108 protein-coding genes (2 of these 108 cut by a window edge) are annotated in these 111,736 nt (G+C 60.1%); 61 read left to right on the top strand and 47 right to left on the bottom strand.

Annotated elements, in window-relative coordinates:
* The 8 genes from KVG88_RS15750 to KVG88_RS15715 all read left to right on the top strand — a co-directional run.
* A protein-coding gene (locus KVG88_RS15750; RefSeq protein WP_217871976.1) for an OprD family porin crosses the window boundary here: on the top strand, positions 1-800 show its 3' portion. 541 nt of this gene lie to the left of the window's left edge; the window shows 800 of its 1,341 coding nt (coding positions 542-1,341); its start codon lies beyond the left edge, outside the window; the stop codon is at positions 798-800.
* Positions 801-1,092: 292 nt separating this feature from the next.
* The gene (locus KVG88_RS15745; RefSeq protein ID WP_150701830.1) at positions 1,093-1,731 is read left to right on the top strand and encodes a peroxiredoxin; all 639 of its coding nucleotides are present in this window, start codon (positions 1,093-1,095) and stop codon (positions 1,729-1,731) included.
* A gap of 261 nt (positions 1,732-1,992) precedes the next feature.
* The gene (ssuE, locus tag KVG88_RS15740; protein ID WP_056854060.1) at positions 1,993-2,586 is read left to right on the top strand and encodes an NADPH-dependent FMN reductase; all 594 of its coding nucleotides are present in this window, start codon (positions 1,993-1,995) and stop codon (positions 2,584-2,586) included.
* Positions 2,587-2,676: 90 nt separating this feature from the next.
* A complete protein-coding gene (locus KVG88_RS15735) occupies positions 2,677-3,642 on the top strand; it encodes a sulfonate ABC transporter substrate-binding protein (RefSeq protein WP_217871975.1) in 966 nt (321 codons plus the stop codon).
* Positions 3,643-3,683: 41 nt separating this feature from the next.
* A complete protein-coding gene (ssuD, locus tag KVG88_RS15730) occupies positions 3,684-4,832 on the top strand; it encodes an FMNH2-dependent alkanesulfonate monooxygenase (RefSeq protein WP_150701828.1) in 1,149 nt (382 codons plus the stop codon).
* An 8-nt stretch (positions 4,833-4,840) separates the two neighbouring features.
* Positions 4,841-5,623, top strand: a complete 783-nt coding sequence (ssuC, locus tag KVG88_RS15725; RefSeq protein ID WP_150701827.1) for an aliphatic sulfonate ABC transporter permease SsuC — start codon at positions 4,841-4,843, stop codon at positions 5,621-5,623.
* A complete protein-coding gene (gene ssuB / locus KVG88_RS15720; RefSeq protein ID WP_095196294.1) occupies positions 5,620-6,426 on the top strand; it encodes an aliphatic sulfonates ABC transporter ATP-binding protein in 807 nt (268 codons plus the stop codon). The genes ssuC and ssuB overlap by 4 nt, the downstream gene beginning before the upstream one ends.
* Positions 6,427-6,459: 33 nt before the next feature.
* Entirely contained in the window at positions 6,460-6,675 is a 216-nt protein-coding gene (locus tag KVG88_RS15715; RefSeq protein ID WP_007967989.1) for a TOBE domain-containing protein, read from the top strand.
* Positions 6,676-6,816: 141 nt separating this feature from the next.
* Here KVG88_RS15715 and KVG88_RS15710 read toward each other — a convergent pair whose 3' ends face one another.
* Together KVG88_RS15710 and KVG88_RS15705 are read right to left on the bottom strand one after the other, a co-directional pair.
* On the bottom strand, positions 6,817-7,452 hold the full coding sequence (locus KVG88_RS15710) for a TetR/AcrR family transcriptional regulator (protein WP_217871974.1): 636 nt from the start codon (positions 7,450-7,452) through the stop codon (positions 6,817-6,819).
* Between the two features lie 225 nt (positions 7,453-7,677).
* Positions 7,678-9,054, bottom strand: a complete 1,377-nt coding sequence (locus tag KVG88_RS15705; RefSeq protein WP_053163627.1) for a glutamine synthetase family protein — start codon at positions 9,052-9,054, stop codon at positions 7,678-7,680.
* A gap of 278 nt (positions 9,055-9,332) precedes the next feature.
* Here KVG88_RS15705 and KVG88_RS15700 point away from each other — a divergent pair, with 278 nt between their 5' ends.
* From KVG88_RS15700 to KVG88_RS15665, 8 genes are all read left to right on the top strand, one after another.
* Positions 9,333-9,695 carry a gamma-glutamyl-gamma-aminobutyrate hydrolase family protein gene (locus KVG88_RS15700; protein ID WP_150701825.1) on the top strand — a complete coding sequence of 121 codons (363 nt, stop codon included), beginning with the start codon at positions 9,333-9,335 and terminating at the stop codon, positions 9,693-9,695.
* A gap of 38 nt (positions 9,696-9,733) precedes the next feature.
* The gene (locus KVG88_RS15695; RefSeq protein ID WP_217871973.1) at positions 9,734-11,092 is read left to right on the top strand and encodes a glutamine synthetase family protein; all 1,359 of its coding nucleotides are present in this window, start codon (positions 9,734-9,736) and stop codon (positions 11,090-11,092) included.
* A gap of 59 nt (positions 11,093-11,151) precedes the next feature.
* Positions 11,152-12,516, top strand: coding sequence for an aspartate aminotransferase family protein (locus KVG88_RS15690; protein WP_150701823.1), 1,365 nt, complete (start codon positions 11,152-11,154; stop codon positions 12,514-12,516).
* Between the two features lie 172 nt (positions 12,517-12,688).
* A complete protein-coding gene (locus KVG88_RS15685) occupies positions 12,689-13,801 on the top strand; it encodes a polyamine ABC transporter substrate-binding protein (protein ID WP_150701822.1) in 1,113 nt (370 codons plus the stop codon).
* A gap of 244 nt (positions 13,802-14,045) precedes the next feature.
* A complete protein-coding gene (locus KVG88_RS15680) occupies positions 14,046-15,143 on the top strand; it encodes a polyamine ABC transporter substrate-binding protein (protein WP_150701821.1) in 1,098 nt (365 codons plus the stop codon).
* A 73-nt stretch (positions 15,144-15,216) separates the two neighbouring features.
* Positions 15,217-16,359: an ABC transporter ATP-binding protein gene (locus KVG88_RS15675; RefSeq protein ID WP_075946381.1), complete on the top strand. Its 1,143-nt coding sequence runs from the start codon at positions 15,217-15,219 to the stop codon at positions 16,357-16,359.
* Positions 16,360-16,394: 35 nt separating this feature from the next.
* The gene (locus KVG88_RS15670; RefSeq protein ID WP_191630464.1) at positions 16,395-17,276 is read left to right on the top strand and encodes an ABC transporter permease subunit; all 882 of its coding nucleotides are present in this window, start codon (positions 16,395-16,397) and stop codon (positions 17,274-17,276) included.
* Positions 17,273-18,166 (top strand): ABC transporter permease subunit, encoded by an 894-nt coding sequence (locus KVG88_RS15665; RefSeq protein ID WP_150701819.1) that lies wholly within the window; start codon positions 17,273-17,275, stop codon positions 18,164-18,166. The genes KVG88_RS15670 and KVG88_RS15665 overlap by 4 nt, the downstream gene beginning before the upstream one ends.
* A gap of 91 nt (positions 18,167-18,257) precedes the next feature.
* Here the strand turns inward: KVG88_RS15665 and KVG88_RS15660 are convergent, their stop codons facing one another.
* The gene (locus KVG88_RS15660) at positions 18,258-18,899 is read right to left on the bottom strand and encodes an HD domain-containing protein (protein ID WP_150701818.1); all 642 of its coding nucleotides are present in this window, start codon (positions 18,897-18,899) and stop codon (positions 18,258-18,260) included.
* 247 nt (positions 18,900-19,146) lie between these two features.
* On the opposite strand from KVG88_RS15660, the gene KVG88_RS15655 reads away from it, so the two are divergent.
* A complete protein-coding gene (locus KVG88_RS15655) occupies positions 19,147-20,112 on the top strand; it encodes a GlxA family transcriptional regulator (RefSeq protein WP_217871972.1) in 966 nt (321 codons plus the stop codon).
* Positions 20,113-20,235: 123 nt separating this feature from the next.
* On the opposite strand, the gene KVG88_RS15650 is transcribed toward KVG88_RS15655, so the two are convergent.
* Positions 20,236-22,647, bottom strand: a complete 2,412-nt coding sequence (locus tag KVG88_RS15650; RefSeq protein WP_217871971.1) for a penicillin acylase family protein — start codon at positions 22,645-22,647, stop codon at positions 20,236-20,238.
* A gap of 110 nt (positions 22,648-22,757) precedes the next feature.
* On the bottom strand, positions 22,758-23,339 hold the full coding sequence (locus tag KVG88_RS15645; RefSeq protein ID WP_150701815.1) for a DUF6436 domain-containing protein: 582 nt from the start codon (positions 23,337-23,339) through the stop codon (positions 22,758-22,760).
* A 96-nt stretch (positions 23,340-23,435) separates the two neighbouring features.
* Here KVG88_RS15645 and bipL point away from each other — a divergent pair, with 96 nt between their 5' ends.
* Positions 23,436-24,383: a phospholipase BipL gene (gene bipL / locus KVG88_RS15640; RefSeq protein ID WP_150701814.1), complete on the top strand. Its 948-nt coding sequence runs from the start codon at positions 23,436-23,438 to the stop codon at positions 24,381-24,383.
* 111 nt (positions 24,384-24,494) lie between these two features.
* Here bipL and KVG88_RS15635 read toward each other — a convergent pair whose 3' ends face one another.
* Positions 24,495-25,247, bottom strand: a complete 753-nt coding sequence (locus tag KVG88_RS15635) for a DUF2059 domain-containing protein (RefSeq protein WP_150701813.1) — start codon at positions 25,245-25,247, stop codon at positions 24,495-24,497.
* A 108-nt stretch (positions 25,248-25,355) separates the two neighbouring features.
* On the opposite strand from KVG88_RS15635, the gene KVG88_RS15630 reads away from it, so the two are divergent.
* Together KVG88_RS15630 and KVG88_RS15625 are read left to right on the top strand one after the other, a co-directional pair.
* Positions 25,356-25,988 carry a 2OG-Fe(II) oxygenase gene (locus KVG88_RS15630; RefSeq protein ID WP_217871970.1) on the top strand — a complete coding sequence of 211 codons (633 nt, stop codon included), beginning with the start codon at positions 25,356-25,358 and terminating at the stop codon, positions 25,986-25,988.
* Positions 25,989-25,990: 2 nt separating this feature from the next.
* Positions 25,991-26,476 carry a 2-thiouracil desulfurase family protein gene (locus KVG88_RS15625; protein ID WP_150701811.1) on the top strand — a complete coding sequence of 162 codons (486 nt, stop codon included), beginning with the start codon at positions 25,991-25,993 and terminating at the stop codon, positions 26,474-26,476.
* Between the two features lie 122 nt (positions 26,477-26,598).
* Here KVG88_RS15625 and KVG88_RS15620 read toward each other — a convergent pair whose 3' ends face one another.
* The gene (locus KVG88_RS15620; RefSeq protein ID WP_150701810.1) at positions 26,599-27,183 is read right to left on the bottom strand and encodes a transporter substrate-binding domain-containing protein; all 585 of its coding nucleotides are present in this window, start codon (positions 27,181-27,183) and stop codon (positions 26,599-26,601) included.
* Positions 27,184-27,318: 135 nt separating this feature from the next.
* On the opposite strand from KVG88_RS15620, the gene KVG88_RS15615 reads away from it, so the two are divergent.
* Positions 27,319-27,744 carry a DUF4399 domain-containing protein gene (locus KVG88_RS15615; RefSeq protein WP_150701809.1) on the top strand — a complete coding sequence of 142 codons (426 nt, stop codon included), beginning with the start codon at positions 27,319-27,321 and terminating at the stop codon, positions 27,742-27,744.
* A gap of 47 nt (positions 27,745-27,791) precedes the next feature.
* Here the strand turns inward: KVG88_RS15615 and serA are convergent, their stop codons facing one another.
* The gene (serA, locus tag KVG88_RS15610; protein ID WP_150701808.1) at positions 27,792-29,021 is read right to left on the bottom strand and encodes a phosphoglycerate dehydrogenase; all 1,230 of its coding nucleotides are present in this window, start codon (positions 29,019-29,021) and stop codon (positions 27,792-27,794) included.
* 205 nt (positions 29,022-29,226) lie between these two features.
* Here serA and KVG88_RS15605 point away from each other — a divergent pair, with 205 nt between their 5' ends.
* The 4 genes from KVG88_RS15605 (at position 29,227) to KVG88_RS15590 (ending at position 33,480) form a co-directional block, all read left to right on the top strand.
* Positions 29,227-30,621, top strand: a complete 1,395-nt coding sequence (locus tag KVG88_RS15605; protein WP_217871969.1) for a D-2-hydroxyglutarate dehydrogenase — start codon at positions 29,227-29,229, stop codon at positions 30,619-30,621.
* Between the two features lie 38 nt (positions 30,622-30,659).
* Entirely contained in the window at positions 30,660-31,325 is a 666-nt protein-coding gene (locus KVG88_RS15600) for a fumarylacetoacetate hydrolase family protein (RefSeq protein ID WP_150701806.1), read from the top strand.
* A 194-nt stretch (positions 31,326-31,519) separates the two neighbouring features.
* Entirely contained in the window at positions 31,520-32,446 is a 927-nt protein-coding gene (locus tag KVG88_RS15595) for an SdiA-regulated domain-containing protein (protein ID WP_150701805.1), read from the top strand.
* Between the two features lie 116 nt (positions 32,447-32,562).
* Positions 32,563-33,480 (top strand): SdiA-regulated domain-containing protein, encoded by a 918-nt coding sequence (locus KVG88_RS15590; RefSeq protein WP_150701804.1) that lies wholly within the window; start codon positions 32,563-32,565, stop codon positions 33,478-33,480.
* Between the two features lie 122 nt (positions 33,481-33,602).
* On the opposite strand, the gene rpiA is transcribed toward KVG88_RS15590, so the two are convergent.
* Positions 33,603-34,277 (bottom strand): ribose-5-phosphate isomerase RpiA, encoded by a 675-nt coding sequence (rpiA, locus tag KVG88_RS15585; RefSeq protein ID WP_217871968.1) that lies wholly within the window; start codon positions 34,275-34,277, stop codon positions 33,603-33,605.
* A gap of 145 nt (positions 34,278-34,422) precedes the next feature.
* Here rpiA and ilvA point away from each other — a divergent pair, with 145 nt between their 5' ends.
* Positions 34,423-35,937, top strand: coding sequence for a threonine ammonia-lyase, biosynthetic (gene ilvA, locus KVG88_RS15580; RefSeq protein ID WP_150701802.1), 1,515 nt, complete (start codon positions 34,423-34,425; stop codon positions 35,935-35,937).
* Positions 35,938-35,976: 39 nt separating this feature from the next.
* Entirely contained in the window at positions 35,977-36,402 is a 426-nt protein-coding gene (locus KVG88_RS15575) for a DUF2269 domain-containing protein (protein ID WP_217871967.1), read from the top strand.
* 86 nt (positions 36,403-36,488) lie between these two features.
* Here the strand turns inward: KVG88_RS15575 and KVG88_RS15570 are convergent, their stop codons facing one another.
* Positions 36,489-37,145 carry a histidinol-phosphatase gene (locus tag KVG88_RS15570; RefSeq protein WP_150701800.1) on the bottom strand — a complete coding sequence of 219 codons (657 nt, stop codon included), beginning with the start codon at positions 37,143-37,145 and terminating at the stop codon, positions 36,489-36,491.
* 143 nt (positions 37,146-37,288) lie between these two features.
* On the opposite strand from KVG88_RS15570, the gene KVG88_RS15565 reads away from it, so the two are divergent.
* Together KVG88_RS15565 and ptsP are read left to right on the top strand one after the other, a co-directional pair.
* Entirely contained in the window at positions 37,289-37,768 is a 480-nt protein-coding gene (locus KVG88_RS15565) for an RNA pyrophosphohydrolase (RefSeq protein ID WP_007897732.1), read from the top strand.
* A 22-nt stretch (positions 37,769-37,790) separates the two neighbouring features.
* A complete protein-coding gene (gene ptsP / locus KVG88_RS15560; RefSeq protein ID WP_150701799.1) occupies positions 37,791-40,070 on the top strand; it encodes a phosphoenolpyruvate--protein phosphotransferase in 2,280 nt (759 codons plus the stop codon).
* Between the two features lie 69 nt (positions 40,071-40,139).
* Here ptsP and KVG88_RS15555 read toward each other — a convergent pair whose 3' ends face one another.
* Complete coding sequence (locus KVG88_RS15555; RefSeq protein WP_150701798.1) at positions 40,140-40,886, bottom strand: NRDE family protein; 747 nt, start codon at positions 40,884-40,886, stop codon at positions 40,140-40,142.
* Positions 40,887-41,019: 133 nt separating this feature from the next.
* Here KVG88_RS15555 and KVG88_RS15550 point away from each other — a divergent pair, with 133 nt between their 5' ends.
* The 3 genes from KVG88_RS15550 to KVG88_RS15540 all read left to right on the top strand — a co-directional run bounded on the left by KVG88_RS15550 (position 41,020) and on the right by KVG88_RS15540 (position 43,706).
* Positions 41,020-41,802 (top strand): sulfite exporter TauE/SafE family protein, encoded by a 783-nt coding sequence (locus tag KVG88_RS15550; RefSeq protein WP_150701797.1) that lies wholly within the window; start codon positions 41,020-41,022, stop codon positions 41,800-41,802.
* 76 nt (positions 41,803-41,878) lie between these two features.
* A complete protein-coding gene (gene lgt / locus KVG88_RS15545) occupies positions 41,879-42,685 on the top strand; it encodes a prolipoprotein diacylglyceryl transferase (protein ID WP_150701796.1) in 807 nt (268 codons plus the stop codon).
* 49 nt (positions 42,686-42,734) lie between these two features.
* Positions 42,735-43,706 (top strand): thymidylate synthase, encoded by a 972-nt coding sequence (locus tag KVG88_RS15540; RefSeq protein WP_217871966.1) that lies wholly within the window; start codon positions 42,735-42,737, stop codon positions 43,704-43,706.
* Positions 43,707-43,832: 126 nt separating this feature from the next.
* On the opposite strand, the gene cadR is transcribed toward KVG88_RS15540, so the two are convergent.
* Positions 43,833-44,282, bottom strand: coding sequence for a Cd(II)/Pb(II)-responsive transcriptional regulator (gene cadR, locus KVG88_RS15535; RefSeq protein ID WP_217871965.1), 450 nt, complete (start codon positions 44,280-44,282; stop codon positions 43,833-43,835).
* An 84-nt stretch (positions 44,283-44,366) separates the two neighbouring features.
* Between cadR and KVG88_RS15530 the strand changes: the two genes are divergently transcribed.
* The 7 genes from KVG88_RS15530 (at position 44,367) to KVG88_RS15500 (ending at position 52,804) form a co-directional block, all read left to right on the top strand.
* Complete coding sequence (locus KVG88_RS15530; RefSeq protein WP_217871964.1) at positions 44,367-46,625, top strand: heavy metal translocating P-type ATPase; 2,259 nt, start codon at positions 44,367-44,369, stop codon at positions 46,623-46,625.
* Positions 46,626-46,640: 15 nt separating this feature from the next.
* Positions 46,641-47,504 carry a LysR family transcriptional regulator gene (locus KVG88_RS15525; RefSeq protein WP_217871963.1) on the top strand — a complete coding sequence of 288 codons (864 nt, stop codon included), beginning with the start codon at positions 46,641-46,643 and terminating at the stop codon, positions 47,502-47,504.
* Positions 47,505-47,698: 194 nt separating this feature from the next.
* Positions 47,699-48,775, top strand: coding sequence for a putative 2-aminoethylphosphonate ABC transporter ATP-binding protein (locus KVG88_RS15520; protein WP_217871962.1), 1,077 nt, complete (start codon positions 47,699-47,701; stop codon positions 48,773-48,775).
* A complete protein-coding gene (locus tag KVG88_RS15515) occupies positions 48,775-50,499 on the top strand; it encodes a putative 2-aminoethylphosphonate ABC transporter permease subunit (RefSeq protein ID WP_217871961.1) in 1,725 nt (574 codons plus the stop codon). Before KVG88_RS15520 ends, KVG88_RS15515 begins: the two co-directional genes overlap by 1 nt.
* A gap of 39 nt (positions 50,500-50,538) precedes the next feature.
* Positions 50,539-51,564 (top strand): putative 2-aminoethylphosphonate ABC transporter substrate-binding protein, encoded by a 1,026-nt coding sequence (locus tag KVG88_RS15510; RefSeq protein ID WP_150701790.1) that lies wholly within the window; start codon positions 50,539-50,541, stop codon positions 51,562-51,564.
* Between the two features lie 162 nt (positions 51,565-51,726).
* Entirely contained in the window at positions 51,727-52,293 is a 567-nt protein-coding gene (locus tag KVG88_RS15505) for a phosphonate degradation HD-domain oxygenase (RefSeq protein WP_217871959.1), read from the top strand.
* An 85-nt stretch (positions 52,294-52,378) separates the two neighbouring features.
* Positions 52,379-52,804, top strand: coding sequence for a hypothetical protein (locus KVG88_RS15500; protein WP_217871958.1), 426 nt, complete (start codon positions 52,379-52,381; stop codon positions 52,802-52,804).
* Positions 52,805-52,859: 55 nt separating this feature from the next.
* Here KVG88_RS15500 and KVG88_RS15495 read toward each other — a convergent pair whose 3' ends face one another.
* Complete coding sequence (locus KVG88_RS15495) at positions 52,860-54,236, bottom strand: GTPase/DUF3482 domain-containing protein (RefSeq protein WP_217871957.1); 1,377 nt, start codon at positions 54,234-54,236, stop codon at positions 52,860-52,862.
* A complete protein-coding gene (locus KVG88_RS15490; protein WP_217871956.1) occupies positions 54,229-55,599 on the bottom strand; it encodes a DUF2868 domain-containing protein in 1,371 nt (456 codons plus the stop codon). Before KVG88_RS15490 ends, KVG88_RS15495 begins: the two co-directional genes overlap by 8 nt.
* Before the next feature lie 85 nt (positions 55,600-55,684).
* On the opposite strand from KVG88_RS15490, the gene KVG88_RS15485 reads away from it, so the two are divergent.
* The gene (locus KVG88_RS15485) at positions 55,685-56,197 is read left to right on the top strand and encodes a dihydrofolate reductase (RefSeq protein ID WP_217871954.1); all 513 of its coding nucleotides are present in this window, start codon (positions 55,685-55,687) and stop codon (positions 56,195-56,197) included.
* A 115-nt stretch (positions 56,198-56,312) separates the two neighbouring features.
* Here KVG88_RS15485 and KVG88_RS15480 read toward each other — a convergent pair whose 3' ends face one another.
* The gene (locus tag KVG88_RS15480) at positions 56,313-57,704 is read right to left on the bottom strand and encodes an L-cystine transporter (protein WP_150701784.1); all 1,392 of its coding nucleotides are present in this window, start codon (positions 57,702-57,704) and stop codon (positions 56,313-56,315) included.
* A 240-nt stretch (positions 57,705-57,944) separates the two neighbouring features.
* On the opposite strand from KVG88_RS15480, the gene KVG88_RS15475 reads away from it, so the two are divergent.
* Positions 57,945-59,000, top strand: a complete 1,056-nt coding sequence (locus KVG88_RS15475) for an HAD family hydrolase (RefSeq protein WP_150701783.1) — start codon at positions 57,945-57,947, stop codon at positions 58,998-59,000.
* A gap of 158 nt (positions 59,001-59,158) precedes the next feature.
* Here the strand turns inward: KVG88_RS15475 and ilvD are convergent, their stop codons facing one another.
* The 3 genes from ilvD to KVG88_RS15460 all read right to left on the bottom strand — a co-directional run bounded on the left by ilvD (position 59,159) and on the right by KVG88_RS15460 (position 63,777).
* Positions 59,159-61,000, bottom strand: coding sequence for a dihydroxy-acid dehydratase (gene ilvD / locus KVG88_RS15470; RefSeq protein WP_008048311.1), 1,842 nt, complete (start codon positions 60,998-61,000; stop codon positions 59,159-59,161).
* Between the two features lie 253 nt (positions 61,001-61,253).
* On the bottom strand, positions 61,254-62,447 hold the full coding sequence (locus tag KVG88_RS15465) for an MFS transporter (RefSeq protein ID WP_150701779.1): 1,194 nt from the start codon (positions 62,445-62,447) through the stop codon (positions 61,254-61,256).
* Positions 62,448-62,580: 133 nt separating this feature from the next.
* Entirely contained in the window at positions 62,581-63,777 is a 1,197-nt protein-coding gene (locus tag KVG88_RS15460; protein WP_137807381.1) for a class I SAM-dependent rRNA methyltransferase, read from the bottom strand.
* A gap of 230 nt (positions 63,778-64,007) precedes the next feature.
* Between KVG88_RS15460 and KVG88_RS15455 the strand changes: the two genes are divergently transcribed.
* Genes KVG88_RS15455 through KVG88_RS15445 form a run of 3 tightly spaced genes read left to right on the top strand, consistent with a single transcriptional unit; the run spans position 64,008 to position 66,041 of the window.
* Positions 64,008-64,823, top strand: a complete 816-nt coding sequence (locus tag KVG88_RS15455) for an HDOD domain-containing protein (protein ID WP_191630463.1) — start codon at positions 64,008-64,010, stop codon at positions 64,821-64,823.
* A 31-nt stretch (positions 64,824-64,854) separates the two neighbouring features.
* The gene (gene mutM, locus KVG88_RS15450; protein WP_150701777.1) at positions 64,855-65,667 is read left to right on the top strand and encodes a bifunctional DNA-formamidopyrimidine glycosylase/DNA-(apurinic or apyrimidinic site) lyase; all 813 of its coding nucleotides are present in this window, start codon (positions 64,855-64,857) and stop codon (positions 65,665-65,667) included.
* Between the two features lie 53 nt (positions 65,668-65,720).
* A complete protein-coding gene (locus tag KVG88_RS15445; RefSeq protein ID WP_217871953.1) occupies positions 65,721-66,041 on the top strand; it encodes a multidrug transporter in 321 nt (106 codons plus the stop codon).
* Between the two features lie 137 nt (positions 66,042-66,178).
* On the opposite strand, the gene KVG88_RS15440 is transcribed toward KVG88_RS15445, so the two are convergent.
* The 5 genes from KVG88_RS15440 to KVG88_RS15420 form a co-directional block, all read right to left on the bottom strand.
* A complete protein-coding gene (locus KVG88_RS15440) occupies positions 66,179-66,430 on the bottom strand; it encodes a YfhL family 4Fe-4S dicluster ferredoxin (protein WP_003195146.1) in 252 nt (83 codons plus the stop codon).
* 102 nt (positions 66,431-66,532) lie between these two features.
* Positions 66,533-67,012, bottom strand: coding sequence for a pantetheine-phosphate adenylyltransferase (coaD, locus tag KVG88_RS15435; protein WP_007975368.1), 480 nt, complete (start codon positions 67,010-67,012; stop codon positions 66,533-66,535).
* A gap of 115 nt (positions 67,013-67,127) precedes the next feature.
* A complete protein-coding gene (locus tag KVG88_RS15430) occupies positions 67,128-68,723 on the bottom strand; it encodes a GMC family oxidoreductase (RefSeq protein ID WP_150701775.1) in 1,596 nt (531 codons plus the stop codon).
* A gap of 79 nt (positions 68,724-68,802) precedes the next feature.
* Positions 68,803-69,348 carry a twin-arginine translocation pathway signal protein gene (locus KVG88_RS15425; protein ID WP_150701774.1) on the bottom strand — a complete coding sequence of 182 codons (546 nt, stop codon included), beginning with the start codon at positions 69,346-69,348 and terminating at the stop codon, positions 68,803-68,805.
* A gap of 28 nt (positions 69,349-69,376) precedes the next feature.
* Complete coding sequence (locus KVG88_RS15420) at positions 69,377-70,807, bottom strand: coniferyl aldehyde dehydrogenase (protein ID WP_150701773.1); 1,431 nt, start codon at positions 70,805-70,807, stop codon at positions 69,377-69,379.
* 146 nt (positions 70,808-70,953) lie between these two features.
* Between KVG88_RS15420 and KVG88_RS15415 the strand changes: the two genes are divergently transcribed.
* Together KVG88_RS15415 and KVG88_RS15410 are read left to right on the top strand one after the other, a co-directional pair.
* Complete coding sequence (locus tag KVG88_RS15415; protein ID WP_150701772.1) at positions 70,954-71,622, top strand: TetR/AcrR family transcriptional regulator; 669 nt, start codon at positions 70,954-70,956, stop codon at positions 71,620-71,622.
* A 48-nt stretch (positions 71,623-71,670) separates the two neighbouring features.
* Positions 71,671-72,525, top strand: a complete 855-nt coding sequence (locus KVG88_RS15410) for a sulfurtransferase (RefSeq protein ID WP_217871951.1) — start codon at positions 71,671-71,673, stop codon at positions 72,523-72,525.
* An 84-nt stretch (positions 72,526-72,609) separates the two neighbouring features.
* Here KVG88_RS15410 and KVG88_RS15405 read toward each other — a convergent pair whose 3' ends face one another.
* The 6 genes from KVG88_RS15405 to KVG88_RS15380 all read right to left on the bottom strand — a co-directional run bounded on the left by KVG88_RS15405 (position 72,610) and on the right by KVG88_RS15380 (position 79,449).
* A complete protein-coding gene (locus tag KVG88_RS15405) occupies positions 72,610-73,437 on the bottom strand; it encodes an AraC family transcriptional regulator (protein WP_217871950.1) in 828 nt (275 codons plus the stop codon).
* On the bottom strand, positions 73,427-74,428 hold the full coding sequence (locus KVG88_RS15400; protein ID WP_217871949.1) for a hydrolase: 1,002 nt from the start codon (positions 74,426-74,428) through the stop codon (positions 73,427-73,429). The genes KVG88_RS15405 and KVG88_RS15400 overlap by 11 nt, the downstream gene beginning before the upstream one ends.
* A gap of 186 nt (positions 74,429-74,614) precedes the next feature.
* Positions 74,615-75,853: a M16 family metallopeptidase gene (locus tag KVG88_RS15395; protein WP_217871948.1), complete on the bottom strand. Its 1,239-nt coding sequence runs from the start codon at positions 75,851-75,853 to the stop codon at positions 74,615-74,617.
* 143 nt (positions 75,854-75,996) lie between these two features.
* Entirely contained in the window at positions 75,997-76,611 is a 615-nt protein-coding gene (rsmD, locus tag KVG88_RS15390; RefSeq protein ID WP_217871947.1) for a 16S rRNA (guanine(966)-N(2))-methyltransferase RsmD, read from the bottom strand.
* Positions 76,611-78,101, bottom strand: coding sequence for a M16 family metallopeptidase (locus KVG88_RS15385; protein ID WP_217871946.1), 1,491 nt, complete (start codon positions 78,099-78,101; stop codon positions 76,611-76,613). The genes rsmD and KVG88_RS15385 overlap by 1 nt, the downstream gene beginning before the upstream one ends.
* Positions 78,094-79,449, bottom strand: a complete 1,356-nt coding sequence (locus tag KVG88_RS15380; RefSeq protein ID WP_150701766.1) for a M16 family metallopeptidase — start codon at positions 79,447-79,449, stop codon at positions 78,094-78,096. Before KVG88_RS15380 ends, KVG88_RS15385 begins: the two co-directional genes overlap by 8 nt.
* A gap of 343 nt (positions 79,450-79,792) precedes the next feature.
* Here KVG88_RS15380 and ftsY point away from each other — a divergent pair, with 343 nt between their 5' ends.
* The 4 genes from ftsY (at position 79,793) to rpoH (ending at position 83,947) form a co-directional block, all read left to right on the top strand.
* Positions 79,793-81,292 (top strand): signal recognition particle-docking protein FtsY, encoded by a 1,500-nt coding sequence (gene ftsY / locus KVG88_RS15375; RefSeq protein WP_217871945.1) that lies wholly within the window; start codon positions 79,793-79,795, stop codon positions 81,290-81,292.
* Positions 81,289-81,960, top strand: coding sequence for a cell division ATP-binding protein FtsE (gene ftsE / locus KVG88_RS15370; RefSeq protein WP_003229148.1), 672 nt, complete (start codon positions 81,289-81,291; stop codon positions 81,958-81,960). Before ftsY ends, ftsE begins: the two co-directional genes overlap by 4 nt.
* Positions 81,957-82,979 carry a permease-like cell division protein FtsX gene (gene ftsX / locus KVG88_RS15365; protein WP_150701764.1) on the top strand — a complete coding sequence of 341 codons (1,023 nt, stop codon included), beginning with the start codon at positions 81,957-81,959 and terminating at the stop codon, positions 82,977-82,979. Before ftsE ends, ftsX begins: the two co-directional genes overlap by 4 nt.
* Positions 82,980-83,092: 113 nt before the next feature.
* Complete coding sequence (gene rpoH, locus KVG88_RS15360) at positions 83,093-83,947, top strand: RNA polymerase sigma factor RpoH (protein WP_007897890.1); 855 nt, start codon at positions 83,093-83,095, stop codon at positions 83,945-83,947.
* Between the two features lie 149 nt (positions 83,948-84,096).
* Here the strand turns inward: rpoH and mtgA are convergent, their stop codons facing one another.
* Entirely contained in the window at positions 84,097-84,819 is a 723-nt protein-coding gene (mtgA, locus tag KVG88_RS15355) for a monofunctional biosynthetic peptidoglycan transglycosylase (RefSeq protein WP_150701763.1), read from the bottom strand.
* Between the two features lie 74 nt (positions 84,820-84,893).
* Between mtgA and KVG88_RS15350 the strand changes: the two genes are divergently transcribed.
* From KVG88_RS15350 to trmB, 4 genes are all read left to right on the top strand, one after another.
* Positions 84,894-85,265, top strand: coding sequence for a DUF423 domain-containing protein (locus KVG88_RS15350; protein ID WP_150701762.1), 372 nt, complete (start codon positions 84,894-84,896; stop codon positions 85,263-85,265).
* Between the two features lie 169 nt (positions 85,266-85,434).
* Positions 85,435-85,635, top strand: a complete 201-nt coding sequence (thiS, locus tag KVG88_RS15345) for a sulfur carrier protein ThiS (protein ID WP_191630460.1) — start codon at positions 85,435-85,437, stop codon at positions 85,633-85,635.
* A 60-nt stretch (positions 85,636-85,695) separates the two neighbouring features.
* Positions 85,696-86,490, top strand: coding sequence for a thiazole synthase (locus KVG88_RS15340; RefSeq protein WP_150701761.1), 795 nt, complete (start codon positions 85,696-85,698; stop codon positions 86,488-86,490).
* 9 nt (positions 86,491-86,499) lie between these two features.
* Positions 86,500-87,225: a tRNA (guanosine(46)-N7)-methyltransferase TrmB gene (gene trmB / locus KVG88_RS15335; protein ID WP_056726481.1), complete on the top strand. Its 726-nt coding sequence runs from the start codon at positions 86,500-86,502 to the stop codon at positions 87,223-87,225.
* Positions 87,226-87,356: 131 nt separating this feature from the next.
* Here trmB and KVG88_RS15330 read toward each other — a convergent pair whose 3' ends face one another.
* From KVG88_RS15330 to KVG88_RS15290, 9 genes are all read right to left on the bottom strand, one after another.
* Positions 87,357-87,680 (bottom strand): DUF3392 domain-containing protein, encoded by a 324-nt coding sequence (locus tag KVG88_RS15330; RefSeq protein ID WP_150701759.1) that lies wholly within the window; start codon positions 87,678-87,680, stop codon positions 87,357-87,359.
* Positions 87,681-87,689: 9 nt separating this feature from the next.
* Positions 87,690-88,805, bottom strand: a complete 1,116-nt coding sequence (gene hemW / locus KVG88_RS15325) for a radical SAM family heme chaperone HemW (RefSeq protein WP_217872134.1) — start codon at positions 88,803-88,805, stop codon at positions 87,690-87,692.
* An 86-nt stretch (positions 88,806-88,891) separates the two neighbouring features.
* Positions 88,892-89,488 carry an RdgB/HAM1 family non-canonical purine NTP pyrophosphatase gene (gene rdgB / locus KVG88_RS15320; RefSeq protein WP_150701757.1) on the bottom strand — a complete coding sequence of 199 codons (597 nt, stop codon included), beginning with the start codon at positions 89,486-89,488 and terminating at the stop codon, positions 88,892-88,894.
* Positions 89,485-89,919 (bottom strand): DUF4426 domain-containing protein, encoded by a 435-nt coding sequence (locus KVG88_RS15315; RefSeq protein ID WP_150701756.1) that lies wholly within the window; start codon positions 89,917-89,919, stop codon positions 89,485-89,487. The genes rdgB and KVG88_RS15315 overlap by 4 nt, the downstream gene beginning before the upstream one ends.
* Before the next feature lie 26 nt (positions 89,920-89,945).
* Positions 89,946-90,566, bottom strand: coding sequence for a methionine biosynthesis protein MetW (metW, locus tag KVG88_RS15310; RefSeq protein ID WP_053163314.1), 621 nt, complete (start codon positions 90,564-90,566; stop codon positions 89,946-89,948).
* Between the two features lie 7 nt (positions 90,567-90,573).
* The gene (metX, locus tag KVG88_RS15305; protein WP_150701755.1) at positions 90,574-91,713 is read right to left on the bottom strand and encodes a homoserine O-succinyltransferase MetX; all 1,140 of its coding nucleotides are present in this window, start codon (positions 91,711-91,713) and stop codon (positions 90,574-90,576) included.
* 182 nt (positions 91,714-91,895) lie between these two features.
* The gene (locus KVG88_RS15300) at positions 91,896-92,486 is read right to left on the bottom strand and encodes a YggT family protein (protein ID WP_150701754.1); all 591 of its coding nucleotides are present in this window, start codon (positions 92,484-92,486) and stop codon (positions 91,896-91,898) included.
* 10 nt (positions 92,487-92,496) lie between these two features.
* Positions 92,497-93,315: a pyrroline-5-carboxylate reductase gene (gene proC, locus KVG88_RS15295; RefSeq protein ID WP_217871944.1), complete on the bottom strand. Its 819-nt coding sequence runs from the start codon at positions 93,313-93,315 to the stop codon at positions 92,497-92,499.
* A 34-nt stretch (positions 93,316-93,349) separates the two neighbouring features.
* The gene (locus KVG88_RS15290; protein ID WP_217871943.1) at positions 93,350-94,036 is read right to left on the bottom strand and encodes a YggS family pyridoxal phosphate-dependent enzyme; all 687 of its coding nucleotides are present in this window, start codon (positions 94,034-94,036) and stop codon (positions 93,350-93,352) included.
* Positions 94,037-94,092: 56 nt separating this feature from the next.
* Here KVG88_RS15290 and KVG88_RS15285 point away from each other — a divergent pair, with 56 nt between their 5' ends.
* A complete protein-coding gene (locus KVG88_RS15285; RefSeq protein ID WP_150701751.1) occupies positions 94,093-95,127 on the top strand; it encodes a type IV pilus twitching motility protein PilT in 1,035 nt (344 codons plus the stop codon).
* A 126-nt stretch (positions 95,128-95,253) separates the two neighbouring features.
* Here the strand turns inward: KVG88_RS15285 and KVG88_RS15280 are convergent, their stop codons facing one another.
* Positions 95,254-95,871 carry a C40 family peptidase gene (locus KVG88_RS15280; RefSeq protein WP_150701750.1) on the bottom strand — a complete coding sequence of 206 codons (618 nt, stop codon included), beginning with the start codon at positions 95,869-95,871 and terminating at the stop codon, positions 95,254-95,256.
* Positions 95,872-96,121: 250 nt separating this feature from the next.
* On the opposite strand from KVG88_RS15280, the gene KVG88_RS15275 reads away from it, so the two are divergent.
* Positions 96,122-96,541: an NINE protein gene (locus KVG88_RS15275; protein ID WP_150701749.1), complete on the top strand. Its 420-nt coding sequence runs from the start codon at positions 96,122-96,124 to the stop codon at positions 96,539-96,541.
* A gap of 91 nt (positions 96,542-96,632) precedes the next feature.
* On the opposite strand, the gene KVG88_RS15270 is transcribed toward KVG88_RS15275, so the two are convergent.
* From KVG88_RS15270 to gshB, 7 genes are all read right to left on the bottom strand, one after another.
* The gene (locus tag KVG88_RS15270; RefSeq protein WP_217871942.1) at positions 96,633-97,904 is read right to left on the bottom strand and encodes a dihydroorotase; all 1,272 of its coding nucleotides are present in this window, start codon (positions 97,902-97,904) and stop codon (positions 96,633-96,635) included.
* Positions 97,901-98,905: an aspartate carbamoyltransferase catalytic subunit gene (locus KVG88_RS15265; RefSeq protein WP_150701747.1), complete on the bottom strand. Its 1,005-nt coding sequence runs from the start codon at positions 98,903-98,905 to the stop codon at positions 97,901-97,903. The genes KVG88_RS15270 and KVG88_RS15265 overlap by 4 nt, the downstream gene beginning before the upstream one ends.
* 27 nt (positions 98,906-98,932) lie before the next feature.
* Positions 98,933-99,436: a bifunctional pyr operon transcriptional regulator/uracil phosphoribosyltransferase PyrR gene (gene pyrR, locus KVG88_RS15260; RefSeq protein WP_150701746.1), complete on the bottom strand. Its 504-nt coding sequence runs from the start codon at positions 99,434-99,436 to the stop codon at positions 98,933-98,935.
* 82 nt (positions 99,437-99,518) lie between these two features.
* Complete coding sequence (ruvX, locus tag KVG88_RS15255; RefSeq protein WP_056853972.1) at positions 99,519-99,956, bottom strand: Holliday junction resolvase RuvX; 438 nt, start codon at positions 99,954-99,956, stop codon at positions 99,519-99,521.
* Positions 99,956-100,528, bottom strand: a complete 573-nt coding sequence (locus KVG88_RS15250; protein ID WP_131107845.1) for a YqgE/AlgH family protein — start codon at positions 100,526-100,528, stop codon at positions 99,956-99,958. Before KVG88_RS15250 ends, ruvX begins: the two co-directional genes overlap by 1 nt.
* Positions 100,529-100,651: 123 nt before the next feature.
* Positions 100,652-101,551 (bottom strand): energy transducer TonB, encoded by a 900-nt coding sequence (locus KVG88_RS15245; protein WP_150701745.1) that lies wholly within the window; start codon positions 101,549-101,551, stop codon positions 100,652-100,654.
* Between the two features lie 64 nt (positions 101,552-101,615).
* Positions 101,616-102,569, bottom strand: coding sequence for a glutathione synthase (gene gshB / locus KVG88_RS15240; protein WP_150701744.1), 954 nt, complete (start codon positions 102,567-102,569; stop codon positions 101,616-101,618).
* 235 nt (positions 102,570-102,804) lie between these two features.
* On the opposite strand from gshB, the gene pilG reads away from it, so the two are divergent.
* From pilG to KVG88_RS15215, 5 genes are all read left to right on the top strand, one after another.
* Positions 102,805-103,209: a twitching motility response regulator PilG gene (gene pilG / locus KVG88_RS15235; RefSeq protein WP_056854372.1), complete on the top strand. Its 405-nt coding sequence runs from the start codon at positions 102,805-102,807 to the stop codon at positions 103,207-103,209.
* A 57-nt stretch (positions 103,210-103,266) separates the two neighbouring features.
* The gene (gene pilH, locus KVG88_RS15230) at positions 103,267-103,632 is read left to right on the top strand and encodes a twitching motility response regulator PilH (RefSeq protein WP_056853968.1); all 366 of its coding nucleotides are present in this window, start codon (positions 103,267-103,269) and stop codon (positions 103,630-103,632) included.
* Between the two features lie 10 nt (positions 103,633-103,642).
* Positions 103,643-104,182: a chemotaxis protein CheW gene (locus tag KVG88_RS15225; protein WP_217871941.1), complete on the top strand. Its 540-nt coding sequence runs from the start codon at positions 103,643-103,645 to the stop codon at positions 104,180-104,182.
* Positions 104,183-104,332: 150 nt separating this feature from the next.
* Positions 104,333-106,393, top strand: coding sequence for a methyl-accepting chemotaxis protein (locus tag KVG88_RS15220; RefSeq protein ID WP_150701742.1), 2,061 nt, complete (start codon positions 104,333-104,335; stop codon positions 106,391-106,393).
* Between the two features lie 51 nt (positions 106,394-106,444).
* Positions 106,445-111,736, top strand: partial view of an Hpt domain-containing protein gene (locus tag KVG88_RS15215; RefSeq protein ID WP_217871940.1) — the 5' portion only. It continues 741 nt past the right edge of the window; the window shows 5,292 of its 6,033 coding nt (coding positions 1-5,292); it begins with the start codon at positions 106,445-106,447; its stop codon lies off the right edge, out of view.

The following is a 111,736-nucleotide window of genomic DNA, read 5'->3' as shown; positions in this document are numbered from 1 at the left end:
ACGTCAAGGGCCGTAACTCCAGCAACAATGAGCAGTTGTCCATTGGTGGCGCCAACGCGCGTGTCGCCAACAGCAACAAATTCATCTACGCCGGCGGTGACTACAAACTCACCAAAGACCTGACTGCCCAGTACTACTACGGCAACCTGGAAGACTTCTACAAGCAGCACTTCCTGGGTCTGGTACACAACTGGGCAATCGGCCCGGGCGTACTGAAGTCGGATTTCCGTTACTTCAACAGCTCTGATGATGGTGCCAACAGCAATACATCGGCGTACTTCAGCAGCGGCAACTACAACGGTGTGCCAAGCGGCAGAGGTAAGGTCGACAACAATCTGTACAGCGCTCTGTTCCTGTACACCGTGGCCGGCCACACCTTCGGTGGCGGTTATCAGGTCAGCAACGGCAGCAGCGACTTCCCGTGGTTGAACCAGGGCGACGGTTCGTCGAACTACACCATCACCGACTCGCAAATCCAGAAGTTCGGTCGTGCCGGCGAGAAAACCTGGCAAGCACGCTACTCCTATGACTTCGCCAAAGTCGGCGTACCTGGCCTGACGGCGGGTGTGGTTTACCTGCACGGCGATGACATCGACACGGTGAACTCTTCAGGTCGTCAACTGGCTAACGGCGCTTCCGAGTGGGAGCGCGACGTGACCGTGGGTTACGTTGTTCAGTCCGGCGCGTTGAAGAACCTGGGCCTGATGTGGAAAAACGCCACCTGGCGTACCGACCTGCCGAGCACCCGCTCCCAGGACGAAAACCGCCTGATCGTCAGTTACTCGATCCCGCTGTTGTAATAGCGCTCGGTAACCCAGGCAAAAAAAAGCCCCTCCCGGCATCACGCCGGGCGGGGCTTTTGCGTTTCAAGGCGGGGTCACCCCCGTAATCCCGCCTTGAAATTCCCTTCTTTTGCAGCAACTCAAGGCCTTCTCGAACCTTGTGGCCGATGTTCGGCGGGTTGCGCACGCACGTCCAGTGAACAGATCTTTAATATTTCTTTTGGGTCTAAATAAATCGATATTTATTCTTTTTAATAGATAAAAAACACAGGCACAGTGAGCTCAACCAGAACTCAAAAGGAGCAGCACCATGGGCCTCAGACTCGGCGATATCGCCCCCGATTTCGAACAGGATTCCAGCGCCGGTACCATCCGGTTCCACCAGTGGCTGGGCGATAGCTGGGGTGTGCTGTTTTCCCACCCGGCCGACTTCACGCCGGTGTGCACCACTGAGCTCGGCTTCACGGCCAAGTTGAAAGATGAATTCGCCAAGCGTGGGGTCAAGGCCATCGCCCTGTCGGTCGACCCGGTGGACTCTCACCACAAGTGGATCGCCGACATCAACGAAACCCAGAACACCGTCGTCAACTTTCCGATCCTCGACGATGCCGACCGCAAGGTCTCGGACCTCTACGACCTGATCCATCCGAACGCCAACGACACCCTGACGGTGCGCTCGCTGTTCGTGATTGACCCCAACAAGAAGGTTCGCCTGACCATCACTTACCCGGCGAGCACCGGCCGCAACTTCCATGAAATCCTGCGGGTGATTGATTCTCTGCAGCTGACCGACAACTACAAAGTCGCCACGCCGGCCAACTGGCAGGACGGCGACGAGGTGGTGATCGTGCCGTCGCTCAAGGATGAAGAAGAAATCAAACAGCGCTTTCCCAAGGGCTATCGCGCGGTGAAGCCGTACTTGCGCCTGACACCGCAGCCGAATCGTTGAAGATCAAAAGATCGCAGCCAGGCCGGTCCATGTAGGAGCTGCCGCAGGCTGCGATCTTTTGAAGGTATCCACAAAGCAGGGGTTTCAGGCCGTTTCGACGGCCTGTTTTTTTGCCTGGAAGAAACCGCCCTGTATATCTCTTTAAAGAATAACCAAATGAATAAATATGATTTATGGATATATAAATCACCTGTTAAGGTCACTCCATCAAAGCGAGATCGCAAGCCGCGAATCGCCTGCACCCTTTAAGGAATCGTCTGAATGCTGGTCGTCTCACTCGGTGGCAGTCCCAGTCAGCGCTCCCGTTCCGGGGTTCTGCTGGATCGCTCCCAACGTTGGCTACAAGAGCAGGGCGTGGAAGTGGTGAGTTACCAGGTACGGGACTTCCCGGCCGAGGACTTGCTGCATGCACGTTTCGACAGCCCCAAGGTGGTCGACTTGCTGCAACAGATTGAAAACGCCGATGGCCTGTTGATTGCCACCCCGGTGTACAAGGCTTCGTTTTCCGGCGCGCTGAAAACCGTATTGGATCTGCTGCCCGAACGTGCCTTGAGCCACAAGGTGGTGTTGCCAATGGCCACCGGCGGCAGCATCGCCCACATGCTCGCGGTGGATTACGCGCTCAAGCCGGTGCTGTCGGCATTGAAAGCCCAGGAAATGCTTCAGGGGATTTTCGCCGTCGACAGCCAGATCGCCTACGGCGAAGGCAGTGCCCTGGCGCAGTTGGCGCCGGAGCTGGAACAAAGACTGAATGAATCGCTGGAGCTATTTTTCAGCGCCATGGCGCGACGGCCCAAACCGCTCGATCCAAACCTGTTGAATGAACGTTTGTTGAGTGCTCGCTGGAGCATTTAAGCCAAAACCCGAAATTGATCTACTGGCCTTACTCGCCCGCCAACGGGCAAGCAGGTGCAGCCAAAACCCAACTGCAAATAGGAGAGCGCCATGCGCCCTGTCATTTTGCGTCGTGGTCTGGTCGCTCTGTTTGCTGCGGCTGTCACCTTCGGCGCCATTACTCAAGCTCAAGCTGAAACGCTACGAATCGGCTATCAGAAGTACGGCACTCTGGTGCTGCTCAAAGCCAAAGGCACCCTGGAAAAACGCCTCGCCGCCCAAGGCGTGGACGTGCAATGGACCGAATTCCCCGGTGGCCCGCAACTGCTCGAGGGCCTGAACGTCGGCTCGATCGACTTTGGCGTGACCGGCGAAACTCCTCCTGTATTTGCCCAAGCGGCAGGCGCTGATTTGCTCTACGTCGCCTACGAACCGCCTGCGCCTCACAGCGAAGCGATCCTGGTGCCGAAAAACTCGCCGATCAAATCGGTGGCAGAGCTCAAGGGCAAGAAAGTCGTGCTCAACAAAGGCTCCAACGTGCACTACCTGCTGGTGCGTGCGCTGGAAGACGCCGGCCTCAAGTACACCGATATCCAGACTGTATTCCTGCCACCGGCCGATGCACGTGCTGCCTTCGAGCGCGGCAGTGTCGATGCCTGGGTGATCTGGGACCCATACCAGGCGGCCGCCGAACAACAACTGCAAGCGCGCACCCTGCGCGATGGCAAAGGCATCGTCGACAACCATCAGTTCTATCTGGCGACCAAGCCTTATGCGCAAAAAAATCCCGAGGTGATCAAGGCCCTCGTGGACGAAGTGCGCGCGGTGGGTGAGTGGTCCAAAGCCAACCCTGAAGACGTCACCAAACAAGTCTCGCCGCTGCTCGGCCTGCCGGCGGACATCACCCTGACCTCGGTGAAACGCCAAGGCTACGGTGCACTGTTCCTCACCCCGGAAGTGGTCGCGGCGCAACAGAAAATCGCCGACAGCTTCTACCAACTCAAGCTGATTCCCAAGCCGCTGAGCATCAAAGACGTGATCTGGACGCCACCGGCGGCCGTTGCCAAAGCTCAATAACCAAAGCCCTGCAACATTCGATTCCCCAAGGAGACCACTCCATGAGCCTCAACATCTTCTGGTTCCTGCCTACCCACGGTGACGGCCATTACCTTGGCACCGCCGAAGGCGCTCGCGCCGTTGACCACGGTTACCTGCAACAAGTCGCGCAAGCGGCGGATCGACTGGGCTTTGGCGGCGTGCTGATTCCCACCGGCCGTTCCTGCGAAGACTCGTGGCTGGTGGCTGCGTCGCTGATTCCGGTGACCCAGCGTTTGAAGTTTCTGGTCGCCCTGCGCCCCGGGATCATTTCCCCGACGGTGGCGGCGCGTCAGGCGGCCACGCTGGATCGACTGTCCGGCGGGCGTGCGCTGTTCAACCTGGTGACGGGGGGCGATCCGGAAGAGTTGGCCGGTGACGGTCTGTTTCTTACTCATGAAGAGCGCTATCAGGCTTCGGTGGAATTCACCCGTATCTGGCGCCGAGTGCTGGAAGGCGAAACCGTCGATTACGATGGTCAGCACATCAGTGTGAAGGGCGCCAAGCTGCTCTATCCGCCGATCCAGCAGCCGCGTCCACCGCTGTACTTTGGCGGCTCGTCGGAAGCGGCGCAGGACCTCGCCGCCGAACAGGTCGAAATGGTTTTGACCTGGGGCGAACCACCGGCCGCGGTGGCCGAGAAGATCGCACAGGTTCGGGCCAAGGCCGCGAAACTCGGGCGTACCGTACGCTTCGGCATTCGCCTGCATGTGATCGTTCGTGAAACCAATGCGGAAGCCTGGCAAGCGGCGGACCGACTGATTTCGCACCTGGACGACGAGACCATCGCCCGTGCCCAGGCATCCCTGGCGCGCTTCGATTCCGTCGGCCAGCAACGCATGGCCGCGCTGCATGGCGGCAGCCGCGACAACCTGGAAGTCAGCCCGAATCTCTGGGCCGGTGTCGGCCTGGTGCGCGGGGGTGCCGGTACGGCGCTGGTGGGCGATGGACCGACCGTGGCGGCACGCGTGAAGGAATACGCGGACCTTGGCATCGACACGTTCATCTTCTCCGGTTATCCACACCTGGAAGAGTCGTATCGCGTGGCCGAGTTACTGTTTCCGCATCTGGACATCGAGCGTCCAGAATTGCCGAAAAGCGCCGGTTACGTCAGCCCGTTTGGTGAGATGGTCGCCAACGACATCCTCCCCAAAGCTGCGTCCCAGAGCTGAGGCGCGCCATGAAAAAAATTATCCACAGCCTCGCGCCCTGGGCGTTGCCGGTATTGCTGTTGGCGGTGTGGCAGTTGTCGGTATCGGCGGGCTGGTTGTCGACACGGATTCTGCCGGCGCCAATCGCCGTGATCGAAGCCGGTGTGAGCCTGGTCCGCAGCGGCGAGATCTGGACACACCTGGCCATCAGCGGCTGGCGCGCAGCGTTGGGTTTCGCCATTGGTGGCGGCATCGGCCTGACCTTGGGTTTTATTACCGGTCTGTCGAAATGGGGCGAACGCCTGCTCGACAGTTCGGTGCAGATGATCCGCAACGTGCCGCACCTGGCGCTGATTCCGCTGGTGATCCTGTGGTTCGGCATCGATGAGTCAGCGAAGATTTTCCTGGTGGCGCTGGGCACATTGTTCCCGATTTACCTCAACACTTATCACGGCATCCGCAACGTCGACCCGGCGCTGGTGGAAATGTCGCGCAGCTACGGTTTGTCCGGTTTCAGCCTGTTCCGTCAGGTGATCCTGCCGGGGGCGCTGCCCTCGATTCTGGTCGGCGTGCGTTTCGCGTTGGGCTTCATGTGGCTGACGTTGATCGTGGCGGAAACCATTTCCGCGAGCTCCGGCATCGGCTATCTGGCGATGAATGCCCGGGAGTTCTTGCAGACCGACGTGGTGGTGCTGGCGATTCTGCTGTACGCGGTGCTCGGCAAACTGGCCGACCTCGCCGCCCGTGGACTTGAACGTGTGTGGCTGCGCTGGCATCCGGCCTATCAGGTTGTAAAAGGAGGTGCCGCATGACCGCTCAACAACCTCCACGCCTGCTGCGCGGGATTCCGCTGGCCGTGCGCAAACTGCAAAAAACCTTTGGTTCGCGGCAGGTGCTGCGCGAGATCGATCTGCATATTCCGGCGGGGCAGTTCGTTGCCGTGGTCGGTCGCAGCGGTTGCGGCAAAAGCACCTTGCTGCGCTTGCTGGCCGGTCTCGATCAGCCTACCGGCGGTGAACTGCTGGCCGGTTCGGCGCCGTTGAGCGAAGCGCGTGAAGACACTCGCCTGATGTTCCAGGAAGCGCGTTTGCTGCCGTGGAAAAAGATCATCGACAACGTGGGTCTGGGGCTCAAAGGCAACTGGCGTCCCAAGGCTTTGGAGGCGCTGGAAGCGGTGGGTCTGGCGGATCGCGCCAACGAGTGGCCGGCGGCGTTGTCCGGTGGGCAGAAGCAACGTGTGGCCCTGGCCCGTGCGCTGATTCATCAACCGCGCCTGCTGTTGCTCGACGAACCTTTGGGCGCGCTGGATGCCCTGACCCGAATCGAGATGCAGCAACTGATCGAACGGCTCTGGCAACAGCATGGCTTCACCGTATTGCTGGTGACCCACGACGTCAGTGAAGCGGTGGCGATTGCCGACCGGGTGATCCTGATCGAAGACGGCGAAGTCGGCCTCGATCTGCACGTTGAGCTGCCGCGCCCTCGGGTTCGTGGCTCACATCGGCTGGCAGCGCTGGAAACCGAAGTCCTCAACCGCGTGCTGTCACTGCCCGGCCAACCGCCGGAACCGGAACCTGTTTCACCCTTGCCGACGCAATTGCGTTGGGCTCAGTAACTCAAGTCTTATTCAACGACAGGAATCAACATCATGACTATCAAAGCCATCAACGTACGTAACCAGTTCAAAGGCTCCATCAAGGAAATCGTCCTCGGTGACGTGCTCTCGGAAATCGACGTGCAGACCGCTTCGGGCATCGTTACTTCGGTGATCACCACGCGTTCGGTGAAAGAGCTGGAACTGGCGGTGGGCAGCGAAGTGATTGCGTTTGTGAAATCCACCGAGGTGTCGATCGCCAAGTTGTAAGCCATGCGGGCAAACAACAACCCCGAAGGGTTTTAGCCCTTCGGGGTTTTTTTGATTAGTCAGGATCAAAAGATCGCAGCCTTCGGCAGCTCCTACATTGGAATGTGTACAGCCGTAGGAGCTGCCGAAGGCTGCGATCTTTTAAAGCGCAGCGCGCTTGTGCAAATACGGCGGCAAATACAACCCAAGGTAAGCATCAAACACCCGCATCCCTTCCTCGGCCATGCGCGGCGTGATCTGCCCATGCTGCTGCACCGAGCGCGCGTACACCCGGTCGCCCAGTTCCATGGCCAGGGCAAACACATCGACATCCTCCGGCAGCTTCGGCAGTTCGAAGTGGTGATCGAAGAGTTTGTGCATCAGGTCGCCCAGTTCGATGTCGTGCTGACGGTCGGCCTGAGTGACTTCGGTCAAACCATGCTGGGCAAGGATCAATTGGCGAGCGGCGGCATCCTCGCCGTAGATGTCGAGCATGCGCTGTTCCACCAGTCGCGACAGGTCACGCCAGCCGGTCAATGCGTCATGGTCGATGGGCGCTTGCAGGCAGGCGCGGAAGGCGGCGTGGACGTCGGCGGTCAGCGCTTCGAGCAGCGCCGGGACGCTGGCGAAGAAGTGGTAGACGGAGGAGGGCGGGATCTCCGCACGTTCGGCGACACTGTAGATCGACAGACTGGCCACGCCCTCGGCGGCCAGCAGCGTGCGGGCGGCGTCGAGTATCGAATCGATCCGGGCCTGGCTGCGGGCGCGGGGTTTTCGGGGAGTGGCTACGCGTGTCATTGGAGTCTCCTGCGGGGCAGCGGGCATTGTACGAGCAGGTATCTGTGTTGTCTGCCAGGACGCCATCGCTAGCAGGCTAGCTCCCACAGGATTTTCGGTGTACACAGAATTTATGTTCACTGGAGATCAACTGTGGGAGCTAGCCTGCTAGCGATCCGCCGCAGGCGGCCATAAAAAAACGCCATTGGCCTTATCAGCCAATGGCGTTTTTTCTACTGCAACCACTTAAACGGTATGCAGGTACCAGTTGTACTCAAGGTCGGAGATGGAGTGTTCGAACTCCTCCAGCTCGCTCTCTTTGCACGCGACGAAGATATCGATGTATTTCGGATCGATGTACTTGGCCATGACTTCGCTGTCGTCCAGTTCGCGCAGTGCATCGCGCAGATTGTTCGGCAAGCTCTGCTCGTTCTGCTCGTAGCTGTTGCCTTCGACCGGAGCGCCTGGCTCGATCTTGTTGGTCAAACCGTGATGCACGCCTGCCAGGACCGAAGCCATCAGCAGGTACGGGTTGGCGTCGGCACCGGCGACACGGTGCTCGATGCGCACGGCATCGGCAGAGCCGGTCGGTACGCGGATCGCCACGGTACGGTTGTCCAGGCCCCAGCAAGGCGAGTTCGGCACGTAGAACTGTGCGCCGAAACGACGGTACGAGTTGACGTTCGGGCAGAGGAAAGCCATCTGCGCCGGTAGGGTCTCGAGCACACCGCCGATCGCGTGACGCAGTGCGGCGTTCTGCTCGGGATCCTCACTGGCAAAAATATTTTTGCCATCTTTGTCGAGAATCGAGATGTGGACGTGTAAACCGTTGCCCGCTTGGCCCGGGTAAGGCTTGGCCATGAAGGTGGTGTCCATTTCATGGTCGTAGGCGATGTTCTTGATCAGGCGCTTGAGCAGGACTGCATAGTCGCAAGCCTTGATTGGGTCGGCCACGTGGTGCAGGTTCACTTCGAACTGCGCCGGGGCACTTTCCTTGACGATGGCGTCGGCCGGGATGCCTTGCTCTTTGGCACCTTCCAGAATGTCCTGGAGGCAGTCGACGTATTCGTCGAGGTCGTCGATCAGGTAGACCTGTGTCGAGTGCGGGCGTTTGCCGGAAACCGGCGAGCGCGGCGGTTGCGGTCGACCGTTTACGTTCTCCTGGTCGATCAGATAGAACTCGAGTTCGAACGCGGCGCAGATGGTCAGGCCCATTTCGTCGAACTTGCGCACGACATTGGCCAGCACTTCTCGCGGGTCAGCGAAGAAAGGTTCGCCTTCGAGTTCGTGCATGGTCATCAACAGTTGCGCGGTTGGGCGCTTCTGCCATGGCTCGTTGCACAGGGTATCGGGAATTGGATAGCAGATTCGGTCAGCATCACCGATGTCCAGGCCCAGGCCGGTGCTTTCCACCGTAGAGCCATTGATATCCAGAGCAAATAGAGAGGCCGGCAGGTTGATGCCTTTCTCGTAAACCTTGTGGAGGCTGGTGCGTTCGATGCGCTTGCCGCGCACCACACCATTCATATCCGCAATCAGAAGGTCAACGTACAGAACCTCAGGATGTTCCTTAAGGAACGCGTTCGCTTCGTTAAGCTGAACGGCACGCGGGGGTACCGACATGATGCAACACCTTTGTTGTTAAAAATATCAATCATTGATCTTTTCGGATTCCAGTCAACCCGAACGGCATGCCGAAGTCAAGCGAGGCCTTTTTTGCCCTAAAAAAGCGCTCGCGTGGCTTTTTTGAGGCACTTTGGGGCGTTTTTATGCCCTTGGCCTCTATGGCGCCCGCAGGTTTGAGCGGGCCGTGTTGTATTTTTTACGGGGGTGTTGTGTAAAAAAATGAACAAGGCTAAGCTCGAATCAAACCCATAACAGCAATAATACCGGGGTGCTTCATGTCTCGCCTGCCGATAATCGGCGTCACCGACTGCTCAAGACAGATCGGTCAGCATGCTTATCACATGAGTGGCGACACTTGCGTGCGCACCGCGGCTATAACCGTTACGGATCTGCCGGCGAACCTCACGTCCCCGACAGTTCGAGCGTTCCCGTCCGATATTCTGGACGGCCTCGATGGCACCCCCATTACGGTTACTCCATTCAATATAGAACCGATTCACAATAGCGGCTCAGCCATTGCGCAGGGCTCCGCTCGCGATTCTGCACGCCTGGCATTTGCCGTGCTAAGCGTGAAGAACACGATAGCCTGTCGCAAACCCGTATTTCAACGCGACGCCGATGCGTCAACTATCGCCTGACTCCCACGAGTCCGGAAACTCAAAGCCTAGAGGCATTTATGAGTAACAACCTCGACCAGCTCACCGATTGGTTGAAAGACCACAAGATCACAGAAGTCGAATGCATGATCGCCGACTTGACCGGGATCACCCGGGGCAAGATTTCGCCGACCAACAAATTCATCGCCGAAAAAGGCATGCGCCTGCCAGAAAGTGTGCTGTTGCAGACCGTGACCGGCGATTACGTCGAAGACGACATCTATTACGAACTGCTCGACCCGGCCGACATCGACATGATCTGCCGTCCCGACCAGAGCGCGGTGTACGTGGTGCCTTGGGCCATCGAGCCGACCGCCATCGTCATCCACGATACCTACGACAAACAAGGCAACCCGATCGAGCTGTCGCCGCGCAACGTGCTCAAGAAGGTCCTCAAACTCTATGCCGACAAGGGCTGGCAGCCGATCGTGGCGCCGGAAATGGAGTTTTACCTGACCAAGCGCAGTGACGACCCGGACTATCCGCTGCAGCCGCCAATCGGCCGCTCCGGTCGCCCGGAAATCGGTCGTCAGTCGTTCTCCATCGAAGCGGCGAACGAGTTCGATCCGCTGTTCGAAGACGTCTACGACTGGTGCGAACTGCAAGAGTTGGATCTCGACACGCTGATCCACGAGGACGGCACGGCGCAGATGGAAATCAACTTCCGTCACGGCGATGCCCTGTCCCTGGCCGACCAGATCCTGGTGTTCAAGCGCACCATGCGCGAAGCCGCGCTCAAGCATGACGTGGCCGCCACCTTCATGGCCAAGCCCATGACCGGCGAGCCGGGCAGTGCCATGCACTTGCACCAGAGCATCATCGACCTCGAGACCGGCAAGAACATCTTCTCCAATGAAGACGGGACCATGAGTCAGCTGTTCCTGAACCACATCGGTGGTTTGCAGAAACTCATCCCCGAGTTGTTGCCGCTGTTCGCGCCCAACGTCAACTCGTTCCGCCGCTTCCTGCCGGATACGTCGGCGCCGGTGAACGTGGAGTGGGGCGAAGAAAACCGTACCGTGGGCCTGCGGGTACCGGATGCCGGGCCGCAAAACCGTCGGGTGGAAAACCGCCTGCCGGGTGCCGACGCCAACCCGTACCTGGCCATTGCCGCGAGCCTGCTCTGCGGTTACATCGGCATGGTCGAAGGCCTGAACCCGAGCGCACCTGTGGTGGGCCGTGGCTATGAGCGCCGCAACCTGCGCCTGCCACTGACCATCGAAGACGCGCTGGAACGCATGGAAAACAGCAAGACCATCGAGAAATACCTGGGCAAAAACTTCATCACTGGCTACGTCGCGGTCAAGCGGGCCGAGCATGAAAACTTCAAACGCGTGATCAGTTCGTGGGAACGGGAATTCCTGCTCTTCGCCGTCTGATGCGCCGGGCGCCGCCGATGCATTGCGGCGCCTTCACCTGGATTTTTTAGGAGATTCGTATGACCAGCAACAACCCGCAAACCCGTGAATGGCAAACCCTGAGCAATGATCACCACCTGGCCCCATTCAGCGACTTCAAGCAGCTGAAAGAGAAAGGCCCGCGGATCATCACCAACGCGAAAGGCGTTTACCTGTGGGACAGCGAAGGCAACAAGATTCTCGATGGCATGGCCGGCCTGTGGTGCGTGGCGATCGGTTATGGTCGCGATGAACTGGCCGATGCCGCCAGCAAACAAATGCGCGAACTGCCTTACTACAACCTGTTCTTCCAGACCGCGCACCCGCCGGTACTGGAACTGGCCAAGGCCATCGCCGACATCGCGCCGCAAGGCATGAACCACGTGTTCTTCACCGGTTCCGGTTCCGAAGGCAACGACACCATGCTGCGTATGGTCCGCCACTACTGGGCGATCAAGGGTCAGCCGAACAAGAAAGTCATCATCAGCCGCAAGAACGGCTATCACGGTTCCACCGTGGCCGGCGCGAGCCTCGGCGGCATGACCTACATGCACGAACAGGGCGATTTGCCGATCCCGGGCATCGTCCACATCGCTCAACCGTACTGGTTCTCCGAGGGCGGCGACATGACCCCGGAAGAGTTCGGGATCTGGGCGGCCAATCAGCTGGAAGAGAAGATTCTGGAAGTCGGCGTCGACAACGTCGGTGCCTTTATTGCCGAGCCGATCCAGGGTGCTGGCGGCGTGATCATTCCGCCAGAGACCTACTGGCCGCGCATCAAGGAAATCCTCGCCAAGTACGACATCCTGTTCGTGGCTGACGAAGTGATTTGTGGTTTCGGCCGCACCGGTGAGTGGTTCGGTACCGATTTCTACGGCCTCAAGCCCGACATGATGACCATCGCCAAAGGCCTGACCTCCGGCTATATCCCAATGGGTGGCCTGATCGTGCGTGACGAAGTGGTGGCAGTCCTCAACGAGGGCGGTGATTTCAACCACGGCTTCACCTACTCCGGTCACCCGGTGGCTGCTGCAGTGGCGCTGGAAAACATCCGCATCATGCGCGACGAGAAAATTGTCGAGCGCGTGAAGACAGAAACGGCACCGTATTTGCAAAAGCGTCTGCGGGAACTGAACGATCATCCGCTGGTGGGTGAAGTTCGCGGGGTGGGTCTGTTGGGGGCCATCGAACTGGTTCAGGACAAGGCCACGCGCAAGCGCTACGAAGGCAAGGGTGTGGGCATGATTTGCCGGCAGTTCTGCTTTGATAACGGGCTGATCATGCGTGCCGTGGGCGACACCATGATCATCGCGCCACCGCTGGTGATTACGCCGGCGGAAATCGATGAGTTGGTGACCAAGGCACGCAAGTGTCTGGACCTGACCCTGAGTGCGTTGCAGGGCTAAGTGCTAGGCTCTGAGCGAAGGAGCCGTGGCACCTTCGCTCGGAGCAGTCAGAAAGGTTGGCCTTTTCTTGAAAGACCGCCTCGGATCTTGCCAGACTAGCCGCGGTTCCAGTTGTCGGGGTTCGGCCGCTGAACAAAGTGGTTCAAAAAAGAAAAATTTGGAGCATTAACGCATGAAGGCATTAGGCAAAAAGCTTGCTGGCAAGACTCTTCTCGCCATGTCCCTGATGGGCATTATGGCGGGCGCGGTTCAGGCGGACGACAAGGTGTTGCACGTCTACAACTGGTCCGATTACATCGCACCGGACACCATCAAGAAGTTTGAAGACGAGTCGGGCATCAAAGTGGTCTACGACGTTTTCGACAGTAACGAAACCCTGGAAGCCAAGTTGCTGGCAGGCAAGTCCGGTTACGACATCGTCGTACCGTCGAACAACTTCCTGGCCAAGCAGATCAAGGCTGGCGTTTACCAGAAGCTGGACAAATCCAAACTGCCTAACTGGAAGAACCTGAACACCGACCTGCTCAAGGCCGTGTCGGTCAGCGACCCGGGTAACGAGCACGCCTTCCCGTACATGTGGGGCTCGATCGGTATTGGTTTCAACGCCGAGAAGGTCAAGGCTGCACTGGGTGCCGACGCACCGACCAACTCCTGGGACCTGCTGTTCAAACCTGAAAACGCCGCGAAGTTGAAATCGTGCGGTATCAGTTTCCTCGATTCGCCAACCGAGATGATTCCGGTGGCGTTGCACTACCTGGGCTATCCAACCGACAGCCAGGACAAAAAACAACTGGCTGAAGCCGAAGCGCTGTTCCTGAAAATCCGTCCTTCGGTCGGTTACTTCCACTCGTCCAAATACATCTCGGACCTGGCCAACGGCAACATCTGTGTGGCCGTGGGTTACTCGGGTGACATCTACCAGGCTAAATCGCGCGCCGCCGAAGCCGGTGACAAGGTGAAAGTCAGCTACAACATTCCGAAAGAAGGTGCCGGCAGCTTCTACGACATGGTTGCCATCCCTAAAGATGCCGAAAACGTCGAAGGCGCCTACAAGTTCATGACCTTCCTGCAGAAGCCGGAAATCATGGCTGAAATCACCAACGCCGTACGCTTCCCGAACGGTAACGCGGCCGCCACGGCGCTGGTTGATAAAGAAATCACTGCCGACCCAGGCATCTATCCGCCGGCTGACGTGCTGGCCAAGCTGTACGCGATTGCCGACCTGCCGGCCGCGACCCAGCGGATCCTGACTCGCAGCTGGACCAAAATCAAATCCGGTAAGTAAGTCATAAATCCCTGTAGCAGCTGCCGCAGGCTGCGTTCAACTGCGAAGCGGTTGTGCTGTTGAAAACGCGGGAAGGTCCTTCGGACCTTAACGCCGCCTTCGGCAGCTGCTACAGGATCTGCATAAAAGTTTTGCTGGAACGGTTTTTCGAGGGTAAGTTGCGCGCCGGTTTTGTTGCCAGGCAGCGATGGCTGTCATGTAACGCGGGGCAACTTGGGCCCAACTAATTTTAGAGGACCTCCACTTGCCTATTTTTTCTTTGTTGCGCAATGCCATGCTGGTCGGCGCCGGTCTGACGCTTGCCGTCAGTGTCCAGGCCGCCGGTACTGTGCATATTTATAACTGGTCGGACTATATCGGCGAGAGCACGCTGGCCGACTTCCAGAAAGAGACCGGTATCAAACCGGTCTACGATGTGTTCGATTCCAATGAGACCCTGGAAGGCAAGTTGCTAGCCGGGCGTACCGGTTATGACGTCGTCGTGCCGTCGAACCACTTCCTCGGCAAGCAGATCAAGGCCGGGGCTTTCCAGAAGCTCGACAAGTCGAAGCTGCCCAACTACTCGAACCTCGATCCAGTGCTGCTCAAGCGTCTGGAGCAGAACGATCCGGGCAACCTGTACGCCGTGCCGTACCTGTGGGGCACCAACGGCATCGGTTACAACGTCGACAAGATCAAGGCAGTGCTGGGCGTCGACACCATCGACTCCTGGGGCGTGTTGTTCGAGCCGGAGAACATCAAGAAGCTGCAAAGTTGTGGCGTGGCGTTCCTCGATTCGGCGGATGAAATGATGCCGACGGTCCTCAACTACATGGGCCTGAATGCCAACAGCACCAACCCCGAAGATTACAAGAAGGCCGAAGCCAAGTTGCTTGCGGTGCGGCCTTACGTGACGTACTTCCATTCCTCGAAGTACATCGCGGACCTGGCCAACGGCGATATCTGTGTGGCCATCGGTTTCTCGGGCGACATCTTCCAGGCCAAGAACCGCGCCGAAGAAGCCAAGAAGGGCGTGAACATCGCCTACTCGATTCCAAAGGAGGGCGGTGCGCTCTGGTTTGACATGCTGGCGATTCCAAAAGACTCGACCAACGTCAAAGAGGCTCACGCGTTCATCAACTATTTGCTGAAACCTGAAGTTATCGCTCAGGTCAGTGATTACGTCGGCTACGCCAACCCTAACCCTGGGTCGGACAAACTGATGGAACAGTCCATACGCAACGACGAAGCGGTTTACCCACCGCAGGCGGTGCTCGACAAGACCTACGTGTCCATCGAGTTACCACCGAATATTCAACGTTTGATGACCCGCAGCTGGACCAAGGTCAAGACGGGCAAATAGCTTCAACGCTCAAACTATCCAAGGTTGGCTCACCTTGAGCGAACTGCACTCTTTTTTTCTGGGAGTTTCGTAAATGGCAGTTGCCTCCGGCGCCTATAAGAAAGCCCTCGAGGGCGACCAGTCACCTAAACAGGTGCTGGTCAAAATCGACCGGGTCACGAAGAAGTTCGACGAGACGATTGCCGTGGACGATGTGTCCCTGGAAATCAAGAAAGGCGAGATTTTCGCCTTGCTCGGCGGTTCGGGATCGGGCAAGTCCACCTTGCTGCGTATGCTCGCAGGTTTCGAACGGCCCACGGAGGGGCGCATTTTCCTCGATGGCGTAGACATCACCGACATGCCGCCGTACGAGCGGCCGATCAACATGATGTTCCAGTCCTACGCCCTGTTCCCGCACATGACGGTGGCGCAGAACATCGCCTTCGGCCTCAAGCAGGACAAACTGCCTGCCGCCGAAATCGATGCCCGCGTGGCCGACATGCTCAAGCTGGTGCAGATGAGCCAGTACGCCAAGCGCAAGCCGCATCAGTTGTCCGGTGGTCAGCGTCAGCGTGTGGCATTGGCCCGTTCCCTGGCCAAGCGTCCGAAGCTGCTGCTGCTCGACGAGCCAATGGGTGCACTGGACAAGAAACTGCGTTCGCAAATGCAGCTGGAGCTGGTCGAGATCATCGAGCGCGTCGGCGTAACCTGCGTCATGGTGACCCACGACCAGGAAGAGGCCATGACCATGGCCGAGCGCATCGCGATCATGCACCTGGGCTGGATCGCCCAGATCGGCAGCCCGATCGACATCTACGAAACCCCGACCAGCCGCCTGGTCTGCGAATTCATCGGTAACGTGAACATCTTCGAAGGCGAAGTGATCGACGACGCCGAAGGCCACGCGATCATTACCTGCAAAGACCTGGATCGCCAGATCTACGTCGGCCACGGCATCAGCACTTCGGTGCAGGACAAGTCGGTCACCTACGCGATCCGTCCCGAGAAACTGCTGGTCACCGCCGACATGCCGACCTGCCAGTACAACTGGTCCAGTGGCAAGGTCCACGACATCGCCTACCTGGGCGGGCACTCGGTGTTCTACGTCGAACTGCCAAGCGGCAAGCTGGTGCAGTCGTTCGTGGCCAACGCCGAGCGTCGTGGTGCTCGTCCGACCTGGGGTGATCAGGTCTACGTGTACTGGGAAGACGACAGCGGCGTGGTGCTTCGCTCATGAACATGCGCAAATTCAAACGCCGTCTCAATCGAATAATTCCCGGTGGCCGCCAACTGGTCATCGGGGTTCCATTCATCTGGCTGTTCCTGTTCTTCATGTTGCCGTTCTTCATCGTCTTGAAGATCAGCTTCGCCGAAGCCGACGTGGCCATCCCGCCGTACACCGAAATCTACAGCTACGCCGAACAGAAGCTGCAGTTGCTGCTGAACCTGGGCAACTACGCGATGCTGGGCGACGACGAGTTGTACATCGCCGCGTACCTTGGCTCGCTGAAGATGGCGCTGATCAGCACCATCCTCTGCCTCGTGATTGGCTACCCGATGGCCTACGCCATCGCCAGCGCCCGTAAAGAGCTGCAAACGGTGCTGGTGCTGCTGATCATGATGCCGACCTGGACCGCGATCCTGATCCGCGTCTACGCGTGGATGGGCATCCTCAGCAACAACGGCCTGCTCAACGGTTTCCTGATGAGCATGGGCTGGATCGACGAGCCGCTGCAGATCCTCAACACCAACCTCGCGGTGTACATTGGTGTGGTTTATTCGTACCTGCCGTTCATGATCCTGCCGCTGTACGCCAACCTGGTGAAGCACGACACTAGCCTGCTCGAAGCCGCTTCGGACCTCGGTTCGAGCACCTTCAACAGCTTCTGGAAAATCACCGTGCCGTTGTCGAAAAACGGCATCATCGCTGGCTGCATGCTGGTGTTCATCCCGGTAGTGGGTGAGTTCGTGATTCCGGAACTGCTCGGCGGCCCGGAAACCCTGATGATCGGTAAAGTGCTCTGGCAAGAGTTCTTCAACAACCGTGACTGGCCGGTGGCGTCCGCCCTGGCGGTGGTGATGCTGGCGATCCTGATTGTGCCGATCATCCTGTTCAACCGCAGTCAGGCCAAGGAAATGGAGGGTAAAGAATGAAGCGCTTCCGTTTCTCCAGCCTGATGCTGGTCGTGGGTTTGTTGTTTATCTATCTGCCGATGCTGATCCTGGTGATCTACTCGTTCAACGCCTCGAAACTGGTGACGGTATGGGGCGGTTGGTCGATCAAGTGGTACGTCGGCCTGATGGACAACACGCAACTGATGGGCTCGGTGGTGCGCTCGCTGGAAATCGCCTGCTACACCGCGATTGCCGCCGTTGCACTCGGCACACTGGCCGCGTTCGTCCTGACCCGCATCACCCACTTCAAGGGTCGCACGCTGTTCGGTGGCCTGGTGACCGCGCCGCTGGTAATGCCCGAGGTGATCACCGGTCTGTCGCTGTTGCTGCTGTTCGTGGCCATGGCACAGATGATTGGCTGGCCGCAGGAACGCGGCATCGTCACCATCTGGATCGCCCACACCACGTTCTGTGCGGCGTATGTGGCGGTGGTGGTGTCGGCGCGCTTGCGTGAGCTGGACCTGTCCATCGAAGAAGCGGCCATGGACCTCGGTGCACGGCCGTGGAAGGTGTTCTTCCTGATCACCATCCCGATGATCGCGCCATCGCTGGCGGCGGGCGGCATGATGTCCTTCGCGCTGTCGCTGGATGACCTGGTGTTGGCGAGCTTCGTCTCCGGCCCAGGTTCCACAACCCTGCCGATGGAAGTGTTCTCGGCGGTGCGTCTGGGCGTGAAGCCTGAGATCAACGCGGTGGCCAGTCTGATTCTGCTGGCGGTGTCGATCGTGACCTTCCTGGTCTGGTTCTTCAGCCGCCGCGCCGAAGAAAACCGCAAGCGGGCGATCCAGCAGGCCATCGAAGAAAGCGCTGCCGACTCGTGGAAACAACCGGACGTGCGTCGCGCGCAGCAGGCGCCGGAAGCGGCGTAACAGCAAAAGATCGCAGCCTGCGGCAGCTCCTACAAAGGAATGAGTACTCCTGTAGGCGCTACCGAAGGCTGCGATCTTTTGATTTTCAGGACTATGCAATCCAAGGCGATTTGCGGATGATCTCAACGAAGTTCATCGGCTTGAAGCCGGGTTCGCTGTCCACCAGCACGTCAGCGTTCACCGTACCGAACGTGGTGTCCGGCTTGTGTTTGAAGCCGTTGGCGAACGCGCAGAGGATGCACTCCTTGAACCCCTCACCCCGTGGATGCGCATGCACCACCGCTTCGCGCTGCTCGGTGGGAAATGCCGCGTAGTCGATGCCCAGCACATCCATTTCAACACCCGCGGTCACCAGCGCCACGTTGGGGCGCAGGTGGTGCACCACATTCGGTGTCGTGTGCAGAGCAATCGATAGCCACACTTGCTCGATATCGTCATCCGAAAAGCCGTACGGCTGAAGGAACGCTTTGGCGGCATTGGCGCCATCGACCTCGAAGCGTTCGTTGTCGCTGCGGTGACCTTCCACTAAACCCAGGTCATGGAACATCGCGCCGACGTACAAAAGCTCCGGGTTGTAGGCCAGTTGCTTGCGTTCGCCGCTCAGTGCGCCGAACAGGAACACACGACGCGAGTGGTGGTAGAGCAGATCGGATTCGATGTCGCGGATGTATTCAGTGGTGGCCTTGGCCAACGCGCTGTCGGGAATTTTGATGCCGGCGATGGTGGTGCTCATGGACGATTCCTCTCGGTGAGCGCCGTGGCGGCGCTGAGGGTTCAAGTCTGTTCGCACCCCCGAAACCGGACAATCGATCCATGGCTTCGATCCCTGCCAATGAACATGCATATCGCGCCAACCTCGCTTGTTACACCCGGATTGGCTAAGTTTGCATACAGCCCGTAGCAGCTGCCTCGCCAGCTCGGCAGCTGCTACGGGGCGCTATCTGTTGTTCAATTCAATGCCATAGAAGGCAATCCACGTCATGAATAAAACCGTCGCCATCGTGGTCTTCGCCGGCGTTCAGTCGCTGGACGTCACCGGTCCCATGGATGTGTTTTCCGAGGCCAATCGTTTTCTGGCACCCGAAGATCACTATCGGCTGGAAGTGATCGGCGTGGAGCGCGGCGCGATGGCCTGTTCCAATGGTCTGGTGCTGAACGCCCATCGGCATTTCAGCGAGGCGTTGCAGGCTTACGATTTGCTGTTGGTGGCCGGTGGCCCGCAGTTGCCGTTCATGGATTTTGGCGGCGCGTTCAATGCCTGGCTGCGGGATGCCTGCGCGCTGGCGCAGCGCTTTGGTTCGATCTGCAACGGCGCGTTCATGCTGGCTCGGGCCGGGCTGCTGGAAGGGCGGACGGTGACCACGCATTGGAGCGATGCGGCGGCGCTGGCGGCGTTGTGCCCGTCGACCCAGGTCGAGGCCGATCGTTTGTACGTGCAGGACACCGAACTCTATACCTCAGCCGGGGTGACGGCCGGGATCGACTTGTCGTTGTATTTGCTGGGTAGCGATCACGGGCCGGAAGTGGCGCTGAATGTAGCGAAGCGATTGGTGGTGTTCACCCAGCGCTCGGGCGGGCAGTCACAGTTCAGCCCGTTCCTGACGCCTCACGCCGAGCCGACGTCGGCCGTGGCAATGGTCCAACACTACGTGTTGGCCAACTTGACGGGCGACCTGGCCATCGCCGATCTGGCCAATGCTGCCAACATGAGCGCGCGCAACTTTTCCCGGGTGTTCGCCAAGGAAGCGAAAATCACCCCTGCCGAGTTTGTTGAGCGGGCGCGGGTCGATGCGGCGCGGGTGATGCTGGAGAGCACCCGTGCACCGCTCAAGACCGTGGCTTATCAGTGCGGCTTTCGCGATGCCCAACACATGCGCAGTGTGTTCAACCGCAGGTTGGGAGTGACGCCGCAGCAGTTCAGGCTGAATTTTGCGGCGATGGTTTGAGCCTGATATGCGTGGGTCTTGTGGGCCTCATCGCTAGCAGGCTAGCTCCCACAATGGATCTGCATACACCGGACCTGTGGGAGCTAGCCTGCTAGCGATGAGGCCAGCCCAGCCAATACAAATCTATTGAGCGCCCCGCGCCGGCAATAGCTTCAAGGTACTGCGAGTATTGGCCGTCACCTCTTCATCATTCAGATACGCCTGGTAGTAAACCCCTTCGACATACGCTTCGGCCTGATCCTCATAGTGACTGTCGAACGGCACGCCGCTCTGGCCGACCGGGTTGACGGTCAGGCTGTGGGTCGGGTCGGCGAAGTCGATAAGGCGTCGCGTCGACGGGCCGTAAGTCACCGGCCACGGTGCCGGGCCGATCTTGGCCGACAGGTTGTTCGGTACTTCATGGCTGCCGGGCGCGGCGAACGGGCCGACGTTGAAGATCCGGTCCAGCGGCTTCTGCTGCCCTAACGGATGGCCATGGGTCAGCGTGTGCGCCTTGCCCCACTGCCATTGCGCGAAGTCCGTACCCAAGGTGGTCTTGAGATGGGCGATGCTGGCTTGCCAGGCAACCTTGACCGTATCGGCCCGGGTTTCCTTGCCGAGGGTGTTGCGATTGTCCCACCACGGCGAGTCCGGATTCGCCGCCAGGCGCGGCAGTGCAGCGTCGATCACCCGAGTCGAGAGCAGTGTTTCGAAAAAGTCATTGCCCAGTTCATCGTGCATCGCCGCATCGGCGAGGTTGAACAGGAACTGGTTGAACACGGTGGCGCTGGTGGACTCCAGTGGGTAGTCGCCTTTCCACTGCGCCAGTTGTTCCACCAGTTTCAATTCTGCAGGGTCACTCACCACTTCACGCAACACCGGCAGCAGCGGCGCCAGCAAGCGCGGGCCGTAACCGGTGGTGGTGCCCAGTTGCAGCTTCTGGCTTGCGTCCAGATCCCACTTGATCGCCTTGTCGCTCAGTTGCTGATTGAGCTGTTGGCCACGGTCGGCCAAATTGTAATAACCGGGAATCTCCATGCCGGTCGCCGACACTGGCTGGAAGTTGGCAGAGACGATATAGCCCCGCGCCGGGTTCTCTTCCTGCGGGTTGGCGCTGAACGGGTAGAAACCATCCTTGTCCGCCTCGGCGCTGCTGCCGTCGAGGATGAACCACGGCTTCACCCCGGCAGGTCGCTTGGGCAGCTGCGCCGCCGCCCACCAGCCGATATCGCCCTTGGCGTTGGCCCAGACAACGTTCAGGCCCGGCGCCTGGATTTTTGCCGCGGCACCCCGGGCCTTGGCCAGAGTGTCGGCGCGGTTGAGCTGATAGAAACCTTCGAGGATCGGGTTCTGGCTTTCCAGAAAACCCCACCACATGGCGATTGGCGTTTTACCTACGCTGTTGCCGAGCGCATCGTTGACGATCGGCCCGTGGGGCGACTGACGCAATACCAGGGTGACCGGTGCCTGGCCCTTGACCGCGATCTTTTGTTCGCTGGTCACCATGTCGACCCACTTACCGCGATACCAGACCTGATTGGGATTGTCCGGGTTGACCTTCTCGGCAATCAGGTCGAGGTCATCGTTCTGGAACATGGTAATGCTCCAGCCGAATTCGCGGTTCATGCCCAGCGAGGCGAATGGCATCAAGGCCTGATAGTGGCCGTACAGGTCAAAACCCGGCGCCGAAAGCTGCGCCTCGTACCACACCGACGGCGCGGAAAAGCGGATGTGCGGGTCACCGGCCAGCAGCGGCTTGCCGCTCTTGGTCCGATTGCCGGCCACGACCCAGGCGTTGCTACCCTCGAACTGCGGCAAGCCGTTGTCGGCCAGGGCTTGTTCGCTGAGGCGGGCGAGGGCGTTGAGGTCTTTCCAGTCTGCGCTGGCGAGGGAGGCTGCGGCGCCGCTGTGTTGTTTGGCCAGCACGCCTTTGGGCTGCCAGTCGAGATCGAACACGCTCAGGTATTGGCTGCCGAGCTGGTCGCGAACGTAGGTCAGCAGCGGTTCAGTACGAAACGCCGCGGCAAAACTGTAGGCCATGTAACCGGCGATGCTGATGGTGTCTTGCGCAGTGAAGGGGCGCTTCTGGATGCCCAGTACGTCGAATTCCACGGGTTTGGCGTGGCTGTCCTGATACTGGTTGATGCCGTCCAGATAGGCTTGCATGGCGATGAAGGCCGGCGATTGCTTATCGAGGTTGGCGAGGTACGTTTCGGCGCGTTCACGAATGCGCAGGCTGCGCATTAATTTGTCGGTGTCGAGCAGTTTCGGCCCCAACACCTCGGCCAGCTCACCGCGGGCGAGGCGGCGCAGCACTTCCATCTGGAACAACCGATCCTGCGCGTGGACGTAACCCAGGGCGCGGTACAGGTCGGTTTCGTTTTCGGCGCGGATGTGCGGGACGCCGCGCTCGTCATAACGCACCGTCACCGAGCCTTGCAGGTGTTGCAGTTCCACCATGCCCTGGCGTGTCGGCTGCTTGCTGTAGATGTACCCGCCGCCGGCGACAGCGACGGCGACGATCAGCAAACCGAGAGCGGTCAGGCTACGTTTCATGGTGACTCCTTGTTGTTATGGTGGCAGCAAATCCTTGGTGCCACTGTTTACCACGGCCCACTGGAAAGAGGCATCGCCCGTAGGAGGGATTCGTATTGCGGCGTTTGTCGCTACTTCGTTGTATCGGCCGGCCACGGGCAGTAACACCCCACGGCCAGTGTGTGCGTGGCACTCACGGCGCGGCCCTCGTTCAGCGCTTGCAGAATGGGCTCGATAAAACTGTTACTGGAGTTGCAGGTGAGGCCTTCGCTGTAGGGGCCGAAGTACGCGAGTTTGCCGCTGCGGTCCCAGATCGCCACGGCGGGGCTGGCTGGGACTTGTTCAGAGCCGGGCAGGACCGTGAGGGTTTTCAGGTGGCTCAGGGTGCTTGGCAACTGCCCATGGCTACCGGTTTTTTGCACCGCGTAGAACTCAACACCTTGCGGCGCGTACTGTTCAACCAGTTCGCTGAGGTGTTGTTGATTGCCGACGTTGCACGGGCAGGCCGGGTCCCAGAAATGCACAAGTCGGATGGCGCCGGGGCCTGCAAGGGTGTCGGGCAAGCGCAGCGGGTCGCCGGAGAACACCGCCGTGTGTTCGCTGAACGCGCGCAGGTAGCGCCCCTGAAACCAGTCGTAAGCCGCCCACAGCACGCCGGCACACAGCAGGGCGAGCAGGCTGACAAACAGGGTGGCGCGATAGGGCGAGCGCATCGGTTCAATCCTCGAAGGTCGGCTAGCTTGCCATGCTTGCCGCGACAGATGAATATCGCAGGTCCATAAAGTCCGTTTCGTGCAATGGAATCGTTCATGCCCGCCACCTTCGACCCCAACGATCTGCGCGCCAGCCTGCGGCCACTGGCCGAGGGTCAGCCGTTGTCAGCGCAGGCGCAGGCGTATCAGCGTTTTTACGGACTGGATTTCTCGGCGCGCGACGTGCGCAGCGGCCTGGGGCGTTTTCAGGTCGATGGCTATGAAGTGGTCAGCCAGGTCTGGCGGCCGGCGCAAGCGAAGGCGACGCTGTTTGTTTTTCACGGTTTCTACGATCACACCGGGCTCTATCGGCATGTGATCGAGTGGGCGCTGGATCAGGGCTTTGCGGTGATTGCCTGCGACCTGCCAGGGCATGGACTGTCCAGCGGGGAGCGGGCAAGCATCAAGGATTTCGCCGAGTACCAGGACACCTTGCAAGGGTTGTTCACCGAGGCGCAATCCCTCGACCTGCCGCAACCCTGGCACCTGTGCGGGCAGAGCACAGGTGGCGCCATTGTGATCGATCATGTGTTGAATGCCGGGGCGAACAGCCCGGCTCAGGGCCAGGTGATTCTCCTGGCGCCGCTGGTGCGGCCGCGGGCCTGGGGCTGGTCGCATTTGAGTTATTTCCTGCTCAAGCCCTTCGTCAAAGCGATCGCCCGACGCTTCAGCGAAAACTCCAACGATCCGGATTTTCTGCCGTTCCTTCAGGCCGATCCGTTGCAGCCGCTGCGACTGCCGACCGCCTGGGTCGGGGCGCTGGCGCGCTGGATCAAACGCATCGAAGCGGCACCGGGCAGCACGCGGCGGCCATTGATTGTGCAGGGGCAGGCTGACATGACGGTGGATTGGCAGCACAACCTTGAAGTGCTGCGGGCGAAGTTCGATCGGCCACAGGTGTTGATGCTGCCCGAGGGAAGGCATCATTTGGCGAATGAAGCGTTGGTGTTGCGAGGGGAGTATTTCGGGTTTTTGAGCAAGCGGATCAAGGGCAGGAATTTATAGCGATTGGTCGGGCCTCATCGCCAGCAGGCTGGCTCCCACAGTGGATCTGCGTACCCTGGCCCCCTGTGGGAGCTAGCCTGCTAGCGATGGCGATCTATAAGGCGCCAAAGTTCACTGGCTGAGATTCGAAGGATTCTGCCCCACCGCCAACCCCGCCTTGATCGCCGCCAGCGCTGCCTGGTAATACGCCTTGCCTTCCGTCGATTCGGCAAACGTGGCGAACTCTTCCAGCTCTTCATCCGACAGATCGCGATAGACGTACAGCAACGTGTTGTTCAGGTCGCTGCCGATCTGGTCCATCAAACGCTGGCGCTGGCCGTTGAGCATGCCTTGGGCCTGACCGGCACCGAGCAGGCCGGGGATCATCGAGCTCAGGCTGTCGGCGGCCACGCCCGCAATCGCCAGACTGACCTCGGCGCCAGCCTCACGGGCGGGCAGGGCCTGGGCCAGATGGCCGATGATCAGCAGGCGACTGTCGCTGGCCTGCATCTTCGGCAAACCCTTGGCGTTTTTCGCCAGTTGGTCGCGACGGGTGGCGAGTAGCTCGGCGGCGACGATCTTCTTGCCCAGCGGCGATTGAAAGAATGCCAGTGCGGGTTTTGGATCGGCGAGGTTTTTACGCAGTTGCGCTTCGGCACGCTGGTCCACGGCATTGGGGGAAAAACGCTGATTGCTGTTGTTGACCAGCGCCTGAAACACCGCCGGAGGCAGGCTGCTTTGGTAGCGTTGCTGCGCGGCCGAAAGGGCGTCATTGAAATGCGCGCGTTGTTCCGGCCAGCCGGCGACCTTGTACAACTGGTCGTGGCCGTCTGCCCAGGCGGGCAATACACAGAACATCAGCAGTGAGAAAAGCAAACGGCGCATAGGGACTCCTGTCGGCAGGCGACTATTCTCCGTGTGGCATCAGGACTTGTCGAGAATTCGTATCAACCCGCTGCGTGGCTCTGTCGGATTTTCAGGCGCAGGAATACTATGCGCGCCATGCAAATACCTTCTGATCACCCGCTGCTGTTACGAATCGTCGACGACTTGGCCGCCAATGGCTGGTCGCAGCAGAATATTTTCCTGCCTCTGGATCTGACCCGAGCGCTGGCGGCCGAGTGCCGTAAACGTGCTGCCGAGGGTGAACTGGCCCCGGCGGCGGTCGGGCGCGGGCCGACATCGGAGATCCGTGAGGGGATTCGTGGCGATCATATCCAGTGGATCGAGCCCGGCCAGGCCGAGGCTTGCGACAGTTATCTGGGGTTGATGGACAGCCTGCGCGAGGCGATGAACCGTGATCTGTTCCTGGGGCTGGAAGATTTCGAAAGCCATTTCGCGATGTACCCACCCGGCGCGTTTTACCTCAGGCATGTCGACCGTTTTCGCGATGACGATCGGCGCATGGTGTCGGCGGTGGTCTACCTCAATGACGCGTGGCTGCCCGAGCATGGCGGCCAGTTGCGCATGTACCTGGATGAAAGCGCGGAATACGATGTGGTGCCGACCGGTGGCTGCCTGGTTGTATTCCTGTCGGGTGACGTCCCCCATGAAGTCCTGCCTGCGACCCGGGAGCGCCTGTCGTTGACCGGTTGGTTCCGTCGTCGGGGCAACGAGCCGTTCTGATCATGCAGAAGATATTGGTAAGCCGCTGTCTGCTGGGGCACCGCGTTCGTTACGACGGTGGTGCCAGCGGGCCGTTCGATCAGCTTCAGGCCTGGCTCGACGAAGGTCGCGTCGTGCCGTTGTGCCCGGAAGTCGCCGGAGGGTTGCCGACGCCACGGGCGGCTGCGGAGATTCCGGGTGGGCAGGGCCGTGAAGTGCTTGAAGGTCATGCTTCGGTGATCACCACCGAAGGTGAGGACGTCAGTGCGCCGTTTCTGTCCGGGGCTTATCAGGCGCTGGAGCTGGTGCAAAAACACGGCATCCGCATTGCCGTGCTCAAGGCCAACAGCCCCTCATGCGGCAACCTGCTGACCTACGACGGGACGTTCAGTGGGGTGAAAGTCACTGGCGAAGGGGTGACGGCAGCGTTGCTCAAGCGCCATGGAGTGTTGGTGTTCAGTGAGCTGGAGTTGGCCGAAGCGGCGCAGGTGCTGGCAACGCAGGACTAACAACACCACAAAACCCTGTGGGAGCGAGCCTGCTCGCGATGAGGCACGCCCATTCAACATCAATGTTGAATGTGAGGCTGCCATCGCCAACAGGCTGGCCCCCACAGGGTTGCTCTTAGATTTCAGGGTTTGGGAGCTGCCCCCGATTCCGCTCCAAACCATTTCTCCTCCAGCGCCGCCAGTCGGCCATCGGCCTTGATCCGCTGCAGCGCACTTTCCAGGCTGGCGTGGAACGCCGGATTGCCCTTCTGAAACGGAATCGCCAGCTCCACGGTCGGGTTGGCCTTGGGTTTTTCTTCCGTCAGTGACTGCACCAGCAGGATGGATTTCGGCTCTTCTTTCTGCGCGATCAATTGCGCGTTGGTCTTGATGTAAGGCTCGCTGAAGTCGAAACGATCCGTCAGCGGCGCGGTCTTTGTAATGTGATTGATGGCGATGTCGTATTTGCCGCTCTCTACGCCATTGAGCAGATCGCTGGCGTCGGTGACGACGAAATCGGCGCGCACATCCAGTTCGTTGGCCAGCAATTGACCCAGTTCGACTTCGAACCCCGCGAGTTTTTCGTCTTCCTTGAAATTGAAGGGGGGTGTATTAGCCTCAACGGCAATGCGTAATTCGCCGCGGTCGTTCACGTCGTCAATCAATTCGGCATGAGCCAACGGGCTCAAAAGGGGTAGCAGGCAGATCAGGCCAGGCAGAAAGCGCATGGTCACTCCTTTGAATTTTTTATGGCGACCCTCTGATTCAGGCTCGCTTTGCTATGGTTGTCGAGTGCCTTCGACAACGATTGACCATGAAGTTGTCATGGTCACGCGGATTTTACGGAAAAACTGGAGAAGAGAATGAAAACCTTTATGTCACGTGCTGCTTTGGCTGGCCTGCTAATGGGCGTTTCGGTACTGGCCAGTGCGGCTACGCCGGCTCCCAAGGGCGCTGAAGTGTCCATTGTTTCTCCTGCGGACGGCGCCACGGTCCCGAAGACGTTCGTCGTCAAGTTTGCGGTCAAGAATATTGCGCTGGCACCCGCAGGTGATGTGACCAAGAACACTGGCCACCACCATTTGCTGATTGACGTCGACAAGCTGCCGGCCGCCAACCAGCCGATTCCGACCGATGCCAACCACGTGCATTTTGGCAAAGCGCAGACCCAGGCTGAAGTGACACTGACGCCGGGCGAGCACACCTTGCAATTGATCCTGGGCGACAGCGGCCACATGCCGTTCGATCCACCGATCGTCTCCGAGAAAATCACTGTCAACGTCAAATAAAAAAAGGGAGCCCCGAGGGGCTCCCTTTTTTGTCGCTCAAGTCGCTATCAGAACAACACGCGGCTACGGATGGTGCCGTTGACGTGTTGCAGCTTCTCTTGCGCCAGGTCCGAGTATTCGGCGTCGACGTCGATCACCACGTAACCGACTTTCTCGTTGGTCTGCAGGAACTGACCGGAGATGTTGATGCCGTTTTCGGCGAAGACCTTGTTGATCTCGCTCATCACACCCGGAATGTTCTCGTGGATGTGCAGCAGGCGGTGCTTGCCAGGGTGAGCCGGCAGGGCCACTTCCGGGAAGTTCACGGACGATACCGAAGTACCGTTATCGCTGTACTTGACCAGCTTCTCTGCCACTTCCAGACCGATGTTGGCCTGCGCTTCAGCGGTGGAACCACCGATGTGCGGGGTCAGGATCACGTTGTCCAGGCCACGCAGCGGGCTTTCGAACTCTTCGTCGTTGGAGCGTGGCTCCACCGGGAATACGTCGATGGCCGCGCCGATCAGGTGCTTGTCCTTGATGGCGGCAGCCAGGTGGTCCAACTCGACCACAGTACCGCGTGCTGCGTTGATCAGGATGCCGCCTTTCTTGATAGCGCGGATTTCCTTCTCGCCCATCATCCATTGGGTGGCGGCGGTTTCCGGAACGTGCAGCGAAACGATGTCGGACATCGCCAGCAGCTCGTGCAGGTTGCCTACCTGAGTGGCGTTACCCAGTGGCAACTTGGTGATGGTGTCGTAGAAGTACACCTGCATGCCCAGGCCTTCGGCCAGGACCGACAGTTGCGTACCGATCGAGCCGTAACCGACGATGCCCAGCTTCTTGCCGCGGATTTCGAAGGAGTTGGCTGCGCTCTTGATCCAGCCGCCACGGTGGCAGGAAGCGTTCTTCTCAGGGATGCCGCGCAGCAACAGGATCGCTTCGGCCAGCACCAGCTCGGCAACGGAACGAGTGTTGGAGTACGGCGCGTTGAACACGGCGATACCGCGCTCGCGGGCCGCACTCAGGTCGACTTGGTTGGTGCCGATGCAGAAACAGCCGACAGCGACCAGTTTCTTCGCGTGATCGAAGATTTCTTCGGTCAGTTGAGTGCGGGAGCGAATGCCGATGAAGTGAGCATCAGCGATCTTTTCCTTGAGCTGGGCTTCCGGCAGAGAACCTGTGAGGTACTCGATGCTGGTGTAGCCCGCCGCCTTGAGGACGTCGACAGCCGATTGGTGGACGCCTTCGAGAAGAAGGAACTTGATCTTGCTCTTATCGAGAGAAGTCTTGCTCATCTGCGTAAACCTGTGTCCCGGAGAAAAAATGGCAGGAAGTAGCCAGCAGATGCTGACCCGGACGGCAGGAAAGCCGTCACCGCAGAACAGCCCTTGGGCACTATCCTGCGGGGTCGTTATGCTAGCATATGCACCCCGCTAAACACTCATTCCTGCGACGTGAAGCGTTCTCAGGATGACCATGAATTGTTCGAGAGTTCTGTCGATGACCAATCCTGCCCTGATTGATGAGCTGAAGACCCTGGTTGAGCCTGGCAAGGTGCTGACCGATGCCGACTCCCTGAATGCTTACGGTAAGGATTGGACCAAGCATTTCGCCCCGGCCCCGACCGCCATCGTGTTCCCCAAGACCACTGAGCAGGTCCAGGCCATTGTCCTGTGGGCCAACAAACACAAGGTGGCGCTGGTGCCGTCCGGCGGCCGTACCGGTTTGTCTGCCGCGGCCGTGGCAGCCAACGGTGAAGTGGTCGTGTCGTTCGACTACATGAACCAGATCCTCGACGTGAACCTCACCGACCGCACTGCCGTTTGTCAGCCGGGCGTGGTCACCAAGCAATTGCAGAACGTCGCTGAAGAAAAAGGCCTGTACTACCCGGTGGACTTCGCCTCGTCCGGTTCGAGCCAGATTGGCGGCAATATCGGCACTAATGCCGGCGGGATCAAGGTGATTCGCTACGGCATGACCCGTAACTGGGTGGCCGGCATGAAAGTCGTCACCGGCAAGGGCGACGTATTGGAGCTGAACCGCGACCTGATCAAGAACGCCACCGGCTACGACATGCGCCAGCTGTTCATCGGCGCGGAAGGCACCCTCGGTTTCGTGGTCGAAGCGACCATGCGTCTGGATCGCGCACCGAAAAACCTCACGGCGATGGTCCTCGGCACCGCCGATTTCGACTCGATCATGCCAGTTCTGCACGCGTTCCAGAGCAAGCTCGATCTGACGGCCTTCGAATTTTTCTCCGACAAGGCCCTGGCCAAAGTCATGGGCCGCGGCGATGTGCCGGCGCCCTTCGAAACCGATTGCCCGTTCTACGCGCTGCTGGAATTCGAAGCGACCACCGAAGAAGTGGCCAACCACGCCCTGGAAACCTTCGAGCACTGCGTCGAGCAGGGCTGGGTGCTGGACGGCGTGATGAGCCAGAGCGAAACCCAGCTGCACAACCTGTGGAAGCTGCGCGAATACATCTCCGAAACCATTTCCCACTGGACGCCGTACAAAAACGACATTTCGGTCACCGTGTCGAAAGTCCCGGCGTTCCTGAAGGAAATCGACGCGATCGTCGGCGAACATTACCCGGACTTCGAAATCGTCTGGTTCGGCCACATCGGCGACGGCAACCTGCACTTGAACATCCTCAAGCCGGATAACCTGAGCAAAGATGAGTTCTTCGCCAAGTGCGCCACCGTCAACAAGTGGGTGTTCGAAACCGTCGAGAAGTACAACGGTTCGATTTCCGCCGAGCACGGTGTGGGCATGACCAAGCGTGATTACCTGACCTACAGCCGTTCGCCGGTTGAGATCGAGTACATGAAAGCCGTCAAAGCAGTGTTCGACCCGAACGGCATCATGAACCCGGGCAAGATTTTCGCTGTTTGATTTTCGAACTTTAAGAGCCAACGAAGCAGGAGTCGGTAATGAGCTATCAGCACCAGTATGTCGACGGTACGCGCATTCACTTCCCGCTGGGGAAAGTGGTGTGCATCGGCCGTAACTACGCCGAACACGCCAAGGAACTGGACAATCCGGTACCGACCGAGCCGCTGCTGTTCATCAAGCCGGGCAGTTGTGTTGTGCCGCTGGAAGGTGGTTTCAGCATTCCGACCGAGCGCGGTTCGGTGCATTACGAGGCAGAAATCGCGGTGTTGATCGGCAAGCCTTTGTCGACCAAGCCGAGTGTCGAAGAAGTGCTCGACGCCATTTCCGGTTTCGCTCCGGCCCTGGACCTGACCCTGCGCGACAAGCAGGCCGAGCTGAAATCCAAAGGCTTGCCTTGGGAAATCGCCAAATCGTTCGATGGCGCCGCAGTGATCGCCCCGTTCGTGTCCGGCAGCACCTTCGCTGACCTGACCGACATCGGCATCCGCCTGACCATCAACGGCGAAGTGCGTCAGGACGGCAACAGCAGCGCGATGCTCAACCCGATCGTGCCGATGATCCAGCACATGGCCGGCTGCTTCTCGCTGCAGGCCGGTGATGTGATTCTCACCGGCACGCCAGTGGGCGTTGGTCCGCTGAACGTCGGCGACGAAATTGTCCTGGAACTGCCGGGCGCCAGCAGCTTTAACAGCAGCGTTCGCTAGTCCAGACGCCGTGAACCCCTGTAGGAGCGAGCAGGCTCGCTCCTACAGGGGGTTTGTAATGGCTCGCAAAAGGGCTATCCCGCCATTTCCCGTTTTTTTCACATCTTGTCTGGATAATTCCAGGGCTTTCGGCGTCTGAGCCGATCCCAATTGTGCTATTACCCATAGCCTGAATTTCTGGATGCATTCCCTCGATGGCCACCCAACCGCTACCCACGCTGAAAACCGCTCGCCGCTCACGCTTTGCCTTGCGTTGGTATACCTGGCTTTTGCTGGTGATCGCCGCCGCTTATGGCCTCGCGTTTGCCATGCATTGGGACGACCGTGGGGTGCTTTGGCTGCAAGAGCGTTTTGAAAGCCCGGTCGAGCGCCAAGAGAGCGTCTGGCTGCCGGACTATCAGGTGGTCATCGATGCCAAGCCGCTAGTGGGCATGGAGAAGGACGAGGCTTCGGACCTTGACTACGACCCTCAAAGCAAGACCCTGTTTTCGGTGATGGGCAAAAACCCGTTTTTGGCCGAGTTGACCTTGCAGGGTGATGTGCTGCGCAAAATCGCGCTGGTGGGCTGGAGCAATCCTGAGGGCGTGACGGTGATGGGCAACGGCCACCTGGCCATCGTCGATGAGCGCGATCATGTGGTTACGATCGTCAAGCTCGATGCCAATACCCGCGAGCTGAACATCGCCGATTTCCCGAAGTACGACCTCGGGCCGTCGAAGGATCAGAACAAAGCCTTTGAAGCTGTCACCTGGGATTCGCGCAATCAGCAGCTGTTGCTCGGAGAAGAGCGCCCGCCGGCACTGTTTACGTGGAAAAGTGATGGTCAGAAACTGATCGGCGACAAGCAGGCACTGGCGAGCGACGAGCTGGATATCCGCAATCTGTCAGCTCTGGCCATCGATCCGCGGACCGGCCACACCCTGGTGTTGTCCGCTGACTCGCACCTCTTGCTCGAACTGGACGAAAAAGGCGAGCAGGTCAGCTTCATGACTCTGCTGCGCGGCTTCAACGGCCTGAAGAAGACCATCCCACGCGCCGAGGGCGTGACCATGGACGAGGCTGGCAACCTGTATTTCGTGAGCGAGCCAAACCTGTTTTATCGTTTTGAAAAACAGCGTTGAAACTATTTTGTAGGAAATTCGATAGTCGTTTGTAAGAACGGGCAAGTGGCCATTAAGCTTCAATTCAGACAGGCGTGATATTTCATCCGCCTGATCTAATTCCGAGCTCGCCTCCAATGCGCCGATTTGCCCGTCCCAAACCCCTGATTCTCATCCTGTCGGTGATTGCATTGGTCGCGTTGATCGCGATCGGCCAGTACCTGCGCCTGTTCGAGCGCACCTGGTTCAACCTGCACACGCTCTGGCAGCCGTTGAGCACGCAGTCAATTGCGCTTGATCAGTATCAGGTGGTGATTGAGGCGCAGGTCATCGAGGGGCTCGACGATGACGTCTCGGCGTTGACCTACGATCCGGTGCGCAAAAGCCTGTTCACCGTCACCAATAAAAACTCGGAGCTGATCGAGCTGTCCCTCGACGGCAGGATCCTGCGGCGCATTGCGTTGATCGGGTTTGGTGATCCTGAAGCCGTTGAATACATCAGCGCCGACACCTATGTCATCACGGACGAGCGTGAGCAGCGGTTGATCAAGATCCATCTGGAGCAAGACACGCAATTCCTCGACTCGGCGGACGCCGAACAGATGACCCTCGGTGTGCACATGGCCGGTAACAAGGGTTTTGAGGGGCTGGCTTACGATTCAGTAGGCAAGCGTCTGTTCGTCGCCAAGGAGCGCGACCCGATGCTGATCTATGAAGTGCACGGCTTTCCCCACTTCAATCCGGAAAAATCCTACGCGGTGCACGTAGTCAACAACCCCAAGCGTGATGCCGGGATGTTCGTGCGCGATCTGTCGAGCCTGCAATACGACGAGCGCAGCGGCCACTTGATGGCGCTGTCTGATGAGTCGCGGTTGATTCTGGAGCTGGATGTGGACGGTCGACCGCTGAGCACCATGTCGCTGAACAAGGGGCGTCAGGGGCTGCAAAAGACGGTGCCGCAAGCGGAAGGGATCGCCATGGACGACGACGGTACGATGTACCTGGTGAGCGAGCCAAATCTGTTTTACGTCTTCAAAAAGCCAGCGCAACCCTGACCATTGACGCATAACCCTGTGGGAGCGGGCTTGCCCGCGATGGCGATCTATCAGTCAACATCATTGTTGAATGTGATGGCCTCATTGCGGGCAAGCCCGCTCCCACAGGTTTCGTGTGTTACTTACTGGGCGCGCAGGGTCTTCACACCTTCACTGGTGCCCAACAACAGCAGGTCCGCCGGACGCGCCGCGAACAAGCCATTAGTCACCACGCCGACGATCGCGTTGATCTGCGTCTCCAGCTCAACCGGGTTGGTGATCTGCAGGTTGTAGACGTCGAGGATGATGTTGCCGTTGTCGGTCAGTACGCCTTCGCGGTAGACCGGGTCGCCGCCCAGCTTCACCAATTGGCGCGCCACGTGGCTGCGGGCCATCGGGATCACTTCGACCGGCAGCGGGAATGCGCCGAGGACGGGCACCAGCTTGCTGGCGTCAGCGATGCAGATGAAGGTCTTGGCCACGGCCGCGACAATCTTCTCGCGGGTCAGGGCTGCGCCGCCGCCCTTGATCAGGTTCAGGTGTTCGTCGCTCTCATCGGCGCCGTCGACGTAGAACTCCAGGTCGCTGACAGTGTTCAGTTCGTACACCGGAATGCCGTGGCCCTTGAGGCGCGCGGCGGTGGCTTTGGAGCTGGCGACCGCGCCATCGAACGCACCCTTGTGCTGGGCCAGGGCGTCGATAAAGCAGTTGGCGGTGGAGCCGGTACCGACCCCGACGATGCTCTTGTCGTCGAGTTTCGGAAGGATGAAGTCGACGGCGGCCTGAGCCACTGCCTGTTTGAGTTGATCCTGGGTCATGCGGGCTCCGAGGTGCCGAAGAGGGAACGAAAGGCCGGCATTATAGCCCCATGTCGGTCTAAAACCTCTGTATTCGTGTGGTCGTCCGGCCAAAAGCCGGGTTAGACTCCGTGGTCCTGCCCAACTCGCTCAGTGATGCTTTCCGATGCTTGAACAGTACGTCAAAAAGATCCTCACCTCGCGCGTTTACGACGTCGCCGTAGAAACCCCATTGCAGTCTGCCCGCCAGCTATCCGAGCGGTTGGGCAACGATATCTGGCTCAAGCGTGAAGACTTGCAGCCGGTGTACTCGTTCAAGATTCGCGGCGCCTATAACAAGCTGACCCAGCTGAGCGATGAAGAGCGTGCTCGCGGTGTGGTCACCGCTTCAGCGGGCAACCATGCGCAAGGCCTGGCCCTGGCGGCCAAGGTGTTGGGCGTGAAAGCGACCATCGTCATGCCCAAAACCACCCCCGAGATCAAGGTCGAAGGCGTGCGCTCGCGCGGCGGCAAAGTGGTGCTGCACGGTGATTCTTTCCCGGAAGCCCTGGCCTACTCGCTGAAGCTGGTCGACGAAAAAGGCTACGTCTACATTCACCCTTACGACGATCCCCACACCATTGCCGGGCAGGGCACGGTGGCCATGGAGATTCTGCGCCAGCACCCGCAGCCATTGGACGCGATTTTCGTCCCGGTGGGCGGTGGCGGCCTGATTGCCGGTATCGCGGCGTACGTGAAATACCTGCGTCCGGACATCAAGGTCATCGGCGTCGAGCCGGACGACTCCAACTGCCTGCAAGCGGCCATGGCCGCGGGCGAGCGCGTGGTGCTGCCGACCGTGGGTATTTTTGCCGACGGCGTGGCGGTGGCCCAGATCGGCCAGCACACCTTTGATATCTGCAAAGACTACGTCGATGAAGTGATCACCGTCAGCACTGACGAAATCTGCGCGGCGATCAAGGATATCTACGACGATACCCGTTCGATCACCGAGCCTGCCGGCGCCTTGGGCGTGGCGGGGATCAAAAAGTATGTCGAGCAACGCGGCGTCAGCGGGCAGACCTTCGTCGCCATCGACTCCGGCGCCAACGTCAACTTCGACCGCCTGCGCCACGTCGCCGAGCGCGCGGAGCTGGGCGAGGGCCGCGAAGCGATCATCGCCGTGACGATCCCCGAGAAGCCGGGCAGCTTCAAGGCGTTCTGCGAGGCCATCGGCAAGCGCCAGATCACCGAATTCAACTACCGCTACAACACCGGCAGCGAAGCGCACATCTTTGTCGGCGTGCAGACGCACCCGGAAAACGACCCGCGCAGCGCATTGATCGCCAGCCTGAGCGAGCAAGGTTTCCCGGTACTGGACCTGACCGACAACGAACTGGCCAAGCTGCACATCCGCCACATGGTCGGCGGTCGCGCGGCACATGTCGTTGATGAAGTGATCCTGCGTTTCGAATTCCCGGAGCGTCCGGGCGCGTTGTTCAACTTCCTCAACAAGCTCGGCGGGCGCTGGAACATCTCGATGTTCCATTATCGCAACCATGGCGCGGCCGATGGTCGTGTGGTCGCGGGCCTGCAAGTGCCTCACGAGGAGCGTCATCTGGTGCCGGCGGCGCTGGAAGAAATCGGTTACCCATACTGGGACGAAAGCGACAACCCGGCCTATCAGCTGTTTCTGGGCTGAGCGGCTACGCTGATGGGCAAGGCATAAGGAAATCGAACCATGGAAACGTTAACCGCCCTGAAAATGGCGCACATGGTGGCAACGGTGGTGTTGCTGCTGAGTGCGCTGGGCCTGGCTATCTGGGTCTGGCGCACGCGACGTAACGGCGACGCGACGGCGGGCAGCCGCACCTTGCAGCGGCCGCGGGTGTTTATCTGGCTGTTGATGGGGCTGGCGTTGCTGAGCATGCCGTTCACCGGCTGGTGGATGGTGCACCTGGTGGGCTGGCCATTGGGGCAAACCTGGTTGCTGGCATCCAGTGTGCTGTACACCTTGGCGGCATTGGCGTGGTTCTGGCTGCTGGTGCGGTTGAACAAACTGCGCAAGGCACCGGGTGGCGTGGGCAAATTCACCTTTACCTTGGCGTTGTTCAGCTTCGTGTGTTTTATCGCCATCGCCGGGTTAATGGGCGCCAAACCGGTTTAACCCGAAAAGATCGCAGCCTGCGGCAGCTCCTACAGGAAAACGCATTCCCCTTGTAGGAGCTGCCGCAGGCTGCGATCTTTTGATCTTCAGTCGCGCAGACTGATTACCGGCCAGCCGCGCTTCTCGGCTTCGGCCCGCAGGTTCGGATCGGGATCGACGGCCACGGGATTCGCCACCTGCTCCAGCAACGGCAAATCATTCATCGAATCGCTATAGAAGTAGCTGTCCTCGAGATTGTGCCCGGTCTCTTCCAGCCAGCGGTTTAAGCGTGTCACCTTGCCTTCGCGGAAACACGGCACGTCGGTGCTGCGCCCGGTGTAGCGACCGTCCTGCATTTCGCACTCGGTGGCGATCAGGGTTTCGACGCCCAGACGCTCGGCAATCGGCCCGGTGACGAAGCGGTTGGTGGCGGTGATGATCACCAGTTTGTCGCCAGCGGCCCGGTGCTTGGCCAGCAGTTCGATGGCCTTGGGCAGCATGATCGGCTCGATGCAGTCGCGCATATAGTCGCTGTGCCACAGGTCCAGCGTGGCCATTTCGGTGCGGCCGAGGACCTCCAGGCAGAAGTTCAGGTAAGCGGCGTTGTCCAGCTTGCCCGCCAGGTAGTCCTGATAAAACTCGTCGTTGCGAGTCTTGTAGGCGATGGGGTCGAGGAAGCCGCGTTCACACAGGTAATCCCCCCAGGCGTGGTCGCTGTCGCCGCCCAGAAGCGTGTTGTCCAAGTCGAATAAAGCCAGCCGCATTGCAGTTACTCGCTGAAAAGTCTGTAGAAAGGTGTCCAGAATACGGACTTTTCACAAGAGTGCACATAAGGTTGGCCGGCGCGTTGCTGCCTTCACAACCTTTGTGGAACAATGCGGCGACATGCGTTTGCGAGGTTGTTGCCGTGATCGACCCCGATGGTTTCCGTCCTAATGTCGGGATCATTCTCACGAATGATGCCGGCCAGGTGCTATGGGCTCGCCGAATCAATCAAGATGCCTGGCAGTTTCCTCAAGGTGGGATCAACCCTCAGGAGACGCCGGAAGACGCCTTGTACCGCGAGCTGAACGAAGAAGTGGGCCTGGAGCGCGAAGATGTTGAAATACTCGCCTGCACCCGGGGCTGGTTGCGCTATCGTTTGCCGCAACGTCTGGTACGTACCCACAGCCAACCGCTGTGCATCGGCCAGAAACAAAAATGGTTTCTCCTGCGCCTGATCTCCAACGAGCAGCGGGTGCGGATGGATTTGACCGGTAAACCGGAATTCGATGGCTGGCGCTGGGTCAGCTATTGGTATCCGTTGGGCCAGGTGGTGACATTCAAGCGCGAGGTGTATCGACGCGCCCTAAAAGAGCTTGCCCCGCGCCTGTTGGCGCGCGACTGACGACGGAGTTCGACCCCGAGCCATGCTCAATACGCTGCGCAAGATCGTCCAGGAAGTTAACTCCGCCAAGGATCTCAAGGCGGCGTTGGGGATTATTGTGTTGCGCGTCAAAGAGGCCATGGGCAGCCAGGTCTGCTCGGTCTACCTGCTTGATCCCGAGACCAACCGTTTCGTGCTGATGGCCACCGAGGGCTTGAACAAGCGCTCGATCGGCAAGGTCAGCATGGCGCCCAATGAAGGTCTGGTCGGCCTGGTCGGCACGCGTGAAGAACCCCTGAACCTCGAAAACGCCGCGGACCACCCGCGCTACCGCTATTTCGCCGAGACCGGTGAAGAGCGTTACGCCTCGTTCCTCGGTGCACCGATCATTCACCACCGCCGCGTCGTCGGCGTGTTGGTCATCCAGCAAAAAGAGCGTCGCCAGTTCGACGAAGGTGAAGAAGCCTTCCTCGTGACCATGAGCGCGCAGCTTGCCGGCGTTATTGCCCACGCTGAAGCCACCGGCTCGATCCGTGGCCTGGGTCGTCAGGGCAAGGGCATTCAGGAAGCCAAGTTCGTCGGCGTGCCGGGCTCACCGGGGGCGGCAGTCGGTACCGCGGTGGTCATGTTGCCACCGGCCGATCTGGACGTGGTCCCCGACAAGACCATCACCGACATCGACGCTGAACTTGGGCTGTTCAAAACCGCCATCGAAGGCGTGCGCGCCGACATGCGTACGTTGTCGGCCAAGCTCGCCACCCAGTTGCGCCCGGAAGAGCGGGCGTTGTTCGACGTCTACCTGATGATGCTCGACGATGCCGCGCTGGGCAGCGAAGTCACCACCGTGATCAAGACCGGTCAGTGGGCGCAGGGCGCCTTGCGTCAGGTGGTCACCGATCACGTCAACCGTTTCGAACTGATGGACGATGCGTACCTGCGTGAGCGTGCGTCGGACGTCAAAGACCTCGGTCGCCGGTTGCTCGCCTACTTGCAGGAAGAGCGCCAGCAAACGCTGGTCTACCCCGACAACACCATTCTGGTCAGCGAGGAACTGACGCCGGCGATGCTCGGCGAGGTGCCCGAAGACAAGTTGGTGGGTCTGGTGTCAGTACTGGGTTCGGGTAACTCCCACGTCGCGATCCTGGCCCGGGCCATGGGCATTCCGACGGTGATGGGCCTGGTCGACCTGCCGTATTCCAAGGTCGACGGCATCGGCATGATCGTCGACGGTCATCGCGGCGAGGTCTACACCAACCCCAGCGACGTGCTGCGCAAGCAGTTCGCCGAAGTGGTGGAAGAAGAGAAACAGCTGGCCCTGGGCCTCGATGCGCTGCGTGATCTGCCGTGTATCACGGTCGATGGTCACCGCATGCCACTGTGGGTCAACACCGGCCTGCTCGCGGATGTGGCGCGCGCGCAGAAGCGCGGTGCCGAAGGCGTTGGTCTGTACCGCACCGAAGTGCCGTTCATGATCAACCAGCGTTTCCCGAGCGAAAAGGAACAACTGGCGATCTACCGCGAGCAACTCGCCGCGTTCCACCCGCAACCGGTGACCATGCGCAGCCTGGACATCGGCGGCGACAAGGCGCTGTCGTACTTCCCGATCAAGGAAGACAACCCGTTCCTCGGCTGGCGCGGTATTCGCGTCACCCTCGACCACCCGGAAATCTTTCTGGTGCAGACCCGCGCGATGCTCAAGGCCAGCGAAGGCTTGAACAACTTGCGCATTCTGCTGCCCATGATCTCCGGCACTCACGAACTCGAAGAAGCTTTGCACCTGATCCACCGGGCCTGGGGTGAAGTACGCGATGAAGGCACCGATGTGCCGATGCCACCAATTGGCGTGATGATCGAGATTCCGGCCGCTGTTTATCAAACCAAGGAACTGGCGCGGCAGGTGGATTTCCTCTCGGTTGGTTCCAATGACCTGACCCAGTACCTGTTGGCCGTTGACCGCAACAACCCGCGAGTGGCCGACCTCTACGACTACCTGCACCCGGCGGTGCTCCAGGCCCTGCAGAACGTGGTGCGTGACGCCCATGCCGAAGGCAAGCCAGTGAGTATCTGCGGCGAGATGGCCGGTGATCCGGCGGCGGCAGTGCTGTTGATGGCGATGGGCTTCGACAGCCTGTCGATGAACGCCACCAACCTGCCGAAAGTGAAGTGGATGCTGCGCCAGATCAACCTGAGCAAGGCCAAAGAGTTGCTCGCCGAGCTGATGACCATCGACAACCCGCAAGTTATCCACAGCTCGCTGCAATTGGCGCTGAAAAACCTTGGGTTGGCGCGGATGATCAATCCGGCGGCGGTCAAGCCCCTTTAAAAAGATCGCAGCCTGCGGCTCCTACAGAATGACGCATACGTCTGTAGGCGCTGCCGCAGGCTGCGATCTTTAGATTTTGATTTCCACTTCCCCAAGATGCCCGCCATACGGTCCGAAACTCCTTTCGACCATGTGCCGCGTGCCATCCGCCTGCACAATCAGCGCTGTACTCGCCCGCGTCCCATAACTCTGGCTGGCAATGAACACGCTCGACAACAGCGTCTCGGTCGCCAATCCCACGCCGGTGTCCGGCAATTCGGCAAACGGCGCGGTCTGCGGATCACTCAGTAGCGCCAGCAGCGCCTGAGGCTGTGGATCGTCCAGCACTTCACTCAAGGCAGCCCTGGCCTTGAGCAATTTCGGCCACGGCGTATCTAGCCCTGCGTTCGAAAGCCCATAAACCCCCGGTGGCAGCATCACCGCTTCCGATTCCCGGGCATTGAAGTGCCACAGTTCATTTTTGTTGCCAACCAGTAGGTTAAACCCGCCATATTCCGGCGAACGCGCGACAATGTCGGGCAAATAGTCATCAATTGAAACGGCACCGGTGAGAAACTGCGCCACCAGTTCGCCCCGGGACTTTCGACCTGGCGGCCGGTGGGGGTCGCGAATATTGGTCAGCGCTGCAAAGCGCCCGTGGGCACCGACACCGAGCCAAGTGCCGCCTGCCTCAAGGTCGCGCCCGGCATGGACGTGCGGTGCTTCGGGCCATGATGCCAGCGGCAGGCTCGGGCGGGCATAGAACTCGTCGCGGTTGGCTGCGACGATCAGCGGCTGGGCATGGTCCGGTCGCCAGGCAAAGACAATCAGGCACATAAGGTGATCCTTGTGTGTTTTTTTGCCCACTCTACGCAGTCAACGTGCGGGTATCCATCGCCATCCAGTGGAGCCCGATGCCATGCATCCGTTACCATGCCGCTCCGGTTTTGGGGTTGGGTGGGGAAGCAACATGGAATTTCTGCTCTATCTGGCGCTCGGCGCCTGTGCCGGGGTGTTGGCCGGGTTGTTCGGCGTGGGCGGCGGCATCATCATTGTTCCGGTGCTGGTGTTCAGCTTTACCTTGCAAGGTTTCGACGCGTCGATCCTGACCCACCTCGCCGTGGGGACATCGCTGGCCACGATCATTTTCACGTCGGTCAATGCGGTGCGCGAGCATCACCGCCGCGGCGCCGTGCGCTGGCCGATTTTCGTCTGGATGACGGTCGGTATCCTGATCGGTGCCGGTTTCGGGGCACTGACCGCCGAGGCGATCTCCGGGCCTAACCTGCAAAAGATCATCGGTGTGTTTGCCCTGGTGATTGCCGTGCAACTGGCGCTGGACGTCAAACCCAAGGCCAGCCGAACGGTGCCGGGTAAGTTCGGTCTGACCGTGGCCGGCAGTGTGATCGGTTGGGCTTCAGCGATTTTCGGCATCGGCGGCGGCTCGTTGACCGTGCCGTTCTTGACCTGGCGCAGCGTACCGATGCAGCAGGCCGTGGCCACGTCGTCGGCCTGCGGCCTGCCTATCGCTTTGGCAAGTGCATTAAGTTTCATGATTCTGGGCTGGCACGATCCGTTGTTACCGGCCCATAGTCTCGGTTTTATTTATTTACCGGCGCTGCTGGGCATTGCCCTGACCAGCATGGTTTTTGCCCGCCTCGGCGCGCGACTGGCCCACAGGCTGTCGCCAAAGTTGCTGAAAAGGCTGTTTGCCGCTTTGCTGTTCTGCGTTGGCCTCAGTTTCCTGCTCTGACGTGCGGCACAATCCTGGCTTAATCCTGAGGTGGCAGCGTCGCCCGGGAATTGATTTGAACTCATGAGGAGTCGCAATGCTGCCTTACCCGCAGATCGACCCGGTGGCCCTGGCCATCGGTCCGCTGAAAATCCACTGGTACGGTCTGATGTACCTGATCGGCATCGGCGGCGCCTGGCTGCTGGCGTCCCGCCGGTTGAACCGCTTCGACCCGACCTGGACCAAGGAGAAACTCTCCGACATGGTGTTCTGGATGTCGATGGGGGTGATTGTCGGTGGTCGCCTGGGTTACGTGTTGTTCTACGATCTGAGCGCCTATATCGCCAACCCGCTGCTGATCTTTGAGGTGTGGAAGGGTGGCATGTCGTTCCACGGTGGTTTCATCGGCGTGATGCTGGCAGCCTTGTGGTTCGGAAAGAAGAACAACAAGTCGTTCTTCCAGCTGATGGATTTCGTTGCACCGATGGTGCCGATCGGCCTGGGTGCGGGGCGCATCGGCAACTTCATCAATGCCGAGTTGTGGGGCAAGGCGACCGACGTTCCGTGGGCGATGGTCTTCCCGACAGACCCGGCGCAACTGGCGCGTCATCCGTCGCAGTTGTATCAGTTCGCCCTCGAAGGCGTGGCGCTGTTCCTGATCCTCTGGCTGTTCTCGCGCAAGCCGCGGCCAACCATGGCGGTATCGGGGATGTTCGCGCTCTTCTACGGCATCTTCCGCTTCATCGTCGAATTCGTCCGCGTGCCGGACGCACAACTGGGCTATCTGGCCTGGAACTGGCTGACCATGGGTCAGGTGCTGTGCGTGCCGATGATCCTCGGCGGGCTGTTCCTGATCTGGCTGGCGTATCACCGCGCCCCGGCGACTCCAGCGGCAGCTGTATAAAATTCGAACCCCGCAGCGATGGCTGCGGGTTCAAGGACACAGGTAACTCATGAAGCAATATCTCGAACTGGTCGCCCACGTCATCAAGAATGGCACCAAGCAAGCCAACCGCACCGGCGTAAACACCATCAGCTTTCCCGGCGCGATGCTGCGGTATGACCTGCAGGAAGGTTTCCCGGCGATCACCACGCGCAAAATGGCGTTCAAATCGGCCATCGGCGAGATGTGCGGATTTCTGCGCGGCGTGAACAACGCGGCCGAATTCCGTGCCTTGGGCTGCAAGGTCTGGGACCAGAATGCCAACGAAAACGCCCAGTGGCTGGCTAACCCGTTCCGCCAGGGTGAAGACGATCTCGGTGAAATCTACGGTGTGCAATGGCGCAAATGGCCGGCGTACAAGCAGATCCCGCTCAGCAACCCGGCCGCCATCGAGCAAACCCTGAAGCAAGGCTACCGCCAGATCGCCGAAGGTGAAGAAAACGGCCAGGCCTACGTGGTGCTGTACAAAGCCATCGACCAGGTTCGCCAGTGCATCGACACCATCATCAAGGACCCGGGCAGCCGCCGCATCCTGTTCCACGGCTGGAACTGCGCTCAGCTTGATGAAATGGCCCTGCCGCCGTGCCATTTGTTGTACCAGTTCCACCCGAATGTCGAAACCAAGGAAATCTCCCTGACCCTCTACATCCGTTCCAACGACCTGGGCCTGGGCACGCCGTTCAACCTCACCGAAGGCGCCGCACTGCTGAGCCTGATCGGTCGCCTGACCGGCTACACGCCGCGCTGGTTCACCTATTTCATCGGTGACGCCCATGTCTACGAAAACCACCTGGACATGCTCAACGAACAGCTCAAGCGCGAGCCGTTCCCGATGCCGAAACTGAAGATTTCAGATCGCGTACCGGAATTTGCCAAGACTGGGGTGTATCAGCCGGAATGGCTGGAACTGGTTGAGCCGAGCGACTTCTCGCTGGAAGGCTACGAACACCATGCACCCATGACCGCGCCGATGGCGGTGTGACAATCTGCACGCAATACCCTGTGGGAGCTAGCCTGCTAGCGATAGCGACGGCACATCCAACAATGATGTGACTGAAAAACCGCTATCGCCAGCAGGCTGGCTCCCACATTGGTTTCTGCGGTGGGGTCAGTGGCCGTGACTTCTCCCGACATGTGAATGCTCAACCTCCGTCGCCACAACCCCGCCACTCACTTCCAAGCGCTGCAAAATCCCGCATTGATCGACATCCGGCCCTTCGCCACAGCGTTGGCGCAGGTCGAGCAGTTGCGCCTGCAAGGCCAGTAACCCGTCGATCCGCGCTTTCACGTGGTGGATGTGCTCGTCGATCAGCGCATTGACGTTTTCGCATTGGTCCTGCGGGCTGTCACGAAGCGCCAGCAGGCTGCGGATTTCTTCGAGGGTCATGTCCAGGGTGCGGCAATTGCGGATGAAGGTCAGGCGTTCGGCGTGGGCCTGGGTGTAGACGCGGTAGTTGCCGTCGCTGCGGGCTGGCTCCGGCAGCAGGTTTTCGCGCTCGTAGTATCGGATGGTTTCTACGGCGCAATCGGTGAGTTTCGCCAGTTCTCCGATCTTCATGACGATAATCTCCAAAAGGGTGCTTGACCCTATAGTGGCTACAGGGTCTTTACTTGGCAACAGGTACTCTTATGGACGCGACCAATGAGCGATTCCCTGCACACCCACAAATCCGACGACGCTTGCTGCAGCAGCAAGCTCAAACCCGTGACGAAACACGTACATGCGGGTCATGGTGATGCCTGCTGTTCGTCGAAGGCGGCAACGCCGGCGCTGGTCCAATTGAGCGAAGCACCGAGTGCCGATGCGCGGGTGAGCCTTTTCCGTATTGAGGCAATGGATTGTCCGACTGAGCAAACGCTGATTCAGAACAAACTAAGCAAACTGACCGGTGTGCAGCAGCTGGAGTTCAATCTGATCAACCGTGTGCTGGGCGTGACCCACAACCTGCCGGGCACGGCGCCGATCATCGAGGCCATCAAATCCCTCGGCATGCAGGCCGAGCCGCTGGAGCAGGGCGCTGAAGCACCGGCGTCCGCTCCCGAGAAAAAACCATGGTGGCCACTGGCGCTTTCCGGCGTCGGTGCGTTGGTGGCCGAAGTGATTCACTTCACCAGCGCTGCGCCGAACTGGGTGGTGGCGGTGATCGCACTGGTGTCGATTCTCAGCGGTGGCCTTGGCACTTATAAAAAGGGCTGGATCGCCCTGAAAAACCGCAACCTGAATATCAATGCCCTGATGAGCATTGCGGTGACCGGTGCGATTCTGATCGGCCAGTGGCCGGAAGCGGCCATGGTGATGTTCCTGTTCACCGTCGCGGAGTTGATCGAAGCCAAATCGCTCGATCGTGCACGCAACGCCATCAGTGGCTTGATGCAGATGTCGCCGGAACAAGCGACGGTGTTGCAGGCTGATGGCAGCTGGGTCACGCAGGACGTGAAGGCCATCGAGCTCGGTGCCCGGGTGCGCGTTCGCCCCGGTGAGCGCATTGCCCTGGATGGTGAAGTGTTGGCGGGTAACTCGACCATCGATCAGGCGCCGATCACCGGCGAAAGCCTGCCCGTGGAAAAAACCATGGGTGACAAGGTGTTCGCCGGCACCATCAATCAGGCCGGTTCGCTGGAGTACGCGGTGACAGCGGCAGCCAACAATTCGACCCTGGCGCGGATCATCCACGCGGTCGAGCAAGCCCAGGGCGCACGGGCACCGACCCAGCGCTTTGTCGACAGTTTCTCGACAATCTACACGCCGGCGGTATTCATCCTGGCGTTGGCCGTCGCCGTCATCCCGCCGTTGTTCATGAATGCGCTGTGGTTTGACTGGATCTACCGCGCCTTGGTGTTGCTGGTCGTCGCCTGCCCTTGTGCCTTGGTGATTTCCACGCCGGTGACCATCGTCAGCGGCCTGGCCGCGGCGGCACGCAAAGGGATTCTGGTGAAGGGCGGCGTCTATCTGGAAGGCGGCTATAAGCTCGATTACCTGGCGCTGGATAAAACCGGGACGATCACCCACGGCAAACCGGTACAGACCGATTACCTGTCGCTGGACCCCACCGCCGATGCCTCAGCCCCGGCGATTGCCGCGGCGCTAGCCGGGCGTTCGGATCACCCGGTATCGCTGGCCATCGCCCTTGCGGCTGTGGATAAACAATACGCACCACTCGCTGTGGATAACTTCGAAGCCCTTGGCGGGCGCGGAGTGCGCGGCGAAATCAACGGGCAGCTCTACCATCTGGGCAACCATCGTCTGGTTGAAGAGCTGGGTCTGTGCTCGCCGGCGCTGGAAGAGAAGCTGTTTGCCCTGGAGAAACAAGGCAAGTCAGTGGTGCTGCTGCTCGACTCGTCCGGTCCGCTGGCGCTGTTCGCCGTGGCGGACACAGTAAAAGAGTCCAGCCGCGAAGCGATCCAGCAGTTGCACGAGTTGGGCATCAAGACCCTGATGCTCACCGGCGATAACGTTCACACCGCCCAAGCGATTGCCGCGCAAGTCGGGATCGACGAAGCCAAGGGCGATTTGTTGCCCACCGACAAATTGCAGGCCATTGAAGCCCTGTATGCGAAGGGGCATATCGTCGGGATGGTCGGTGACGGCATCAACGATGCGCCGGCGCTGGCCCGTTCCGAAATCGGTTTCGCCATGGCCGCCGCCGGCACCGACACCGCCATTGAAACTGCCGATGTCGCCTTGATGGACGACGATCTGCGCAAAATCCCGGCATTCATTCGCCTGTCGCGCCAGACGTCGAGCATTCTCAAGCAGAACATTGCCTTGGCATTGGTCATCAAGGCGATCTTTCTTGGGGTAACCTTCGCCGGGCTCGCTACCATGTGGATGGCGGTGTTCGCCGACATGGGCGTGAGTTTGCTGGTGGTGTTCAACGGTTTGCGCCTTTTGCGCAAGTAAGGATGAGGGACGGTTGTGCTGAGTGCCGAGCTGAAGGCGTTTTACATGGTGGCCCGCCTGGGCAGCATTACCCAGGCTGCCAAGAAGCTTGGCCTGAGCCAGCCGACGGTGACGACCCAGATCCGCAACCTCGAAAGCCAGTATTCGGTGGAGCTGTTTTACCGTGGCGGTCGGCGTCTTAATGTCAGTGATGAAGGGGCGCGGCTGTTGCCGATGGTAAAGGCGCTGATGCAGCAGGAAGCCGACATCGAGTTTTTTCTGCGTAACAGCGGTCAGGTCCAAGGCACATTGCGCATTGCCGCGACGGCGCCGTATTACATTCTCGACCTGGTAAAAACCTTTCGCGAGCGTCTGCCGCAGGTTGAGGTGTCGGTGGAAATCGGCAACTCCCAGCAAGTGCTCGAAGCGCTGGAGGAGTACCGCGTGGATGTCGCGGCGTCCTCGCAGCTACTCGATGATGCCCGGCTGATCCGCCGGGTGCTTGGCAGCGATCCGCTGGTGCTGGCGGTGCATCGCAACCATCCGCTGGCTGTGCATGATCATGTGCCGTTGAGCGCGCTCGCCGGGCATACCTTGTTGATGCGCGAATCGGGCTCGACCACCCGACGTTTGACCGAAGAACTGCTGGCCAGCGCTGGGGTGAGTTTCGGTCCGTTGCTGGAGATCGGCAGTCGCGAGTCGATCCGCGAAGCGGTGCTGCGCAACATTGGCATCAGCCTCATTGCGCGTCAGGAAGTGCCGCACGATCCGCAGCTGCGGGTGCTGACCATCGAGAATGCGCCGTTGCTGCCGGAGTATCTGTATTGCCTCAAAGAGCGCAAGAACGCGCGGCTGCCGGCGGCGTTCCTGGGGTTGGCGCAGGAGATGTCTCCGGCTTGAAGATCAAAAGATCGCAGCCTTTGGCAGCTCCTACAAGTGAACACCATGCCAATGTAGGCGCTGCCGAAGGCTGCGATCTTTTTCGCGGGCAACGCAAATCCTTGAATACCACTATCGGCAGTTTTTGCCTTACTGCCATATGACGGACTCATTACAACCCTAGGATGGCTTCATCTGCCAGATGAGGTCCGTCCATGAACAATTCGATCGCAACTGCCCTGACCAACCCCGGCGCGCCGATGAAGGTGCGCGGCGTGCAGAAACGCTTTGGGGCGTTCACTGCGCTGGACAACGTTTCCCTTGATGTGGCGGCTGGCGAGCTGGTGTGCCTGCTCGGCCCGTCGGGCTGCGGCAAAACCACGTTGCTGCGTTGCATCGCTGGCCTGGAAAAACAGGACAGCGGCGAGTTGTTCCTGGGGGACCGGGACGTTTCCCACTTGGCCCCGCAGGCGCGGGACTACGGCATTCTGTTTCAGTCCTACGCGCTGTTTCCCAATCTCACCGTCGAAGCGAACATTGCCTACGGCCTGGCCGGCAGTGGCCGCGATCAAGTGCGTCAGCGGGTCGGGCAGATGCTGGAACTGGTCGGCCTGAGCGGCAGCGAGAAAAAGTACCCGGGCCAGTTGTCCGGCGGCCAGCAGCAGCGGGTTGCACTGGCCCGCGCGTTGGCACCGGCCCCCTCGCTGTTGTTGCTCGACGAACCGATGTCGGCCCTCGACGCTCGTGTCCGCGAGCATCTGTGCACTGAACTGCGTCAACTGCAACGCAGCCTCGGCATCACCACCCTGATGGTCACCCACAATCAGGACGAGGCCATGCTGATGGCCGACCGCATCGCCGTGATGAACAACGGCAAGGTCGAGCAGTACGCCACGCCGCAGGAAATCTACAACCGCCCGGCCACGCCGTTCGTGGCGGAGTTTGTCGGCCAGGGGAACTGGCTGCCCTTCCAGCGCAGCAGCGACAGCCACGCCCAGGTCGGCGGGATGAACGTGCGCCTGGCCGATGGCAGCGCCAAGACCGCTTCGGGCCGGCTGTTCTGCCGCCCTGAAGCGATCAACGTCAATCCTGTGGTGCACGAGGAAAACCTGTTCCCGGCCAAGGTTCGCGAAATCACCTTCCTCGGCAACCGCTGCCGCATGAGCTTCGAACTCGATCACCTGCCAGGTCACGCCTTGTTGGCCGAACTGGCACCGGAAGCCATGCCGCGCCTTGGCGCGCAGCAGATCATGGTCGCCTTGCCGCCGCGCAGCCTGCAGGTGTTTGCCTGATGAGCGCGAACATCGCGCTGCCGATACCGCACAAGCAGGCTCGGCAGGTTTCCCGCGCCGAGATTGGTGATCGGATCTTCGTGGTCGGCGGCAAAGTCCTCTTGCTGGTGTTGCTCGGCGTTGCCGTGTTAATGCCGTTGCTGGCGATTTTCTGGCGTGGCTTCAGCGCTGAGGCCGGGCAGGGTGGTGGTTGGCTCGCTGCGAAAGAGTTGGTGAGCAGCGAGAACTTCCACTGGTTGCTGGGTAACAGCCTGAAGGTTTCCCTCAGCGTCGCGGCCATCGTCGTACCGCTGGCCTACCTGTTTGCCTACGCACTGCAACGCACGTTGATTCCCGGTAAAGGCATTTGGCGTGGCATCTCGCTGCTGCCACTGATGGCGCCATCGATGTTGCCGGGGATTGCACTGGTTTACCTGTTCGGCAATCAGGGCCTGTTGCGCGGCCTGCTTTCGGACAACATCTATGGTTTCTGGGGCATTGTGCTCGGTGAGGTGATCTACACCTTCCCACACGCCTTGATGATCTTGCTGTCGGCATTGTCCCTGGCGGATGCGCGTCTGTTCGATGCGGCTTCCAGCATGGGCGCGAGTCCGGCCAAGGCGTTTCGCAGCATCACCTGGCCGGCGACCCGTCAGGCTGTTTTCGCTGCGTTCTGTCTGGTGTTCACCCTGACCATCACCGACTTTGGTGTGCCCGTGGTGGTCGGTGGCGACTACCAAGTGCTGGCGCTGGAAGCCTACAAAGCGGTGGTCGGCCAGCAACAGTTCGGTCGCGGTGCGTTGATCGGCATGGTGTTGCTGCTGCCGGCGCTGTTCAGCTTCGGGGTCGATGGCTGGCTGCGTCGCCGTCATGGCGATTCCATGAGTGGGCGGGCCCAAGTGTTCAAGCCGTTGCCGTCGAAGCTGCGCGACGGCTGCTACCTGACCATCGTGCTGCTGATTTGCGCCACCTTGCTGATGGTGTTCGGGATGGCGGTATTCTCGTCCCTGGTGAAATTCTGGCCGTACAACCTGTCGCTGTCGCTCAACCATTACCAGTTCAACGACACCGCCGGCGGTGGCTGGCTGGCCTACGGCAACAGCGTGAAGATGGCGTTGTGCACGGCGCTGATCGGCAGTGTGCTGATTTTCACCGGCGCTTATCTGATGGAAAAAACCAAGGGCCAGCGCGGCTTGAATCTGACGCTGCGCATGCTCAGTTTCGTGCCGATGGCGGTGCCGGGTCTGGTGCTGGGCCTGGGTTACGTCTTCTTCTTCAACCTCACCGGCAACCCGCTGCATGTGCTCTACGGGACCATGACCCTGCTGGTGGTCTGCACCATTGCGCACTATTTGACCACTGCGCAAATGACCGCCACCACTGCGCTGCGCCAACTCGACGCCGAGTTCGAAGCCGCTACGCTGTCGCTCAAGGCGCCGCTGTACCGCCACTACTTGCGCGTCACCGTGCCGATTTGCCTGCCGGCGCTGCTGGACATCGTGCGTTACCTGTTCGTCTCGGCCATGACCACCGTTTCGGCGGCGATCTTTCTCTACAGCCCCGACACCATCCTCGCGGCGGTGGCGGTGTTGAACATGGATGACGCCGGCAACGTTGGCGGCGCGGCGGCGATGTCGACCCTGATTCTGTTCACCTCGGCGGGCGTGTCCCTGCTGCTGGCCTGGGCCTCGCGCGGTTTGCTGCGCCGCTCACAGGCCTGGCGGCAGACCGCGCCCGGTCATTGAAACCGCACAACCCCTCAACTCAAAAAACAGGAAAAGATCATGTTCAAGCCTATGGCCCTGGCCGCTGCTGTCCTCACCGCTTTCAGCCTGAACGCCTTCGCGGCGAAAACCGAGTTGACGGTGTACACCGCCCTCGAAGCCGAACAACTGAAGACCTACAAAGAGGCTTTCGAAAAAGCCAACCCGGACGTCGAGATCAAGTGGGTGCGTGATTCCACCGGGATCATCACGGCCAAACTGCTGGCCGAAAAAGCCCGTCCGCAGGCTGACGCCGTGTGGGGCCTGGCGGCGTCCAGCCTGGCGATCCTCGATCAGCAAGGCATGCTGCAAAGCTACGCACCGAAGGACCTGGGCAAGATCGGCGCTAACTACCGCGACGCCGCCAACCCGCCAGCCTGGGTCGGCATGGACGTTTGGGCTGCGACCATTTGCTTCAACACCGTCGAAGCCGAGAAGCAAGGCCTGAGCAAACCCGTGAGCTGGCAAGACCTGACCAAGCCTGAGTACAAAGGCAAGATCGTCATGCCGAACCCGGCGTCGTCCGGCACCGGTTTCCTCGACGTCAGCGCCTGGCTGCAAACCTTCGGCGAGAAACAGGGCTGGGCGTATATGGACGGCTTGCACCAGAACATCGGTCAGTACGTTCACTCCGGCTCCAAGCCTTGCAAACTGGCGGCGGCTGGCGAATTCCCGATTGGTATTTCTTTCGAATACCCGGCCGTTCAGCTGAAACGCCAGGGCGCACCGCTGGACATCATCCTGCCGAAGGAAGGCCTGGGCTGGGAGATTGAAGCAACGGCTGTGATCAAAGGCACCCAGCACGAAGACGCGGCGAAGAAACTGGCTGACTTCTCCGCCAGCCCTGAGGCGATGGAGCTCTACAAAGAAAACTTCGCTGTGCTTGCGCAGCCTGGCATTGCCAAGCCGCAAACCGAGTTGCCGGCGGACTATGAGCAGCGTTTGATCAAGAACGACTTTGCCTGGGCGTCGAAGAACCGCGACGAGATCCTGACCGAATGGCGCAAGCGCTATGACGGCAAGTCCGAGAAAGTGGCGGCCAAGTAAGACCTTCATTGGCTGACAGGGCCTCATCGCTGGCAAGCCAGCTCCCACAATGGACGAGGTTAAACGCAAAATGTGTGAACACCAGTGAGCCCTGTGGGAGCTGGCTTGCCAGCGATAGCGGTCTACCCTTCACCACAAATTTCACTGATTGGGGGATTTTCGATGGGCCGCAACGAACAAGTGATCGCCGAGGTATTCGCCCTGTACGAACGCTTTGGCGCCAGCGACTACATCGGCGAACCGGTGTCGCAGATCGAGCACATGTCCCAGACTGCACAATTGGCCATGGCTGAAGGCTTCGATGACGAAGTGGTACTCGCCGCGTTTTTTCACGACATCGGGCACATCTGTGCCGAGAGTGCCGAGAACATGGGCGGCTTCGGTGTGGTCAGTCATGAGCGGCTTGGCGCGGACTTTCTGCGTCGCGCGGGTTTCAGCGAACGCCTGGCGCGGCTGGTGGAATATCACGTTCAGGCCAAGCGTTATCTGACGCTGCGGGAATCCGGGTACTACGAGCGCTTGAGTGAAGCCAGCCGGCGCACGCTGGAGTATCAGGGCGGCGTAATGAGCGAAGCCGAAGCTGACGCGTTCGAGCAGGACCCGTTGTGCGAGGTCAGTTTGCGCATGCGGCAGTGGGATGAGCTGGCCAAGGAGATGCACGTGCCGGTGATCGATCTTGAGGTGTTGAAGCGTAAGGCGGTCACCGTCCTGTCCCGCGAGGTCTGCTGAAGCGTCTGACGGTAGATGGAGAAAACACGCATGGTTTGCCTTGTTGGCAGAGTTCAAGCTGAGCTTTTCCCGAGGAGGCGAATGGATGCGTTTTTTGAAAGTGGTTGCACAGGATCGAAGTGAGAATGGGGCCGCCGACACGCTGCGGTTCCATTTTTTTGAAGATGAACAGTGGCTGCGTGACGCGACGGACGACGAAGTTCTGCGGCTGAAAACCTTTGGCGCTCACTACTTCAAGTGCCGGTGGTTCAACGACGGTGAAGGTGAGGAACGGCATCTGCGCCTGTTCACGCTAAACCCCACCGCCGACGGAACGCCGGACTCGGTGCACCTGCATTTCCATGAAGGCCCTAACGTTGCCTACAAGGCAGCTGTTCATGACCTCGACAACGATGACGCCTTCGAGATTGTACTGTGCTCCGATGTGGACAACGACGGACGTGCCAATCGCACGGATCGGACGCGGGTCAATGCGTTGGTCCGCGAATACCTGAAGTTGGATTGGCTGTGATCAACGTTTGAAACCGCATCACGGCCATCGCGATGGCGTCAGTCCAGGCATGCCTCTACAGCTGCTGAGCCAACACCTCAACCTGCTCCTGCCGCTCTGCCTGATTCACCTTCGCCTGAGGGTTCAGCGACGACCACTGCGGATGCGCCCGCGCTTTATTCAGGGCCTCGGGCAGCTTGCCTTCGCGCCAGGTTTTATCTTGGGGCGTGGCCACCTGGATGCTGTCCATCGCCGCATGCCCACGGGCATTCAGCGCTTGCAGCAATTGCCGTTGACGCAACGCCAGCAGGCGCAACACGTTGTCATCGACAGTCAATTCACGCTGGCCCTTGAGCTTGCCCAGCAAGCGGCTGCCATAACTGCGCGCGGTTTGCAGGGCGCCGCCGGCGATGGCTCCGGCCAGCGCCGCCGCGCCGAGGGTGATACCGCCTACCAGCAAATCGACCCCGGCGCCGGCAGCGGCGCCGGCAGCGATACCGCCACCGACCCGTACGCCCAGTTGCTTGAGGGTTTCGGGATTGAACAAATCGTCGCCCCAACGGCCATCCAGCAGCGGCAGATCACTGGCAGCGGCGTCCTGCGGACGGAAGGCGTAGAGCTTGAGCAGCGACTCGACGCAGCGCTGTTCCCGTTGACGCACGGCTTTGCGCAATTCACTGATGGCTTGTTGTTCCTGCTCGGCATCGGCGACCACACTGCGCCGGCAAGCCGCACAATCGATCAATAACTCGGCAATCAATCGCGTGGCACTTTGCTCGCGTGCCAGGCGTTGAGCGTGCTGATCGGCGATCAAACGCTCCAGTTGCGGCCGCGCGGACTCCAGCAGCAGGGCGAGGCTTTCATAGAGTCGGCGTTCGCCATCCTCCGGCGGCGCGACGCTGTCGAAGCGCACCAGCGCATGCAGGCCCAGCCGCGCCAGCGCTTCACGCCACGCCGGTTCACGATGGCTGGCGCTGCTGACGAAGTTCAGCACCGGCAGCAGCGGTTTGCCGCAACTGGCCAGCACTTCCAGCTCATCGCGGTACTTGGCCAACACCGGTTCCCGAGCGTCGATCACATAGAGGCCGGCATCCGAGGCCAGCAGCTGGCGCAGCACCTTGGCCTCCTGTTCGAAACGCTGGCGGGCTTCGCTGCCATCGAGGAAGCGGGCCAGGCGCGCCGGGCCGTCCAGTCTTTCGCCGGGCCGTTCCAGGTGTTCTAGGTAGTCGAGCAGGGCAATGGCGTCTTCCAGCCCGGGCGTATCGTAGAGGTCGAGCAGCGGCTCGCCATCCACCGACAACCGCGCACCTTCGACATGCCGCGTGGTGCTGGGGCGGTGCGACACTTCGCCGAAACCGACATCGCGGGTCAGCGTGCGCAACAGCGAGGTTTTGCCGACGTTGGTGTGGCCGACGACGGCGAGCTTCAGGGGCTGCTTGCTGGTGTCAGTCATGACCCGTCTCCAGCCAGTTCATCGGTGCGCAATCGGCGAAGGGCAGCTCCAGTTGTTGCAACGCCGCATGCCAGTCGCCAAGGCGTTCGGCATCCAGCGCTTCGCCGGGCGGTGCTTGCAGCAACCACACGCGGGTGGCGCTGGCGCTGCGGGCCAGTTCGGCAATCAGCGCCAGGCTGCCGCGATCCGGCGAGCGCCGTGGATCGCAAGCAATCGCTAATCGCGCCGGGGGAAAGCGGCTCAACTGTTCGAGAAGTTTGTGCCGTGATTCGCGGCTGTCGAGGATGCCGGCGTTGCTCACGTTGTTTGGCAATGGCGGTGGCCATGGGCGGTCGTCGTCCAGTTCGATGGCGACCAGCAACGCACCATCGCTTTGTTGTTCACTGACGCCGCTTTCGACCCGATGCAGTTGTTCCGGCGCCGCATCGCTGATGCCGAGACGTTCGCTGGTGGGCATCAACCGTTCACGCAGTTGCGCGTAGCCGGGCAGGTTCAAATCCAGGCGCAGCGCCGCTTGCCCGGATTTCCAGCGCCACAGGCACAACAGCGCCAGCAACAAGCGCGGTACCACGCCGTACACCAGCAACACGCCGACCAGCCATGCGGCCCAGGCCTGGCGCGCGCTTTCGATGTTGAGGGCGGCGTCGCCACTGGCGCGGATCATCTCCTCGGTCGGCACGCTGAAGCCGAGCAGGGCCGGCAGCGCTCCGAGGGCTTGGGTCACGGCAATAAAAGTATCGGCGCTGAGGATGGTGGTTTCCCAGACAAAGCCGTAGCGCCGGGTGGCCATCAACGTCAGCAGGATCACCAGTGCGCTGACCATCGCCAGCAACCACAGGCTGTTGACCAGCACGCCGATGGCCCAGCGATTGAGCTTCTGACGTTGCAGCAACAGCAGCAGGGCCGGCGCCAGTTGTGCGGCTTTGGAATCCCGGGCGAGTTTTTCACTGAGCCACAGCCACACGCGCCCGAGGCTGGCGCCGTGTTCACCGGCAAACACCAGACCTACGATCCAGCTCAGCAACAGAATCAGATTGAGCCCGAGCAGGCTGCCCAACGCCCAGAACACATTGACCGGGTGCAGACCGTCGCCCATCGCGGCAAAAGCCAGACCGGCGCCGCTGACCACAGCGAGCACCGCCATGACGATCAGCGCCAGGCGTGCGCCTTGCAGCCAGTGTTTCAGCGCTGCGCTCAGACCATCGCGCTCGGCCAGCCACAAGGCACGGCATTGAATGCGCGACGGCAAATCGCCGCCCGCGCTGCGGGCCAGTCGGTTGGCTTCCAGATCTTCCAGGGGACCTGCGTGTTCTTCGCGCAGGCGAATGGTTTCTGTCAGCCATAGGTTATTCAGTTCAGTCACGCGGCATCCCGTCGCTTAAATGAGCTGTGAGCATAACCGTTGTGGCGCTTATCGGCGAAAGCGCGGCTCTGGTATCCTCGCCGACATGACTAAATCACTCCCCCTCAGCCTGATCGCAGCCCTCGGTGAAAACCGCGTGATCGGCGTCGACAACAGCATGCCCTGGCACTTGCCGGGGGACTTCAAATACTTCAAGGCCACTACCCTCGGCAAGCCGATCATCATGGGTCGCAAGACCTGGGATTCCCTTGGTCGGCCATTGCCGGGCCGCCTGAACATCGTGGTCAGCCGGCAGGCGGATCTGCTGCTTGAAGGCGCGGAGGTTTATCCGTCGCTGGAAGCAGCCGTCGTTCGCGCTGAGGAATGGGCGAAGGAGCAGGGCGTCGATGAGCTGATGCTGATTGGCGGGGCGCAGTTGTATGCGCAAGGGCTGGCGCAGGCTGACCGGCTATACCTGACTCGCGTGGCGCTGAGTCCGGAAGGGGATGCGTGGTTTCCGGAGTTTGATTTGAACCAGTGGAAACTGGTGTCGAATGTGCCGAACCCGGCCGAAGGCGACAAGCCGGCGTACAACTTCGAAGTCTGGGAAAAAGCTTAAAAGCATCGCTGGCAAGCCAGCTCCCACAGGGACCACGGTGAAACACAACATGTGTGAACACCGCTGAACCTTGTGGGAGCTGGCTTGCCAGCGATAGCGGTCTATCAGGCACCGATCAAGCGTGCGCCAACTCCGAATGCTCATCGGCATCCAGCAACGCTTTATCCGTTTGCTGCATCACCTGGCTGGTAATTGCCCCCGCCGTCATCGACCCACTGACGTTCAACGCCGTACGCCCCATATCAATCAGCGGCTCGACCGAAATCAGCAACGCCACCAATGAGACCGGCAAGCCCATCGCCGGCAGCACGATCAACGCGGCAAACGTCGCACCGCCACCCACCCCGGCCACCCCGGCCGAACTCAGCGTGACAATCGCCACCAGCGTCGCGATCCACAGCGGGTCCAGCGGATTGATGCCCACGGTCGGCGCCACCATCACGGCCAACATCGCGGGGTACAGACCCGCACAACCGTTCTGGCCGATGGTCGCGCCAAACGACGCTGCAAAACTGGCGATGGATTGTGGAATGCCCAGACGGCTGGTCTGCGCTTCGATGCTCAACGGAATCGTTGCAGCGCTCGAACGGCTGGTGAACGCGAACGTCAGCACCGGCCAGATCTTGCGGAAGAAGCGCAGCGGATTGATCCCCGCCGCCGACACCAGCACACCGTGCACTACAAACATCAGGCCCAGGCCGATGTACGACACCACTACAAAACTGCCGAGCTTGATGATGTCTTGCAGGTTGGAACCGGCGACCACTTTGGTCATCAGCGCCAGTACGCCGTACGGGGTCAGCTTCATCACCAGACGCACCAGGCGCATCACCCAGGCTTGCAGAGTGTCGATGGCGTTGATCACTTTCTGACCTTTCTCTACGTCATCCTTGAGCAATTGCAGCGCCGCGACACCGAGGAATGCGGCGAAAATCACCACGCTGATGATCGACGTCGGCTTGGCCCGCGCCAGATCGGCGAACGGGTTTTGCGGGATGAACGACAGCAGCAGTTGCGGCACATTCAGGTCGGCGACCTTGCCCGCGTAATCGGTCTGGATGGTTTGCAGGCGCGCCATTTCCTGCGTGCCGGCTACCAGGCCTTCGGCGGTGAGGCCGAACAGGTTGGTCAGGCCGATGCCGATCAGCGCTGCGATGGCGGTGGTGAACAGCAGCGTGCCAATGGTCAGGAAGCTGATCTTGCCCAGCGATGATGCGTTGTGCAGGCGAGCCACAGCGCTGAGGATTGAGGCGAACACCAGCGGGATCACGATCATTTGCAGTAACTGCACGTAACCGTTGCCCACCAGATCGAACCAGCCGATCGACGCTTTCAGCACCGGGTTGCCGGCACCATAAACGGTGTGCAGCGAAACACCGAAGACCACGCCGAGTACCAGCGCGAGCAGGACTTTTTTCGCCAGGCTCCACGTGGTGTGACGGGTTTGCGCCAAGCCCACGAGCAGGGCGAGGAACACCAGCAGATTGAGAATCAGCGGCAGATTCATTGGAACTCCCATTAGACATGTGCCAACTGCCTTCCGGGGCAGCTGCGAACCGGCAAGCCTAACAGCTTGATATCTAATGAATTAATACCAAAAACATCTGGTAACTGTCGTTTTTGGAATAAGCCGGCGTCGCTCTCGGGGATGCACTTGGCGCAATGGGTACGTTCGCGGTCGCTGACAGACGAGGACTGTCACCGTTATTTGTTAGCGTCGATGTCTTTCAATCAGGGAAGCATGCCGATGAAGTTCGCACCGAAATTATTGGTCGCCGCACTTTGCCTGGGCCTCGCCGGTCAGGTACTCGCCACGGATCTGAAGCACTGGCCCGCCGATCAGGCCAAGGCACTGGATGCGATGATCGCGGCCAACGCCAACAAAGGTAACTACGCGGTGTTCGACATGGACAACACCAGTTACCGTTACGACCTCGAAGAGTCGTTGCTGCCGTTCATGGAGAACAAGGGCCTGATCACCCGCGACAAGCTCGATCCTTCCCTGAAACTGATGCCGTTCAAAGACACCGCCGACCACAAGGAAAGCCTGTTCAGCTACTACTACCGCCTCTGTGAAGTTGACGACATGGTTTGCTACCCATGGGTGGCCCAAGTGTTCTCCGGCTTCACGCTCAAGGAACTCAAGGGCTATGTCGACGAGCTGATGGCATCCGGCAAACCGGTGCCGGCCACTTACTACGAAGGCGACGTGGTCAAGAAGCTCGACGTCAACCCGCCGAAAATCTTCACCGGCCAGCAAGAGCTGTACAACAAACTGATGGAGAACGGCATCGAGGTCTACGTGATGACCGCCGCCTCCGAAGAACTGGTGCGCATGGTCGCGGCCGATCCGAAGTACGGCTACAACGTCAAACCGCAGAACGTGATCGGCGTGTCGCTGCTGCTCAAGGATCAAAAAACCGGCGAGCTGACCACCGCGCGCAAACAGATCACCGCCGGCAAGTATGACGAGACGGCCAACCTCGGTCTCGAACTGACCCCGTACCTGTGGACCCCGGCGACCTGGATGGCCGGCAAGCACGCGGCGATCCTGACCTACATCGATGAGTGGAAAAAACCGGTACTGGTCGGCGGCGATACCCCCACCAGCGATGGCTACATGCTGTTCCACGATGTCGACGTGGCCAAGGGCGGCATCCATTTGTGGATCAATCGCAAAGACAAATACATGACCCAGATCCAAGGCATGATGGCCAAACACGCTGCGGCCCAGGCCAAGGAAGGGCTGCCGGTGACGGCGGACAAGAATTGGGTGATCGTTACCCCGCAAGAGATCCAGTAACCCCGGGTTTCAACTGTAGGAGCTGCCGAAGGCTGCGATCTTTTGATTTTGTTTTTTAGGATCAATGTCAAAAGATCGCAGCCTTCGGCAGCTCCTACAGGGATCTGTGAAAAAATACCCCGCTCTTGGCGGGGTATTTTTTGTTCGACGGTTAAGCCTTACAGCCCGTCGAGCATCGCCTTGTTACGCACAGCACCCTTGTCGGCGCTGGTGGCCAGCAGGGCGTAGGCTTTCAGCGCGGTGGTCACTTTACGTGGACGCACTTCCACCGGTTTCCAGCCTTTCTTGTCCTGTTCGACCCGGCGTGCCGCCAGTTCTTCATCGCTGACCAACAGGTTGATCGAGCGGTTCGGAATGTCGATCAGTACTTTGTCGCCGTCCTGCACCAGGCCGATTGCACCACCGGCAGCGGCTTCAGGCGAAGCGTGGCCGATGGACAGGCCGGACGTACCGCCGGAGAAACGGCCATCGGTGAGCAGGGCGCAGGCTTTGCCCAGGCCTTTTGATTTCAGGTACGACGTCGGGTACAGCATTTCCTGCATGCCCGGGCCGCCTTTCGGGCCTTCGTAGCGAATGATGACGATGTCGCCTTCTTTCACTTCGTCAGCGAGGATGCCGCGCACGGCGCTGTCCTGGCTTTCGAAGATCTTGGCGTTGCCTTCGAATACGTGAATCGATTCGTCGACGCCGGCGGTTTTCACCACGCAGCCATCCAGCGCAATGTTGCCGTAGAGCACGGCCAAGCCGCCTTCTTGCGAGTAAGCGTGCTCGACGCTGCGGATGCAGCCGTTTTCACGGTCGTCGTCCAGGGTTTCCCAACGGGTCGACTGGCTGAACGCGGTTTGCGTCGGGATGCCCGCCGGGCCGGCCTTGAAGAAGTGGTGCACCGCTTCATCGTTAGTCTGGGTAATGTCCCACTTGGCGATGGCCTCTTCCATGCTGCGGCTGTGCACGGTTGGCAGTTGAGTGTGCAGCAAGCCGCCACGGGCCAGCGAGCCGAGGATGCTGAAGATCCCGCCGGCACGGTGCACGTCTTCCATGTGGTACTTCTGGATGTTCGGCGCGACTTTGCACAGTTGCGGCACGTGACGGGACAGGCGGTCGATGTCGCGCAGGTCGAAATCGATCTCGGCTTCCTGGGCAGCGGCCAGCAAGTGCAGGATGGTGTTGGTGGAACCGCCCATGGCGATGTCCAGGGTCATGGCGTTCTCGAACGCCTGGAAGTTGGCGATGTTGCGCGGCAACACCGACTCGTCGTTCTCGCCGTAGTAACGCTTGCACAGCTCGACGATGGTGCGGCCGGCCTGCAGGAACAGCTGTTCGCGGTCGCTGTGGGTGGCCAGGGTCGAACCGTTGCCCGGCAATGCCAGACCCAGCGCTTCGACCAGGCAGTTCATCGAGTTGGCGGTGAACATACCGGAGCACGAACCGCAGGTTGGGCAGGCGCTGCGCTCGTACTCGGCGACTTTCTCGTCAGAAGCGCTGGAGTCGGCGGCGATCACCATGGCATCGACCAGGTCGAGGCCGTGGGAAGCGAGTTTGGTCTTGCCGGCTTCCATCGGACCGCCGGAGACGAAGATCACCGGGATGTTCAGGCGCAGGGACGCCATCAGCATGCCAGGGGTGATCTTGTCGCAGTTGGAAATGCACACGATGGCGTCGGCGCAGTGGGCGTTGACCATGTACTCGACGGAGTCGGCGATGATCTCGCGGCTCGGCAGCGAGTACAGCATGCCGTCGTGGCCCATGGCGATGCCGTCGTCGACAGCAATGGTGTTGAATTCTTTTGCCACACCGCCAGCGCGTTCGATTTCGCGGGCGACCAGTTGGCCGAGGTCCTTGAGGTGGACGTGGCCCGGTACGAACTGGGTGAAGGAGTTGGCAATGGCGATGATCGGCTTTTTGAAGTCGTCATCTTTCATCCCCGTGGCGCGCCACAGTGCGCGGGCACCGGCCATGTTGCGGCCGTGGGTGGATGTTTTCGAGCGGTAATCAGGCATGAAGCACTCCGGGCGGCTAATCAGGTATCAAAAGGGAAGTGAGCTTCTAGTGACGTCTGGAACACTCAGAAATGGCCGTGTGTCCGGAAGTTGCCGATAACTTTGCGGGATCGCCGCGCGCTTCAGCTTGAGCTCATAAACCCGCCGGGGATGACTGGCGATGAATGTCGCGATTCTACACGGCTGGCGGCTGGAGGGAATGCTTGCAAGCGTGGAGAGAGTGTTCACTAGACGTGTGGGCAAGCGCTTTGAGTCATATCTCCTTTATGGGCTGGCGCAGGCTAATTGCTCCGTTCAGTCCCATTCCCAAGGCACTCAAAATCAAAAAGCACACGGCAAGGGCTGTTATCACATGGTCACTGACCATATTGATCACGGCGCTGATCAGGCCGCCGCACATGAAAATCAACAGGCTGCCGGCAGACGTCGCGGTGCCGGCGTGTTGCGGATAGAGGCTCATTGCCCTGGAGTTGGCGATGGGTCTGGAGATGGTGGTGCCAGCAGTGCAGATCAGCATGGGGATTAGCACGGTGGCGGCGGACAGGCCCAATTGCTGGTTCAGCCAGAGCATCACGAGGCCGGACAGAGCGATCAGACACAGGCCGATGCTGATTTGCGTGGCGCCTTCCAGATGTCGATGCAGAATGCTCGCAATAACCCCGCCGGCCACATAGGCCGCGCCATACAGCAACAGTGCCCAGGCGAACTGGTAGGCGGAAAGATTCAGGTACTCCATGAAAATGATCGGCGAAATGACGATGAACGAAAAGTGGCAGGCGAAAGCGAGGGCAGAGATTAGCCAATAGCCGGTAAAGCGGATATCGGAAAGGAGCATCCAGTACGCAGCGAAAAATCGTCGGGTTTGCCGCTCGCTGCTTCGGCTTTCTTTCAGCAGGAACGATGATCTAAGCCAGACAATAGCTGCCAGGCAGATGAATACATAAAAACTGCCTTGCCAGCCCAGATGCTGTTGCAGCCATGTGCCCATCAGCGGCGAACTGGACATGAAAATCCCGCCGGCTGTCGTCATCCAGATACGCAATCGTTCCAGCTCCCGGCCGCTGAACAGGTCCTGAACCAGTGCCTGAGACAAGGCAAATGATCCGCAGCCCACCGCCTGAATCACTCGAAAACCCAGGAACCAGGCGAAATCTGTGGCAAGCAGGCAGCCGGTGGCCCCTGCTACGGCAAGTGCCATTCCCCCCAACAGGAGCTTTTTACGGCCGAACATGTCGGACAACGGCCCGATCAGCAACAGGGAGAACGCCAGGCCGATGGCGAAGATGCTGACGGACAGGGCGATATCGGAGGGTGAGGTGCGGAAATGCTCGGAGAGGGCGGGAAAGGAGGGAAGAACGACGTCGAGAGGGAAAACGGCAAGTAGCGTCATCGCCATTAGCAGCAAAATGATCGACGACTTTTCTTTGGCGTGTAGGGGCGACGTCATCAATCAACGCTCTCGGTCCGTGAGGGGGAGATGAGAATTGATTTGTTGCGGGGGCAAGTCAATGCAGGTGATGCGGGACATTTCTGATACTGGTGTAGGAGCGAGCTGACTCGCTCCTACACGCAGGTATTGGTTAGCTGTTAGGCAGCAACCGGCAAGTAATGCTCTTGATATAACGGGTTTCGGCAATCGCCGGGTGCACCGGGTGATCCGGCCCCTGACCGCCGCGCTCGAGCATCTGGATGTTGCGGTCCAGGTGACGGGCGCTGGTCAGCAGAATGTTTTGCAGGTCGTCTTCCGGCAGGTGCATCGAGCACGATGCGCTGAACAGGATGCCGTCCTTGGTGAGCAGGCGCATGGCTTGCTCGTTCAGGCGGCGGTAGGCGCCTTCGCCGTTCTTCATGTCTTTCTTGCGTTTGATGAACGCCGGCGGGTCGGCGACGATCACGTCGAAACGTTCTTCGCTGGCTTTCAGTTCTTTCAGGGCTTCGAACACGTCGCCTTCGATGCAGGTCATTTTTTCGGCGAAGCCGTTCAGCGCGGCGTTGCGCTCGACGCCGTCGAGGGCGAAGGCCGATGCGTCGACGCAGAACACTTCACTGGCGCCGAACGCGGCAGCCTGCACGCCCCAGCCACCGATGTAGCTGTAGAGGTCGAGCACGCGTTTGCCTTTGGCGTAGGGTGCCAGGCGTGCGCGGTTCATGCGGTGGTCGTAGAACCAGCCGGTTTTTTGACCCTGGATGACCGGCGCTTCGAATTTCACGCCGTTCTCTTCCAGCGCGACCCACTCCGGCACCAGGCCGAAGACGGTTTCGACGTAGCGGTTGAGGCCTTCGGCGTCACGGGCAGCGGAGTCGTTCTTGAACAGAATGCCGCTTGGCTTGAGCACTTGGGTCAAAGCCGCGATCACGTCGTCCTTGTGGGCTTCCATGGTCGCCGAAGCGATCTGCACGACCAGGATGTCGCCGAAACGATCCACCACCAGGCCCGGCAGCAGGTCGGAATCGCCGTAGACCAGGCGATAGAACGGCTTGTCGAACAGGCGGTCGCGCAGCGACAGGGCCACGTTCAGGCGATGCACCAGCAGCGACTTGTCCAGCGGCAGCTTGATGTCACGCGACAGCAGGCGGGCGCAGATCAGGTTGTTCGGGCTCATGGCAACGATGCCTAGCGGCTTGCCGCCGGCGGCTTCGAGGATCGCCTGGTCACCGGCCTTGAAACCGTGCAAAGGTGTAGCGGCTACATCGATTTCGTTGCTGTAGACCCACAAATGACCGTTGCGCAGACGACGGTCGGCGTTGGCTTTGAGGCGCAGGCTAGGCAGGGACATGTCGTCGCTCCGGAAAAAAGAGCGGGAGTATAGCGTGTTGCGTAGGGGCACGGCGCGACGGATGGACATGCGGTGTACGGCCTGCGATTGGGTGAAACTTCATTCAATGGGTCGTCCAAGGTGTCGGATCCAACTTTTAGAAGCTAGAATCTGCGCCTGACCCAGAGTGTGTACTTATGTCCCAAGAGCTGACTCCCGAACAAATCCAGCAGTCCCTGCAAGGCATCAGTGTGCCGGCCCAACCGCAGATCATGGTGGATCTGCAGATGGAGCAGTACATGCCCGACCCGGATCTGGAGGTGATCGCGAAGCTGATTTCCCAAGACCCAGGTCTCTCCGGCTCGTTGTTGAAAATCGTCAATTCGCCGTATTACGGGCTGAGCAACAAAATCGCCTCGATCCAGCGGGCGGTGAATTTGCTCGGCAGCCGGTCGATCATCAACCTGATCAACGCGCAGTCGATCAAGGGTGAGATGAACGACGACACCATCGTCACCTTGAATCGCTTCTGGGACACCGCCCAGGATGTAGCGATGACCTGCCTGACCCTGGCCAAGCGCATCGGCATCGAAAACGGCGACGAAGCCTACGCCTTGGGTCTGTTCCATGACTGTGGCGTACCGCTGATGCTTCAGCGCTTCCCCAACTACATGGGCGTTCTGGAACAGGCGTATGCCGGTGCCAGTGCCGAGTGCCGGGTGGTGGACACGGAGAATCGTGAGTTCAACACCAACCATGCCGTGGTGGGTTATTACACCGCCAAGTCCTGGCGCCTGCCGGAGCATGTGAGCACCGCCATCGCCAATCACCACAACGCCCTGGCGATTTTCAGCGATGAGTCGTCGCGCAACAGTTCGCTGAAGAACCTGCTGGCGATCCTGAAGATGGCCGAGCATATTTGTGCGTCCTACCGGGTGCTGGGTAACCAGACCGAAGATCACGAATGGAACAGTATCTCGGCGTTGGTGCTCGATTATGTCGGTCTTTCGGACTACGACTTCGAGACCCTCAAGCAGACCATTCGCGACCTCGGCACTCACCGCTGAATGCCGGACAGTCTTCATTCAAGAGAGCGCCATGCCTGAACTGCCAGAAGTCGAAACCACCCGCCGTGGCATTGCACCGCACCTGGAAGGGCAGCGCGTCAGCCGGGTGATCGTGCGTGACCGGCGTCTGCGCTGGCCGATTCCCGAGGACCTGGATGTGCGTTTGTCCGGCCAGCGCATCGTGCTGGTGGAGCGCCGCGCCAAGTACCTGCTGATCAATGCCGAGGTCGGCACGTTGATCAGTCATTTGGGCATGTCGGGGAATTTGCGTCTGGTGGAAGCCGGTCTGCCGGCGGCCAAGCATGAGCATGTCGATATCGAGCTGGAGTCGGGGCTGGCCTTGCGCTACACCGACCCGCGCCGGTTTGGCGCGATGCTCTGGAGCCTCGACCCGCTCAATCATGAATTGCTGATTCGCCTGGGGCCGGAGCCGTTGACCGACCTGTTCGATGGCGAGCGTTTGTTCCAGCTGTCCCGTGGCCGTTCGATGGCGGTCAAACCGTTCATCATGGACAACGCGGTGGTGGTGGGTGTCGGCAACATCTACGCGACCGAAGCGCTGTTTGCTGCCGGGATCGATCCGCGCCGCGAAGCCAAAAGCATTTCCCGGGCGCGTTATCTGAAGCTGTCGATCGAGATCAAACGCATTCTCGCCGCTGCCATCGAGCGTGGCGGCACCACGCTTCGGGACTTTATCGGCGGCGATGGTCAGCCGGGGTATTTCCAGCAGGAGTTGTTTGTGTACGGTCGTGGCGCCGAGCCTTGCAAGGTCTGTGGCACCCTGTTGCGGGAAGTCAAACTCGGGCAGCGCGCCAGCGTCTTTTGCCCACGCTGTCAGAGCTGATCCGCCGACGGTCTATAGTCAGTATTCCGACTGACTAGCCGAAGGACCGAGCCATGAAGCTGTGTCGAACACTTGTCGCTGCGCTGCTGCTGAGCTTCGCAGCGGCAGCCGGTGCCAGCAGCGGCAGCGGTGATCCGCTCTACACCATCCAGAACCCACCGGCTTACGCGATGATTGGCGATCTGTTGATTGCCCGGCCGTTATTGGTTGCGGCGACGGTGATTGGTGCCGGGGTGTTTGTGGTGTCGTTGCCCTTTACCGCATTGGGCGGCGGCGTGGGCGATGCGGGGCAGGCGTTGGTGGTTGATCCGGCGAAGGCCGCGTTTGTGCGGTGCCTGGGGTGTATTGGGGAAGGGTTTGAGCAGACTGAGTGAGCTGATCTGGATTACTGGGTGCGGCTGATGGCCTCATCGCCAGCAGGCTGGCTCCCACAGTGGTTCTGCGTCGATCGCAAATTTCCACTGTGGGAGCTAGCCTGCTAGCGATAGGGCCCGAACAGGCGCTAGAGCATTCAGGCCTTGCCGGTAATCTTCCGGTACTTCTCCATCAACTGCTCTTCAGTCTCCGGATGCGCTTCGTCCAGCGGGATGCAATCCACCGGGCAGACCTGTTGGCACTGCGGCTCGTCGTAGTGGCCGACACACTGAGTGCACAGGTTCGGGTCGATCACGTAGATCTCTTCGCCCTGGGAAATGGCGGCGTTCGGGCACTCGGGTTCGCAGACGTCGCAGTTGATGCAATCGTCGGTGATGATCAGGGACATGCTAACTCCAGCCGGGGCGGCAGGCCCGGGCGCAATAAATCAATGCGCGTAATTGTGCCGCATTGGCGCCCGCAGTGCACGCGGGCGCCGATTGAGCGGTGATTACTTCTTGAAACGCTCGGTCAATGCATCCGCCACCGCAGGGTGGACGAACTTGGTGATATCTCCGCCCAAGGCAGCAATTTCACGGACCAGCGTCGAGGAAATGAACGAATAACGCTCGGATGGGGTAAGGAATAGACTTTCCACATCCGGGGCCAGTTGCCGGTTCATGTTGGCCAGCTGGAACTCGTATTCGAAGTCCGACACTGCGCGCAAACCACGCAAGAACACGTTGGCGTTCTGTTCTTTGGCGAAATGCGCCAACAGGGTCGAGAAGCCGACGACTTCAACGTTCGGCAGATGTTTAGTGACCTCGCGGGCCAGCTCCACACGTTGTTCCAGAGGAAACAACGGGTTTTTCTTCGGGCTGGCGGCGACGGCAATGATCACGTGATCGAACAGGCGCGAGGCGCGTTCGACCAGATCGCCATGGCCCTTGGTAATAGGGTCGAAGGTACCTGGGTACAACACTCGGTTCATCGCGTCGTCCTGGCGGGAGTGCGTTGGGGAGTCGGATGGTATCGCAGCCTTCCCGGTCGGCCAAGTCGCCTGTTGGGTAAGAAAGCACTATAGACGATGGGAATAATCCCTCTTTTCATGGATTTTTTAAACGTTCGGCCAGCGAAGTCGCCAGTTGCGCCGTCAAACCGTAGACCGATAACTGCGGGTTTGCGCCAATGCTGGTGGGGAATAGCGAGCCGTCGTGAATCGACAGATTGGCCAGTTGATGGTGCCGGCCGAGGCTGTCGGTCACGGCGTTTTTCGGATCTTCACCCATCGCGCAACCGCCCATCACATGCGCGCTGCCCAACCGCGTGCGGTACAACTCCAGGCTCAGGCCATCAATCAACGTGCGTGCTTCGGCGAGGGTTTTGACGTAGCGCGCATCCGCGTGCATCGGCATCACCGCCCGGGCGCCGCCGGCGAACTGAATCTCGGCCATGGTGTGGAAGGCCCGGCGCAAGCCGTCCCAGGCATAGGCGGACATCTGATAATCGAGTACGGGGGTGTCATCGCCGCGCAACTCGACATTGCCGCCGGTGCTGTCCGGGTGGAAACCGTCGCGCAGCAGCGCCAGCATGGCGTGGGTGTGCGGCAGGTTGGTCATGTGTTGGGCATTTTCCTTGCCGAAGCCACCGAGCAGCGTCGCGGCCAATGCCGGGTGGAGCGGCGGAACCTCCAGTTTGTAGGCCATTGGGCCGGTGGTGCCGTCCTGCCATTGGAAGTGGTCGGAATAAATGGACTGCGGCGCGCCGTAGAACGGGTTGACCACCTCATCGAACAACGCGGCGGACATGTTCACCGGATGCAGGAACGTGCGCTTGCCCAAGCGTTTGTGTGGGTCGGGTGCTGCTGAACGCATCAGCAGCCCCGGGGTATTGATGCCGCCGCCGGCCAGCACGTAATGCCGCGCCTTGACGGTGATCTTGCGACCGGTGGGTTCCACGCAGCGTTCGTCCATCGCCGAGCATTGCAGGCCGGTGACTTTGTCACCGCTGATCAAGAGTTTTTCGGCGCGCGCCAGGTAGATCAGCTCACCGCCCTTTTCCAGGGTTGCCGGGATGGTCGTGACCATCATCGATTGCTTGGCGTTGGTCGGGCAGCCCATGCCGCAGTAACCGAGGTTCCAACAGCCGCGCACATTGCGCGGAATGACGTGCCAGCTATAGCCAAGCTTTTCGCAGCCCTTGCGGATCACGTCGTTGTTGGCATTAGGCGGGACCATCCACGGCGCGACGCCCAGGCGCTGTTCCATTTTCTCGAACCACGGCGCCATTTCGGCCGGGCTGTGGCCCTTCACGTTGTGCTCTTTGGCCCAGTGTTCCAGGGTCGGCTCCGGGGTTCGAAAACTGGAGGTCCAGTTGATCAGCGTGGTGCCGCCCACCGCCCGGCCCTGAAGAATGGTGATCGCGCCGTCCTTGCTCATGCGCCCGATGCCCTCCTGATAGAGGCTGGCGTAGGCCTGGTCTTCGAGCAGCTTGAAGTCGCTGCTGGTCTTGAGGGGGCCTTCTTCGATCAGCAGCACTTTGTAGCCGGCTGCGCTGAGAATTTCAGCCGTGGTCCCGCCTCCTGCACCGCTGCCGATGATCGCCACGTCCGCTTCCAGGGTCAGGTCCTGGCTCAGTTGCGAGCCGTTATGGGTTTTCCAGCCACGGGCCATGCCTTCGCGGAACGGATCGGGTACGGGCATCTTCGGGTTCTCTTTTTATTGTTGGAGGGCATGGTCAAATGTGGGAGCGAGCCTGCTCGCGATTGGGGGCGATCCGGTTTCAAACGGTAGGCGGTCCGGGATACCCGCAAATCGCCCAGGATTCCCTGCGCCCGTACCAGGCCATCATCACCAATTGCAGCAACGAGCTATGGCCCATGCGCAGCAGGCTCAACGAGCTGTTTTCCCAGCGATCGAGGAAGCGCCGGATATTGTTCGCGCTGGCGTTTTCCCAGCTGCCCCAGATACCGGTCAGCGGGCCGCGAGTGACGGCCATGCCCAACACATCGAACAGTTGCCGGGTCAGCTTGAGCATTTCCGGCGACAGGTGATCGAGGTTGTAATCGAGGCTTTTGAGGGTGCCGTCGACGGCGGCGGGCATGTGCTCGGTGGTCACCGCACCGTCGAGCATCACCGGCAGCAGTGCCCGCAAAAACAGCAGGTCGCCACTGCGCAGCGCCGCGAAGCCGCTTTGCGCAATGTCCGACGAACAACCGCTAAGACTGGCCCCTAACCCGGCGGTGGCGAGAAAGGCGCTGGCGCCGAGGCTGAATTTAAGCAAGCCGCGCCGTGACAGCGCGGGAGTATCGGACAGGCTTGGGTTCATTGTTGTTATTACCCGGAGATGTCGACCGTTAGCGAATAAACAGTTTCTGGATCAGTTTCTGGATGGATTTGCCGTACGGCGGGTAAATCAACTTCGCGGCGTTGAAGCGCTGCTTGATCAACACACCCTTGGCCTTGCTGAACGTCAGGAAGCCTTCGTGACCGTGGTAGTGGCCCATGCCCGAAGCGCCGATGCCGCCAAACGGCATGTCGTCCTGGGCGACATGCAGCAGCGTGTCGTTGAGGCATACGCCGCCGGAATGGGTCTCGTGCAGCACGCGGTTTTGCTCGCGCTTGTCGTAGCCGAAGTAGTACAGGGCCAGTGGGCGAGGGCGCTGGTTGATGTAGGCAAACGCCTGATCGAGATCCTTGTACGGCACGATCGGCAGCAGCGGGCCAAAGATTTCGTCCTGCATCACCGTCATGTCATCGGTGACGTTGAGCAGCAGGCTATGGCTCATGCGCCGCCCCTGGCTCTGCTCGAACAGCGGAATCAACAGCGCGCCCTTGCTGGTGGCATCGCTGACATAGCCGTTGAGGCGCGCCAGTTGTCGGTCATTGATGATCGCCGTGTAGTCCGGGTTGTCAGCCAGCGTCGGATAAAAACCGCGCACGGCCGAACGATAGGCTTCTACGAATCCACCCACACGGTCCTCCGGCACCAGCACGTAATCCGGGGCTACGCAGGTCTGACCGGCGTTGAGGGTCTTGCCGAAAGCGATGCGTTCGGCAGCGTCCTTGAGCGGCACATCATGGGACACAATGGCCGGGGACTTGCCGCCCAGTTCCAGCGTCACCGGCGTCAGGTTCTCCGCTGCCGCGCGCATCACATGTTTACCGATGCTGGTGGCGCCGGTGAACAACAAGTGATCGAAGCGCAGACGAGAAAACGCCACACCGATGTCGGCCTCGCCCAGCACCACGCAGACCAAGTCTTCAGGGAAGATTCGCGCCAGCAACTGCTTCATCAGCAAGCCTGTGGCGGGGGTGGATTCGCTCAGTTTGAGCATCACCCGGTTGCCCGCCGACAGCGCGCCCACCAACGGGCCGATGGCCAGGTACAAAGGGTAGTTCCACGGCACGATCACACCGACTACCCCCAGCGGCTGGTAAACCACTTTGGCCGAGGCGGGCTGGAAGGCTACGCCGACCTTGCGCCGTGACGCACGCATCCAGCCTTTGAGGTGCCGGCTGGCGTAATGGATGCCGTGCAGGCTGGGCATCAATTCGGCGAGCAGGGTTTCATCGGCGCTGCGATGGCTGAAGTCCTGGCTGATCGCGTCGATCAATGCCTGACGTTCGTTGTTTAATAAATCCTTCAACGCCTTGAGCCATTGCTGGCGCTGAGCGGCAGGTGGCATCGGGTTGGCCGCATAGGCTGCGCGCTGGGCTTCGAACAGGGCGTGAAGCTCGTCCAGAGGCTGCTGTAGGTTTTGCAGGTAGGAAATATCAGCAGTCATGGTCGGCTCCGGATTTATTGTAATGAAGCACTTTTTAGAGTCTATGCTCTAAAAAGTCAAATGCCTTCCTCGCGCAGCGATGTTCCATCCACTTGTGGATAGGTCGTAAGATGCCCGCCAACGCACTCTGAATTAAAGCTCAAGCCATGGCCCCACGGATCAAAACCAGCGAGCGCATCGTGCAGAACAGCCTGGAGTTGTTCAATCAGCAGGGCGAGCGCAGCATCAGCACCAACCACATTGCTGCCCACATGGAAATTTCCCCGGGCAACCTGTACTACCACTTCCCGAACAAGCAGGCGATCATCGCCGTGTTGTTCAGCGAGTACGAAAGCCTGGTGGACAGCTTCCTGCGCCCGCCGCAAGGCCGCGCCGCGACGGTCGAAGACAAGCGCTTCTACCTCAAGGAATTGTTGTCAGCGATGTGGCGCTACCGGTTTCTGCATCGTGATCTTGAGCATTTGCTGGACAGTGACTCTGATCTGGCTGACCGCTATCGGCGTTTTTCCCAGCGCTGCCTGATCCAGGGAACGGCCATCTACGAAGGCTTCGTCGCCGCCGGCATCCTGAAGATGGACCGCGTTCAAATCGAATCCCTGACGCTCAATGCCTGGATCATCCTCACGTCTTGGGTGCGCTTTCTGTGCACCACGCGAGAAAATTCCAGCCACCTCAGCGAGCAAGCGATTAAACGTGGGGTCTATCAGGTATTGGTGCTGGAAGCGGGGTTCGTCACGGATGATGCGCGCGATGCGGTCAATGCCCTGTTCGAAGAGTTTTATGTGCCGCTGGCCCAAGCGCTGGAAGAAATCTGAACCACCGAATGCAGCAGGACCGAAAATCGCCCATCACAGGAGCCCGTTATGCCCATTGCGCAACTGATCAGCCCGCAATCTCTGGACCTGAAAAAGGACCAGCCGGGGTTGGTGATTCTGGATTGTCGTTTTGCCCTCGAAGACCCGGACTACGGTCAGCGCAGTTACGCCGAAGGACACATCGCCGGGTCGAGCTTTGCTGATCTTGAGCGTGATCTGAGCGGCAAGGTGATCAAGGGTGTAACCGGGCGCCATCCGCTGCCCGAGCCGTCCGACCTGATCGAGCGCCTGCAAGCCTGGGGCGTCAGCAACGACAGTGACGTGGTTTTGTACGATGACGGTCCGGGTGCCTATGCGGCGCGAGCCTGGTGGTTGCTGGCCTGGCTGGGCAAACGTGACGGTGTGTTCATTCTGGACGGCGGGCTCAAGGCGTGGCACGCGGCGGGTTTGCCGCTGAGTCTGGATGCACCGTCGATCACTCGCGGTACTTTTACCGGCACCCCGGATTCTGCGTTGTTGCTCAGTGCTGAACAGCTGCAAAAACGCCTCGCCAAACCTGAGCTGACTTTGCTCGATGCTCGCGCCTTACCGCGTTTCAAAGGCGAAGTGGAGCCGATCGATCCGGTCGCCGGGCACATTCCCGGCGCGCAATGTGCGGCGTTCACCGATAACCTGGGGGCGGACGGGCGCTTTTTGCCGGCGGATCAACTCAAGCAGCGCTTCGCCGCGAAACTTGGTAACCGTTCGCCAAACGATCTGGTGGCGTATTGCGGTTCCGGCGTGACGGCTTGCCATAACCTGTTTGCATTGAGTCTGGCGGGCTATCCGCTGGGTACGTTGTATGCCGGGTCGTGGAGTGAGTGGATCAACGATCCTGCGCGGGGCATCGCCAAAGGCGAGTAAAGATCAAAAGATCGCAGCCTTCGGCAGCTCCTACAAGGAATCCAAATCCTGTAGGAGCTGCCGAAGGCTGCGATCTTTTCGTTTTTAAAGCCGTGCATTCCGATACGCTCCCGGCCCCACCCCATACGCCTGCTTGAACTGCCGACTCAGATGACTCTGGTCAGCAAATCCCAGCTGCGTGGCCACTTCCAGCGGCAAACATCCGTTTTGCAGAAGTGCTCGCGCCTGGGCAATGCGTCGCTGCATCAACCAAGTATGCGGCGGCATGCCGGTGGCCCGACGAAAGACGCGGGCGAAGTGAAACGGTGACAAGTTCACCGCCGCTGCCAGCTCTTCCAGTGAAGGCGGTGCAGCAAGTTGTGCGTGCAGCAACTCCTTGGCCATCGTCACCGCACGATGTTCCTTTCCAGGCTTGCCAGCGTCCGGAATCGCGGCATGGCGCTGCAACAGCGACAACATCAACTCACGCCAGGCCGTTTGCTGTTGCAGGGCCGTGGACGGGCTTTCCAGCAGGCGATGCAGTTGGCAGAAGCCATTCACCAGATCCGGGTCACGGTACAGCGTGGCGCCGAATGCCGGCGGGTTATGGGTCGGCAATTCGAGTTCGGCCAGCAGGGACAGAATCTGCCCGCTGTCCGGATAAAACGCCCGATACAGCCAGCCATCCTCTGTGCCCTTGTGGCCGGTGTGCAGCTCATCAGGGTTAATCAACACCAGTGTGCCACTGCCCGCCAGGTGTTCGGCGCCACGATAGCGGTAGCGCTGGGCGCCGGCCATGATCATGCCGATCACATAGCCGTCATGCACGTGGGGTGCGAAGCGGTGATCGATATAGCGGGCGGACAACAATTCGACGCCGGCCAACGGCGCCGTTTGCCAGAAATGAATCGACTCGCCCTGATCACCGACCATGGCGTTCCTCGCGTCCCACAGCAGCGAGCCACTGGGGAATGCGCCGCTCAAGGTAATAGCCCGGTTGGCGGACAGTGCCATCGACGAAGCCGACATGCCCGCCCTTGGTCTGCAATTCGAACTGCGTGCAGGCGGACAATTCATTGCCTTGGGGCAGGCTGTGGGGAAAGACGAACGGGTCGTCAGCCGCCTGGATAATCAGGGTCGGCGTGCGAATTTCTCCGAGGAAATAGCGGCTCGATGCGCGGCGATAATAATCCTCGGCATCGACATAACCATTCAGCGGCGCAGTGACCCGGCCATCAAAATCCCAGAAGGTGCGCATGTTTTCCAGCGAGCCGAGCGCGGCCAATGCGGCCAGACCGTCCTCGCGTCCGTCATGCTGGAATTGCCGCTGCTTGTTCTTGATGTAGGCCAGCATCTCGCGCATGAAGTGCGCCTGATAAACCTTGGAGAACCCCTGGCCGATGCGGTCGGCGCACTGGTCCAGGCGGAACGGTACCGACACCGCGACCGCGCCCATTACACCGCTGGCGCTGCCGGTTTCGCCCAGATGCTTGAGCAGCACGTTGCCGCCCAAGGAGTAACCGACCGCGTACAGCGGCGCGAGTGGGCGTTTGGCCTTCAGGTGCCGAATGGCTTCGGCCAGGTCTTCGCTGGCACCGGAATGGTAGCTGCGTGGCAACAGGTTGGGCTCACCGGAACAGCCGCGCCAGTTCAGCGCGACGCTGGCCCAGCCTTGATCGCCCAGCGCTTTTTGCACCCCGGCCACGTAAGGCGAATTCGACGAACCGGTCAGCCCGTGCAACACCAGCACCAATGGTGCATCGACGCTGTGCGGGCCATGCCAGTCGAGGTCGAGAAAATCTCCATCCTCCAGCCACAAGCGTTCACGCTGGCGCTCAAGGTGCGTGGTTTTACGCCACAGCGGCCCCCACAAGGTTTGCAAGTGCGGGTTGCCGAGGCCGAAGGCGGGGGTGAAGGTTGTCATCGAGGGATCGGAAATCGAAAAGGATGATGGTTCAAGCGTCGATCGTAGCATTGCTGAATGCCCGGTGACCCCTGCTTCGCGTCCCGAGTGCTCGGGAATGTAAACGAATGGGGGGCTACGAGCGGACCAGATTTGGTAGCCCCTGTTTCGCTACTCAGCAGCAGGCGGCAAACGTGAGCAATAGGTTTATCCCGACAAGTCCGTCATTGGGAAAATGTGAGCTGTTGTCATTCGTGGTTCTGTGAAGTACTTGTTTGCGAAACCTTGAATGTCCATGGGGGTGACACTCAGCAACGCTTGGTGTTTTTCCGTCCGACGACTCAAGGGCAGTTTTGAATAATGAAGCCTAAGGAGCACCTCGGTCAAAATCAGAGGGTTTTGTTCTTGTTCGGCCAATCGGGTGAGACAGTTTTCACGAACCTGCTGCAAGGTTTGTTTGTCGATAAGGGTTTGCTTCAGCCCATTGAGGTAAGTGTGCAGCCCTTTTTCAAGCTGACTGGGGGACTGAATCGCCGACAGGGCGGTGACACTCAGAAGAAAAATACCTGCATCCTGGTTCAGTGTTCCATGTGCGGAGCCATATCCGTCCGGCATAAGTAGAAAGTAACGAGTCAGGAGTTCCACAATGATATCCAAGGTGCCTGAAGCTTTTGGATCATCATTGAAGGTTGCAAGGTCTGGCAGATTGAACGCCATGATCGATAAAGGCTCATTAGTGTTTTTATGAAGTTCAATATGCCGTTTGCCCGGTTCGGAATCTTCCTTGGTGAAGTTGGAGCTTTCGAGGGGGCGATTAGGGATCGGTGAAAAATACTGTTCAGCCCACCGTAGAATATTGTCGGCATTTACATTTCCGACGACGGTTAGAGTCGCATTGTTAGGCATATACCAGCGGCGATGCCATGCTCGCAATTGTTCAATGTCGAGATCTGCAAGAGTGGTCGGATCGCCGGCGGCATCGTTGGCATATCCGCTGCGAGGAAAAAGCAGTTTGATGACTTCCTTGGGGGTGCTGATATTGGATACGAAAACATCATTTTCGGCCCGGTGGCTATTACGCCGCTGTATCTCGGCATGTAGCGTCGCTTCGGACATTTTTGGAGTACGCATCAGTACCGCATGGTGTTTGAAGACACTTTTCAGGTCGGTGAGACGTACAGGCTGGACATAGGTCGTGAACTCCTCAAAATGAAAAGAATTAAGCCCCGCCTCGTCATTAACCTCTGTGCTCTCGTTGTCATTGAGTAACACACCGGCCAGTATAAGATTTATGCCGGCATTGTTCGGTAATTCATTTCGTGCGCTGACTTTGTAGCTGACGGCAAAGTATGCGTCGGTGGCTTGGCTGATTTCACCAACAATGACTTTCAAGCCATTGACGAGCGTGAGCTCTTTGATTTGGGTGGTTGGGGATTTTAGTTGCATTTGTGCGCGAGTCCATTAGCAGTTATGCGATTCATTTCGCCTGCCCACAATGGCTCACAACGGAAAAGTTAATCTACCGTGAATTTATTTCTCGTTACGACACTTACAGAAAGTTTGGGTGGGGAGTGCCCACCCGAATCTGATTATGCGGAAGGTTTTGAACTACGCTGCCACAACGAATAATACACCCGCCCGGATTTCTGCTCCCGGTGCAGGCGCCAGTTCTCCGGTAGCCCCAGGGTCGAAGGCGCGGACTCGCTTTCGGTGTATACCCAGGCATCTTCAGCCAGCCATTGGCGTTCTTCGAGCAACGCGCAGACGGCGGGCAGCAGGTTCTGGTTGAACGGCGGGTCGAGGAAGACCAGGTCGTAAGCCGTGGCGGTCTGGGTTTCCAGGTAGCGCAGGGCGTCGGCGGTCTGCACCTGGCCCGTGGTGCAGCGCAGGGTGCCCAGGTGTTCTTTCAGGCTCGACACCGCCAGGCTGCTGGCGTCCAGCGCCTGACCCATGGCTGCGCCGCGGGACAAGGCTTCGAGGAACAGCGCGCCGCTGCCGGTGAATGGATCGAGAACCTTGGCGCCCGGGACATAAGGCGCCAGCCAGTTGAACAGGGTTTCACGTACGCGGTCCGGTGTCGGACGCAGGCCCGGGGCATCGGGGAAGCTCAGTTTACGGCTGCGCCATTCGCCACCGATGATGCGCAGTTGGTTCACGCCGTTGTGCACGTTGTGAACGGGTTTCTTAGGACGGGAAGTGGCCATTAATGCTCCGGAACCCCGAGCGGTTGCTCGGCAGGTTTATCAGTAGGGGCCGGTAACGGCTTTTGCGGCACGGTCGGGCCAGCGCTGACGATGACCATTTTGTCCGTGCTCAGGTGTTTGTTCATGGCCGCTTTGACTTGCTCGACGGTCAGGTTCTGGGACTGTTGCATGAAGTCTTCCAGATGGCTCAACGGCAGATTATAGAAGCCGATGGCGCCCAACTGACCGACGATATCAGCGTTGCTGGCGGTGGACAGCGGGAAACTGCCGGCCAGTTCGCGCTTGGCGTCGTCGAGTTCTTTTTCGGTCGGGCCGGTTTTAAGGTAGTCCGCCAGAACGTCCTGCACCAATTTCAGGGTGCCTTCGCTCATTTCAGCGCGAGTCTGCAGGTTGATCATGAACGGGCCGCGTGCCTGCATCGGGCTGAAACCCGAATACACGCCATAGGCCAGGCCGCGTTTTTCGCGCACTTCGCTCATCAAGCGAGTACCGAAACCGCCACCGCCAAGGATCTGATTGCCCATCGACAGTGCAGCGTAGTCCGGATCGTCACGGTCGATACCCAGTTGCGCGAGCATCAGGTTGGTTTGCTTGGACGGGAACTCGATGTGGCCGATGCTGGCCTTGGGTTCGGTCGGTGGGGCGATTTTCGGCAGGGCCGGGCCTTTGGGCAGGGCGCTGGAAACTTGCGCTGCAATGGCTTCGGCCTCGTTGCGAGACAGGTCGCCGACCAGGGCGATTACCACGTTGCCGGCGGCATAGGCTTTTTCGTGGAATGCGCGCAGTTGCGCGAGGGTCACCGCTGGAACGGATTTCGCCGTGCCATCGCTGGCGTGCGCGTACGGATGATCACCGTACAAGCGGTTCATCAGTTCCAGGCTGGCCAGTTTGCCGGGGTTCTGTTTCTGGTACTCGAAACCGGCGAGCATCTGGTTCTTGATGCGGGTAAACGAGTCGGCCGGGAAGGTGGGTTTGCCAACGACTTCAGCAAACAGTTTCAAGGCCGGTTCACGCTTGTCCGCGGCGCTGAGGCTGCGCAGCGACGCCACCGCCATGTCTTTGTAAGCACCGTTGCCGAAATCGGCGCCCAGGCCTTCGAAGCCCTGGGCAATCGCGCTGACGTCTTTACCGGCGACACCTTCGTTAAGCATGGCGTTGGTCAGCAGCGCCAAGCCGGGTGCGTCGCCATCCTGGCTGCTGCCGGCGGCGAAGATCAGGCGCATGTCGAACATCGGCAGCTCGCGGGCTTCGACGAACAATACTTTGGCGCCTTCAGCGGTGTTCCAGGTTTGCACGTCGAGCTTGCGATGGCTCGGCGCCTTGCCGTTGAGTTCGGCCAGCGATTGCAGCTTCTGGCTGGCCTTGGCCTTGTCCAGTGCTTCACTGGCGTTGGACTCGCCGGTCTTCGAAAAATAGAACGTGGCGGACCCGATCAGGGCGACGGCAATCAGGCCCAGCAAAGCCAGGCGCGGTTTTTTACGCTCACTCATGAGTCGTCTCCTCCGGCAGTACATGGGCGACGCTGAGACGTTCGCGGGTGAAATACAGCTTGGCGGCTTTCTGGATGTCTTGCGGGGTCACGCTTTCCAGGTCGGCGAGTTCGGTGTCCATCAGTTTCCAGGACAAACCGACGGTTTCCAATTGGCCAATGGCCGTGGCCTGGCTGGTGATCGAATCACGCTCGTAGACGAGGCCGGCGATGACCTGCGCGCGCACGCGTTCCAATTCTTCAGTGGTCGGCGCGGTGGTTTTCAGCTGTTCGAGCAGCTTCCACAAACCGGCTTCTGCTTGGGCGATGGTTTTATTTTTCTGGCTGTTGGGCGTTGCCGACAGGGTGAACAGGCTGTCGCCACGGGTGTAGGCGTCGTAGCTCGATGAGCCGCCGGACACCAACTCTTCGCCGCGTTCCAGTTGTGTCGGTATGCGTGCACTGTAGCCGCCGTCGAGCAGCGCGGAAATCAGGCGCAGGGCATTCACCGAGCGCTTGTCTTCAGCAGTCGCGATGCTCGGCACGTTGAAAGCCAGCATCAGACTGGGCAGCTGCGTCTTCACGTGCAGGGTGATCTGGCGCTCGCCGGGCTCGGCCAGCTCCAACGGGATTTTTGCCGATGGCACCGCGCGCTTGGCGATAGGGCCGAAGTAGCGTTGGGCCAGGGTTTTGACTTCCTCTGGCGTCACGTCGCCGACTACCACCAGTGTGGCGTTGTTCGGTACGTACCAGGACTCATACCAGTGCCGCAGCTCTTCGACTTTCATGCGGTCCAGATCGGCCATCCAACCGATGGTCGGCGTGTGATAGCCGCTGGCCGGGTACGCCATGGCCTTGAAGCGCTCGTAAGCCTTGGACATGGGTTTGTCGTCGGTGCGCAGGCGGCGCTCTTCCTTGATGACTTCGATCTCGCGGGCGAACTCGTCAGGCGGCAGGCGCAGGCTGGCCATGCGGTCGGCTTCCAGTTCGAAGGCCACGCCCAGGCGATCACGGGCCAGCACCTGGTAGTACGCAGTGAAATCGTCGCTGGTGAAGGCGTTCTCTTCGGCGCCGAGGTCGCGCAGGATCAGCGACGCTTCGCCAGGGCCGACTTTCTCGCTGCCCTTGAACATCATGTGTTCCAGGGCGTGGGACAGGCCGGTCTGACCCGGTGTCTCGTAGCTGGAGCCAACCTTGTACCAAACCTGGGAAACCACCACAGGTGCACGATGATCTTCGCGCACGACGACCTTCAAGCCGTTGTCGAGGGTGAACTCGTGGGTCGGTTGGGGATCGGCAGCCAGGGCCGAGAGGGGCAGACAAACTGTGCTGAGCAGCAGGCCTGCGGCGCGGCGGGCTAGAGCATTCATTCGTGTTTAAACCTTTGGGGCTGCCCGCTAGGTCTTAGCGTCGGCGGGCGAGAGGGTGCTAGGATACTGATCCGTTTTAGCGGCGGCCACGCCTATCAGGCCTTTATGCTTGATCAGGTTGAATGGGTTTGCGACGGAAGGTGTGAATTTATCAACTCGATTCCGCTTTTTCGCCGATTTTGCTGCTTTAGTCCAATGAGAAATCGATTCCTGAGGCGCCGATGAGCACCTCGACAAAATGTTGCGCGTGAACAAGCTGGGTCAATCGCAGTCTGTTCTGCATCGAATATTTATTTGCCGGGGCGCCCGTTGGCGCGTCGCTACCGTGAGATAGCCGTCCTCCATGTTTGGTTCCAACGACGACAAGAAGACCCCAGCTGCGGCTGGTGAAAAGAAAAGCCTGTTCGGATGGCTGCGCAAAAAACCGCAGGAACCCGTCGTCGAACAGCCACAACCACTGCCTGAGCCAACACCTGCGCCGGTAATTGAAGAAGCGCCGGCACCGGTTGTGTTGCCCATCGCCGAGCCGGTGCTGCAACCGGCCGTCGAAGCTGAACCGGAAATAGCCGCCGAACTGCCGCTGACCCCGACCGCCGAGCCATGGCTGACATTGCCTGTGGCGGAAGAGCCGGTGGCGCTGGTCGAAGATGAACTGGCGCCGCATGTGACGCCGGTGATTCCCGCTCCGACTGCCTTTGCGCCTGAGCCAGTTCCGGCTCCGGTGGTTGAGCAAGTTGTCGCGCCGGTCGTTGAAGCTGCTCCTGAACCTGTCGTTCCGGCATTCGTTGCGCCGGTAGCACCTGCCGTTCAGATGCCCGAGCCCGAGCCCGAGCCTGCACCAGTCATTGAGCCTGTTGCCGTCGCGCCAGTTGTTGAAACCCCGGTCGAGCCGGCACGCACCGAAGAATCCAAAGCCGGGTTCTTCGCCCGCCTCAAGCAAGGCCTGTCTAAGACCAGTGCCAGTATCGGCGAGGGCATGGCCAGCCTGTTCCTGGGCAAGAAAGCCATCGATGACGAGCTGCTCGATGACCTCGAAACCCGCCTGTTGACCGCCGACGTTGGTGTAGAAGCGACTTCGGTAATCATTCAGCGCCTGACCCAGAAGGTCGCGCGCAAAGAACTGGCCGACGCCGACGCACTGTACAAGTCTCTGCAAGCCGAGCTGGCCGCGATGCTCAAGCCTGTCGAGCAACCCCTGAAAATCGTTTCGCAGAACAAGCCGTTCGTGATTCTGGTGGTCGGCGTCAATGGCGCGGGTAAAACCACGACCATCGGCAAACTGGCGAAGAAGCTGCAGCTGGAGGGCAAGAAAGTCATGCTCGCGGCTGGCGACACCTTCCGTGCCGCGGCGGTCGAGCAATTGCAGGTCTGGGGTGAGCGCAACAAGATCCCGGTGATCGCCCAGCACACTGGCGCCGACTCGGCTTCGGTGATCTTCGACGCCGTGCAGGCCGCCAAGGCCCGTGGCATCGATGTACTGATTGCCGACACTGCCGGACGCCTGCACACCAAAGACAACCTGATGGAAGAGCTGAAAAAGGTTCGCCGGGTGATCGGCAAGCTCGATGCCGACGCGCCGCACGAAGTGTTGCTGGTGCTCGACGCTGGCACCGGCCAGAACGCCATCAACCAGGCCAAGCAGTTCAACCAGACTGTGGAACTGACCGGCCTGGCGCTGACCAAGCTCGACGGCACCGCCAAGGGGGGGGTGATTTTCGCCCTGGCCAAGCAGTTTGGCCTGCCGATTCGCTACATCGGCGTGGGTGAAGGCATCGACGATTTGCGTACTTTTGAAGCAGAACCCTTTGTCCAGGCACTGTTTGCCGAGCGGGAGCGTTCATGATTCGTTTCGAACAGGTCGGTAAACGCTACCCGAACGGTCACGTCGGCTTGCATGAGCTGAGCTTTCGAGTCCGTCGGGGCGAGTTTCTGTTTGTCACCGGCCATTCCGGCGCCGGTAAATCCACACTGTTGCGCCTGTTGCTGGCGATGGAGCGCCCGACCAGCGGCAAGTTGCTGCTCGCCGGGCAAGACCTGAGCACCATCAGCAACGCGCAGATTCCTTTCCTGCGCCGGCAGATCGGCGTGGTATTCCAGAATCACCAACTCCTGTTCGATCGCACGGTATTCAACAACGTCGCGCTGCCGTTGCAGATTCTTGGCTTGTCCAAGGCCGAAATCGCCAAGCGCGTGGACTCGGCCCTGGAGCGCGTGGCGCTGTCGGACAAGACCGATTTGTACCCTGGCGACCTGTCCACCGGGCAGCAACAGCGCGTCGGCATCGCCCGCGCCATCGTCCATCGCCCGGCCCTGCTGCTGGCGGACGAACCGACCGGTAACCTCGACCCGCGTCTGGCAGCAGAAATCATGGGCGTGTTCGAAGACATCAACCGCCTCGGCACCAGCGTCCTGATCGCCAGTCACGACCTGGCCCTGATCGCCCGCATGCGTCACCGCATGTTGACCTTGCAGCGCGGTCGATTGATCGGCGACGGGGAGGCCGGCGTATGAGTGCGACACGCAGCCCGAAGGTTTCCGAACGTGTGGCTCCCAAAGCTGCCGATCCGCAACCGACCAAGAAAAAACGTGACGACGATGACGGCCCGGACTTCGCCACGCTGTTCCGCGCCTGGATCGAAAGCCACCGCGCCAGCCTGCTCGACAGCCTGCGCCGCCTGGGTAAACAGCCGATCGGCAGTTTCTTCACTTGCATGGTGATGGCGGTAGCCCTGAGTTTGCCCATGGGGCTGTCCCTTTTGCTCAGTAACGTCGAGCGTCTGGGCGGTTCCTGGCAGCGTGCGGCGCAGATTTCCCTGTACCTGCAACTCGAAGCCAGTCCGGCTGAAGGTGAGTCCCTGCGCGAGCAGATCAAGGGCATGCCCGGCGTGGCGGATGCGGAGTACGTGGGGCGTGATCAAGCGCTGGAAGAGTTCCAGCAGCAATCCGGTCTGGGCGATGCTCTCAAGGAGCTGCCGGAGAACCCGCTGCCCGGCGTGGTCCTGGTGACTCCGAATGAAGTCGACAAGCCGGCACTTGAAGCATTAAGACAAAAACTTTCCGAACTGCCCAAGGTACAACAGGCACAACTTGATCTAGTCTGGGTCGAGCGTCTGGCAGCCATCCTCAAGCTGGGTGACCGTTTTGTCTTCGGTCTGACTGTGCTTCTGGTTTCTGCATTACTTTTGGTGATAGGCAATACCATTCGTCTTCATATTGAAAACCGCCGCACAGAGATAGAAGTGATTAAACTCGTGGGCGGCACTGACAGCTATGTGCGCAGGCCCTTCCTTTATATGGGCGCGCTTTATGGCTTTGGTGCGGGGCTTCTGTCCTGGGGAGTGTTGGCGTTTGGCCTGAACTGGCTGAATGACGCGGTTGTCGGGTTGGCCGGTTTGTATGGCAGTGATTTCGCACTGGCCGGCGTACCGGTAGCCGATGGTCTGTCTCTCTTGCTTGGCGCGGTGCTGTTGGGTTATATCGGTGCATGGATTGCAGTCGCACGTCATCTCAGGGAGCTGGCGCCGAAGTAGATTCTTTTTTGCGCGTGATTGACCTCGCGGTGTTTGGGAACTTGTACTTGATTTCCCGGTCAATTTTTCGCAGTGCCGAGAGGCACGAGTATGTAAGTGGGAGGTTTTTTCGTATGACCAATTCTTTGCAACCTGCGTATGCGTTGGTTCCGGGTGCGAACCTGGAAGCTTACGTGCACACCGTCAACAGCATTCCATTGCTGACGCCGGAGCAGGAGCGTGAACTGGCCGAGAGTCTCTACTATGAGCAGGATTTGGGGGCGGCTCGGCAGATGGTGCTCGCCCACCTGCGTTTTGTCGTACACATTGCCCGTAGCTATTCCGGCTACGGTCTGGCTCAGGCTGACCTGATCCAGGAAGGTAACGTTGGCCTGATGAAGGCCGTGAAGCGCTTCAACCCGGAAATGGGCGTGCGCCTGGTGTCGTTCGCTGTGCACTGGATCAAGGCGGAAATTCACGAGTTCATCCTGCGCAACTGGCGCATTGTGAAAGTCGCGACCACCAAGGCCCAGCGCAAACTGTTCTTCAACCTGCGCAGCCAGAAAAAGCGTTTGGCGTGGTTGAACAACGAGGAAGTCCATCGTGTGGCGGAAAGCCTCGGTGTAGAGCCTCGGGAAGTGCGCGAGATGGAAAGTCGCCTGACCGGCCATGACATGGCCTTCGACCCGGCGGCTGAAGCCGACGACGACAGTGCTTTCCAGTCGCCGGCCAACTATCTGGAAGACCACCGGTACGACCCGGCGCGTCAACTGGAAGATGCCGACTGGAGCGACAACTCCAACCACAACCTGCACGAAGCGCTGGAAGTGTTGGACGACCGCAGCCGTGACATCCTCTACCAGCGCTGGCTGGCGGAAGAAAAGGCCACGCTGCACGACCTGGCGCAGAAGTACAACGTTTCTGCCGAGCGAATTCGTCAGCTGGAAAAGAGCGCGATGAACAAGCTCAAGTTGTCGATCGCCGCATAACTTGGCGAGAAAGCAATAAAAAACGCCCCGATCATTGATCGGGGCGTTTTTGTTTTTTGGATCAAAAGATCGCAGCCTTCGGCAGCTCCTACATTGGATCGCATACCTCTGTAGGAGCTGCCGAAGGCTGCGATCTTTTGACTTTTCAGTTATTGGGACCAGGGTGCCCGACGCGAATCATTAAGCCCCACCAGGTAACTATCCCCACCCAACTGACTCATCTGCCGCCGAATCCACCCTGCACGCCGCGCCACGTAACCGGTCGGATGGCTGGCACTCCACACGCGAGGGTTGGGCAGAACGGCCGCCAACAAGCTCGATTGCTGGCGGCTGAGACCTTTGGCGCTCACACCAAAATGGTGCCTGGCTGCAGCCTCGGCACCAAACACGCCGTCGTCCCACTCGACACTGTTGAGGTACACCTCAAGAATCCGCTGTTTGGGCCAGAACACTTCAATCAACCCGGTGAACCAGGCTTCCAGGCCTTTGCGTAACCAGCTGCGGCCGGACCACAGGAACAGGTTTTTCGAGACTTGCTGGCTGAGGGTGCTGGCGCCGCGAATCGAGCCACCCAGTTCGTTATGAGCCAGGGCGGCCTTGATCGCATTCACGTCAAAGCCCCAGTGCTCGGGGAATTTCTGGTCTTCACCGGCAATCACTGCGACTTTCAGATCGTCAGAGATTTCGTCCCACGGCTTCCAGGTGCGTTGCAGGTCGATGGGCTCGCCGTCGATCCAGGATTCGATCTTGCGCTCGACCATTAGCGCCGTTCCCGGTGGCGGCACCACGCGAAAGATCAGCACCAACAAGACGCTGCCGCCCATGAACCAGAGCACGGCCTTGGTGAAACGACGGAAATAGATACGCAGCATAGAGATGGCTTGGCCGAACCCGTAGAGCGGGCCATTATACAGACCCTGTTGATCGAGTCTGACTGGAGTTCTTCATGCTGCGTGGCTTTCTGATGCTGGCCGCTTTTTTCGGCTTCACCGGTGTCGGCCTTGGGGCGTTTGCCGCCCATGGCCTGAAAAACCGACTGAGCGCCGAGTACCTGGCGATTTTCCACACCGGCGTCACCTATCAATTGGTGCATACCTTGGCCCTGTTGGGCGTCGCGTTGCTGGCCACGCAGATGCCCGGGCGCCTGGTGACATGGGCCGGCGCATCGTTTGCCATCGGCATCCTGCTGTTCTCCGGCAGCCTGTATGTGCTGACCCTGACCGGTGTCAGCAAGCTCGGCATCATCACGCCCTTCGGCGGGCTGGCATTCTTGATCGGCTGGTTCTGCCTCGGCCTCGCTGCCTGGCGTCTGACCTGACCCTGTAGGAGCTGCCGCAGGCTGCGATCTTTTGATCTTGAAAAATCAAAGTCCAAAGATCGCATCCTTCGGCAGCTCCGACAGGATCGTGTTTCAAGACGAATGGCTTGGGTCGCCCAGTCTGATCGGGCTAGAATGCCAGCCCCTAAAAATGATGGCGGCGTTGCGCATGCGCATTCAGTTGAACGGCGAATCCTTTGAACTGCCCGACGGTGAAACCGTTGCGGCCCTGCTGACCCGTCTGGACCTGACCGGACGCCGGGTGGCGGTCGAACTCAATCTGGATATCGTCCCGCGCAGTCAGCATGCAGAGACCACCTTGAACGACGGCGACAACGTCGAAGTCGTGCACGCCATCGGCGGCGGCTAGCAGCCTCGGCCGTGTGGCCACAGAATTCTGCAAGTACCTCACCCCTACAGAGGATTTCCCATGAGCATCGTTCGTAGCGACAAGCCTTTCGTCCTGGCCGGTCGTACTTACCAGTCGCGTTTGCTGGTCGGTACCGGCAAGTACCGTGACATGGAAGAAACCCGCACCGCCATCGAAGCTTCGGGTGCCGAGATCGTCACCTTCGCCGTGCGCCGCACCAACCTTGGTCAGATCGAGGGCGAGCCGAACCTGCTCGAAGTGCTGTCGCCGGATCGCTACACCTTTCTGCCGAACACCGCCGGTTGCTATGACGCGATCGAGGCCGTGCGCACCTGCCGCCTGGCCCGTGAGCTGCTCGATGGCCACAACCTGGTGAAGCTGGAAGTGCTGGCCGACCAGAAAACCCTGTTCCCTAACGTGATCGAAACCCTCAAGGCCGCCGAAACGCTGGTCAAGGAAGGCTTCGACGTGATGGTCTACACCAGCGATGACCCGATCATCGCCCGTCAACTGGCAGAAATCGGCTGCATCGCAGTCATGCCGCTGGCCGGTCTGATCGGTTCCGGTCTGGGGATCTGCAACCCGTACAACCTGCAGATCATCCTCGAAGAAGCCAAGATCCCGGTTCTGGTGGACGCCGGTGTGGGTACCGCTTCCGACGCCACCATCGCCATGGAACTGGGTTGTGATGCTGTGCTGATGAACTCGGCTATCGCCCACGCCCAGCAGCCGGTCATGATGGCTGAAGCCATGAAACACGCCATCGTTGCAGGTCGCCTGGCCTACCTCGCCGGCCGTATGCCGAAAAAACTCTATGCCAGCGCCTCTTCGCCGCTGGATGGTCTGATCAAGTAAGAGCCATTGATGACTGAATCGAACGACACGCCTATCCAGACGGAAGAAGGCGACGAGCGCCAACACCGCCGCATCAAGAGTTTCGTGATGCGCGCCGGGCGCATGACCGAAGGCCAGCAAAAGGGCCTGGAGCAGGGCACTCCGCTGTTCGTGCTGCCGCTGGCCGACGCGCCGGTGGATTTCGACCAGGTGTTCGGTCGCTCGGCACCGCGCTCGCTGGAAATCGGTTTCGGCATGGGCCACTCGCTGCTGGAAATGGCCGCCGCTTCGCCTGATCAGGATTTCATTGGCGTCGAGGTTCACCGTCCGGGTGTCGGCGCGCTGCTCAATGGCGTGTTGACTCAGGGTTTGACCAACCTGCGGGTCTACGATTGCGACGCGATCGAAGTGCTCAACCGTTGCGTGGCTGATAACAGCCTTGATCGCCTGATGCTGTTTTTCCCGGACCCGTGGCACAAGAGCCGGCACCACAAGCGCCGTATTGTTCAGGCGTCGTTCGCTGAACTGGTGCGCAGCAAATTGAAAGTCGGCGGCATTCTGCACATGGCCACCGACTGGGAACCGTATGCCGAATACATGCTGGAAGTGATGAACGTTGCGCCGGGTTACCGCAACCTCGCCGAAGACGGCAAGTGCGTACCGCGCCCGGCCGAGCGGCCGATCACCAAGTTCGAACGCCGCGGCGAACGTCTTGGGCATGGGGTTTGGGATCTGAAGTTCGAAAAACAGTCCTAAGCATCACCCAATACACACTGTGGGAGCGGGCTTGCTCGCGAAGGCGTCGTGTCAGTCAACATTAATGTTGTCTGGCACACCGCTATCGCGAGCAAGCCCGCTTCCACAGTTGTTTTAAGGTGTGGCTGAGATCAGCGGCGGTCGGCGACTACGCCGATCAGCACCAATACCACCAGCAACACCGGCGCCAGGCTGTAGTTGTTGAACTGGCTCAGGCCGCGCACGACCCACGGCGTGGCGTAGATCAGCGCAGCGCCGCTGCCGACCATGCACAGCAGGGCCATCAGCGGCACGCGCAGGGCGCCGGCGATGCTGCCCAGACGTTGCTCGACCCAGCCTTTGAAATCCGCACCAAACAGCACCAGCAGGCAACCCACCAGAGCCAGGGCGATTTCCGAGAGATTGCTGCGGCTCCAGCGAGACACGGTGGCAAGCAGGTCGAGTACCAAATCCATTCGATTTCCTTATGTCAGAAATTTCTGCAGCAAGTCGTTGAGGAAGAGTTGTCCGCGCGTCGTGGCAACCAGACGTGACGGTTCGACCTGCAACAGGCCGCTTTGTTCGGCTTCACGGCGGCCTTCGGCAAGGCTTTCCAGGGTCATGCCGGTGCGTTCCGGGTACAACCGCGATTCCACACCTTCAGTCAGGCGCAGCGCGTTCATCAGGAACTCGAACGGCATCTCATCGTTGGCCAGCGCTTTCTCGCCGGCCTTGAAGCTTTTCGCCGGGTTCAGATAGTCCTTCGGCAAACGCGTCTTCCACGTGCGGACAATGCGCCCGTCCGGATGACTGAGCTTGCCGTGGGCGCCAGCGCCGATGCCGATGAAGTCGCCGAAACTCCAGTAGTTGAGGTTGTGCCGCGCCGGGCGACCGGGCAGGGCATAGGCCGAGACTTCGTATTGCACGTAACCGTGTTCAGCCAGCAGCGCTTGTCCGGCCTCTTGAATGTCCCACAGCGTGTCGTCTTCGGGCAGCGTCGGCGGTTGGTTCCAGAACACGGTGTTCGGTTCCAGGGTCAACTGATACCACGACAGGTGTGTCGGTTTCAGGGCGATGGCAGTGCGCAGGTCGGCCAGGGCATCGTCCAGGGATTGATCGGGCAAGCCGTGCATCAAGTCCAGGTTGAAGTTGTCGAACCCGGCCTGACGCGCCATGCCAGCAGCACGTACGGCTTCGTCACCGTTGTGAATGCGGCCCAGCGCCTGGAGTTTTTCCTGCTGGAAACTCTGGATGCCAATCGACAGGCGATTGATCCCCAGTTTGCGATACGCCACGAACTTGTCTTGTTCGAAGGTGCCGGGGTTGGCTTCCAGGGTGATTTCGATGTCATGGGCAAACGGAATACGTTGTTCCACGCCCTTGAGCAGGCGTCCCAATGCCGCTGCACTGAACAGGCTCGGCGTACCACCACCAAAGAAAATCGAGCTCAGCTCGCGGCCATAAACAGCGTGCAGGTCTTGATCGAGATCGGCCAGTAATGCGTCGACATACTCTTCTTCCGGGAGCACAGGGCTGGCGGTGTGGGAGTTGAAGTCGCAATACGGACATTTGCGTACGCACCACGGAATGTGGATGTACATAGCCAGGGGTGGCAGCACCGGCAGGGCGGCCCGAGGCGATTGCGCATCGCCGCCGAAGATCAGCGGCGACGCGGTGGATTCACGGGTCATTTCAGGCCCAGACGCTGGCGCAGCAGATCCATTGCACGGGCGCGGTGGCTGATCTGGTTTTTGTCCGCAGGGCTCAACTCGGCGCTGGAGCAATCGCGCTCAGGTACCCAGAACAGCGGATCGTAGCCGAAGCCGTGTTCACCGCTGGCCTGGGTCAGGATGCGCCCGTGCCACAGGCCTTCGCAGAGAATCGGCAGCGGATCGTCGGCGTGACGCACAAGCGCCAGCACGCAGACGAACTGCGCGCCGCGTTCGGCTTCCGGCACGTCCTTCAGCACGTCGAGCAGCTTGGCGTTGTTCGCCGCATCGCCTTTGCCATCGGCATAACGCGCTGAGTAGATCCCTGGCGCACCGCCGAGGAAGTCCACCGCCAGCCCGGAATCGTCAGCCAGCGCCGGCAAACCGGAGATGCGCGCTGCATTACGGGCCTTGAGGATGGCGTTTTCAACGAACGACAGGCCGGTTTCTTCGGGCTCGATGCTGGAGAATTCGCCGATCGAGCGCAGTTGCACCGAATCGCCAAGCATGGCCTGGAGTTCCTTGAGTTTGCCGGCGTTATGGCTGGCCAATACGAGTTGCGTGAAGTTGATCATTGGCCGGGGAAAAGCTCTTGGTTGAAGTTGATGGTGTTGATTTTGTCACCGGTCTGCACCTTGATGTCGAAGGTGCGGGTTTCCTGCTGGGGCACCGGGTACTGGGCGATGTAGTAGATCGCGCCTTGCTCGGTGACTTGCTTGAAGTTCAGCGGCACGCTTTGGCTGGTCAGGTCTTTGACCGTACCGCTGACCTGCGCCATCAGCGGTTTGCCGTCCTTGATCACCGAAATGTTGATCACACCCTGGTTCTTGCTGCGGATCAGTTCGGCCGACTTGGCGATGTCCGGCGTCAGGAACGTGGAGTTGAAGGTGTTGTAGTGCACGATGACGTCGCCGAAGGTTTCCTTGCGCTCACCTTTGATGGCGTCGGCGGCCATGGCGGTGACGCTCAGGCAGGCAGTAAGTAATAACAGCGCTAGACGACCCATGATCGTTCTCCTCGAAATAGGGTGAATCAGACCGCGACCTTGTGGTCTGCAAGCCCCGGACTGCTGACGCGGTAAATACCGATCTCACCTAACAGATTAGGCCATAGCTTACTGGCCCACCCGTGCCGATGCTGTTGATCCACGGCAAGCCGATCAATGACCTTCGCCTCACGTTCGCGGCACAAGGCTTCAAAGTCGGCGAAGGTGCAGAAGTGGATGTTCGGCGTGTTGTACCAGGTGTATGGCAGGAATTCGGAGACCGGCATCCGGCCCTTGCTTGCCAGGTACCAGCGGCAGCGCCAGTGACCGAAGTTCGGAAAAGTGATGATGCACTGGCGGCCGACCCGCAGCATTTCGTCGAGGATCTTGTCCGGGTAATGCACCGCTTGCAGCGCCTGGGTCATGACCACGACATCAAAACTGTTGCTGGCGAAGTTGCCCAGGCCCTTGTCCAGGTCCTGCTCGATGACGTTGATGCCCTTGGCCACGCACTCGGCGATGTTGTCCGCGTCGTTTTCCAGACCGTAGCCGGTGACTTGCTTGTTGTCGCGCAGCCAGGTCAGCAGCTCGCCATCGCCGCAACCGAGGTCGAGCACGCGGCTACCGGCGGGGATCCATTCCTGGATGATTTCCAGATCAGCTCTCATGGCTATCTCACAACGTAATGCGGTTCATGTAGTTGCCGAACGCCTGCAAATAGCGCGGGATCGGAATCAGGAAGGCGTCGTGGCCTTGCGGCGCGTCGATCTCCAGATAGCAGACGTCCTTGCGCGCCGCCATCAGCGCGTCCACCAGTTCCCGCGAGCGGGCAGGCGAGAAGCGCCAGTCGGTGGTGAACGACATCACGCAGAACTTGGCCGTGGCGTTTTCAAAGGTTTTTGCCAGATTATCGTCGAAGTTGGCCGCCGGATCGAAGTAGTCCAGGGCTTTGGTCATCAACAGATAGGTGTTGGCATCGAAGCGTCCGGAGAACTCTTCGCCCTGATAACGCAGATAGCTTTCAACCTGGAACTCGACGCTGTGGAAGTCGTAGTTGAGCTTTTCGCTTTTCAGGCCGCGACCGAATTTCTCGCCCATGGAGTCGTCGGACAGGTAGGTGATGTGCCCGACCATCCGCGCCAGCATCAGCCCGCGCTTGGGGATCACGCCTTGTTCCTGGAACGAACCGCCGTGGAACTCGGGGTCGGTGAGGATCGCCTGGCGCGCCACTTCGTTGAAGGCGATGTTCTGCGCCGACAGTTTGGGGGCCGAGGCGATGGCCAGGCAGTGGCGCACGCGATCCGGGTAGGTGATGGTCCATTGCAAGGCCTGCATGCCACCGAGGCTGCCACCGATGACCGCGGCCCATTGGCCGATGCCCAGCAAATCTGCCAGACGCGCCTGGCTGTGCACCCAGTCTTCCACGGTCAGCACCGGGAAATCGGCGCCGAACGGCTTGCCGGTTTCCGGGTTGATGCTGCTCGGGCCTGTGGAACCGTTGCAGCCGCCGAGGTTGTTGAGGCTGACCACGAAAAATTTGCTGGTGTCGATTGGCTTGCCCGGGCCGATGCAGCTGTCCCACCAACCGGGTTTGCGGTCGTCGGCGCTGTGATAGCCGGCGGCATGGTGATGGCCGGAGAGGGCGTGGCAAATCAGCACGGCGTTGCTCGCCGAAGCGTTCAGCGTGCCGTAGGTTTCGTAAATCAGGTCATAGGCTGGAAGCGAACGGCCGCAGGCCAACGCCAGGGGTTCGCTGAAGTGCGCCATTTGCGGCGTCACCAGACCAACAGAATCGGGGGGAAAGGCAGCTGGCATCGACCCTGCTCTCGTTGAAATGAGGCGTAAGTCTAAAGACCGCTGGGGTTAGCGGCAAGCAAAGGTCGGGCCTGATTTCATTCAGTTGGACCGAGGCGCTGCCATCGCCAGCAAGCCGGCTCCTGCAGGGGGAACGCGTACCCTTGTAGGAGCCGGCTTGCTCGCGATGAACGATGGCGCGGTTAGATCAGGATGCGCAGGATTTCCGGCATCATGGTCATGGCGGCGAGGTTGTTGATCACCAGCATGTCGATCAGCTTGAGCGCCAGGAACGCGAAGATCGGCGAGAGATCGAGGCCGCCAAGGTTTGGCAGGATTTTGCGGAAGGGCGCCAGGGCCGGCTCGCAGATGTCGTTTACCAGTTCGGCGCCAGGGTTGCGGCTGCCCGGTGCGACCCAGGACAGGATCACGCTGATGATCAGGGCGAAGAAGAAGATCTTCAGGAACAGCGCCGTCACGCCGATGAGCGACCAGATCAGCAATTGCAGCGGGTTACCGGTGGTGCCGTAGGTCAGCAGCAGGGTCAGGGCCATCAGCGCCAGTTGCACGAGGATCGCCAGTACCAGCGAGGACATGTCCAGGCCGAACATGCTCGGGATGATCCGGCGCAGCGGCTTGAGCAGCGGCTGAGTGGCCTTCACGGCGAACTGGCAGAGCGGGTTGTAGAAGTTTGCGCGTACCAGTTGCAGCACAAAGCGCAGCAACACGATCAGCAGATACATGCTGCCGAGGGTTTGCAGCACGTAGACCGCTGCGGTGTTCAATCCAATCATGAAAAGCTCCTTATTTGCCCAGTTGTTCGGCCATTTCGGCCGAGCGGTGCGCGGCGGCGCCGAGTGCTTTTTCTACCAGGGCTTCGAAACCATTGGCCTGGAACGATTTGATGGCGGCTTCGGTGGTGCCCGCAGGCGAGGTCACGCGGCGGCGCAGTTCAGCGGCGTCGACGTCACTGGAGACCGCCATGTGCGCGGCGCCCAGCGCGGTTTGCAGGGTCAGTTGCGCGGCGATGTCCGCTGGCAGGCCAAGTTTCACGCCGGCTGCGGTCATGGCTTCGATCAACAGGAAGAAATACGCCGGGCCGGAACCGGAAACCGCGGTGACCGCGTCCAGTTGCTGCTCTTCGTTCAGCCACAGGGCGATGCCGACCGCAGACAGCAGTTCCTGGGCCTGCTGGCGCTGTTCGGTGGTCACTTCGGCGGTGGCGAACAAGCCACTCACGCCCTGACGCAACAGCGCCGGCGTGTTGGGCATGCAACGCACAATCGGCTGGGCGCCGAGCCAGTTGTTCATGCTCGCGCACGTGATGCCGGCGGCAATCGACACCACCAGTTGATTGGGCTTGAGGCTTGGACGAATGGCTTCGCAAACGGCTTTCATCGCCTGGGGTTTTACTGCCAGTACGACTATATCGGCGCCATCGATGGCTTGGGCGTTGTCGGCGAACACTTCGATGCCATGCTCGGTGCTCACGCGGGCGCGGGTTTCTTCGCCCGGATCGCTGGCGCGGATCTGCGCTGCATCCAGACCCTTGGCCCGCAGGCCGCCGATCAGGCTGGCAGCCATGTTACCGGCACCGATAAAGGCAATACGCGTCTTGCTCATGTCAGGTCCTTATAAAGAAGAGGGTCAGCCATGGTTATGGCCGATCGTAATCGCGGGCGCCAAACAGCGCGGTACCGATCCGCACGCAAGTGGCGCCTTGGGCAATGGCTGACTCCAGGTCGTGGCTCATGCCCATGGAAAGTGTGTCGAGCGGCAGGTTCAGGCTGGCTTGCAGGTTTTGTACCGCAGCAAAAGCGGCGTCCTGTGCGGCGCGATCTTCGGTCGGCTCAGGGATGGCCATCAGCCCGCGCAGCTTCAAGCGTGGCAGTGCGCTGATGGCGTTGGCCAAGGCCGGCAGATCAGCCGGGGTGCAGCCGGATTTACTGGCTTCACCGCTGACGTTGACCTGGATGCAAATGTTCAGGGGCGGCAAATCGGCAGGACGTTGTTCGGACAAGCGTTGTGCGATTTTCAGACGATCCACGGAGTGCACCCAGTCGAAGTGCTCGGCGATAGCGCGAGTCTTGTTCGATTGAATGGGGCCGATGAAGTGCCAGATCAAGGGCAGGTCGGCCAGTTCGAGCTGTTTGCCCAAGGCTTCCTGCAGATAGTTCTCGCCAAAGTCGCGCAGGCCGGCGGCATGGGCTTCTCGCAGGGCTTGTGCGGGCTTGGTCTTGCTCACGGCCAACAGCTGAACGCTGTTTTCGGCGCGGTTGGCGGCAAGTGTTGCGGCATGTATACGCGAACTAACCAGCGAAATGTTGTCTGCTATGGTGGACATCAAGAGGCGCCAACGGTCTGAAGGTTCGCGGCATTCTACTGGAATTGAGAGACGCTATGGATATCACTGAACTGCTGGCGTTCAGCGCCAAACAAGGCGCATCCGACCTGCACTTGTCGGCCGGCCTGCCACCGATGATTCGGGTGGATGGCGACGTACGACGCATCAATCTGCCGGCGCTTGACCACAAGCAGGTGCAGGCGCTGATCTACGACATCATGAACGACACCCAGCGGGTGGACTTCGAAAAGCATCTGGAAACCGACTTTTCCTTTGATGTGCCCGGTGTTGCGCGCTTTCGGGTCAACGCCTTCAACCAGAGCCGAGGCGCCGGCGCGGTGTTCCGTACGATCCCCTCCAGAGTCCTGAGCATGGACGAGCTGGGCATGGGCGAGGTCTTTCGCAAGATGACCGACGCCCCTCGCGGCCTGGTGCTGGTGACCGGCCCGACCGGTTCCGGCAAGTCCACCACGCTGGCGGCGATGATCGATTACCTGAACAACCATCGCCATCACCACATCCTCACCATCGAAGACCCGATCGAGTTCGTCCACGAATCGCGCAAATGCCTGATCAACCAGCGCGAAGTGCACCGCGATACCCGCAGCTTCGCCACGGCCCTGCGCTCGGCGTTGCGGGAAGACCCGGACGTGATTCTGGTGGGGGAAATGCGTGATCTGGAAACCATTCGCCTGGCGCTGACCGCCGCCGAAACCGGGCACTTGGTGTTCGGCACGCTGCACACCACATCGGCCGCCAAAACCATCGACCGGATCGTCGACGTGTTTCCGGGGGACGAGAAGTCGATGGTGCGCTCGATGTTGTCCGAGTCGCTGCTGGCGGTGGTCTCGCAGACACTGGTGAAGAAAATCGGCGGTGGGCGTATTGCCGCTCACGAGATCATGCTCGGGACATCGGCGATCCGTAACCTGATCCGCGAAGACAAGGTGGCGCAGATGTACTCGTCGATCCAGTCAGGCGGGTCGCTGGGGATGCAGACGCTGGATATGGGTTTGAAAGACTTGGTGACCAAGGGCTTGGTCAGTCGGGAGCATGCGCGGGAGAAGGCGCGGTCACCGGATGGGTTTTGAAGATTTGGTGTTTTCAAAGCCCCCATCGCGAGCAGGCTCGCTCCCGCAGGGGAGCGCATTCCAATGTGGGAGCGAGCCTGCTCGCGATGGGGCAATCATGTTCAACGCAGATTTCGGACGCTGAGATCAGCGCTGAACAACCCGCAACGCATTCTGTTCTTTCGGCAGAACCCGCTTGGCAACCACGTAGTGGCTTTCCCAGTACGGTTTCTTCAAGGTGTCGATGGTCACCGACTTGCCACGGCGTGGTGCGTGGATGAAGCGGTCGTTGCCCAGGTAAATGGCAACGTGATTGACTCGACGGCTCTTGATGTTGAAGAAAATCAGGTCGCCAGGCTTGAGGTCCTTGCGATCGACTTTCTCGCCATGACCGCTGGCCATGGCATTGGAGGTACGTGGCAGGTCAAAGGTGGCGTCGTTGAACGCGTATTTCACCAGACCGCTGCAATCGAAACCTTTGCTCGGACTGCTGCCGCCCCAACGGTACGGCGTACCGAGGACATTAACGGCGCGACTCAGCACGTTGCTGCTTTCCTTGGTTGCCATTGGTGGCACCAGGCTGCTTTTGCTGGTCAACTCTGGAGCGGTTTTGACCAATTTCTTGCTTTTGCTCGAAGGAGCCGAAGCATGGGATTTTGGGGTGTAACCATTAACGTTTGGAAGACGTTGCTCACGATTGGTGGCGTGGGCGGCCAGTGGCATCAAAAGGCAAATGGTTAGCCATGTCTTGAAAAATGAACGCATTAGGCAAGGCTCGAATAGGTGAACGCGCAACTTTATAACAGCTTTTTTTGTCGTTCCGAGGCCGTTGGTCGATTCAACCTGGGGGTCAACGGAACCAAATAAGCGGCAATTGGACGCAATTGTCGGACAGAAGTCAGGTGCTATAAGGCTTTGACGGAAGTGAAGGTAGCATTTGCCGTATGTCGGGCGCCTGTAAAAAAGTCACAAAGAATTCAAGAATATTTATCTATCGTGTGAATCGAGGTCATCCATGAACACCTATCAACCCCCTGTTCCGCATCAGGACACCCACAGCAAAGTGATCGGTTACTTGCTGTGGATTTTCGGTTTTACCGGGGCTCACCGCTTTTATTACGGCAAGCCGGTGACCGGGACGATCTGGTTCTTCACCTTCGGTCTGCTGGGCATTGGCTGGTTGATCGACCTGTTCCTGATTCCGGCCATGGACCGTGAAGCCGACCTGCGATTCACCGCCGGGCCAATCGAATACAACGTGGCGTGGATTCTGCTGACGTTTCTGGGGGTGTTCGGCGTGCACCGGATGTATCAGGGCAAGTGGATCAGCGGTTTGCTGTACCTGGTGACGGGCGGGTTGTTCTTTCTTGGGGTGCTGTATGACTTCTGGACGCTGAACGATCAAGTGTCGGTGCGTAACGCGCAGAGTCGATAAGCGAAGAGCAAAAGATCGCAGCCTGCGGCAGCTCCTACACGGGGATATGCATTTCCCTGTAGGAGCTGCCGCAGGCTGCGATCTTTTGTTTTTAAGCCTGGTGGCTGATCCGCCCATCCACCAGGGTGTAGCGCACCAAACCCGGCAAACTGTGCCCAATGAACGGGCAGTTCTCGCCCTTGGACAGCCAGGTTTCGCCGGCCACGGTCGAGGCCGTCGGGTCGAACAGCACGAGGTCCGCTGCGCTGCCCACCGCCAGCTTGCCCGCCGGCAGGCGCAAGGCCTCGGCAGGGCCAACGCTCAAGCGCGCCAGCAGTGTCGGCAGGTCCAGCAAACCGTCTTCCACCAGCGTCATCGCCAGGGGCAGCAGCAGTTCAACACTGCTGATGCCCGGTTCGGTCGCGCCGAACGGGGCCAGTTTGGCGTCCCGCTCGTGGGGTTGGTGATGGCTGGAGATGGCCGAGATCACGCCGGATTTCACAGCAGCACGCAGACCATCACGGTCGGCGCGAGTGCGCAGCGGCGGCTGTACGTGATACAGGCTGCTGAAGTCGATTAGCGCTTCATCGGTCAGGATCAGCTGATACAGCGCCACATCCGCCGTGACCTTCAAACCACGTTGCTGGGCCTGTGCGATCAAGGCCACACCGCGTGCGCTGGTGAGCTGGCTGAAGTGCGCGCGCACGCCGGTTTGCTCGACCAGCAACAGGTCGCGTGCCAGGGCCACGGTCTCGGCGGTTTCGGGGATGCCCGGCAGACCGAGGAAACTGGCCGTTGGGCCTTCATGGGCCAGACCACCTTCGGCCAGGTCGTGATCCTGCGAGTTGAAGATCACCGTCAGGTCGAACGTCGCCGCGTATTCCAGCGCCCGGCACAGGGTGCGGGTGTTGCGGAAGCTCTCCAGGCCATTGCCGAAGGCCACGCAACCGGCATCGCGCAAGGCAACCAGTTCGGCCAGCTGTTCGCCGTCCAGGCCTTTGCTCAGGGCGCCAATCGGGAAGACCTTGGTGTTGCCGGCTTCGCGGGCGCGATCGAGGATCAGTTCGGCCACAGCCGAGGTGTCCAGCACCGGTTTGGTTTTCGGTGGGCAGCACAGGCTGGTGACACCGCCGGCCGCTGCGGCACGGGTTTCGCTGACAATCGAGCCTTTGCGGCTGTAGCCCGGCTCGCGCAGGGCGACGTTGAGATCAACCAGGCCCGGAGCGGCGACAAGGCCTTTGGCGTCGATGGTGTCGACGGCGGCAAAACCGGCCGGCGCGGCGCCAAGGGCGACGATCTTGCAGGCTTCAATATGGATGTCGGTGATTTGATCCAGGCCGCTGGCCGGGTCGATGACGCGTGCGCCGAGAATGCTGAGCTTCACTGGGCGTTCTCCTGGTCGAATTGGCGCTGCGCAGTCTGCCCGCTCATGGCCATGGACAGCACGGCCATGCGAATCGCGATGCCGTAGGTCACTTGATTGAGGATCACCGAGTGCGGGCCATCGGCCACCGCCGACTCGATTTCCACCCCGCGGTTGATCGGCCCCGGGTGCATGACGATGCAATCGGGCTTGGCCCCGGCCAGGCGCGCAGTGGTCAGGCCGAACAGGCGGTAGAATTCGCCTTCGCTTGGCAACAGGCCGCCGGTCATGCGTTCACGCTGCAGGCGCAGCATGATCACCACGTCGACGTCTTTGAGGCCTTCGGCCATGTCCGTGTAGACCTTCACGCCGTATTGCTCGATGCCGATCGGCAGCAAGGTTTTCGGCGCGATCACGCGGATGTCCGGGCAACCGAGGGTCTTCAGGGCCAGCATGTTCGAGCGCGCAACCCGCGAGTGCAGGATGTCGCCGACGATGGCCACCGACAGGTTTTCAAAACCGCCCTTGTGCCGGCGGATAGTCAGCATGTCGAGCATGCCTTGGGTCGGGTGCGCGTGACGGCCGTCGCCACCGTTGATGATCGCCACTTGCGGGCAGACATGTTCGGCGATGAAGTGCGCGGCACCGGAATCACCGTGACGCACGACGAACATGTCCGCGGCCATGGCTTCCAGGTTACGCAGGGTATCGAGCAGCGTTTCGCCCTTGCTCGCCGACGATGTCGACACGTTCAGGGTGATCACGTCCGCCGACAAGCGCTGGGCCGCCAGTTCGAAGGTGGTGCGGGTGCGGGTGGAGTTCTCGAAGAACACGTTGCACACGGTCTTGCCGCGCAACAACGGGACTTTCTTCACGGCCCGGGCGCCGACTTCGAGGAAGGAGTCGGCAGTGTCGAGGATTTCCGTCAGCAGCTCGCGGCGCAAACCGTCGAGCGAGAGGAAGTGGCGCAGCTGGCCCTGATCATTGAGCTGCAGCGGGCGCTTGGTGTCTAGAGGCGTCATCGCGAGGGGACTCTCAATAGGGCGGAATTAAAGGGCGAGGTCTTGCAGTTCGAGGGCAAGCTCCGGGCCGGACAGCTTGACGCGCTCGTGGGCAGCCAACGACAGGGTCGCGCCCACCACGTTCGGGCGGATCGGCAACTCGCCGGCGTCCAGGTCCAGCAGGCACACCAGCGTCACGCTGGCGGGGCGACCGTAGTCGAACAATTCGTTCAGGGCGGCGCGGATGGTGCGGCCACTCATCAGCACGTCATCGATCAGCACCAGGTGCTGGCCTTCGATTTCGAACGGCAGGGCCGAGGGGCGCACTTGCGGGTGCAGGCCGTTCTGGCTGAAGTCGTCACGGTAGAAGGAAACGTCCAGAGTACCGAGGGGCTCTTCGCTACCCAATTCCTTGAGTAGGGCCTGGGCAACCCAGACCCCGCCGGTACGAATGCCGATGTAACGCGGTTCGCTGATGCCACGGTGTTCCAGGTGGGCCTTGAGGCGCGTGGCCATCTGGCTGATCAGTTCGGCAGGATTGGGCAGGCTCATGGTTGCTCCTTCTTTGACCCGAGCCGGTGCCGCTTCAACGGCAGGCTCGGGTTGTAGCTAAGAGAGGCGGGTTAGCGACTCGTCAGGATTCGAACAGTGCAGTGTTTTCGTCGAGCCAGCCTTGCAGCAGCAGGGCGGCGGCGATGGCGTCGACCGGGTTGTCACGATAGCTGCCCTTTTGTCCGCCGCGATCACGTCGCTCGCCTTTGGCTTCAAAGGTCGTCAGGCGTTCATCGTGGGTATAGAAGGGCAGGTTGAAGCGGCCGTTGAGGCGGCGGGCGAACTTTTCGGCCCGCAGGCACATCTCGCTCGGTGTGCCGTCCATGTTCAGCGGGAGGCCGACTACCACGGCGTCAGGTTTCCACTCTTTAATGAGGGCCTCGACCTGGTCCCAGTCGGGAATGCCGTTTTGTGCTTTCAAGGTGCACAGCTCGCGGGCCTGGCCGGTAATTACTTGGCCGACCGCAACGCCGATCTGTTTGGTGCCGTAGTCAAAACCCAGAATCAGCCGCAGGGCCATCAGGCGTGCCCCGCCTGGCTGGTGAGCAGGCTGAGATTGACGCCCAGGTGTTTGGCCGCCGCTTCCAGGCGCAGTTCGCTGCTGGTGTTGAACAGGATGTCGGCGTCGAACGGGCAGGTCAGCCAGGCGTTTTGCGCCAGTTCTGCCTCCAGTTGCCCGGCTTCCCAGCCGGCATAGCCGAGGGCGATCAGGCTTTTCGCCGGCCCGACGCCATCGGCAATGGCGAACAACACGTCCTGGGAGGTCGACAGGGACAGCTCGCCTTCCAGATCAACGGTCGCCTGAAAGGTTTTCCCCGACGGATGCAGGACAAAGCCGCGATCGGTCTGAACCGGCCCGCCGATGAAGATCGGCACATGCTGGCAGAGGACCGGCGGTTCGATATCGGGGCGCAATTGTTCGAGGATATCGGCCAGATTCAGATCTTGCGGACGGTTGACCACCAGCCCCATGGCACCATTGGCCGTGTGCTCGACGATGTAGGTCAAGGTGTGCGCAAAGTTCGGGTCGGCCATGTGTGGCATGGCGATCAGGAAGTGATGCTTGAGGTAACTGGGGCTGACGTTTTTCATGACCGCTAGTGTGGCGTTCGAGGGGCGAACTGACAAGCTTGAACAAGGCAAAAGATCGCAGCCTTCGGCAGCTCATACAGGGGAATGAGTACATCTGTAGGAGCTGCCGAAGGCTGCGATCTTTTAATTACTGGACAACCGATCGCCGCGCGCAAACTTCCACGTGCGGATGATTTCCAGCCGGTCGATGTCCGACAAATCCCCGGTAAACGGTGCAAACGGCGCTGCCAGCCGCACGATGCGTTGGGCTGCCTGGTCCAGCAGTGGTTGCCCCGAGGACTCCAGCACCAGCACCTCATACAGCGAACCGTCGCGGTTGATCGACACCATCAGGCGCAAATTGCCGTAGATCTGTTTGCGCCGCGCTTCGTCGGGGTAATTGAGGTTGCCGATGCGCTCGACCTTCTTGCGCCATTCGTCTTTGTACCAGGCGCCCTTGTCGCGCATGGTCGAGGCGGCACTCAGGCGGTGGATGCGCGGGCGTTTGGCGTACAGCTGTTGTTCCTGGGCCAGCTCCGCTTCCAGGCTGGCGATGTCGCTGGACAGCTGTTCGGAGTCGAAGGTCGGCGCCGCCACCGCAGGTTTGGTGACGGGCTTGGGTTCTTCGGTTTTGGTTGGGGCTTTCTTCGGTTTCGGCGCGACGGTGGTCACGGCAGCCTTGGGCGGAGCTTCCTGTTGTTCAGGCTTGGCCGCTGGCGGAGGCGTGACTTTTTGCACCTTGTTGTCCTGGAACGGCGCGATCTCGGTGGTCTTGGGGATCGCCTTTTTATCCAGTGTGCCGCTGCCCTGCTGATTCTCCTGGGCGAGGAAGTCAGCCTTTTCAGGCTTCTTTTCGCTTTTGAACGTGGCGAGGGTGATTTCCAGGGTTCTGCTGATCTGTTTGGGCTCGACCACCGCGAACCCGACGCCCAACAGCAGGGCCAGGTGAATCAAAGCCGCCAGAAACAGGGTAAAACCGAGGCGATCGGCCGGGCGCACGCCACGGTGGGCGAGTTCGGCAGGCAGATCGGACGGGAGGGTCATGACAAGGAAACCAACATCGCGTTTTCACAGGTCGCGCATGATAACGCAATGTTGGTTTGGCTTTTCAACGTGCCTTGAGCTTCTGATCGATGGCATCCATCAGCAGGCCGCCGATATCGGTGCCGAAGGCATTGTCGATCTCGCGGATGCAGGTCGGGCTGGTGACGTTGATTTCCGTCAGGTGCTCGCCAATCACGTCGAGGCCAACGAACAGCAGGCCTTTTTCGCGCAGGGTCGGGCCGACTTGTGCGGCAATCCAGCGGTCCTTCTCGGTCAACGGGCGGGCTTCGCCACGGCCACCGGCGGCGAGGTTGCCACGGGTTTCACCGGCGGCTGGAATGCGCGCCAGGCAATAGTCGACGGGTTCGCCGTCGATCATCAGGATGCGTTTGTCGCCGTCCTTGATTGCCGGCAGGTAGGCCTGGCCCATGATCTGCTGGGCGCCGAGCGCGGTCAGGGTCTCGAGGATCACCGAGAGGTTCGGGTCGCCGGCGCGATGACGGAAGATCGAGGTGCCGCCCATGCCGTCCAGCGGCTTGAGGATCACGTCGCCGTGTTTGGCGGCGAATTCTCGCAGCACGTCGGCGCGGCGGCTGACCACGGTCGGCGGCGTGCACTGCGGGAACAGCGTGGCGAACAGTTTTTCGTTGCAGTCGCGCAGGCTCTGCGGTTTGTTGACCACCAGCACACCGGCGCTTTCGGCTTGTTCGAGCAAATAGGTGGAGTAGACGAACTCCATGTCGAATGGCGGATCCTTGCGCATCAGGATCACGTCCAGGTCGCTCAGCAGCGAATCCTGTTCGGCACCCAGCTCGAACCACTTTTCAGGGTTGGCGAACACTTGCAGTGGACGCATCCGCGCCCGGGCGTGGCCTTCGCCCTGGTACAGGTCGCGCTGTTCCATATAGAACAGTTCCCAGCCGCGCTTCTGCGCGGCCAGCAACATGGCCAGCGAGCTATCCTTTTTATAGGAAATGCTGGCGATAGGGTCCATGACAATCCCGACGCGAACGCTCATTGGGTTTTCCTCGAAAATTGGCTACCGGATCGGTACGAAAAAAGTGGCGTCAGAGTGGCGCTGAGTGGGTTCCCGGTCAAGGAAAAACCACCGCACCGGTCGGCCGATAGATTGGTTCCGGAGACTGTGCTAAAAAGACTGCCAAGTGGTGCTGGCCCTTGAGTATCAAGGGTTTCGAGCCGCCGTTAACCGGCAAACGGACAAATTGATTCACAAAGGCGACGGTAGAGCATTTATGGAACAGCACCCCAGCGCCTTGAAGGTCATGGTGATCGACGATTCGAAGACGATTCGCCGCACCGCCGAAACGCTGCTCAAGAACGTGGGTTGTGAGGTCATTACGGCCATCGACGGTTTCGATGCCCTGGCCAAAATCGCCGACAATCATCCCGGAATCATCTTTGTCGACATCATGATGCCGCGTCTGGATGGTTATCAGACCTGCGCTTTAATCAAGAACAACAGTGCATTCAAGTCCACGCCAGTGATTATGCTGTCGTCCAAGGACGGGCTGTTCGACAAGGCGAAGGGGCGCATTGTCGGCTCCGACCAGTTTTTGACCAAGCCTTTCAGCAAGGAAGAACTGCTGAACGCGATCCAGGCCCATGTTCCGGGCTTCGCCGCCGTTTTGCCGCAGTAAGACACCTACAGTGACGCTCGGCCAACGGGCCTTGCGTCGACAAGAATGGGGAAGACCATGGCACGTATTCTGATCGTCGATGATTCGCCGACCGAAATGTACAAACTGACCGGCATGCTGGAAAAGCACGGTCATGAAGTATTGAAAGCCGAGAACGGCGCCGACGGCGTGGCCCTGGCCCGCCAGGAAAAACCCGACGCAGTGCTGATGGACATCGTCATGCCCGGCCTCAACGGATTCCAGGCCACCCGTCAGCTGACCAAAGATCCGGAAACCGGGCATATCCCGGTGATCATCATCACCACCAAGGATCAGGAGACCGACAAGGTCTGGGGTACGCGCCAAGGGGCCAAGGACTACCTGACCAAACCGGTCGATGAAGAAACCCTGCTCAAAACCCTGAACAACGTGCTGGCCGGTTGATCGTGCGGCCATGACCGAGTCGCTGACGGCTTTTGAACTGCTGCTGCAGATCGACCAGCGCTGTCGTTTGCTGGCGGCCGACTTGCCGTCACAGCCAACCCGGCAGAACAGCTGGAGCGGCATCGGTTTTCGCCTGGGTGAATACTGGTACGTCGCGCCGATGGGCGAAGTCAGTGAAGTGCTGCACGAGCCGCGCGTCACTCAGGTGCCGGGGGTCAAGCCTTGGGTCAAGGGCGTCGCCAATCTGCGGGGACGCCTGCTGCCGATCATGGACCTGTGTGCCTTTTTGGGGCACGAATTGTCGGTGGCGCGCCGGCAGCGGCGAGTGCTGGTGGTGGAGCATCAAGACGTGTTCGCCGGGCTGATGGTCGATGAGGTGTTCGGTCTTCAGCACTTTGCCCAGGGGAGTCTGGAGCCCGTTGCCACCGATGCGGTTCCAGGGCCGATGGCGGCATTTGTCGAAGGCTGCTTTCAGGGCGAACAGACCTGGCGGGTGTTCAGTCCGTTTGCGCTGGCGCGGTCGCAGGGGTTCATGAATATCGCGGTGTAACAGGCCAATACGGACCCTGTGGGAGCGAACCTGCTCGCGATTGAACGATAACGCGGTGTTGCTCAGACACCGCGGCGCATGAATCGCGAGCAGGCTCACTCCTACTGGAGGTGGCAAGGTGAAAAGGGTGTGGTTAACAGGCGAAGACCGATGACAAAAGCAAAAACAGGCAAGCCAATGGAAGGGTCGCGCAGTCGGTCGCAGATCATCGTGCTGTTCATCGCGCTGATTATTTTCATCATGTTGTTGTTCGCCAACTTCGCGTACCTCAACACCCAGGCCACTTACGACAAACAGTACATCGGCCACGCCGGTGAGCTGCGCGTGCTGTCCCAGCGCATCGCCAAAAACGCCACCGAAGCCGCGGCCGGCAAAGCCGCCGCGTTCAAGCTGCTCAGCGACGCCCGCAACGATTTTGCCCAGCGCTGGAGCTATCTGAAGAAAGGTGACCCGTCCACCGGCCTGCCTCCTGCGCCGTCCACCGTGCGCCCGGAAATGCGTGCCGTGCAGCTGGACTGGGAACGCCTGCTGAAAAACACCGACGCCATTCTCTCCAGTGAACAGACCGTGCTATCGCTGCACCAAGTCGCCGCGACCCTGGCCGAAACCGTCCCGCAGTTGCAGGTCGAGTACGAAAAAGTCGTCGAAATTCTCCTGCAACGCGGGGCGCCGGCCGCGCAGGTGGCGATGGCCCAGCGTCAGTCATTGCTGGCTGAGCGAATTCTCGGCGCCGTGAATACGGTGCTGTCGGGCGATGAAAGTTCGCAGCAGGCCGCTGACGCGTTCGGTCGCGATGCGGCGCGCTTCGGCCAGGTGCTCAACGGCATGCTCCAGGGCAACCCGGCGCTGAAAGTCAGCCAGGTCGAGGACCGTGATGCGCGCGCGCGGTTGATCGAGATTTCCGAGTTGTTCGAGTTCGTGTCCGGCTCGGTGGACGAAATCCTCGAAACTTCGCCGGAGCTGTTCAAGGTTCGTGAGTCGGCCACCAACATTTTCAGCCTGTCGCAAACCCTGCTCGATGAAGCCTCGCACCTGGCCAGCGGTTTCGAAAACCTTGCCGGCGGACGCGACACCGACACCATCGGTGGCTACGTGCTGGGCCTGGCGGCACTGATGTCGATCATCCTCATTGGCTTGGTGATGGTGCGCGAAACCAATCGTCAACTGCGCGAAACCGCCGAGAAAAACGAACGCAACCAGAACGCGATCATGCGCCTGCTCGACGAGATCGAAGACCTGGCCGACGGCGACCTGACCGTGACCGCCTCGGTGACCGAAGACTTCACCGGCACCATCGCCGATTCGATCAACTACTCCGTGGATCAGCTGCGTGACCTGGTGGCCACGATCAACCTGACCGCCGGGCAAGTCGCCGCCGCCGTACAGGAAACCCAGGCCACTGCGATGCACCTGGCGCAGGCCTCCGAGCATCAGGCGCAGCAGATTTCCGAAGCGTCCACTGCGATCAACGACATGGCCCAGTCCATCGATCAGGTGTCGGCCAACGCTGCTGAATCCTCGGCAGTGGCCGAACGTTCGGTGGAAATCGCCAACAAGGGCAACGAGGTGGTGCACAACACCATCCACGGCATGGACAACATCCGTGAACAGATCCAGGACACCGCCAAGCGGATCAAGCGCCTGGGCGAGTCGTCCCAGGAAATCGGCGACATCGTCAGCCTGATTGATGACATCGCCGACCAGACCAACATCCTCGCCCTCAACGCGGCGATCCAGGCATCCATGGCCGGTGATGCCGGACGCGGTTTTGCAGTGGTCGCGGACGAGGTGCAACGCCTGGCCGAGCGCTCTTCGGCGGCCACGCGACAAATTGAGACTTTGGTGCGTGCGATCCAGACCGACACCAACGAAGCGGTGATTTCCATGGAACAAACCACCACCGAAGTGGTGCGTGGCGCGCGCCTGGCGCAGGATGCCGGTGTGGCCCTGGAAGAAATCGAAGGGGTTTCGAAAACCCTGGCGGCGCTGATCCAGAGCATTTCCAACGCGGCACAACAACAGACGTCGTCTGCCGGGCAGATTTCCCTGACGATGAACGTGATCCAGCAGATCACCACGCAGACCTCGTCCGGTTCGACTGCCACCGCCGAGAGCATCGGCAACCTGGCGAAAATGGCCAGTCAGTTGCGGCGATCGGTGTCCGGTTTCACGTTGCCCGCCACCAAGGCACAGGTCGCGGACAAAGCTTGAACCGGCCCTCGGGCGCCGGCATTTTGATTGAGGGTGGGGACTGGAGTGGTTATGGGTGATCGGCACGACTATGTGGCCCTCGAATGGGTCAAAGGCGAAATTGCCGAAACGCTGAAGCAGGCTCATCACGCGATCGAAATCCAGCTTGATGATCCGCAGGCGACGCACGCCCTGAGCGAATGCCTGGCGTGCATCCATCAGGTGCACGGCAGTCTGCAGATGGTCGAGTTCTACGGCGCGGCCCTGCTCGCCGAAGAAATGGAACAACTGGTCATCGCGCTGCAAGAGGGGCGCGTCAGCCACCGCGACGAAGCGTTGCACCTGATGCTGCAAGCGCTGGGGCAACTGCCGATCTACCTTGACCGCGTACAAGGCGCGCGCCGCGATTTGCCGTTGGTGGTGCTGCCGCTGATCAACGATTTGCGCAGTGCCCGTGGCGACAGCCTGTTGTCGGAAACCAGCCTCTTCAGCCCGCAGTTGCCGGATCTGCCGCCGCTGTCTGAAGAAGCGCTGGCGCTGCTGGAGCCGGCTGAATTGCCGAGTGTGCTGCGTAAGTTGCGGCAGATGCTGCAGATGGCGCTGGTCGGTCTGTTGCGCGAACAGGATGACGACACTCATCTCGGTTATCTGGCCAAAGTATTTTCACGCCTGGAAAGCTTGTGCGGTAACGCGCCGCTGAGCCCGTTGTGGCAGGTCACTTCGGCCTTGGTCGAAGGCATGCGCGGTGGCGCGATCGCCAACAGCCCGGCGCTGCGCAGCCTGTTCAAGGACGCCGACAAAGAACTCAAGCGCCTGCTCGAACACGGCATGCACGGCATCAATCAACCACCGCCACCCGACTTGCTCAAGAGTTTGCTGTTCTACATTGCCAAGGCCGAACATCCCACCGGGCAGATGCTGACCATGAAAGATCGCTACGCACTGGACGAAGCGCTGCCCGACAGCGCGATGGTCGATGAAGAACGCGCACGGCTGGCCGGCCCCGACCGCGATGCCATGCGTTCGGTCTTGGCCGCCTTGTGTGAAGAACTGGTGCGGGTCAAGGAACGCCTCGACCTGTTCGTGCGCAGCGACCGGCAACACACTTCCGATCTCGACAGCCTGCTGGCACCGCTGCGGCAAATCGCCGATACCCTGGCGGTGTTGGGGTTTGGTCAGCCGCGCAAAGTCATCATCGACCAACTGGCGGTGGTGTTGAGTCTCGTCCAGGGGCAGCGTGCGCCCGACGATGCGATCCTCATGGATGTCGCCGGGGCGTTGCTCTATGTCGAAGCCACATTGGCTGGCATGGTCGGCACGGTAGAGCCCGAGAGCCAGGAAGACAGCCGTCTGCCGACCACCGACCTGACGCAGATCCACCAGATCGTGATCAAGGAAACGCGGATTTGCCTGCAACAGGCCAAGGACATGATCGTCGACTACATCGACGCTGACTGGGATCGTCAGCACTTGCAGGCACTGCCGGCATTGCTGACCCAGGTGCGCGGTGCGTTGGCGATGATTCCATTGACCCGCGCGGCGAGCCTGATTGAAACCTGCAATCACTTCATCCGCGAGCATCTGCTGCTGGATCCGGGCCAGCCCGGCTGGCAGGAGCTCGACAGTTTGGCCGACGTCATCTCCAGCCTCGAATATTATCTGGAACGCTTGAGCGATGATCCGGAAGCGCCCGGCGAACTGCTGCTCGACGTCGCGGAAAAAAGCCTGGCGTCGCTCGGCTTCTTCCCTAATGAAAATCCTGGCGAACAGCATGTGCCGCTGCTTGACGATGTGCTGAGCCCCAGTGAAGCAAAAGACCTGCAAAAACGTCAGGAGCGGGATGCGCCGGCCCTCGTCCAGACCCTGGCCGATGTGCTGGCCAACCCTGTGTCCGCCCTGAATCCGCCCGCGCTCGATACCCCTGGCAGCTTGTTGCCGCCGCCCCCGGGCGAAGAACCGGTGGACGATGAGTTGCGTGAAGTTTTCCTCGAAGAAACCGATGAAGTCCTCGAAGTCCTGCGTGAATACCTGCCGCGCTGGTCGGTCAATCCCGACAATCGTTCAGCCCTGAGTGAACTGCGCCGCGCCTTCCATACCCTCAAGGGTAGTGGCCGCATGGTGCGCGCCTTGGTGTTGGGCGAGCTGGCCTGGTCAGTGGAAAACCTGCTCAACCGCGTGCTGGAAAACAGCGTGGAGCCAGGGGCCACGGTGCAGCAACTGCTCGGTGATGTGCTCAATCTGCTGCCGGAACTGGTGGCCGAATACGCCGCCAATGCTCAGCGCCAGCGTAACGATGTCGATCGGTTGGCCGCTCGCGCCCATGCTCTGGCCAAGGGCGAAGAACCGGCCTGCGACGAGGACACGCAGGACGTCTCGGCGCTCGATCCGCTGTTGCTGGAGATTTTCCGCAAAGAAGCCGAAAGCCATTTGAGCAGCCTCAATCACTTTCTCGATCAGGCCGCCGAGCATGTGCCGTTGCAGGCCAGTGACGAGTTGCAACGAGCCTTGCATACGCTCAAGGGCAGCGCGTCGATGGCGGGCGTGTTGCCGATTGCCGAGCTGGCCGCGCCACTGGATCAACTGGCGCGCGAGTACAAGGCGCATCAGCTTGCGCTGGATCTGGACGAAGTCGAATTGCTGCTGGAAGCCGAAGGCCTGTTCCGGCTTGGCTTACGCCAGCTCAGACGCGAACCGCTGGCCGAAATCCCCAACGCCAAAGCGTTGATCGAACGGGCTCAGGCGATGCTCGGTGAGCGTCTGCAAAACCTCTCGAATGCGCCGAGCACCGGGTTGCGGGTCAAGCGTGATCCACAGTTGATCAACAACTTCCTGGCCCAGGGCATGGACATCCTGCTTGATGCCGAAAGCCTGTTGCAGCGCTGGCAGCAGCACCCTGGTGAGCGCCAGGAACTCAGCGCGCTGCTGGACGAGTTGACCACCCTCGGCGAGGGCGCACATCTGGCCGATCTGCATCCGGTGGACGAACTCTGCGAAGCACTGCTTGATCTGTATGGCGCCGTGGAAGAAAGCAGCCTGGCGGTCAGCGAGACGTTTTTTCACGAGGCACAAAGTGCCCATGAAGCGCTGATCAACATGCTCGATGAACTGGCCGCCGGCCAGGAAGTCAGCCCACGCCCTGATCGGATTCGCGCTTTGCACGGCTTGCTCGACGAGAGCCTCGATCCCTCGGCCATGGGCCTGATCCGCAGTGACGGCAGCCGCTCACTGAGCATTCGCGATTTGTCCGATGCCACCGCCGAATTGGCACAGAGCACTTTGGGAGACCTGGCACCGACCACTGTTGGATCTGGCTTGCCAGCGATAGATTCACAGGCGCCACGTTCATCCAATGAAAACGCATCATCGTTAACGCCCATCGCTGGCAGGCCAGCTCCCACAGTGGAGATGGATGACGAGATCGTTTCGATCTTCCTCGAAGAAGCCGTGGACATTCTGGACAGCGCCAACCAGGCCTTGCAGCGCTGGTTGAACGACCCGCAAAACGCCGCGCCCCTATCGTCGCTGCAGCGCGATCTGCACACCCTCAAGGGGGGCGCGCGGATGGCCGAGGTCGAGCCGGTCGGTGACCTGGCCTATGAGCTGGAAAGCCTTTACGAAGGCTTGGTCGACCGCCGCTACAGTTACAGCGACGTACTCGCGCAGTTGCTGCAGCACAGCCATGATCGGTTGGCGCAGTTACTTGAGCAATTGCAGAATCATCAACCGCTGGGCGATCCGAGTGAGTTGATCGAGGCGATCCGTGCGTTCCGCCAAGGCCATGCGGGCAGCGCCGATGTGATCGAACCCGCTGCCAGCAATGACTCGGCCCACCACGACAGTGAGCTGCTGGACATCTTCCTCGAAGAAGGTTTCGACATCATCGAAAGCTCCGGCGCAGCGCTGGTGCGCTGGCAAGCCGAACCGTCGAGCCGTCAGGAAGTGGAAACCCTGCTGCGCGACCTGCACACCCTCAAGGGTGGTGCGCGCATGGTGGAAATCGCCCCGATTGGCGACCTGGCCCATGAGCTGGAGTTTCTCTACGAAGGCTTGTCGACCGGTGAACTGAAACCCACGGGGGCGTTGTTCGAACTGCTGCAACGCAGCCACGACCGGTTGGCGCAAATGCTCGACGCCGCCCGTGCTGGCGAGCCATTGCCACCGGCCGACCGACTGCTCGACGCGATCAAGAACTTCAGTCACCCGGTCGTGCCAGAACCCATCGCACCGATCGCGCTGCCGGCGGCAAAAACCGAGACGCCAGTGCTGCAGTCGGACGCTGGCGCAGATATGGTCAAGGTCTCGGCGGAACTGCTTGACGACCTGGTCAACCTGGCCGGTGAAACCTCGATTTTCCGTGGCCGGATCGAACAGCAAGTCAGCGATGCGCAGATAGCGCTCAACGAGATGGAAACCACCATCGAGCGGATGCGCGACCAATTGCGCCGCCTCGATACCGAAACCCAGGGCCGCATCCTCAGCCGTCAGCAAGTCGACGGCGAACGTCAGGGCTACGAAGAATTCGACCCGTTGGAGATGGACCGCCACTCACAATTGCAGCAGCTGTCGCGGGCACTGTTCGAATCCGCCTCCGACTTGCTTGACCTCAAGGAAACCCTCGACCGGCGCAATCAGGATGCCGAGAACCTGCTACAACAGCAGGGGCGCATCAACACCGAGCTACAAGAAGGCCTGATGCGTACGCGCATGGTGCCGTTCGAACGGATGCTGCCGCGCTTGAAACGCATCGTCCGCCAAGTGGCCGGCGAGCTGGGCAAGGACGTCGAATTCATCGTCGGCAATGCCGAAGGCGAGATGGATCGCAACGTGCTCGAACGCATGGCCGCACCGCTGGAACACATGCTGCGTAACGCCGTGGACCATGGCCTTGAGTCTGCCGACGTGCGGCTCGCGGCGGGGAAACCGGCGCAAGGACGAATCAGCCTGGACCTGTTGCGTGAGGGCGGCGACATCATTTTCGATATCCGTGACGACGGCGCCGGTGTGCCGTTGGACGCGGTGCGGCGCAAGGCGATCAAGCGCGGCTTGCTCGATCCTGACAGCGAAATCAGCGACCGTGACGTTCTGCAATTCATCCTGCAACCGGGGTTTTCCACGGCTGAGAAAATCACTCAGATCTCTGGTCGGGGTGTCGGCATGGACGTGGTGCACGAAGAGGTGCGGCAACTGGGCGGCACCATGAGCATCGATTCGGTGCCGGGGCAGGGTGTGCATTTCCGCATTCGCCTGCCGTTCACAGTGTCGGTCAACCGCGCGCTGATGGTGCAATGCGCTGAAGATCAGTATGCGATCCCGCTGAATACCATCGACGGTATCGTCCGCGTCTTGCCCAACGAGCTCGAAGGG

The organism is Pseudomonas azerbaijanoccidentalis, assembly GCF_019145495.1.
Lineage (GTDB): Bacteria > Pseudomonadota > Gammaproteobacteria > Pseudomonadales > Pseudomonadaceae > Aquipseudomonas > Aquipseudomonas azerbaijanoccidentalis.
Note: the sequence above shows the minus strand (reverse complement) of the source record. Positions and strands in the feature narration are given on the sequence as shown.

What these genes read in the sequence shown, in the direction of transcription:
- KVG88_RS15745 (WP_150701830.1), top strand. Translation starts at nt 1,093, where the DNA reads ATGGGCCTCAGACTCGGCGATATCGCCCCCGATTTCGAACAGGATTCC.
- ssuE (WP_056854060.1), top strand. Translation starts at nt 1,993, where the DNA reads ATGCTGGTCGTCTCACTCGGTGGCAGTCCCAGTCAGCGCTCCCGTTCC.
- KVG88_RS15735 (WP_217871975.1), top strand. Translation starts at nt 2,677, where the DNA reads ATGCGCCCTGTCATTTTGCGTCGTGGTCTGGTCGCTCTGTTTGCTGCG.
- ssuD (WP_150701828.1), top strand. Translation starts at nt 3,684, where the DNA reads ATGAGCCTCAACATCTTCTGGTTCCTGCCTACCCACGGTGACGGCCAT.
- ssuC (WP_150701827.1), top strand. Translation starts at nt 4,841, where the DNA reads ATGAAAAAAATTATCCACAGCCTCGCGCCCTGGGCGTTGCCGGTATTG.
- ssuB (WP_095196294.1), top strand. Translation starts at nt 5,620, where the DNA reads ATGACCGCTCAACAACCTCCACGCCTGCTGCGCGGGATTCCGCTGGCC.
- KVG88_RS15715 (WP_007967989.1), top strand. Translation starts at nt 6,460, where the DNA reads ATGACTATCAAAGCCATCAACGTACGTAACCAGTTCAAAGGCTCCATC.
- KVG88_RS15710 (WP_217871974.1), bottom strand. Translation starts at nt 7,452, where the DNA reads ATGACACGCGTAGCCACTCCCCGAAAACCCCGCGCCCGCAGCCAGGCC.
- KVG88_RS15705 (WP_053163627.1), bottom strand. Translation starts at nt 9,054, where the DNA reads ATGTCGGTACCCCCGCGTGCCGTTCAGCTTAACGAAGCGAACGCGTTC.
- KVG88_RS15700 (WP_150701825.1), top strand. Translation starts at nt 9,333, where the DNA reads ATGTCTCGCCTGCCGATAATCGGCGTCACCGACTGCTCAAGACAGATC.
- KVG88_RS15695 (WP_217871973.1), top strand. Translation starts at nt 9,734, where the DNA reads ATGAGTAACAACCTCGACCAGCTCACCGATTGGTTGAAAGACCACAAG.
- KVG88_RS15690 (WP_150701823.1), top strand. Translation starts at nt 11,152, where the DNA reads ATGACCAGCAACAACCCGCAAACCCGTGAATGGCAAACCCTGAGCAAT.
- KVG88_RS15685 (WP_150701822.1), top strand. Translation starts at nt 12,689, where the DNA reads ATGAAGGCATTAGGCAAAAAGCTTGCTGGCAAGACTCTTCTCGCCATG.
- KVG88_RS15675 (WP_075946381.1), top strand. Translation starts at nt 15,217, where the DNA reads ATGGCAGTTGCCTCCGGCGCCTATAAGAAAGCCCTCGAGGGCGACCAG.
- KVG88_RS15665 (WP_150701819.1), top strand. Translation starts at nt 17,273, where the DNA reads ATGAAGCGCTTCCGTTTCTCCAGCCTGATGCTGGTCGTGGGTTTGTTG.
- KVG88_RS15660 (WP_150701818.1), bottom strand. Translation starts at nt 18,899, where the DNA reads ATGAGCACCACCATCGCCGGCATCAAAATTCCCGACAGCGCGTTGGCC.
- KVG88_RS15655 (WP_217871972.1), top strand. Translation starts at nt 19,147, where the DNA reads ATGAATAAAACCGTCGCCATCGTGGTCTTCGCCGGCGTTCAGTCGCTG.
- KVG88_RS15650 (WP_217871971.1), bottom strand. Translation starts at nt 22,647, where the DNA reads ATGAAACGTAGCCTGACCGCTCTCGGTTTGCTGATCGTCGCCGTCGCT.
- KVG88_RS15645 (WP_150701815.1), bottom strand. Translation starts at nt 23,339, where the DNA reads ATGCGCTCGCCCTATCGCGCCACCCTGTTTGTCAGCCTGCTCGCCCTG.
- bipL (WP_150701814.1), top strand. Translation starts at nt 23,436, where the DNA reads ATGCCCGCCACCTTCGACCCCAACGATCTGCGCGCCAGCCTGCGGCCA.
- KVG88_RS15635 (WP_150701813.1), bottom strand. Translation starts at nt 25,247, where the DNA reads ATGCGCCGTTTGCTTTTCTCACTGCTGATGTTCTGTGTATTGCCCGCC.
- KVG88_RS15630 (WP_217871970.1), top strand. Translation starts at nt 25,356, where the DNA reads ATGCGCGCCATGCAAATACCTTCTGATCACCCGCTGCTGTTACGAATC.
- KVG88_RS15625 (WP_150701811.1), top strand. Translation starts at nt 25,991, where the DNA reads ATGCAGAAGATATTGGTAAGCCGCTGTCTGCTGGGGCACCGCGTTCGT.
- KVG88_RS15620 (WP_150701810.1), bottom strand. Translation starts at nt 27,183, where the DNA reads ATGCGCTTTCTGCCTGGCCTGATCTGCCTGCTACCCCTTTTGAGCCCG.
- KVG88_RS15615 (WP_150701809.1), top strand. Translation starts at nt 27,319, where the DNA reads ATGAAAACCTTTATGTCACGTGCTGCTTTGGCTGGCCTGCTAATGGGC.
- serA (WP_150701808.1), bottom strand. Translation starts at nt 29,021, where the DNA reads ATGAGCAAGACTTCTCTCGATAAGAGCAAGATCAAGTTCCTTCTTCTC.
- KVG88_RS15605 (WP_217871969.1), top strand. Translation starts at nt 29,227, where the DNA reads ATGACCAATCCTGCCCTGATTGATGAGCTGAAGACCCTGGTTGAGCCT.
- KVG88_RS15600 (WP_150701806.1), top strand. Translation starts at nt 30,660, where the DNA reads ATGAGCTATCAGCACCAGTATGTCGACGGTACGCGCATTCACTTCCCG.
- KVG88_RS15595 (WP_150701805.1), top strand. Translation starts at nt 31,520, where the DNA reads ATGGCCACCCAACCGCTACCCACGCTGAAAACCGCTCGCCGCTCACGC.
- KVG88_RS15590 (WP_150701804.1), top strand. Translation starts at nt 32,563, where the DNA reads ATGCGCCGATTTGCCCGTCCCAAACCCCTGATTCTCATCCTGTCGGTG.
- rpiA (WP_217871968.1), bottom strand. Translation starts at nt 34,277, where the DNA reads ATGACCCAGGATCAACTCAAACAGGCAGTGGCTCAGGCCGCCGTCGAC.
- ilvA (WP_150701802.1), top strand. Translation starts at nt 34,423, where the DNA reads ATGCTTGAACAGTACGTCAAAAAGATCCTCACCTCGCGCGTTTACGAC.
- KVG88_RS15575 (WP_217871967.1), top strand. Translation starts at nt 35,977, where the DNA reads ATGGAAACGTTAACCGCCCTGAAAATGGCGCACATGGTGGCAACGGTG.
- KVG88_RS15570 (WP_150701800.1), bottom strand. Translation starts at nt 37,145, where the DNA reads ATGCGGCTGGCTTTATTCGACTTGGACAACACGCTTCTGGGCGGCGAC.
- ptsP (WP_150701799.1), top strand. Translation starts at nt 37,791, where the DNA reads ATGCTCAATACGCTGCGCAAGATCGTCCAGGAAGTTAACTCCGCCAAG.
- KVG88_RS15555 (WP_150701798.1), bottom strand. Translation starts at nt 40,886, where the DNA reads ATGTGCCTGATTGTCTTTGCCTGGCGACCGGACCATGCCCAGCCGCTG.
- KVG88_RS15550 (WP_150701797.1), top strand. Translation starts at nt 41,020, where the DNA reads ATGGAATTTCTGCTCTATCTGGCGCTCGGCGCCTGTGCCGGGGTGTTG.
- lgt (WP_150701796.1), top strand. Translation starts at nt 41,879, where the DNA reads ATGCTGCCTTACCCGCAGATCGACCCGGTGGCCCTGGCCATCGGTCCG.
- KVG88_RS15540 (WP_217871966.1), top strand. Translation starts at nt 42,735, where the DNA reads ATGAAGCAATATCTCGAACTGGTCGCCCACGTCATCAAGAATGGCACC.
- cadR (WP_217871965.1), bottom strand. Translation starts at nt 44,282, where the DNA reads ATGAAGATCGGAGAACTGGCGAAACTCACCGATTGCGCCGTAGAAACC.
- KVG88_RS15530 (WP_217871964.1), top strand. Translation starts at nt 44,367, where the DNA reads ATGAGCGATTCCCTGCACACCCACAAATCCGACGACGCTTGCTGCAGC.
- KVG88_RS15520 (WP_217871962.1), top strand. Translation starts at nt 47,699, where the DNA reads ATGAACAATTCGATCGCAACTGCCCTGACCAACCCCGGCGCGCCGATG.
- KVG88_RS15515 (WP_217871961.1), top strand. Translation starts at nt 48,775, where the DNA reads ATGAGCGCGAACATCGCGCTGCCGATACCGCACAAGCAGGCTCGGCAG.
- KVG88_RS15510 (WP_150701790.1), top strand. Translation starts at nt 50,539, where the DNA reads ATGTTCAAGCCTATGGCCCTGGCCGCTGCTGTCCTCACCGCTTTCAGC.
- KVG88_RS15505 (WP_217871959.1), top strand. Translation starts at nt 51,727, where the DNA reads ATGGGCCGCAACGAACAAGTGATCGCCGAGGTATTCGCCCTGTACGAA.
- KVG88_RS15500 (WP_217871958.1), top strand. Translation starts at nt 52,379, where the DNA reads ATGCGTTTTTTGAAAGTGGTTGCACAGGATCGAAGTGAGAATGGGGCC.
- KVG88_RS15495 (WP_217871957.1), bottom strand. Translation starts at nt 54,236, where the DNA reads ATGACTGACACCAGCAAGCAGCCCCTGAAGCTCGCCGTCGTCGGCCAC.
- KVG88_RS15485 (WP_217871954.1), top strand. Translation starts at nt 55,685, where the DNA reads ATGACTAAATCACTCCCCCTCAGCCTGATCGCAGCCCTCGGTGAAAAC.
- KVG88_RS15480 (WP_150701784.1), bottom strand. Translation starts at nt 57,704, where the DNA reads ATGAATCTGCCGCTGATTCTCAATCTGCTGGTGTTCCTCGCCCTGCTC.
- KVG88_RS15475 (WP_150701783.1), top strand. Translation starts at nt 57,945, where the DNA reads ATGAAGTTCGCACCGAAATTATTGGTCGCCGCACTTTGCCTGGGCCTC.
- ilvD (WP_008048311.1), bottom strand. Translation starts at nt 61,000, where the DNA reads ATGCCTGATTACCGCTCGAAAACATCCACCCACGGCCGCAACATGGCC.
- KVG88_RS15465 (WP_150701779.1), bottom strand. Translation starts at nt 62,447, where the DNA reads ATGACGTCGCCCCTACACGCCAAAGAAAAGTCGTCGATCATTTTGCTG.
- KVG88_RS15460 (WP_137807381.1), bottom strand. Translation starts at nt 63,777, where the DNA reads ATGTCCCTGCCTAGCCTGCGCCTCAAAGCCAACGCCGACCGTCGTCTG.
- mutM (WP_150701777.1), top strand. Translation starts at nt 64,855, where the DNA reads ATGCCTGAACTGCCAGAAGTCGAAACCACCCGCCGTGGCATTGCACCG.
- KVG88_RS15445 (WP_217871953.1), top strand. Translation starts at nt 65,721, where the DNA reads ATGAAGCTGTGTCGAACACTTGTCGCTGCGCTGCTGCTGAGCTTCGCA.
- KVG88_RS15440 (WP_003195146.1), bottom strand. Translation starts at nt 66,430, where the DNA reads ATGTCCCTGATCATCACCGACGATTGCATCAACTGCGACGTCTGCGAA.
- coaD (WP_007975368.1), bottom strand. Translation starts at nt 67,012, where the DNA reads ATGAACCGAGTGTTGTACCCAGGTACCTTCGACCCTATTACCAAGGGC.
- KVG88_RS15430 (WP_150701775.1), bottom strand. Translation starts at nt 68,723, where the DNA reads ATGCCCGTACCCGATCCGTTCCGCGAAGGCATGGCCCGTGGCTGGAAA.
- KVG88_RS15425 (WP_150701774.1), bottom strand. Translation starts at nt 69,348, where the DNA reads ATGAACCCAAGCCTGTCCGATACTCCCGCGCTGTCACGGCGCGGCTTG.
- KVG88_RS15420 (WP_150701773.1), bottom strand. Translation starts at nt 70,807, where the DNA reads ATGACTGCTGATATTTCCTACCTGCAAAACCTACAGCAGCCTCTGGAC.
- KVG88_RS15415 (WP_150701772.1), top strand. Translation starts at nt 70,954, where the DNA reads ATGGCCCCACGGATCAAAACCAGCGAGCGCATCGTGCAGAACAGCCTG.
- KVG88_RS15410 (WP_217871951.1), top strand. Translation starts at nt 71,671, where the DNA reads ATGCCCATTGCGCAACTGATCAGCCCGCAATCTCTGGACCTGAAAAAG.
- KVG88_RS15405 (WP_217871950.1), bottom strand. Translation starts at nt 73,437, where the DNA reads ATGGTCGGTGATCAGGGCGAGTCGATTCATTTCTGGCAAACGGCGCCG.
- KVG88_RS15400 (WP_217871949.1), bottom strand. Translation starts at nt 74,428, where the DNA reads ATGACAACCTTCACCCCCGCCTTCGGCCTCGGCAACCCGCACTTGCAA.
- KVG88_RS15395 (WP_217871948.1), bottom strand. Translation starts at nt 75,853, where the DNA reads ATGCAACTAAAATCCCCAACCACCCAAATCAAAGAGCTCACGCTCGTC.
- rsmD (WP_217871947.1), bottom strand. Translation starts at nt 76,611, where the DNA reads ATGGCCACTTCCCGTCCTAAGAAACCCGTTCACAACGTGCACAACGGC.
- KVG88_RS15385 (WP_217871946.1), bottom strand. Translation starts at nt 78,101, where the DNA reads ATGAGTGAGCGTAAAAAACCGCGCCTGGCTTTGCTGGGCCTGATTGCC.
- KVG88_RS15380 (WP_150701766.1), bottom strand. Translation starts at nt 79,449, where the DNA reads ATGAATGCTCTAGCCCGCCGCGCCGCAGGCCTGCTGCTCAGCACAGTT.
- ftsY (WP_217871945.1), top strand. Translation starts at nt 79,793, where the DNA reads ATGTTTGGTTCCAACGACGACAAGAAGACCCCAGCTGCGGCTGGTGAA.
- ftsE (WP_003229148.1), top strand. Translation starts at nt 81,289, where the DNA reads ATGATTCGTTTCGAACAGGTCGGTAAACGCTACCCGAACGGTCACGTC.
- ftsX (WP_150701764.1), top strand. Translation starts at nt 81,957, where the DNA reads ATGAGTGCGACACGCAGCCCGAAGGTTTCCGAACGTGTGGCTCCCAAA.
- rpoH (WP_007897890.1), top strand. Translation starts at nt 83,093, where the DNA reads ATGACCAATTCTTTGCAACCTGCGTATGCGTTGGTTCCGGGTGCGAAC.
- mtgA (WP_150701763.1), bottom strand. Translation starts at nt 84,819, where the DNA reads ATGCTGCGTATCTATTTCCGTCGTTTCACCAAGGCCGTGCTCTGGTTC.
- KVG88_RS15350 (WP_150701762.1), top strand. Translation starts at nt 84,894, where the DNA reads ATGCTGCGTGGCTTTCTGATGCTGGCCGCTTTTTTCGGCTTCACCGGT.
- thiS (WP_191630460.1), top strand. Translation starts at nt 85,435, where the DNA reads ATGCGCATTCAGTTGAACGGCGAATCCTTTGAACTGCCCGACGGTGAA.
- KVG88_RS15340 (WP_150701761.1), top strand. Translation starts at nt 85,696, where the DNA reads ATGAGCATCGTTCGTAGCGACAAGCCTTTCGTCCTGGCCGGTCGTACT.
- trmB (WP_056726481.1), top strand. Translation starts at nt 86,500, where the DNA reads ATGACTGAATCGAACGACACGCCTATCCAGACGGAAGAAGGCGACGAG.
- KVG88_RS15330 (WP_150701759.1), bottom strand. Translation starts at nt 87,680, where the DNA reads ATGGATTTGGTACTCGACCTGCTTGCCACCGTGTCTCGCTGGAGCCGC.
- hemW (WP_217872134.1), bottom strand. Translation starts at nt 88,805, where the DNA reads ATGTACATCCACATTCCGTGGTGCGTACGCAAATGTCCGTATTGCGAC.
- rdgB (WP_150701757.1), bottom strand. Translation starts at nt 89,488, where the DNA reads ATGATCAACTTCACGCAACTCGTATTGGCCAGCCATAACGCCGGCAAA.
- KVG88_RS15315 (WP_150701756.1), bottom strand. Translation starts at nt 89,919, where the DNA reads ATGGGTCGTCTAGCGCTGTTATTACTTACTGCCTGCCTGAGCGTCACC.
- metW (WP_053163314.1), bottom strand. Translation starts at nt 90,566, where the DNA reads ATGAGAGCTGATCTGGAAATCATCCAGGAATGGATCCCCGCCGGTAGC.
- metX (WP_150701755.1), bottom strand. Translation starts at nt 91,713, where the DNA reads ATGCCAGCTGCCTTTCCCCCCGATTCTGTTGGTCTGGTGACGCCGCAA.
- KVG88_RS15300 (WP_150701754.1), bottom strand. Translation starts at nt 92,486, where the DNA reads ATGATTGGATTGAACACCGCAGCGGTCTACGTGCTGCAAACCCTCGGC.
- proC (WP_217871944.1), bottom strand. Translation starts at nt 93,315, where the DNA reads ATGAGCAAGACGCGTATTGCCTTTATCGGTGCCGGTAACATGGCTGCC.
- KVG88_RS15290 (WP_217871943.1), bottom strand. Translation starts at nt 94,036, where the DNA reads ATGTCCACCATAGCAGACAACATTTCGCTGGTTAGTTCGCGTATACAT.
- KVG88_RS15285 (WP_150701751.1), top strand. Translation starts at nt 94,093, where the DNA reads ATGGATATCACTGAACTGCTGGCGTTCAGCGCCAAACAAGGCGCATCC.
- KVG88_RS15280 (WP_150701750.1), bottom strand. Translation starts at nt 95,871, where the DNA reads ATGCGTTCATTTTTCAAGACATGGCTAACCATTTGCCTTTTGATGCCA.
- KVG88_RS15275 (WP_150701749.1), top strand. Translation starts at nt 96,122, where the DNA reads ATGAACACCTATCAACCCCCTGTTCCGCATCAGGACACCCACAGCAAA.
- KVG88_RS15265 (WP_150701747.1), bottom strand. Translation starts at nt 98,905, where the DNA reads ATGACGCCTCTAGACACCAAGCGCCCGCTGCAGCTCAATGATCAGGGC.
- pyrR (WP_150701746.1), bottom strand. Translation starts at nt 99,436, where the DNA reads ATGAGCCTGCCCAATCCTGCCGAACTGATCAGCCAGATGGCCACGCGC.
- ruvX (WP_056853972.1), bottom strand. Translation starts at nt 99,956, where the DNA reads ATGGCCCTGCGGCTGATTCTGGGTTTTGACTACGGCACCAAACAGATC.
- KVG88_RS15250 (WP_131107845.1), bottom strand. Translation starts at nt 100,528, where the DNA reads ATGAAAAACGTCAGCCCCAGTTACCTCAAGCATCACTTCCTGATCGCC.
- KVG88_RS15245 (WP_150701745.1), bottom strand. Translation starts at nt 101,551, where the DNA reads ATGACCCTCCCGTCCGATCTGCCTGCCGAACTCGCCCACCGTGGCGTG.
- gshB (WP_150701744.1), bottom strand. Translation starts at nt 102,569, where the DNA reads ATGAGCGTTCGCGTCGGGATTGTCATGGACCCTATCGCCAGCATTTCC.
- pilG (WP_056854372.1), top strand. Translation starts at nt 102,805, where the DNA reads ATGGAACAGCACCCCAGCGCCTTGAAGGTCATGGTGATCGACGATTCG.
- pilH (WP_056853968.1), top strand. Translation starts at nt 103,267, where the DNA reads ATGGCACGTATTCTGATCGTCGATGATTCGCCGACCGAAATGTACAAA.
- KVG88_RS15225 (WP_217871941.1), top strand. Translation starts at nt 103,643, where the DNA reads ATGACCGAGTCGCTGACGGCTTTTGAACTGCTGCTGCAGATCGACCAG.
- KVG88_RS15220 (WP_150701742.1), top strand. Translation starts at nt 104,333, where the DNA reads ATGACAAAAGCAAAAACAGGCAAGCCAATGGAAGGGTCGCGCAGTCGG.